Genomic DNA, 115,343 nt, shown 5'->3' with positions numbered 1-115,343 from the left:
TCAAAGCACTTCTGCTTTAGATTAGCAGTGGCATCAGCATCTGGCTGGCCGTCACTGTCAATTAATTCAAAAGCCAGCATGGCACCTTTATGGCGGATGTGACCGATGCTGCTAAGATTTAAGTCTTTTAAGAATGACTCGATTTTGTCGCCAATCTCAATACTGCGCTCAAGTAAGTTTTCTTCTTCGATAACTTCTATTACTGCTAAAGCCGCTACACAAGCGAGTGGGTTACCCGCATAAGTACCCCCTAGGCCACCGATTTGCGGTGCATTCATGATATCAGCACGGCCAATAACCGCAGATATCGGATAACCACCCGCTAAACTCTTGGCGCTAGTCATTAGGTCGGGCTCAACACCCAGTTGTTCAGTAGCGAATAAGGTACCGGTTCTAGCAAAACCGCACTGCACTTCATCAAAGATCAACACGATGCCGTGCTCATCACAGATAGCGCGTAACGCTTTGGCAAATGATGGCGTAACTTGATGGAAGCCGCCCTCGCCTTGTACCGGCTCAATAATCATCGCTGCTACTTCACTCGGATCAATTGAGGCCTGAAAGATCATCTCAAGGCTATGTAGCGCTTGCGCCTCAGTAACATTGAGCTCTTCAGCAGGAAATAGCGCATGAAACACAGGACCTGGCATTGGACCAAAATCTTTTTTGTACGGAATAACCTTACCGGTCAAGCTCATGCACAATAATGTACGACCGTGCCAGCCACCAACAAAGGATATAACCCCTGGACGACCTGTTTTTGCGCGAGAGATTTTGACTGCGTTTTCGACTGCTTCAGCACCAGTGGTTAAAAAGAAAGCTTTTTTGTCACCACTAATAGGCACGGCTGCACAAAGCTTTTCAGCGAGCTCAACATAGCATTCATAATTGATCATTTGCGCGGCAGTATGGGTGAATTTATCTAGTTGCTCATGCACACGCTGAGTGATTTTTGGATGGCTATGACCGGTATTAAGTACTGAAATACCGCCAACAAAGTCAATATAACGATTGCCTTCTACATCCCAAATTTCCGAGTTTTTTGCTTTGGCAGCAAATATAGGAAACGCCACACCAAGTCCGGTCGGTAAAACCGCTTTACGGCGTTCAAGCAAAGATTGATTGGTAATTTTAGTCGTAGTCATGAGAACGTCCTTTTCTTTATATTTAAAATAAGCGCTATTTAGTTAACAGCGGCGCATATAGTAGGCGCTAAATGATAGAAATCAGTCATATCCTTTAGCGCCTTGAAACTAAGTTGATTACTGGGCTAAATGAGCAAGACTAGCTGATATCAGAGCACCAGTATTTGGTGACAACATATTCTTCTAGACCATATTTTGAGCCTTCACGGCCAAAACCTGACTGCTTAACGCCACCAAATGGGGCAACCTCAGTTGAGATCATGCCAGTATTATGACCAACCATACCGTATTCTAGGCCTTCAGTGACCCGCCATGCGCGCGCAAAGTCGCTGCTATAAAAATAAGCTGCCAAACCATAAATCGTATCATTAGCGGCGCGGATAGCTTGTTCTTCGGTCTCAAAGACAAATATGGAGGCGATAGGACCAAAAATTTCTTCGCTAGCGATATCCATACCCGTGCTGATGTCAGTAATAACAGTGGGATTAAAGCTTAACTCAGAAGCATCATTGGTGTCGCCGCCAGTTACTAACGTCGCACCCTTATCAAGCGCGTCTTTTAGAAGTGCCTGAACTTTTTCTAGCGCATCTTTATTGATCAAAGGACCAATATCAACGCCTTCAGTCATACCATTACCGACTTTAAGTGCTTCTACTTTTTTGACAAAAATCTCTAGGAACTTGTCTTTGATACTGGCTTGTACGTAGACGCGGTTGGCACAGACACAAGTCTGACCAGCATTGCGATACTTGGAGGCGATTAAGCCATCAGCCGCTTTTTCTAAATCGGCATCGTCAAATACGATGAAAGGAGCATTACCACCAAGCTCTAGTGACAGCTTTTTGATGGTTGGTGCACATTGTGCCATCAAGGTGCGACCCACTTCAGTAGAGCCAGTAAATGATAGTTTTTGAATGCGAGCATCACCGGTTAAAATATCGCCGATGACCGAAGATTTACCGGTGACGACTTGGATAACGCCAGCAGGAATACCCGCTTGCTCAGCCAATACGCCTAACGCGAGAGCAGAAAATGGGGTAGCAGTGGCAGGTTTGATAATCATGGTGCAACCAGCAGCCAGTGCCGGAGCCGCTTTGCGAGTGATCATTGCTGCCGGAAAGTTCCAAGGGGTAATAGCCGCACAAACGCCTACTGGCTGCTTTAGAACGACATAGCGTAGCTGCGATTTGGCAGACGGAATCACATCACCATAGACCCGCTTACCTTCTTCAGCGAACCAGCGGATGAAGCTATTGGCGTAGCCAATCTCGCCGCGTGATTCACCCAATGGTTTACCTTGCTCAGCAGTCATTAAGATAGCTAAATCTTCTTTATTGTCATCAATAAGATCAGCCCACTTCTGTAATAGCACCGAACGCTCTTGAGCAGTTTTTGCCGCCCATGTTACCTGTGCTTCATGAGAATGAGCGACGGCGTCATTGATGTCTTGATCAGTTAGGCTTGGAACAGTACCGATAATCTCGCCGTTGAATGGATTAGTCACATCGAGAGTGGTGGCATCACTAGCATCATGCCAACTGCCTTTAATCAGGCATTGATGTTTGAGTAAGTCTGGATTGGCTAATTTTAATGTGGTTGTTGACGTAGTTGTTGACGTAGTTGTTGACATAGTGACGTTCCTTGTTAGTAAGCTGGGCGCTTACTTATAATTATTGATGAAGTAAGTGGCGAAAAATTGGCTATAGATAAAACGAATATTAATGAAACAGTGAACATTGTCCTCATTAAACTATTATAAATAGACTGTTGTGCACAAATACTTATTGATAATCGACAACTTGTTTAATATACTCTTAGTTCAGTATGCTGAATAATAATTCTCTATATGAGACATCATTATAAGAATGATGTGACGTACTTTGCAACCCTTATTACTATTTTTATTAGCGCTTTAGCTTGATTCTTACTTACCTTGTTATTTTTCTTCACATTTATAGGCGACATATGACTACGACTGCCGTGCCAGCATTAGAAAAAACCTTCCAGATTTTGGACTTAATAACTGCCAGTCCGCAGCCATTAACTGCCGCCCATATCGCCAAACAGTTGGGGCTTGCTCGTAGCTCAACTCATAACATACTGCAAAGTCTACTGACCAAGCATGTCATTTACAAAGACGGGGACAGTCGCTTTCATTTGGGCTCATACTTGCTTTATTGGGCGGGTGAATATGAGCAGCGACAAGGGGTCATACAGTTGTTTAAGGAGCTTATTGTACAATATCCTATTCTGCTTCAGCATACGGTTACCTTATCCAAGCTAGACTTGGGAGAAGTGGTATTCTTGGCTTGTCACGAATCCCCTGCTCCGTTAGGCTTTACTTTCCGCTCAGGTGTGCGCGTGCCTGCAGTATTTTCAGCAACAGGCAAAGCAATGCTTTCAACTTTATCTATGCACACCATCAAATCATTGTATGAAGATAACTTCCCCGAGCCACTCACACCCAATGGTGTAGACAATTTTGACACCCTCTCCACTGAGCTGGCAGCTATTCATAGCAGTCGTATCTCACTTGATGACGGTCAACTGCGCGATGGCATGTACTGCTTAGGTACTTATATTCGTAATGCCTCGGGGAAAGCCACTGCAGGTATGGCCGTGAGTTTTTTACAAGCAGAGTACGAGTCTAAGCGCGATGAAGTCAGCGCTGTATTGATTGAGTTAGCGGAACAAATGGAACAGCGTTTAGGGTTTACGCCTGTCCGCTTAGCATAATATCGTCTTATGGAAAATCACTTTAAAACAATTCGCAATCGATAGACGTAACCCAAAGAAAAAGCCAGATACTAACCATATCTGGCTTTTTCTAATTCCTAAACTTCTAAACCCTCACTTTATTTTGGGACGGGACAGCGCTATATATTCAAGGGTTATACATTTAGTATTCTTATAGTCAATGAAAAGTAATATCGATACATAACCTACTGCTGGCATAAGTTTTTCTTGCTTGCTGTGCCTACTCAGACAGAGGCTGCAAAAAGCTTATACCAGCAGTACCGTCGCGTTTTAAGGTATTTTAACTATAGCTCATAAACGCTTAAACAATACCGTCCGCTTTTAGCTTAGCGATCATCTCACTATCGTAACCAAGCGCTGCGAGCGTGCTATCGGTATGTTCGCTCAGACTCGGCGGTGGCGATCGGTACGTGACAGGTGATTCAGATAGTTTGATGGGGTTGCCTAATGCTCTGACTGGGCTGCCTTGTGCCGTAAAATCAATCACCATTTCTCGAGCCTGTGTTTGCGGCATGGCTAAGGCTTCAGAGACATTATGAATCGCACCACTCGGAATGCCTACTTGCTGCAAAACCTCTAACCAATGTGCACGCGACTGTTGTGCAAACTTATCCACTAGCCAGCCGCATAGCAACTCACGATTGACGACCCGCGCAGGATTGGTAGTAAAACGGCTGTCCTGCTGCCAATTGACATCTAAGACCTGACAAAGCTTGGCAAACTGTTGATCATTACCACAAGCCAAAATAAAATGTTGCTCGCCCGCAGCCAAGAACACTTGATAAGGGACAATATTGGGATGTTGATTGCCCAATCTTGGTGGCACCTCGCCTGAGGCTAAATGATTCATACCAACATTGGCCAGCAGCGCCAATGCACTATCAAATAACGCCACATCAACTTGCTGTCCACGTCCAGTATGTTGCCGTGCTAACAGCGCCGCTTGTATGCCGATAGTGAGCTGCAGTCCGGCAAACAAATCTACCACTGCGACCCCGACCTTATGCGGCTCACCATCGCTAGGCCCAGTGATACTCATCAAGCCTGACAAGCCCTGAATAATATAGTCATAGCCTGGTCGCTTGGCATCAGGTCCTGTCAATCCAAAACCAGTCAATGACGCGTATATTAAACGTGGGTTGGTCTGTTTAAGACTCTCGTAGTCCAAACCGTATTTTTGCAAACCCCCGACTTTAAAGTTTTCCACCACAATATCGCTATCAGCGGCGATTTTTTTGATAATGGTCTGTCCCGCTGGAGTGGTTATATCAACAGTGAGTGATTTTTTATTGCGGTTGATGGTGGCATAGTATGCTGAGGTATCATCGCTAAAAGCTGGCGGTGCCCAATGACGGGTCTCATCACCGATACGTGGACGTTCAACCTTAATCACTTCTGCCCCCAAATCAGCTAAAATTTGAGTACATGATGGTCCGGCCAACACTCTAGATAAGTCCAGCACCTTGATACCGTGCAATGCACCTCGTGCCGCTTGCTTATTATTAGCGTCGTTACTACTATTATCTTTATTGCTATTAGAATCATTATTAGTATTACTGCTAGGCTGCTGTTGCTCAGTCTGCGGCGATATTATGGTCATAATATTCCCTTATTTAGTCGTCCTTTAACCTCTAATCGGTTTCTCAACCTATTTTATTGTGCTTTTGTACTGAGGGCTTTCATTATTTATATCAGTCTTAATAGTGAGCCACAAAAAAACGTACGTTACTGAATGCTAAGTGCTGAATGAACAGCTAAACAGTGACGTACGCTAGTAGTTGGTGATTGGCAGTAATTTAAACACTGCTAAACACTCATACAAAACACCTTATGCAAAATATAAATTAATAAAATGCTTGGATACCTGTTTGAGCACGGCCTAGGATAAGAGCATGGATATCGTGTGTGCCTTCATAAGTGTTGACCGCTTCTAAATTCATTACGTGGCGAATAATATGATACTCATCAGAGATACCGTTACCACCATGCATGTCACGGGCAACCCGAGCAATATCTAGCGCCTTACCACAGTTATTACGTTTAATCATTGAAATCATTTCAGGCGCAGCATTGTCCTCGTCCATCAAACGTCCGACACGTAGCGCCGCTTGTAGACCTAGGGTAATTTCAGTTTGCATATTGGCAAGTTTTAACTGTACCAATTGGGTGGCCGCTAGCGGACGTCCAAATTGAATACGATCAAGGGTGTACTGGCGCGAAGCCTTCCAGCAAAAATCAGCCGCGCCCATCGTGCCCCAAGCAATGCCATAACGGGCTTTATTTAAGCAACCAAAGGGACCTTTGAGGCCGCGAATATCTGGAAAAGCATTGGCTTCAGGGACGAATACTTTGTCCATAACAATCTCGCCAGTAACTGAGGCACGTAACGAGAATTTACCTTCAATTTTGGGAGCAGATAAGCCTTTCATACCTTTATCTAAAATAAAGCCACGAATCAAACCTTCATCATCTTTCGCCCAAACCACAAATACATCGGCAATCGGACTGTTGGTGATCCACATTTTGTTACCGGTCACCTCATAGCCGCCAGCGACTTTGCGGGCGCGCGTTGACATCGATGATGGATCTGAGCCTGAGTCCGGTTCAGTCAGACCAAAGCAGCCCACGTATTCGCCAGTCGCCAGTTTAGGCAAATATTTTTCTCTTTGCTCTTCAGTACCATATTCATGTATTGGATGCATAACCAAACTTGATTGCACACTCATGGCTGAGCGATAGCCTGAATCAACCGCTTCCACTTCTTTGGCGAGCAGACCATAGGCAACACTCGACAAGCCAGCACAGCCATAGCCGTCAATCGTGACGCCTAGCAAGCCCATTTCACCCATTTGACGCATAATATTGCGATCAAAATGCTCATTACGGTTGGCTTCAATGATGCCCGGCATTAATTCTTTTTGAAAAAACTGGTGGGCAGTATCGGTAACCATACGTTCTTCGTCGGTCAACTGATCGCGCAATAAAAAAGGGTCTTCCCAATCAAAACGTGGACTAGTAGAGTTTGCCATGCTGTGCTCCTTGGTGTCAGTCATCCTGACTGACGAATAGTATTTTGACTTATCTGAATGTTTGACGCTGACTTAATACTTTAAAGGCTTAGTAGTTTAAATATTTAATACTGTAGATATTTTCACTTGAATAATTTGTTCTGCTATGCGAAACTTAGTTTCATAATATGAACCATTTAAGCAGAAATCAGGTCTGCTGTAAACCTTTATCCTAATATATGGTTATAAAATGACAAAACACCTAGCAACGCCCGTATCGCTGTTAGATCAAATGAATGACAGGCTGGTCCAAAGCAAAATAGCTGAAGATCGGCAGTTCGTCACCGCTCTTGGCCGCGGATTGACATTGCTGGCTGCATTTGAACATCATGAACAACTCAGCCATCAGCAGTTATGCCAACTGACCACTTTGCCAAAAGCGACCGTTACTCGCCTAATCTATACCTTGATGACGCTTGGTTTTTTGCGGACGATGGCGCATGGACAGTATCAATTGGCCAGTAGCGCAGTGCGACTGAGCGCTCAAGCGTGGAGCCGTCATGATGTGGTGGCATTTGCTGAACCACTATTACGCCAATTCGCCACACAAAATGAAGTATCGGTGAATCTGGCCAAAGAAATCGAAGGTGAAATGCGTTATTTAGCCTGTTACCGAAGCCCAGCACGTCTATCGGTAAACTTGCAAGTGGGCTCAGCGGTACCGATCGCTCGAACCGCTATAGGGCGCGCGTTTTATGCCGTCAGCTCATCTACCAGACAAGCGGCAATTACCTCCAATCTGCAAGCAAGTTTATCTGTCGAAGATTTTGGACCAGCACAAACGGCGTTAACTCATGCATCGCAGTATTATGAGACTCATGGCTATACGCTGTCCGATGGCGAGTTTTCTACAGATATTCTGGCAGTGGCAGTCGGTGTCTTTGATGTAACAACTGGACACTATGCTTATTCACTGAATGCTAGCGTGCCCCGTGCCAACTGGGAAGCAGAAGACTATGTGGCGATGATTGTACCCAAGTTACAGGCACTTGCTGAGAGGATTGATCGCGGAGCATAGAGAGCTGGAAAAGAAAATATCATTTGCCGTTAACAAAAAACGTATCAGACTACCGCATTGATCCATCACAACATGAGCATGTCGTTACTCAATTATTCCTGGGCCGTGATATCATAGACGTATAACATGCGCGGCAATTATAAGTTAAGATTAAAACCGGCTGAATTCTGAGTCATCAATACTGATGGTTGAGATAGGCCGCTTTTATCTATCATTAATAATTACTGCGTTTTTTAATATCTATGTTTTATAGTTGAGCGTTGCTATGGCCGAATCTCGTACTGATCTGAACCCCAAATCCAAACATAACTCTTCTTATCTGACTGGTATGTTACTGCGTTATGGCACTTTTGGCGCAGCTGTACTGCTGTTGGTAGCGGGGCTATTATTAACTAACTGGTGGCTAATAATTATTGGCGGGTTGGGAGTAGGTTTGGGTATTTATGACTTGCTGCAATCAAAGCATGCCATATTAAGCAACTACCCGGTCGCTGGTCATATTCGCTATGTACTTGAGGACTTTCGCCCTGAGATTCGTCAGTACTTACTTGAAGATGACAAAGAACAAGTGCCGTTTTCACGTCAACAGCGCGCACTGGTTTATCAGCGCGCCAAAAATGTCAGTGATACCAACGCTTTTGGTACCCTAGACAACTTGTATGCTCATGGTAAAGAGTGGTTTTTACAATCAGCAATCAGTGAACCGATAAAAAACAAAGACTTTCGTATTATTGTTGGCGGTGAGCGTTGTCAGCAGCCGCATGATATGTCGGTGTTTAATATTTCAGCGATGAGCTTTGGCAGTCTATCTGCTAATGCCATTATGGCGCTGAATCAAGGCGCAAAAATTGGCGGCTTTACCCATGATACTGGTGAAGGTGCAATCAGCCCTTATCATCGTAAGTTCGGCGGCGACTTGATTTGGGAGCTGGGCACAGGTTATTTTGGTTGCCGTGATGACAAGGGTGATTTTGACCCGCAGTCCTTTGCTGAAAAAGCGGTTGACCCACAAGTAAAAATGATTGAAATCAAACTGTCACAAGGGGCCAAACCTGGTCAAGGTGGCGTACTGCCTGCCGGGAAAATAACCCAAGAAATCGCTGATACCCGCCAAGTGCCGATGGGGCAAGACTGTGTTTCCCCCTCCTCGCACCCCGCCTTTAGCACCCCGCGTGAGCTAGTCGCGTTTTGGCAACAGCTGCGTGAACTATCAGAAGGTAAACCAGTCGGTTTCAAATTGTGTATCGGTCAGCCTTGGCAGTTTATGGCGATTGTAAAAGCTATGATTGAGGCCGATAACTATCCTGATTTTATTGTTATTGATGGTGCAGAAGGCGGTACCGGTGCGGCACCTGTTGAGTTTATGGATAGCGTCGGTATGCCGATGGTCGATGGCTTTTTATTGGTACACAACACCTTAGTCGGTGCTGGTATTCGTGACAAGATTAAGCTTGGGGTTAGTGGCAAGATCATATCAGGTTTTGATATTGCCCGCCTGTTAGCTTTGGGGGCAGATTGGTGTAACTCTGCCCGTGGCTTTATGTTTGCGGTTGGCTGTATTCAATCGCGTACCTGTCATACCAACACCTGCCCTACCGGCGTTGCAACCCAAGATCCTTATCGTCAAAAGGCGCTCGATGTGCCCAGCAAAGCGGATCGTGTCGCCAGCTTCCATAAAAACACCCTCAAGTCTCTTGCAAGTATTGTTGGCGCGGTTGGTCTGCAACACCCCAGTCAACTGCAGCCTTATCATATTGCTCGCCGTTTAGATGATGGACAAATAAAACTTTTATCCAAGTTCTTTTATTTTGCCGACAAGGGAGCACTACTTAATAATAGCGCCCGTGCGGATGTGTTTAATCAAATGTGGGTGATGGCAAGTTCTGATAGCTTTTTAGCCAATAATGATGCCCTAATTGCTTATAATAAAGACTCGCGTGATAAAGGCAAAGAAACCAGTGCGACAGCGGAACAAGGTCTTGGAAGTTTTGCCAACATCACTGACGGTGGGCGTTTAATCGGTAATGTCAACAACACTTTTCGCGACTTTCCACCTACAAGCGACTAAATAATACACATTAGGCACTATTGAGTCATTAAAATAGACAAACTCTGTCCACCTAATAAAAGATAAGTTATTGATGCCAAGCTCCATTTTTACGTCACCCTACTCTCTACTAACGGTAGCGCTAGTTGCATTGAGCATCAGCGCCTGCCAGCCCACAGACTCAGATACTAGCAGTGCATCAACATCAGAATGGTCCTGTCAAACGCAAAAGATACCATTCGCTTATAGCGCTTGTCACATAAATGCGCAAGCGTTAACTGACGGACGCTACTCGCTACAGCTGTTTTGGCAACAGACCAAAAGTACGCAACCGTTACTGACCTTTGATCAGCTATTGGCCAGCTTACCACCGTCGCAAACTCTTGCCTTCGCAATGAACGCTGGCATGTATAATGAACGCTATGCGCCAATTGGCTATACGGTTATTGAAGGTGAAGAAATACGCGCGTTGAACCTCAATGAAGGGGGCGGTAATTTTCATTTACTGCCCAATGGCGTAATGTGGTGGAATAAGGCAGGTAATATTCAAATCACTGAAAGCCATGAGCTGCAACAACAGTTAGAACAAGGTACCGCTAAGCCTTGGTTTGCGACTCAATCAGGACCTATGCTGGTCATCGATGACGCTATTCATCCACAGTTTAATCCTGATAGCACCTCACTGAAGTTTCGCAATGGTGCTGGGGTCTGTACGGATGGCAGTATACAGTTTGTTAACAGCGATGAGCCGGTAAGCTTTTATGAATTCGCTGCGCTATTTAAAGACAATCTCAATTGTCCAAACGCGCTATTTTTAGATGGCGGTATTGCCTCAGCCTTATATGCGCCAAGTATCAATCGTCATGATAAAAAAGAGATGGGCGTAATAATAGGGGTAGTTGATTCAAAGAATTAGTATTCTTCTATGCCTAGTCTTATACCCGACTGTATCTGTATCTGATTGAGACCTTGTACTTGTTAATAGATTGTACTTAATCATATACGCCACTTACTTGTAGTGCTTTCGTTACCAACATATAGCTACCGATTATTAGCGTATATAAATAGAGATAAAAAATAATGCCGCAGCGCTAAATGACCGCTGTCTTTAGGATCAATTTTTACAGTAATATATTGTCCCGCAGTTAAATCAAGTTTATTGAAATCGATACTTTGATCGCTGTTTTGCTCATTGTTTACTGAATTACTATTCACTGGAACAGCCGTAAACGCGGCAACGTCAGTAGCAGTCATTATGATTTCATAACGACTGCTTTTTTATAATTAATATTTCATTAAGAAGCTCATTGAGTGAGGCCAAATGCTTAAGTTAACGTGCTAAATAAGCAGTCATTTCCTCGACACCATGTAGGGTCATGGGGTACATATGATTATCGAATGTTTTTTTAATTTCCGTAATGGTTTGCGTATATGACCAATAGGTGGGATTTTCGGGATTGAGCCATGCTACTTTATCAAAATGCTCAAGTACCCTTTTTAACCAGACCACCCCAGCTTCATTATTCATATACTCAACGCTACCACCCACCGTAAATAGTTCGTAAGGTGACATCGAAGCATCTCCTACAAATATTACTCGGTATTCGCGGCCATACTTATTTAATAGCTCATAGGTTGGTATGCGCGCGCTGTGACGACGGTCATTATCCTGCCAGACGTAATCATACAAACAGTTATGGAAATAAAAGAATTCTAAGGTCTTAAACTCATTCTTAGCTGCAGAAAATAGCTTTTCTAGCGCCTCGATGTGCATATCCATACTACCGCCGATATCAAACAACATCAGCACTTTGACCCGGTTACGACGTTCCGCTTGCATATGAATGTCGAGCACGCCTTTTCTGGCAGTCTGCTTGACGGTTTCATGGATATCTAGCTCATCGGCACTACCTGTGCGCGCAAACTGGCGCAGATTACGTAGTGCCATCTGAATTTGACGAGTACCAAGTAAATAATCATCATCTAGATTGCGATATTTACGCTGTTCCCAAACTTTAGCAGCGCTGCGTTTACGTGACTCACCGCCGACACGCACCCCTTCTGGATGATCACCATACGCACCAAATGGCGAAGTACCACCTGTACCGACCCATTTACTACCGCCTTGATGACGCTCTTTTTGCTCTTTTAGGCGTTCCTCTAGTGCTTTCATCAGCTCTTCAAGCGAGCCATATTTTTTGAGTAAGCGCCGCTGCTCTTCAGTCAAATTCTTAGGATCAAGCTGTAAATCTAACCATTCTTTGGGAATGTCAGTCAGCTTTGCCAATAGCTTATCAGTGTCTAGACTATCGACACCTTCAAAGTAATCTGCCATTGCCCGATCAAATTTATCAAAGTGACGCTCATCTTTCACCATACACAGCCGTATGAGGCGATACATATCCTCACGGCTGGCAAATTTGCGTAACTCCAGATCGTCCGGATAATCAGGGTGTGGCTGCATCATCAGCCCTTGTTCCAACGCGGCATTTAGATCGAGCAGTTCGCGCGTGCTGACGGGCACTCCATAAGTACGTAAGGTATAGAACAGTTTAATAAACATAAAGCACGCATCACTTATTGGCTAATTTGATTATGACTTAGCATTTAGCATTCATCGACTTGAATGACTTAATTTTATTACTTAAATTAAATGACTTAACTTAAATCGTGGCTATATTACGATTTAGCCAGCTATCAACGGCGCATCATATTAGCAAAACGCTGCAATAAATTAACATCGGCTTCGTTCTTAAGCAATGCACCATATAGCGGTGGGATAGATTTTTCGCCGCGTAAATTTTCTTCCAGCTCTGCTTGTGCCATATCATCAGCAAGTAACAGCGTTAACCAATCAACTAGCTCTGAGGTGGATGGCAGCTTTTTTAGTCCTTGAATATTACGCAGTTTATAAAAAACATCCAGCGCATCATTGACCAATTTTTCTTGAATATTAGGGAAATGCACATTAATAATTTGACGCATGGTTTGCTCTTCAGGGAAGTCGATATAATGGAAAAAACAGCGACGCAAAAATGCATCCGGTAGCTCTTTTTCATTATTCGAAGTAATGATCACTACTGGACGCTGTTCGGCAGTGATTGTTTCGCCGGTTTCATAGACATAAAATGACATTTTATCAAGTTCGTGTAGCAAGTCGTTTGGAAACTCAATATCGGCTTTATCAATCTCGTCAATCAATAGTACACTGCGCTCATTACTGGTGAAAGCATTCCATAGCTTACCTGGCTTGATATAATTACCAATCTCATAGACCTTATCATCACCCAATTGTGAATCTCGTAGACGTGATACAGCATCGTATTCGTACAAGCCTTGCTCAGCCTTGGTAGTCGACTTTATATGCCAGGTGATCAGCGGCATACCTAAGCTGGCAGCGACTTCTTCAGCAAGTAAAGTCTTACCTGTGCCAGGCTCACCTTTTATTAATAACGGCTTTTGCAAGGTTATCGCAGCATTGACTGCCAATTGTAAATCATCGGTGGCAATATAACTTTCGGTACCGGTAAAGCTCGGTTTAGCAGTGGTCATAATCAAATCTCATTCATTGTTATTAATATTGAAGGGTGTCATTACAAAAGAGCTTTGATGCATCACATAAAGCGCATGGCTATAAAACATTCATAATGAGTAAATTAAGCAAGCAATGATTAAGACTAGCACAGCAGACCTGAATGCCAAAGTACTCATACGTTCGCAGTTTTTGACGACAATGCCTGATTATTACACATTAAAAAATGACTTATAGTTAACAACTATAGTCAATGAAAAGTAATATCGAGACATAACCTACTGCTGGCATACGTTTTTCTAGCTTGCTGTGCCTACGCAGACAGAGGCTGCAAAAATCTTATATCAGCAGTACCCTAGCGTTTTTAAGGTATTTGAACTATAGCCTCTAGTTAATAACCTCTAGTTAATAGCCTTTAGTTAATAACTATAGTTTTAACTGCCATGGTTATTAACTGCCATAAAAAAAGACACGCTTCGGTGTCTATTAATCTACTCTTTCTCATCAAGCTATCCTAGATCATTTTACTTGTCTAGAACAGCTCCTGATATATTGATGACAATAACTAAAGCATTATGTAAAAAATCATGGCTCTTTGTCTATCAAATCATTATTAGCTATTACTGTAGGCTTTTTAACCATCGGTATCTTAGCACTGTCTTTTTTAACGGTGCTGTCTTTTTTAATAAGAGTACTTTTTTGTAGCTCACTGTCTTTTTGTAGATTGATATCAGTAGTAGGAACAACGGCCAGTAACGGCTCATCAGTATCTGTTATTAGATAATTACCCGTCGCCAGTTGCATAGTTGCTTGGGTGTCTTCAGCAGTGTACCGACGTGCTTTGGCTAAGCTCGACTCAATAGCACCACGTATAAGCTGCCAGACAAAACCGATGAATAAGCCTACCACTAGCACTACCAGTATAGGTAGCGCATTGGTGACAGCAGTGGCAATATCCTTCATCATAATCGCATAGATAACACTGATACTTGCTGGCGCAAGCAAACTGGAGTCACCAAGCGCAGTACTGGGAGATAATAAAACTGCAAATAATACCATCCAACTCATACCACCGAGCGGGCGTGGTAACATTCGTGCGACCAGTACCCAGAGTATCAATACTATAATAGCGCCGCCCAGATAGGCATACATCGGTAGGTCGGCGGGTGGCACGTCTTTGACCATCTGACTCCACCAAATGACAATCTCGCCGAGAATGTCACTGATAGTTTCTAGTGGTAAGATTTGTAGAAGATTTTTTATCCAGTCCATGCGTGTTTACATACCTACGTCTATAAGTCGCTAGTTTATCACGAGTTTATACCAAAATGCGTAATGCCCGTTCTTCGGCAGATCTTCGGCAGAGTCTTTGTAGCGTACTTGTGACTCGTTATGACTGCTCATACCGCCCCTATTTGATCCAGTAGTAGTCATTGTTGATATGTCGATGACCATAGAGACTCTATAACAAGCGGCTAGATAACAAGCGGCTAGTCGTAAATGTTATCTTGGGCCTCGCGAGCGCGCAGCTCTGCTTGGCGAATCATCACATCTTGTGGCGGCATTTGTACAAAATACCCTTGCGAAATTAGCTTGGCCAGCACCTCTTCTTTATCAACACGAGCAAGTGTTGGTGTGGCACTCAAGTCCAGATGCATCACAAACTTACTGACGCCTAAACCAGTGCGAAAATCTTTAGGCAATACGCCTAGCCAGTCCTTGAGCTCATCCGTATCATCAGGATAGTCAGGACGCGCAATATAAACATACAGTTCATCACGCTTGGTAAATTTATAAATATCGCAATGCATAAAAATACCCTATCGAACCTCAAAAATTAAAACCAAATGCGGATTAAGGTAACCATTAAAACGGCCATCAAAACGCTTATGAATAACGATGTGCTAGCCTAGCATAATTTACTTTATTATCAATAGTCGCTTTACGTATCAGCATCCGGTATTGAGTAGATGCTTTAGTATAGTGAATCTAATTTATTATTCTGTGCTTATTGTTCTATGTTTATTATCCCATTAGGTCATTTAGCCGACTTCCGTAACTGAGCTGACTGCTACGTCTTATAAATCAACAACCAGACGTAAACCCTTACGTCTTCTTCGTTTCGGTACTTAACCTCTATAAAATAATGCTATTTTGCTAACTTTATCGATTTTAATCCATTTGATGACTTGTAAAACGGTGATGAACCTTCCATAATAAAAGCGTTTTTCAGGAGAGAGTATTATAGCAAGACGCCGCGTTTATTGTACGCAGCTCAGCCGTCACTATTTGCTATGAGACCACCGAAGGCGCATCTACCCTGCTAATCGCTCAGGTAAAAGGACTGAAAAACACATGCCTGCTATATTTATTTGCTTTCTGCAATAACTCATATCATCGCATAACAAATCTGGAGAGCGGTAAGGACGGACGACGCCTTACCCACCGAAGGGGAGAAAATGCGTTACCATATGCTTTAGGCTTATGAGTTTTAAGCTTATACTAAAGCTGACTCATATTGAGTATGCATCTCATATTGAGTGTGCATAAAGTATGGAACGTGTTGAAAATCTCAGGTCACAGGACAGATAGGGCTTTTGTTTAAACTGACGTTCAGCGTCTGTTTTGCTCACGGCTTTATTGTTTGTGCCACCTTTTATCGTAATATTTGCACCTTGCAAGCTTACTCTTCATACTGACAACGACCATCGTATATCATACTTACTGAGTACTGATGGCGTAAACATAAGGATTTGTTATGACCGATACTCATACCCAAAACACTAACGATCAAGCACCTCAGCGCACCCCTCTTTTCCAGTCTCATGTTGATAGTGATGGCAAACTGGTGGATTTTTCTGGCTGGGAATTACCTATTAATTACGGCTCGCAAATCGAAGAACATGAAGCAGTACGTAGTGACGCCGGTATGTTTGATGTCTCACACATGGTCATTGTCGATGTTAAAGGCGCGGACAGTAAAGCGTGGCTACAAAAACTGCTGGCCAACGATGTCAGCAAACTAAAAATCGTTGGCAAAGCCTTGTATTCTCCTATGCTCAATGAGCAAGGTGGCATCATCGATGATTTAATCGTCTACTTATCAAATAGCGACGGAACGGCATACCGTATCGTATCAAACGCGGCTACTCACGATAAAGACATGGCACAGTTCGAAAAAGTTGCTGAAGACTTTGACGTTGAGCTAACTGAGCGCACAGAACTTGCTATGCTTGCGGTTCAGGGACCAAATGCGGTTGAAAAACTGGCACAAGTCAAACCAAGTTGGGCCGATACCCTTGCTGGACTAACGCCGTTTGTTGGCGCTGACCTAACTGATATCGAAGGTTCAAACTGGTTTGTCGCTCGTACCGGTTATACTGGTGAAGATGGCGTTGAGGTTATCATGCACGGCGATGATGCACCGGCATTTTTTGAGCAACTAAAAGCCAATGGTATCAAGCCCGCCGGTCTTGGCGCTCGTGATACGCTACGTATGGAAGCGGGCATGAACTTGTATGGCCACGATATGGACGAGACTATCAGTCCTTATGACTGCAACATGGGTTGGACGCTGGCCCTTAAAGATGACCGTGACTTTGTGGGTCGTGACGCGCTAGTTAATAAGCGCAAACAAGCCAAAGATGACAATACCGCGATGAAACAAGTTGGTCTATTAATGACCACTCGTGGCGTTCTACGTGAAGGCATGGCAGTGACCATCAACCAAGGCACTGATAATGAGCAAACTGGCGTGATTACTAGCGGTACATTCTCTCCTAGTCTTAAAAATTCTATTGCCATCGCGCGTGTACCTGCTGGCTTATCAGACGATGACCATGTGCAAATTGATTTACGCGGTAAAGGCAAATTTGTCGATGTCCGTGTCCTCAAACTGCCTTTTGTTCGTAACGGTAAACAGCAATTCGATTGATTTTAGTGTTAACTACGGTTAACTAGTGCTATTTTGTTGTGGATTAATCAAGGTTTTAATTAGTACCTCCAATTAGTACCTCCAATTGAGACTTAGATTAACCACCGCCTATAATTGGCTTTTATGATGTTTTAATATTTTCTACTAACCAGCCTCTATAATTTAGGAGAGACACTATGAGTAATGTCCCAGCAGAATTAAAATATATCGCCAGCCATGAGTGGCTACGCCTTGAAGACGACGGTACTATCACTGTTGGTATCACTGACCACGCTCAAGATTTACTAGGTGATGTGGTATTTGTTGAGTTACCAGAAGTTGGTGCCAATATCACTGTTGATGAAGAAATCTCAGTGGTTGAATCTGTAAAAGCGGCGTCTGATATCTATGCCCCTATTTCAGGCGAAATTATTGCAGTCAACGAAAGCCTCGATGATGACCCTGAAATCATTAACTCAGACCCATATGGTGAAGGCTGGTTCTTCAAAATGAAGCCTGATAACATCGAAGACTATGAAGCGCTAATGGGTGCTGAAGAGTATGAAAACGAGCTATAGTCCTCTTCTTTAGTATTATGACTTACTAATAATAGTATAAGCAGCATAAGTTATTGCAAAATTGCAGATATTGACGCCAGTTGATATCTGCCACTATTCAACAATATCCAGTATCCAACCACCGGCATATTATTTATGCTTATAGTGTTTAATGAACACCGCTCGACAGTATTTATAGTTCGTTGTTGTCATCTATTTTACGCCCATTATCTTACTACCCTGCTCTGGAGTCACGTATGAAACCAGCCGATACTAGTGTCAACCAAAACGATGCGGTCGATGCCAATAACCTACCATCATCTCATCAGGCCTCCAAGCAGAAAAGTGCTATTGTGGCTACAGACAAAGCAACTCACATAGCGATGCCTAACCATACACCCCAGCTACAAGCGTTTCGAGAAATTGTGGAGTCACGCCGTTCAGTACGACGTTTTACCGACACCCCCATACCTGACGATGTACTCGCAGACTGTCTACGTTTAGCGATGCTAGCGCCCAACTCTAGCAACCTACAGCCTTGGGAGTTTTATGTCATTGATAGTGCTGACAATCGTAAGCTCGCCATCAAAAACTGTATGAATCAAAATGCTGCTAAAACTTCCGCACGCTTGATAGCAGTCGTGGCACGCACTGACACCTGGTATGATCATTCTAAGCAGATTTTACGTGAATTCCCAATGTCGCCAGTACCCAAAAAAGTCAAAGACTACTACACTAAGGTAGTGGCCATGGACTTTATGCGGGGACCCGTCAATGTGGTATCAGCGGCCAAATGGGGTGCGATCCAAACCATCAGACGGGTAAAAGGGCCAATCAAATCGCCTTATTATACCTTTGAAGATGTCAAAAACTGGGCGACTAACAATACGTCATTGGCCGCCGAAAACCTAATACTGGCCTTGCGGGCACATGGGTTCGATAGTTGTGCAATGGGTGGCTTTGATGAGCCGGCGATGAAGCGATTATTAGGCTTAACCGATGAGCACCATATTGTCATGATGCTTGGTGCCGGTGAACGTGCCGATAAAGGTATTTACCACGAACAGTTTCGCTTTGACCAACAGCAATTTGTACATCATGTATAGACTATTTTTAACAAATTAAACCCCTGTATTTAAATCGACCATGCCCATTTTTTATTCATTATTTCATTTATTATTTATTATTTCATTTATTAAAAGTCACTCTATTTATTAACTATGTAGTGAATCAAATATAAAGCGGTTACTAGAAGACGAGTAAAACTGTCGCTGGCTTATAAAATCAGGGACAGTCAACGAGTTCGTTATCATAACTGCCCTATAAGTGGCCCACTATGTTATAAATTCTACTAAGGACTGTCATGACTACCTCTCAAAGCCCGACATTCGATACTTTCAAAGGTTTATTCAACGAATCTGAATTCGTCTATCGTCATCTAGGGTCTAACGATGACAAACAAGCCGCAATGCTAAAAGCAGTCGGTTATGATGATATGGCTAGCTTTATCAATGATACTGTGCCCGAAGCCGTACGCTTAAAGAAAGAAATTGACCTACCGCTAGCTATGAGTGAACACGCTGCGCTTGCTAAGCTGCGTAAGATGGCTGATAAAGTGACAGTTAATAAAAGCTATATCGGTCAAGGCTACTCGCCAGTACGTATGCCTGCTGTTATTCAGCGCAACGTGCTAGAAAATCCAGGTTGGTATACGGCTTATACGCCTTATCAAGCTGAAATTGCCCAAGGTCGTCTAGAAGCGCTACTTAACTTTCAGCAAGTTTGTATTGATTTGACTGGTCTTGAAATGGCAGGTGCCTCATTACTTGATGAAGCAACCGCTGCTGCTGAAGCCATGGCCATGTCAAAACGTATGAGCAAAAGCAAATCAATTCAGTTCTTTGTTGATGAGCGCATTTACCCACAAACGCTAGACGTTATTCGTACTCGCGCCAAATACTTCGGTTTTGAAGTGGTCGTTGGTGATTTTGAGCTGGCTAAATCTGGCGATTACTTCGGTGCATTGTTCCAATATGTCGGTACAGAAGGCGATGTTAAAGATTTAACTGACGTTATCAGTGCCGTGAAAGAAAATAAAACGTATACCTCAGTCGTCAGCGACATCATGAGCTTGGTGCTATTAAAGTCACCTGCTGATATGGGTGCAGACGTCGCCTTAGGTAGCACACAGCGCTTTGGTATCCCTATGGGTTATGGCGGTCCACATGCGGCTTATTTTGCATTTTCTGATAAAGCAAAACGCTCAGCACCAGGTCGTATCATTGGGGTTTCAATAGACTCAGAAGGCAATACTGCTCTACGTATGGCGCTACAAACACGTGAGCAACATATCCGCCGTGAGAAGGCCAACTCTAACATCTGTACGTCACAAGTATTGCTTGCCAACTTAGCGGGCATGTATGCCGTCTATCATGGTCCAAGTGGGGTTAAACGCATTGCTACTCGTATCCATGCCTTTGCAACTGCCTTTGCTGATGTTATCAGAAATGCTAGTGATGACAAGTTAAGCGTCGTTCATAATCAATTCTTTGATACCGTCGTGGTTGACTGTGGTTCAGAAAATCTTGCGACTCAAATTTTTGAGAATGCAGACAATGTTGGTTATAACTTGTGGCGTCTTGGCGCTACTAAGCTTGGCGTTGCATTTAGTGAAACCAGTGACCAAGAGGATTTCTGTGTTTTAACCCAACTGTTCGTTAGTAAGTCACATGACTTACCTGCAGATGCTAGCGTGTCATTAGATGCTGCGCATTTACGTACTGATGCTATTTTAGGTCATCCGGTCTTTAACTCATATCACACCGAACACGAAATGCTGCGTTATTTAAAATCTCTAGAAGACAAAGATTTGGCGATGAACCGCAGCATGATTGCGCTTGGTAGTTGTACCATGAAGCTCAACGCGACCAGCGAGATGTTACCTATCACCTGGCCTGAGTTTGCAAACGTGCATCCTTTTGCGCCCCTTGACCAAGTGTCTGGCTATATTGATATGATTGATAGCCTACAAGAACAACTAAAAGCCATCACTGGTTTTGATGACGTATCTATGCAGCCAAACTCTGGTGCCTCTGGTGAATATGCCGGTATTCTAGCTATCCGCCGTTATCATGAGTCATTAGGTCAAAGCAATCGCGACATATGCCTAATCCCAATGTCTGCGCATGGTACCAACCCTGCAACAGCAATCATGATGGGCATGAAAGTGGTCGTGGTTAAAACCGATGACAATGGTAACGTTGATATCGCTGACCTAACGGCTAAATGTGAAGAGCATAGCGCCAATCTTGGTGCCTTGATGATCACTTATCCATCAACGCACGGTGTGTTCGAAGAAGGCATCCGTGTCATGTGTGACCTTATCCATGAGCATGGTGGTCAGGTATATATGGATGGCGCAAACATGAACGCCCAGGTCGCTATCATGCAACCTGCTGACGTAGGCGCAGACGTATTACACATGAACTTGCACAAAACTTTTTGTATCCCACATGGCGGCGGTGGTCCAGGTATGGGTCCTATCGGTATGCAAGCGCATTTGGCACCTTTTATGGCCAACCATACGCTCATTCCAGTCCATAATGCACAAAAGGGCTGTTCAGCAGTATCTGCGGCTCCTTATGGCTCAGCGAGTATCCTACCAATTTCATGGATGTATATCGCTATGATGGGCCGTGATGGTCTATTAGAGGCTACTAATCTTGCGCTATTGAATGCCAACTATGTTGCCGCTGAGCTTAAAGACCACTACCCTGTGCTTTATACGGGTAAAAACGGTCAGGTAGCGCACGAATGTATTATCGATATTCGTCCACTAAAAGAAGCGACTGGCATCAGTGAAAGTGATATTGCAAAACGCTTAATGGACTATGGCTTTCACTCCCCAACCATGAGCTTCCCCGTATCAGGTACTTTAATGATTGAGCCCACTGAGTCTGAATCAAAAGAAGAGATTGATCGTTTTGTTGAAGCGCTAAAATCTATCAAAGCAGAAGCGTTAAAGGCCAAAGCGGGCGAAGATGGCTGGACCTTTGATAACAACCCATTGGTTAATGCGCCGCACACTGCAGCGATGATTACTAAAGACGAGTGGTCGTATCCATACAGCCGTGATACTGCGGCATTCCCACTACCTTATATTCGCAATAATAAGTTTTGGCCAAGTGTGGCACGTATCGATGATGCTTATGGCGATAAGAACTTAAGATGTTCTTGCCCAAGCATCGAAAACTACATGTAGTTTTCGATGACGAACGGCTCAATGAGTGGTCTTATATAAATACAAAAATAAACCTCCAAGTCAGCAGCTGATTTGGAGGTTTTTATTTTGCCTATTTTCTGATACTTAATTCATTAAATAGCTTTGTAGCAATTCACTCTGAAACAGATATAGTTAAAATACCTTAAAAACGCGACGGTACTGCTGGTATCAGCTTTTTGCAGCCTCTGTCTGCGTAGGCACAGCAAGCAAGAAAAACGTATGCCAGCAGTAGGTTATGTATCGATATTACTGTTCATTGACTATACAACAGGCTGGGATAAATTTTATAATATCTAGAGTAGTAGAAGAGCCCTAGGTGACTATCAGTGCATTAATTTTATTGAGTATTAACGCTATAGCGTTTTTACAGCTATAGCGTTAATACTCAATATAGTAAAAATAGTCATCCATCTATCAAATGAAACAACTGATCACATCAAACGACCTCTATGGAATTACACATGCAGCAAAAGAATCGTACTATTCTGATTCATGGCTTACATCAAACTATAAGGATTATGCGGCCACTTGCTAAGCGCTTACAAGCGCAAGGACTCAATACTCATCAGTATGGTTATCGTAGTGTGCGTGATGGGATCAGGACCAACAGTCAGCGCTTAAATACGTGGCTTGAGAATCATCATAATCCTGATCAACCAATCGATCTGGTCGGTCATAGCTTAGGCGGACTTATTATTCGCGACTTTGTCACTCATTATCCGCAGTGGCAAATTGGACGCTGCGTGACGCTCGGTACGCCGCACATTGGTAGTGTCTGTGCCGATTATATTTGGCGCTTGGCCCCAGCCATCGTTGGACAATCATACATCGATGCCTTGGATGGCACAGTGGCGCCATTACCTGAACATATCGACCTTGGCGTGATTGCTGGTAATCGCCCATACGGTTTGGGACAATTATTTTTGCAGCATCATAAACGTAAGTTACGTAAAGCAAATGATCCATCGCTAGAGGATCATCTGGTACACGATGGCACGGTATATGTGAAGGAGACTAAACTTGCCGCTGCCACTGATCATCTGATCCTACCAGTCTCCCATACCGGCATGTTGGACAACCCAACAGTTGCTGAGCAGACTGGATATTTTTTGCAGTATGGAGTATTTAAGAGATAATAGTAATCAAGCGTTAATAGCGACGGTTAGGCCAAAACAGGATTGGTGTTTATATTAAGCGCTGGCACCCATACCCTGCTTCAGTTCAACCTTATGCGCTTCAATCACGGGAATCAAGGTTTGCATTACCCACTCATTGCGCCAACCCTTTAACCCTGATGGTAACTCACCTAGATCTTGATCGAAGGCAATAACTTCATACAGCTGACCCAACCATTTTTTACGCATCAAAACATTAGCAGGTACAGCGATTTGCTCTGCTTGCTTATCCACTGCTTCTTGTACCGCTTTAGATAAGACTTTATTTTTTGAGCGATAAGGCGGTAAGAGACAAGGCGGATGCTCAACGGGCGCAAGCATTTTTGCCTTATTAATAATAATCATCAACTCCTCACCATATAGACGCAACATACTACGATGCATGGTGGTTTTATGGGCCAGCTCGCGCATATTACTTGGCTTCTCGGTAATAATTTCACGCACGGCTTGTTTTTTAATGACAAAAGTACGGGGTTGATTGGTCGCGCGCGCCAACTCTTCGCGCCAAGTAGCAACTGCCTGTAATATCGCCATTTGCTGCGAGTTATAGCGATAATCAGCCATAGTCAGATACATGGCGTCATCTTCGACATGCTGGTTGTTGTATAAATCTTGGGCATATAGCTGGCAATCGGCCCACACATAGTCAAAGAGTCCTTGCGACTTAAGCGCGTGCTCGAGACTCAAGTATAACGCCGGCAAAAAGCGTACATCATCAATCGCGTATTGCTCTTGCTCTTCTGATAATGGGCGCATAAGCCAATCAGACTGGCTTTGTTCTTTATCAATATGCATATCCAGCTGATCATCAAGCGCTTGCTGATAGCCCATTTGTAATTGTCCAGTCAAATAAGACAAGGCAATTTGAGTATCAAATATATTGGTCAACGGCGGGCAGCCAGACAATAAGTAAAAAATACCTAAGTCTTCGCCACAAGCATGCCAGATAGCAACATCAACTTTGATCAGGGCTTGCCACAATTCATCCAGTTGTAGTTGCGGTGCGTCTAACAAATAAATATGACCACCGGTATTCAGCTGCACCAGTGCCAAGCGTGGATAATAAGTGTCACGCTTAATGAACTCAGTATCTAACGCCACCCGCCCGCAACCTTCTAACGCAGCAATAACCTCATCGATCTGGTACTGCTGTTTTATCCAGGTAACGGGCAATTCATCAGCGACATCTAACAGCGCATCAATATCAGGCTCTGTTGGTAATACTGCTAAGTTTGAATCTGTTGCTACATGCGTCTGATTGCCATTAGTGGCATCATCAATAGCGTCAGCAGCGATGGTGGGTGAAGAAGTGTTAGCTTGGGTGCTAAAGGTAGAGTGGTCAGACACGGGCAGATACCTGCATAAATAAAAGAGAAAAAACACTAATCAATCGCCACTGCTGTTTAGCACATGGCGATTAGCATTTATAAGAAGGAGATAATCGAGTTAAATAAATAGCTTCAGTATAACAATATCGTCGTCTAAGATGGCAAACTAACCATCGAAAAATTCATTGGATCTTATGTTTTGATAGCACGCTCTTGATAGTACGACTACCAGCGAGCGACTCACACAATGTGCTGAGCGATTATAAAAAAGAGCGATTTTGTAATGCTTGGCCAAGAGTCATGCTATCAAGATACTCAAGCTCGCCACCCATCGGCACGCCTTGCGCTAGCCGAGTAACTTTACCGACGTGACGGCTCACCGCTTCACTGATAAAGTGGGCGGTGGTCTGCCCTTCAACGGTGGTACCGGTCGCTAATATTAGCTCCTCAACAGGCTCTTGCTTTACCCGCCATACCAGCTGTTCAATATTTAAATCATCCGCGCTGATACCATCAATCGGTGATAAATGCCCACCTAACACAAAATAACGCCCACGATAGCCTGCAGTCTGTTCAATAGCCATCACGTCAGCAGCGGTCTCGACCACGCATAATAAATTATCATCACGGCGCGGGTCTTGGCATAGTGGACAGATACTGTCGTCACTAAAGCTATGGCAACGCTGACATTCAACGATATCGCGCATCGCTTCATCGAGCGCCTGGGCAAGCGCCATTCCTTGTGGGCGTTTTTTGGTAAGCAGATGTAGCGCCATACGCTGAGCACTCTTTTGGCCAACCCCAGGTAAAATACGCAGCTGCTTGACCAGCTGATCAAATTTGGCAGTAAGCAAAATGACTTCCTCTATAAACAATATAATTTTTAGACATTTTAAATATAGTTGATTTACTTTAGAACAAATATAATGTGGCGAAGAGAAATTAGCGCCGCCTCTGAAATAGCAAAGCCGAGCCGCAAGCAACAATGTTTTTGCCAGCCGTACGTGACTGTTAATATGACTATTAGTGTGGCTAACAGCATAACGATTAGCGTCACGGGTTAACCTACCTGTTTGATTGCTTGAATATTAACATGACGGGTATCAGCATTATTAGGTGCTAACAACAGTAAAACAGATAGACGGTAGAATCTAAAACAATACCTATAAAAATGGGGTCATATCGTCTAGATAACAACCCCATTTTCATACTTCAATACACTGTGTTTAATCCAAACTAAAGCTTAGAACATACCTTGCATACCTGGTGGTAGACCCATACCTTGGGTTGCACCAGTCATGGTTTCTTCATATAACTCGTCCGCTTGACGTACTGCGTCATTAATAGCAGCGGCGATTAAGTCTTCAATCATATCCGGCTCATCCTCTAACAAGCTTGGGTCAATAGTTAAGCGCTTGACCACATGACGACCGGTCATAGTAACTTTAACCAAACCACTGCCTGCTTCTGCATGAACTTCTTTGTTGCCAAGCTCTTTTTTTGCAGTCTCAACATTGGCTTCGACTTTCTTTTGCATGGTTTGTGCTTGTTGCATTAATGCTTGAATATTCATAATAGTCTCTTATATGATCATGGATTTATGGTGACTAACTTATAGTAGCGGGTTATGTAGCGATAGCTTAGTGAGCTACCTTGATTCTTATAACCTTGATTCTTATAAGCTGGTTTGTAATGACATAGTTTCTTAGTGCTAAAAATTTATAATAAAAAACTTGTTACGCTGGCAGCGATTATACCGTTATCTTTACAAGCTGTCTAAACCACGTGCCAAATCTTTGATGATATCTTCCACGTCTTCTAGTCCTACGGACAACCGGATCAGACTGTTGTTAACACCAGCTTCAGCACGTGCTTTAGGTGTCAAACGGAAATGAGTAGTGGTAGCAGGATGGGTAATAGTGGTTTTTGTATCCCCTAGATTATTGGTAATTGAAACCATTCGAGTACAATCAATCACGTGCCAGGCAGCAGCCCTTGCCTCATCTTCCGTAGACGCTTTGACTTCAAAGCCCATAATCGCCCCATAGCCGTCTTTCATATGATGCTGACGAGTGGCCAACTCATGCGAGGGATGGTCAGCTAAGCCCGAAAAATGTACCCTGCTAACGTTAGGATGATTGTCTAAAAACTCTGCTATTTGATTGGCATTACTACAATGTGCTTGCATCCGTAGTTTCAAAGTTTCAAGCCCTTTGGTGAAGATCCAGGCATTAAACGGACTCATACTGATACCGCCTGAACGTACAACCGTGAACGCCTCTTGCATTAGCTTGTCACTGCCAACTAACGCGCCGCCGAGTACCCGACCTTGACCATCTAGATATTTGGTCGCTGAATGAATCACCACATCTGCCCCCAAGTCTAATGGACGCTGTATAGCAGGTGATGCAAAGCAATTATCAACGACTAGTAAGATATCATTGGCCTTTGACAACTGACTTAAAAAGCCAATATCACAAATCTGTGCTAGCGGATTACTTGGGCTTTCACAATAAATCACCTTAGTATTGGGCTGTACTGCATTAGCCCAAGCGTCATTATCAAAGCAATCGACATAGCTGACTTCAACGCCAAATTTGGCCATATAGTTATCAAAAAGCCCAATAGATGACCCAAATAACTGATTGGCTGCTAATAAATGATCGCCGGCTTTTAGATATGCCAAGCACATGGTTAAAATGGCACCCATGCCTGAAGCGGTTGCTACCGCACGCTCGCCATTTTCGAGAGCTGCTAACCGACGCTCAAAGGTGCGTACACTAGGATTAGTGTGGCGTGAGTAGACATTACCGGTCTTAGTACCATCAAAATGTGCGGCGGCGTCGGCCGCTGAGCGGTAAACGTAAGAACTGGTAGTAAAAATAGGCTCAGAGTGCTCACCCTCATCAGTACGATGCTGCCCTGCTCGTACGGCAATGGTCTGCATACCATAATCTAGCCCTAAATCCAGGGCATCAGAACGCCAATTTGGATCTAATTTATCTGAATGAGGGTCTAGATTATTTTCATCCTGCGCTTGCGATTGACTCATAAGTTTTCCATTACTATTGTTAATGTTTTCGTTCATGCTTATATTGATGTTTTTAACCACGTTAAAAACGGGTTAGGATTACTAATAGGATTACCAATAAAATTACTAGTAAAATTACTAATAGGTTACTAGATAGCTATTTGTTGAAGCGGTAAACTGAAGTCTATCATAGCATGTCACCTTATTTCAGACACCTGCTTAGCTTTGTTTTTGGGTACTATTTTACGAAAATACTGACGCCTAACTCACTGATAAACCAAAAAAGTAACGTATTTTTAATAGTCAGATATTACCACACCTGATAAGCTTGACGGCAACCCACGTTGTACTGTGCTCACTGCGCTTTTATGCTGAATTTTGAATAGAATAACTTTAAGTACATTAAGGTAGGCCATTTATGTCGATGTTAAATATGGATCTAAGTAACTTATCGCTGAGTCTTGCGCTTGGTCTATCTTTAGGTCTAAGTGGCTGTCAGAGCTTGCCCGATCAGCCACATTTACCTGAAAGTCAAAAATTATCGGCACGAGTAAATGCGCTGTACCAACAAAATAATACGCCACAAAACAAGCTTTCTCAAGAGTCAAACGGTCCAGATGAGAGTAGAAGTACGGTTGCCAACATTGATAATACCGATCTGGTAGCGGTCATTAGCGAACAAAATGATATTCACCCTGATCTATCAGGCTACCATCCTATCGTAACCGGCGCTAATGCCTTTGCTTCACGCAGTATATTGACCGGTATGGCCACGCGCAATATCGACGTTCAATATTATATTTGGCATAATGATCAGGCCGGTCAGCTGCTACTCAAAGACTTATGGGAAGCTGCTGAGCGCGGCGTTATCGTACGCTTACTGCTTGACGATTTTAATAATGATGCCAAGTTTGATCAGCATTTATTGCGTTTTTCTAGTCACCCTAATACCGCGGTACGTATTGTCAATCCCCTAATGCATCGTAAATTTCAAATGCTGAACTTTGTCACTGGTCTGCCGCGTATCAATCGACGCATGCATAATAAAAGCATGATCTTTGATAAACAAATCACTATCATAGGTGGACGAAATATTGGTAATGAGTACCTCAGTAATGATCAAAACAGCCAATTCGCTGACTTAGATGTGCTGCTCATTGGTAAAGTAGTGGCAGATATTGACAACAGCTTTAGCAGCTACTGGTCAGCGCCGATATCATTTGATATCGAAACCCTTGTGAGCCTTGAAAAAGGCACTACGAATGATTTTTTGGCAGGTTTAGACAAGCTAAACGTAGATGAAAAGAATAACTCGCGTAGTAGTCTGGCTGTTTATAAAACCGCAATTGAAGACTCTTCCATTGATACTGACTTAGTCAATAAAGACGTGCCCTTTCGCTGGACAGATATACAGTTTTTGAGTGACGATGTTGGCAAATTGACTAAGTCCGTCCCTACCAATACTAATTTAGTGCACCAACTTCGTACCTTACTCGGTAGCCCTTCTAAGAAGCTGACCATTATATCCTCGTACTTTGTGCCGACCAAGGATGGTGTCAGTACGCTAGTGCAACTGGCCAATAATGGCGTTGATATTAAAATTTTGACCAACTCTTTTGATGCCACCGATGTGACCGCTGTACATTCTGGCTACAGTCAATGGCGGCCTGCACTATTGCGAGCAGGGATCAAGATCTACGAGCTAAAATCAACCGCTAGTGAAGAAAAACGCGACAACAAGCTGTGGAAAGCGCGTAGCCAATCATCAACCAGCCTACATGCAAAAACTTTTGCCGTTGATGATCATCAAGTGTTTGTCGGTTCCTACAATGTCGATCCCCGCTCTGCTAATATTAACACCGAGATGGGGGTCATCATTAACGATGATGAGTTAGCACGGCAATTGCACCAAGCGCTTAGCGACAATTTGTTGAGCCAAGCTTATGAAGTTAAATTACTAGATAACAACCAGCTACAGTGGCATACCGTTGAGAATGGAGAAAAAATCATTTATGATGCCGAGCCACGCGTGGGTATGTCAGATCATATTTGGCTCACGATCATGTCATGGCTGCCTATTGATTGGTTGCTATAAGTCCCACAATAAAACGTTGACGTCAGCCTTGCTAGCCATATTAATGTAGCCCACGCTGCATTTATTTATATTAAGACGTGTTGTGGATTGGAAATATAAAACTTTAGTGTGCAGTGAGCCAGTTACGTATTTCCTATGCTTTTTAGCGGAAGGTTATTTTAGTAATAACCTATTAATCCCCACTTATATATGTGGATACTTATAATATTATGCCCTCTCGTTCTGAATATGCGTTGATGTCTTCTAAAGACAAAAACATGGTTTTATTTATCTGTTTTAGCAGCGCTATCGCTTTTTTTGATTTTTTGATTTATTTATATATTTCAGATATAGTCTCGTCTGTGTTATTCCCTGCTCACATTGACCCTAATGTCTCTAGACTACAGGGGCTTGGCCTATTTGCTGCTGGTTATTTAGCCCGCCCCGTTGGCGGGGTTATTTTTGGTCGTTATGGCGATATCAAAGGCCGAAAACCAGTGTTACTGATCAGCATGCTCATTACTGCTACCAGCATGCTAGCAATGGCGTTTTTGCCAACTTATGCTCAATGGGGGATGTTGGCACCAGCCTTATTTATTTTGCTACGACTCATACAGGGTATGGCATTTGGTATTTATGTACCCTTAGCATGGGTGTTTGTTGCAGAACATGTACCACGGCAATATTTGACGCTTGGCTGTAGCTATGTGACCGCCAGCCTTTTTGTGGGGGTGTTACTCTCTAACGTCTTTTTTGTCTGGCTCACCAGTACTATGACTACTGAGCAGCTGGCCACTTATGGCTGGCGTTTACCCTTCCTGGTGGCGGCAGTATTAAGCTTTTTACCACTATTAGCCTGGCGTTTTATTCATGAATCACCGTTTTTTGTTGAGACCAAAGAATCCAACTCTAATAATGATAATTTGCAGCCATTTACGCTACTGTTCAGGCATCGTAAGCATTCACTATTCGTCAGTATGATCCTGACTTTTATTGTCTCTAGTATCACCATAGTAGTGGTACTGCTGCTACCAGATTTGATTGAGCTACGCTTTACTTTGGATAGTGCTCTGTTTGGGTTTTCACACAGTCTTGGTATTGTATTTATGATTTTTGGCTGTGTTTTTTACGGCTTAATCTCTAATTATCAGAACTTTGGCAAAATTTTAATTATTGGCTCGGTGCTATTGATTATTCAGATATTGGCCTTTTATTATCATGTGCAGGCGGGTGGTGATTATATCTTAATCATGTATGCCCTCTTAGGTTTTTGTGCAGGTATTGTCGGCATGGTGCCCGCCATTTTAGTGCAGTTATTTCCAACCAATGTGCGCCTCACAGGATTGGCTTTTTCCTATAATATAACCTATGCTATCGTTGGCGGACTAGTGCCCTTTGCACTTGGCTACGTCACTACTTTTGTGAGTTTTACGCCTGCCTTATATATTGTCTTTGTCGGCTTTATCGGGATAATAATGGGTCTTTATTTTTATAGCTTGCCGGAGTTTAAGCAAATTAATGAAGTAATTTAATGCTTGTGCCATGCCACTATTTTTGTTCGTGGCGTAAATATAGTGCCACACTATCATCAGTAAGTGCACATAAAATCAGTAAGTGCACATAAAAAAAGTGCCACACTAGCAAACACATCATGATAGTTAATATCAAACTTATAACACGTAAGGCTTTAACGCTAAATGATTAATTTAATGCAAGACAAACGCCTGTCAGTAGCACCTATGATCGACTGGACTACGACTGACTATCGATATTTTGCCCGCTTATTTAATCCGCAAGTATATCTATACACCGAGATGATCAGTACTGGCGCACTACTACATGGCAATCGTGCTCGACATCTGCGTTTTAATGCGCGCGAACATCCTCTAGTGCTGCAACTTGGTGGCGCAGATATCACTGAGATGACTCAATGTGCTGAATTTGCTCAACAGCATGGCTATGATGAAGTTAATATCAATGTTGGTTGTCCCTCTGATCGCGTGCAGCATAATAAAATCGGTGCTTGCTTGATGGCAGAGCCTAATATCGTCGCAGACTTGGTCAAGCACATGCAAGCAGCGGTAGATATTCCAGTGACCGTCAAGCATCGTATTGGTATTGATGATTTCGACAGTTATGAGTTTATGGCAGATTTTGTACAGACCGTAGCTGACGCAGGCTGTACCCGCTTCATTGCGCATGCGCGTACTGCCTGGCTGCAAGGTTTAAGCCCCAAACAAAACCGCGACATCCCGCCGCTACGCTATAGTGATGTTTATCGACTGAAGCAAGACTTTCCCGCACTTACTATCGAAATCAATGGTGGCATCGAGACTGTAGAAGATATTCAGACGCATCTACAGCAGGTAGACGGTGTGATGATTGGGCGAGCGTTTTATCATAACCCTTATCTATTGGCACAAACTAATACCTTGTGGGGGCAACCGATACCTAAGCGCTCGGAAATTTTAGCGCAATTATACCCACACTTGCGTCAGCAGGTCGCAGATGGTGAGCCACTATCGACTATGGCACGGCATTATTTAGGTCTGTTTCAGGGATTGACTGGCGCGCGGAAATGGCGACAAGCGCTAAGTGGGAAGCCACACTTGACGATCGAAGATATTGAGCACGCTGCGGATGACGTTTTGCAGTTGAATCCTGATGCTTAGTAAGTTTTACTTTTAGCAAGGTTCAGTCATTCTGATATCTCGTTCTAAGATCTCATTCTAAGTAACTTGTGCTAAATACTGCCACATGGCGGCACCATTATTAATAATATGTAGTATTATCGGTAATAACAGTGAGCCTGACTTAATACGAGCGTAGCAAAATATAAAAGCCAATATTACAATGGTACTGATTTCGTACAAACCATATTGCAGATGAATAACAGCAAAAATGAGGCTGGTTATAATGCTAGCGATTATTGCACCGCGCTGTTCTGAGAACTGCTCAGCGATAGCTGACCATAATAAGCCGCGAAAAACCAGTTCTTCATATATTGGCGCGACAATCACTATGGCAAGAATCAATAGCCATACCGAGCTCACCGACTCATATAAAGGATCAACAAACAACAGTGGCGATTTATCCAGTAAGTAAGTTAGCGCCTGACTGCCAATCATAAATAGCAATAACAAGCCAAACATCCCCGCTGCAACCGTTAGCGAGAATGGCGTTAATGCCAAATATCTCCGGATCTTACCACCCTTCAAATGCACAGTTGACACGCTAAGCGCAGTCAATAATACCCAGCTGATGATAATTGAGACGCTAACAACCGTGCCATTAGCGCTGCCAAAAAAGAATATATTGCCAGCTGAAGAGCTGCTAACGGCAGGTAGTAATAACGTGCCGGCAACGTAGATCCCTAGTAATTGACTCATAAAAAATGCAAGAACAGCCCCTACAATAAGTACAAACACGCCCCAGCGCGAAAATAGTGGCGGGTGCTTAACAGGCGTTACTGTATTATTTAAAGTAGTCTCATTAGACATGGTCAACTATAGCTCAGTGATGGAATGGCCACTATTAGTGGAATAATTGTAGACCGTCTGCTTCTTACTTGGTATTAAGCTACCAACCCCAAACATCATAGCAGACGAGCAACTAGTTCGGCAGTTGCTGCTTAATTAGCTCTAATACACGCGCCGATACAGAGTCTGGATGCTCAAGCGGGAACATATGGCCGCCTTCATGGGTCTGATAGTTAATACCCAAACGTTTCTGAATTTGTTGTGGCCATTGGCGCTTTAAGAACATACTTTCTTCTCCAATTACCAAAGTAACTGGCGGCTTGGGCGCGCGACTGGGTGTCAGCCAGTACCAAGAAGGGTTAGTACGAAACACCGCAACTTCACTAGCCTTAGGGATAGCCAGTGTCACCTTACCATCCGCACGCTCGTGTAGGCCATGCTTGATATAACCTTGAAAGCTGCGTTCATCAAAACTCTTAAAGAAGCCTTTATGACGCAACGAATCGTAAGCGTCTTCACGGCTATCCCAGATATCACGGCGATTTTTGGATATTCCAGCTGGTGACAACTTATCCATTAATCGGTTATTCATTAACGGCAATCTATCCGCGGTCTTGGCAAGATGCCATATAAAGCTAGTCTTACCATAAATCCAAGGTGGATCCAGTAACACTGCTTGATGAAAATACTGCGGCGCACGGTATAATGCCTGTAAAGTACATAAGCCACCCAGTGAATGCCCGACAGCCACTACTTGCTTGACGCCATGCTGCTCGCAGGTGTGCTTCACACTGTCAATAATCTGCTGCGTTAAGCTGCGCCAATGATCGTCTACGGGATAATGAGGATCAACGCCTAGCATCGGAATATATTCAATAGTAAAAAACGCCTCTAAGCCCTCAAAAAATGGCTGATAGACCGCACTTGGCATACCATTAGCATGGGCGAAATGAATAACGGGCTTTTGCGTTTTTTTAGATACTGGCAGCGACGCAAAGGTCTGCGAATTAATGACATCCATGGCTTATTCTCACTAGTCCTGATTGACTTTTATTAAATCAAATTGATAGATAATAAAATAATAAGACTGAGTCATCATTTATGACTCAGTCTTTATAAGCGTGTTATTACGTAAATGTCGCTAAGAAAACGCTATAGCGGAGACAGCATAATCCTAGCGCATTTGCGCATTGCCTTCTTCTTGCGGCAACACATCAAGCTTGATGCTTGCGCCGATACCAGCGCCCAATTTAACGGCGAAGCGATCCATAAAAAACTGAAACGGATCCGTTGGCGTGTAGTTTACTATGTTGTTAAGCTCAAGTTCTTTACCTAAACTGCCGATACTACCCGTTTTGTCTGCTAAACCTAACGCTATAGACTGCTCGCCGGTCCAAAACAATCCTGAGAACAGTTTGTTTTGTTCTGCATTTTTTAGACGATCGCCACGCCCTTCTTTAACCGCATCAATAAAGTGCTTATGGGTATTGGCCAGCACATTTTCGACATGTTTTTCTTCATAGTCCGTGAGAGGACGGGTCAAGCTTAAGATATCCTTGTACTCGCCAGCAGTAATGGTGCGATCTTCAACGCCTACTTTATCCATTAAGCCTTCAATGTTGTAACTTGGCATAATGACCCCGATTGAGCCCACTAAGCTTGATGGGTTAACATAGATTTCGTCAGCAGCTGAAGCGATATAATAAGCACCAGAAGCGCCAATATCACCAATCACAGCATAGAGCTTTTTATCTGGATATTCTTGACGCAAGTCTCTCATAGTCTGCCAGATTTCATCAGACTGCACCGGTGAACCACCAGGTGAGTTGATATCCAACGCCACAGCTTGTGAGTTACTGTTCTCAAAAGCCCGGGTCAACGCTCTATTGACATCATAAGCATTGGCTATATCACCATTGCTTATGGTGCCTTGTAGCTCAACCACTGCCAAATGCGGTTTGCTGGTATCGACACCTTCAAGACCAGTCGGGGCTTTCGTGCTGCACCCGCGCCCAATAGTCAAAAATAACAATAAAATATAACCGAAGGTCAGTAGCTTAAAGAAAATACCCCAACGTCGAGCTCGGCGCTGCTCTACTACACTAGCCAATAGAGTGTTTTCAATCAGTCGCCACTCTTGTCCACTCGGCTGATTAGACGACGTGTGTTGTGAAGGTGTGGGCTGATTTGCCGAGTTTTCAGGACGTTTATTAGGGTCTGGTGGCCAGTTGGGCATATAACTTCCTAAGTCAGAAACAGTCTAAAACGATAAAAGAGCTGGTCTAGAAAAATAAATACCGTGAAAAATTTAATTCTTTCACGTTACGACAAGTCTGTATTGATAAGTGACTAAGTATGGTGGTATTTCGGTCACGGTTCAATAGTACAACCATCAGAAACTATGAACTGTAACGTTATTGCTGTGTTATTGCTGTGTTATTGATTCAAGGTCCATTTTATTGCTGCTCAGCACCTAGATTAACACCCAACGCTAATGCAGCTTCTAAAACTTCCTCATCATAAGTCAGCACCCTGCTTACATTGTGCATTGTTAGTGCCTCGGCAGACATATTTGACGCGCTGTGCCCCAACCAGGTTGTCGGACGGCTCACAGTCGTATTAGTCATCATGGGTTCGGCTGAGCATAGCAGCGGCCATAATTGCCACACGCGCTGATGAGTGGCTGCATCAATAATAACACGTGTTTGGAGAGAGTTAGACGAGCTACTTTTTTGCTGACTGCCTGATTGCTGACTGTCTTTTATAGCAGCATTAATAGTGCGCGGTACAGTAGTTTGATCCAAAGCTTGACCTGCTAATTTCTGAGAGCGCAGAGGATCAGCAGCATGATATTTGACAACATTTATCGGTAAATTACTGTCAATGGCGACCGTACAGTCCCAAACGCTGGTATCTGCTATTTTAGGCCAGCCAGTCAGCACTTGTAATGATAAATTACTATTTGCAAGCTGCCACGTTTTACCCTGTTCGCAGCCTTGAGCACTGATATTAGGCTTATTTTTAGATGGGTCAGTTTTGCCAGAAGCTTGTGGTCGTGTTGGCCAAAGATCGCTACGCCCTGCTTGCCAATAGCGGCTGATTGGTAAGCGCTGGCTTAACTGTGCAACGGTCATAGGCAGCAGCTCAGAGAAGTTCTCATTAACCTTTTTACCTTTGTGCTCGGCAGATAAGGTATCCGTTAATGATATAACACTGGTTTGCACAACAATACCTTCCAAACGCTTAATCGATAAAGTGCGTAGTTGCTGCTCTAATGTTGCGGATAGCTTGTCTGCAGTCAATGAGCTTGGCATGGTACGGGTCTCACGCCCTCGATGGTCTGCTAAAAATAACCAGCTAACATTCTCTGTAACCAGCTGTTGTTTACGCTTATTAGCTATATCTTCATCGTTATGACTATCGTAAGCCTCACTACCGTCAATTTTGTTTTCATGAATAGGATATTGCAATACGGCAGCGCTTAGATAGCGATCGCCAGTAGGCAAGACATATAAAGTTGGCGTCAATGATACGGCCTGCTGATTGACAGTTATAATCAGGATCAATAGTGCCAGTGGTGGTAGCGCCAACCACCGACTAATAAGGCCACGCGGTAACAACCAAGGCAGCATGGCCAATAAAGTTATTAATAAAATGCCGGTATTAACCGGTGTATATAACCATGCTGCTGCTAGCGCTGGCAAGGCTGTCAGCCACGATATTAATGCATGTAAGCTGGCAACTATTGCACTAACAAGCGCCCAAATACTGTCAGCAACACCATTAGCGACAGCAGGCAATAAGAGATAGCAAAGTCCTGCAAGTAAATTCAAAGGCACAATAACCCAGCCAAATAAACCAATAGCAAATAAGTTAATTGCCAGGCCCCACAATGATACCTTGCCAAATAAGAATAAAGTGATGGGCAAAAGCGCTATAAATAACCAGCATTGTAATTTAAATAAGCGCTTGAATACTTCTCCAATCTTGACAGCAAACGCCCTAGATTTATGCTCATTGGTATGCTGTGATATATTTTGCCGATTGTTATCGGTTATCTTATTGTGCGTATATTGTTTGCTGTCATACTTTAATATTAATGCCACCGCGACAAAGGATAGCCAATAGCCTGCTTGCCATAATACATAAGGATCGACCCACGCCATCAGCACTGCTAGCGCTAATAATACGCGCATGGTACTAATCGGCAACAAGGTCAATCTGACTGCCCCAATAGCCAGTAACATCCAGGCCGTACGAGCAGCAGGCACGTCAAAACCTGTGAACAGCGCGTAAATAAAAGCAGCACTAATCATCACCAACCAGCGTATTTGCCAGCGCGGTATATAGCGGTACATTATGGGACACAGGCGATCGAATAGTAGCGCCGCCGCACCGGCCAACATGAGTGCTAAAAACAACACATGAGTACCAGAAATAGCTAATAAATGTGAAATTCCCGCTAGTTGATATAGATCTTTAGTGTCACGACTGATCAAGCTACGATCGCCAGTTAACAAACTAAGTGTTACTGCCTTTGCTTGTTGTTGCGCGGTGGTTCGCTGCGACCAATCTTGATAAAAGTGCTGACGCAACTGCCAACGCCATTGATCAATACGAGTGCGCAGGTGCTTAAGGTAAGAATCAGAGGCAGTCGCCTGTCCCACTTGACCGCTAGTAGTAGCAACTGACGTGCTAACGCCTATGATATCGGCTACTCCATCAATATGACGACTTCGTAGCCAACGATAGCTGTCAAAGCCTGAAGGATTATCAATGGCTGCTTGTGATGTCTCGATTGGCGCAAGCGTCAATGTCATGAATAACTGATCACCAGGGCGCAAATCATTCAGTATTGTTGTCTGCGAATCTTGAGATGGCTGTTTTGGATAAGCATTGAGTAGCACCCGATACTCTAGATTTTCAGTCTTGTCGTTATTTAATCTATTGCTATTTGTTCTGCTATTATTCGCTTCATTGTTACTTGGATTGTTACTTGGATTGTTGCTTGGATTGTTACCACTTAGATTATTATTTATGTTTTCAGCATAACTAATAGTAGCGTTATTTAGGTCTTGAACCGTCAACTCAGAAACCAACGGCGTTATCTGTTCTATGGTGGCGACCTGCCGATAGCCACTGTTAGTTGTGACATCATAAACACTGTCACTCACGCCCTCAAGGGTGACCAATGCTTGTACACGCATAGGCTCATTAATGGCCGTGGCGTCTGCTTGTTGATGACTGATCAGGGCTTGTAGCGCACTGCCAACAATCAATACCGCAGCTAACCCAGCTACCAAAAAATAACGAATAATGGGAAGAGAGAGGCTGGTTATAGGCTGTGAATTCTGAGAAGGGTTTTGGTCGACAAGAGTGCTATTATTTGCCGAAGACCAAGGCAATACACTGCGCTGTGTGACCCATGCAAAAATAGCAGTAAGAATGATTAATAATAGCGGTCCAACCGAAACAGTGGCCATACTGGCTAACAGCGGACTAACCGGCAACGCTATGCTGCTAGCGACTGCTAAAGCACCTATCATGGTTGTTATTATAAGAACACCTAGCAACCAATACACCAGCACTCCCTACTTGATGGCTTTAATATTTTTTAGAGGCCTTCGTCAACGGCTATACATTGCGATCAGAGTACCCGTTACGATTGCAGTACGTTAAAATAGCCAATGACATCATCAAACATTTCGAATAATGCGCGATGATTATCTGAGCAGTCATACCAGAAAAACAGTTAGTAGACGCCCCACTAGCAAATATTATGACATAATAGACTGGAAGTGTTTGCTAAACGCTGACGATAGCATTTCTATTTATATTACCTTATACTCAATTGGGTGGGCTACGGTTGTTATTATCTGCTGTTACCGTTCTATTTTTTATAGTATTTTATTTTTGTGATATCTTACAAAATTCTTCTGTTAATAATATTGTTGCATACCAGCTTCTCATTATAGTTTGAGTAAGCTGTAGATAATGATTGAAGGCAAGCCTGTGCCAAAAAAACATCTTAAAAACCTGCTGCCCACACCCGAAAAAATCCTAGAAAGCCGCACCTTAAGGCTATTTGCGCCGTATTTGGCTGACCCACGTTTTTGGCATTTCAATCGTCATAGCTTAAATAAAGCGGTCTATATCGGAGTGCTTAGTGCATTTTTCCCACTACCAGGACAGATGCTTCTGGCTTTAATTGGCGCTCTTATTTTTCGCGCCAATGTTCCGATGGCGCTTGGTTTGACTTGGATTACTAATCCACTCACGTCTCTGCCTATTTTTTATGCAGGCTATTATGTTGGTGCCAAGATTCTTGATGTACCGATGATTAGGTTACGAGTCATAGGCAGAATGATTTCTGATTTTAGCTTATGGGTATTGTCCGATGGTGCCAATCCATTTATTACTTATCGAGGTACAGTATCAATAGCCGCATTTTGTGTGGGACTTACTATATTGGCCATTTTTACTAGCATTGTTTGCGGTTTAGCCTTTAAGGCTATTTGGCGCTATAAGACCATTGTCGGTTGGCAAAAGCGTCAAAGTAATTCGCGGGTTAAACCGCCTAAATCAGAATAGACGACAGCTATAAGCAGCGGTTTTTTTATAGCAACGTATCAGTTGTCTTTTTTATTTTTATTGATAAAGTCAACGACATGGTCTGTAAAGCTGCTATCCATAGTTAAAATATCAATCACCTCGTGATCTCTAAGTAAAATATAACGCTTACTAGTGGCGCTATCTTGAACCGTTAAATCGAAATCAACACCAGCTGACGTTATAGTATCGCAATAATGTCAAAATAGTATAGAAAACTGATGTTAGCCGTTCTATTTGAGACTGTCTGTCAATAGTATCAAATAAGGTTGGATCAATATAGGCTTGTAATGGATGACTACCTACTTCTGTACGGCCAAAAGTAGCAATCAAGTTATGATTTTCAGTCATACAAGCGCTTTTTCACTATCTAATTCCTCATTATCCTTTCATTATCCAATAGTTCAATAAGCTTGTTTTAGTAGTTTTCCCAGTGTCCATTACGTAACAACAATTGACGATCAGCAAGCGCAGCCAAATTACGATCATGCGTCACCATCAGTAATGCGGTTTTCATGGTGGTTTGTAGTTCGGTGAGTAAGCCAAAGACGCTTTGCGCGTTATCATAATCTAAATTACCAGTTGGCTCATCTGCCAAAATTACTGACGGCTTGGTCACTAGAGCGCGTGCAATAGCCACACGCTGACGCTCGCCCCCGGATAGCTCGCCTGGTCTGTGGTCTAAACGGTGCCCTAGGCCTACATTTTCTAATAATTCAGTCGCTTGCTTGCGTGCATCAGTGGTTGACACTTGTGGACGCATCAGTAGCGGCATAGCGACGTTTTCTACCGCTGTAAACTCTGCCAACAGATGATGGAACTGATAAATAAAACCCAAGTATTGATTACGCATTGCGCCACGCTCGGTTTCATTCATATGATTGAGGCACTTACCATGTAGCCACACTTCACCACTGGTTGGCGTGTCAAGCCCTCCTAATAAGTGCAATAAGGTACTTTTACCCGAGCCGCTGGTACCGACGATAGCGATACGCTCGCCAGGAGTAACGGTAAGGTCCAAACCAGTCAGCACTTGCGTACGTACGGCCCCTTCATCATATATCTTACTGATATTGCTTGCTTCTAAAATGACAGACATACGGTTTCCTTTATTATTAATTATGCTGTTACTTACCGTCAAATCCAATCAACATTGATATGTGAAATTTATAACCATGTTGTCTTATAGTCGCGCTATTAGTTAGTCGCGATATTAGTTGTGTTATATGCTACTCATAACGTAACGTTTGCGCTGGTTGAATTCTGGCAGCTCGGCGTGCTGGATAGATAGTCGCCAAAAAGCTAAGAATAAATGAAGCACCCGTAATCAATACGACATCGAGCAAACGCAACTCTGAAGGTAGATAATTGATAAAATAAGCATCGAATAAGTTCAAACCAAAGCTTTGATTGATAAAGCCCAAAATATCACTAACACTTAGCGCAAATATGATACCCAATATCGTACCAGCGATAGTGCCAATAAAGCCGATGACCACACCCTGCACCATAAAAATCTGGGTAATCAGTCGTGGAGAAGCACCAAAAGTTTTTAAAATAGCAATATCCGCTTTTTTATCCGTGACCAGCATGACTAAGCTTGAGACAATATTGAACGCCGCTACTAAAATAATTAAAAATAGCAGCAAGCCAACCATGGCTTTTTCCATTTGAATCGCGCCAAATAAGTTGCCGTGGGTTTGCGTCCAATCATTAGGATAAAGCTGCTCAGGGGCGATAGCAGCGGCTTTTTGAGCAGCAATCGGTGCGTTAAACAGATCAGTAAGCTTCATACGAATACCCTGTGCGCCATCCGGTAAACGCAGCAACTTAGCCGCGTCATTCATCGGAATAAATGCCATCAGGCTGTCTACTTCTGGGCTGATACTAAATATCCCAGTTAAAGTAAAACGCTTAAAGCGCGGTATCACCCCAGCAGGTGATGGTGACGCTTCTGGCAGCACTAAGGTGACTTTATCGCCTATGCGCAAACCCAAAGACTGCACCATTTCTTCACCTAGCACAATGCTAAAGTCGCCGCTTTGTAGAGTGTCAATACTGCCTTCGGTCATATGGTCGTTGATAATTGAGACGTTTTTTTCGTACTCAGGATCAACGCCAGTGACCATAATTCCTGCCACTTGGCCATTTGAAGTCAGCATTCCTTGCAACTGAATAAAAGGGGCAACAGCCGTCACTTCTGGATCTTCTTTGATACGATCTGCCAACTGCTTCCAGTCGCCAATGACCTCAGTTGAGATGACGGTCGCTTGCGGCACCATACCCAAAATTCGGGTTTTTAGCTCGCGATCGAAGCCGTTCATGACCGATAACACTGTGATCAGTACCGCGACCCCAAGCGTCAGACCCATCATTGAAACGAGAGATATAAAAGAGATAAAGCGGTTACTGCGCTCTGCTCGAGTGTACCGTAAGCCGATAAATAACGCTAAAGGACGAAACATATTCAAACTCTTTATCTAATCTACGTGTGACTCTAAATATGCTATAACACTAATGGTATTAAATGCGTCATGCATTATATCCGTCATATCAATACATAAACTGAACACACAAATATGGTTTTAGATAGGCCAGCTATTCATCTAACTATTTACCTAGCTGGGACTGTCAAAAGGGGGATAGTTTGACACAATTTGGCTGACATGTGCCAGTCATTAGCAAAAACTGACCGGATTTTTTATTAAAATATCGTGCTCTATTTTTATTTTTCGCGAGGGGCTTGCTATTAGTTGCGTCTATACCTATATATTGTATGCTAGGGACAATTGTCATTAACCCATCATTGTTGTTTGCAGACCCTTTACTAGTGACGTTGCGACATGTCATAACCCAATATTACTTATCCATCCGTAGCTATTTATCCAAAAATAAATGATACAGTGATTGGTGATTGGTTAAACCATGAGCGACCACAGTTTGGCGTCCAAACTTCATGGCTGACTTAATTTTGAGTATCTTCATGACCATCAATTATCAATATAAAAACATACAATCTCCTACTAAAATTACTTTAACCGACGAACAAGCTGCCGGTCATGCGGATCATTGGCGTATTTTAACCGATGATATGGGTCATGATGTACCGCAATGGTTACAACAAATGATTGAGCAGGCAGCAATGCCCAAAGGCCTCAATGGTAATGTCAGCTCCAAAGACAATCGACTGCTGCTCTCAGAAGACCAACCTTGCCATATCAATCAAGTGCTAGCGATGAAAGACGGTAAGCCTGAACGTTTTATCAACGCCTACCCTTGTGTTGATGGCCCGTATGGTCTCACCTGTACTATAGAGCGCATGATCGTCAATGATAGTTCGCACGATACCGTACTGCGCCTTCGCAGTGCTGATGGCAGTATTATTTATGCCTTTGATCAGCTTTACACCGCTAATCGTCACCTATATCAACAAAGCACCTCATATTTTGTAAACTTCAGTGCCTGGGCGCATGAGATTACGCTCAGCGAGCAAAATGAAGTTATTATGGTTGAGGATCAAGAAGCTATTCGCTACCACCGTGCTTTTAACGATATTGTCGCGGCTAATGATGGTCAAGTTCCAAGTGATATCCAAGAGCAAATCAAAGGCTGGCAGCCAGAAACTCAAGAACAAATGGCACCGGTAGAGATTAACTTGGGCCATATGTGCGCGTATCTGTTTGGTGACACCTTAGGGCAAGAAGATGAAGCCTGGTGTCAAGGACAGGTGCTTGGCAAACAAGAAACCTTGTTTAATGGCAAACCTATTATTTTATTTGATGTGGTGATATTGCGTGAACAAGATGCTGATCCGTTCGTGGTACGCATGGGCGCGGTGAGTACTGCGGGTACTCAAGCCATCCAAGTCCATGACTACGTACAGGCCAATATTTGGCTACAAGCTGCTATCTATAAAGACAATCAGAGCACAGCAGGATAGATACTATCCTGGTCGTCAACCTTTAATCTGAAAAAAGCCCCTAACACTCGTTAGGGGCTTTTTTATGCTAACTTCATGCTGACTTAATACTAAAAAAACTCAGAACACATAGAATACATAGATCCAGATGTACAACCAACACTATGACTGAGTGTTTTTTAACAACGAGTTATTAGGCAGTCGTCGTCATCGACTTAATTTGGTTGAATAATTCTTTTTGTTCTGAACTCGGGCGTGCAGTTTGTAGTGCCATGAGTTGTGACATATCACCGTCAACACGAATTTTACCACTCATGAATGCGCCCATGATTTGATTCATATCAAAATCAGTAACCATAGATTGCAACGTTTCATGGTCAAGTAGCAAGGTAGTACTCCCAGCAGCATTTAAACCACGATGTAGTAGACCATCAGTAAAGTTGGCCTCAATATCTTTTCCAGCATCAGAAACTTTTAGATTAATGACCATATTGGCTAGAGTCGGTGGCAGGTTTAGCTCACCGGCTTCAGTACCTAACTTTTCAACTTGCTCAAACCATGCGTCTGTTAAAAGAACTGCCATATTATTATCCTTGATGACTGTCATACTGGGCCAATTAGATTTATTACAGTGACCCAACTGACACTTAAGAGTGTAAGAGTGTTAAATTATTGCTAATAACGTCATTGCTATTAGCGGTAATGCTAAACCTCATTATAAGGGGCGACTTCATGATAAGTAAAACCCTTTTACGTGACTGCTTGCCAAATGGTAACAAAAGTCTATTAAAAATTTATTTATCTGCGTATTAATAGACCCTTATCAGATTGCTAGCGCGCTAACCGCTCTGCGACAATTCAATTATGTTTGTTAATTTAAACCGAATTTAATAATACTATCAATTTCTATAATATCTGGTTGATATATTGGTTATTTTTGTTATGATAAATGAGCTGGTTGCATCTAAACTGTAACGTTTATGCTGTCCAGAATTATCAGCCTAGAAGCTATTACTTGCAAAAGTAATAGTATTACACATAATGTAACTGTTACTTCATAACATAACTATTATTTCATAGCTTATTGCCTCACAGACAGGCGACTACTGACAAAATTCGAAGCCTAATCACCTATCAGCAGTCAGCAGTCAGTAGTCAGTAGTCAGTAGTCAGTGTAACGTACTATTTTTCGCGACGCACTGTTCTTCCAAACTGTGTCGCTGATGGCTACAAATGGTTATTTATCTTAATCCGTAACGCATATCTTGCTAATGAATAATATTCTGCAAACTTTTAAATTATTATTTATGATCGCTTGTGTGAACGATGGGCAGCCAATGCACGTTTGAGAGGTATTGATGGCATTGTTAAAATAAGTTGTCTGCTAAATTAATTACCAAAGAGTTTGTATTTTGGCACATAGTTCTGATGATATTTGCTTAAGATTGCGTTACAATACCCTTAAACAGAGTCGGGAGTTTTAACTAAACCTTACTTAAACATGTTTTTTGTCAGCTGCCATCAGCATACATCCATAGTCAGTGATTTCTTCTGTTACCAAATGGATGTCAGTACCGATCTTCGTTAGCCCTATTTTCATTAGTAGCGACCAAGGTAAGTACTCAGCATTAATAAATGTTTGATGCTCAAAGATGGCGCACTTTCTTATTAACTTTGACCACATATTAACAATCCTACTATCGACTAGCTGTGAACCCTGTGCATTTTTAGCACCGTTCTCTAATCATTAGTACCAGCTGATTATTACCCGCTGCTATCTAATGAAGGCTTAGCTTTATAGTTAATAGACCGTCATGGTGATACGAGAGTTAGACAATAGCGTGTACCGCAATTCTTATCTGCTTACAGTACTTTATTGTTATAGCACAGACTCTGCGGTGAGTTAGTTAATCCTGTTGATAATTCGGGCTGTAAAGGAATCATCCAATGAGTTTACAAAACACAGCAGTCGCCCCAGTTGACCGTGAGTATGAAATCACTATCATACGATTTTTTACGATTATGACCGTAGTATGGGGCATCGTCGGCATGAGTCTTGGCGTGTTCCTTGCTTCACAGTTAGCATGGCCAGCACTTAACTTTGACATCCCATGGCTAACGTTTAGTCGTCTGAGACCACTGCATACTAACTCCGTTATTTTTGCGTTCGGGGGTTCTGCTCTTTTCGCAACGTCTTATTATATCGTTCAGCGTACGTGTAAGACACGGTTATTCGCCCCTTATTTGGCCTGGTTTACCTTTTGGGGTTGGCAGTCGGTTATCGTAGCGGCCGTCATTACCTTGCCTCTAGGTTTGACTTCGACCAAAGAATACGCTGAGCTTGAGTGGCCAATCGATATCCTGATTGCCTTAGTGTGGATCTCTTACGCTATTGTTTTCTTTGGTACCCTCATAAAGCGTAAAACCTCTCATATCTATGTGGCTAACTGGTTCTTTGCGGCTTTTATTATTACAATTGCGTTACTGCACATTGTTAATAGTATGGCGATTCCTATCAGCGCGTTTAAATCTTACTCATTATTTGGTGGTGCAACCGATGCGATGGTGCAGTGGTGGTATGGTCATAATGCGGTAGGGTTTTACCTGACGGCAGCTTTCCTTGGAATGATGTATTACTTTGTTCCAGTACAGATCGGTCGTCCGATTTATTCTTATCGTCTATCAATCGTTCACTTTTGGGCATTAATTGCTTCTTATATGTGGGCGGGTGGTCACCATTTACATTATTCAGCGCTTCCAGATTGGACACAGTCACTAGCAATGGTATTCTCTATTATTCTATTCGCACCTTCTTGGGGCGGTATGATTAATGGTGTACTCACCCTATCAGGCAGCTGGGATAAATTACGTACCGATCCGATTATTCGCTTTATGATTGTGGCATTGTCGTTCTACGCGATGTCAACATTCGAAGGCCCGATGATGTCTATCAAGACGGTCAACGCGCTGTCGCACAATACGGATTGGACTATCGGACATGTACACTCAGGTGCACTTGGCTGGGTTGGTATGATTACCATTGGTTCGTTGTACGTACTAATACCGCGTATTTATAACAAACCGAAAATGTATTCTATCAGCTTAATCACGACGCATTTTTGGCTAGCAACGGCAGGGACTATCTTCTATATTGTCTCAATGTGGATCTCAGGTATTGGTCAGGGCATGATGTGGTTAGCGACGAACCCCGATGGTACTTTAGTATATAGCTTCATTGATACCGTTGAGTTCTCGCATTTCCCATATATTGGTCGTGCTTTTGGTGGTTTGCTTTATGTCTCAGGTATGTTTGTTATGGCCTATAACGTCTATCGGACGCTGAAAATGCCAGAGGGTAAACCTGTAGATGTTGCGGATCCAACCGATCACAAATCTAGTGTAGATGAAACCTCGACTGCTAACGTATAAGGAGCGATCATGGCTGGTACACCGCATGAAATTATTGAAAAAAATACAGGCTTGTTGGTCATCTTTATCGTTATTGCTATTAGCTTTGCAACGCTAGTTGAAATTGTACCGCTGATATATGATAACAAGGGCCCTGAAGATGGTGGGGTGAATGCGCCTCTACCGTCTATGGAACCTTGGACTGCGCTTGAGTTTGAAGGTCGTGACATCTACATTCGTGAAGGTTGCCATGTTTGTCATACCCAAATGGTTCGTCCATTACGTGCAGAAGTTGAGCGTTACGGGCCTTACTCGCGTGCTGCTGAGTCGACGTGGGATCACCCATTCTTATGGGGATCAAAACGTACAGGACCAGATTTAGCACGAGTTGGTGGACGTTACTCTGAGGATTGGCAAAAGCAACATTTAATTAACCCACGCTCACTGGTCCCTGAATCAATTATGCCCGGTTTCCCTTGGCTTGCTACCAACGAAGTCAGCGGAGCGAAGATTCAATCCAAAATGCGCCTATTCCGTGATCGCTTCGGTGTACCTTACACTGAAGAAGATATTGCAGGAGCACCTGATGCTGTGCTTGGCGCCACTGAGCTAGATGCCTTAGTTGCCTATCTTCAGCAACTGGGTACTGCGATGGAAGGACAGCGCTAATGGATAATGTTATTGAATTACAAATTATTGCGACTGTGTCCGCCTTTGTTGCCTTTGTAGGCATTGCATGGTGGGCGTATTCGCCAAAAAATGTAAAACGTTTCGAAGAAGATGCACAACTTGCGCTTGATGATGAGGATATAGAAGCCTGGTCTAAAGAGCAGCGTGATAAGGATAAACCATGACATTTTTTTGGAGTTCTTGGATCACCATACTCAGTATTATGTGTTGGGCGGGTATTCTCGGCGTCTTATTGATGGTACTGAAGTATAAGCCAGAAGTGGAAGAAGATGGTACGACAGGCCATGAATATGATGGTATCCGAGAATATGACAAGGCGCTACCTAAATGGTGGTTAGTGATATTTTTCGGTTCTATCGCTTGGGGTGTCGCCTACTGGGTATTTTTCCCTGGTATGTTTCCAAAACACTGGGAGGGTATCGCCACCGTAGAAGTCGATGGCGAAACCGTGCCTTGGACCTCTCGCAACGAATTGTTCAGTGAGCTTGAGAAAAACAACAAAGTCTTCACTGATAACTTTGAAAAAAGTATTTTGGTGAAAGCGAATGCCACTGGTGCGGCCCAGACCTTGGGTACGCTAAATGATATGCAAGCCACTATGCGTCGTAGTGAGACGCCACCTGCCGACCTGCAAACTCAGATCGATGAAAAAATTGCAGCACTTGCGCCGGCAGTTGAGAAGCTTGCCGAAAACCCAAATGCACTAAAAGTTGGTAGTCGCCTATACTTACAGAACTGCTCGGTTTGTCACGGCTCTAACGCCAAAGGTGCCACAGGCTACCCTAACTTAACCGATAATGATTGGTTATATGGCGGTGAAGCTACCAATATTTTGACCACGTTACACAATGGTCGAGTTGGCGGTATGCCAGCTTGGCGTGATCAAATTGGTGAAGAAGGCGTACGAGCAGCATCAGAATACGTCTTATCACTATCGTCTAATGACGGCGACAAGGGTAACGGCGAGCTTGATAAAATGCTAGTAGCCCAAGGCTCAGCTATCTTTCAGCAGAATTGTGCGCTATGCCATGGTAAAGAAGGTAAAGGTATGATTTCAGCGGGCGCGCCAAACTTAACTGATACTACTTGGTTATATGGTGGTGAGCGCGAAACAGTACGCAATACTTTACGTTATGGTCGTGCAGGCGTTATGCCGAAGTGGGAAACTAAGCTAGGTAATGAGCGTATTATGCTACTTGCCGCTTATGTGTATTCGCTATCGGATCGAGGTGTCCAAACTGACAATACCTCAATCCCTGTTAATACTGTTGCTCCTAAAGCGGCAGTGCCTGCAGCGGCTACTATTAATTAATAGTGCTTGGGTACATTGCTCTATCATAGGATGATAAGATTTAAGAAAAGGAGAACTGTCATTGCAGTTCTCCTTTTTTATGTAGACAATTTTATAGTACTTATTAAGTTAGAGGTTTTAATCAATCAACGCTTGTCAGTGGTTAATAAACATATTTTTAGTATTTAACTTTTGTCACTAGCCATGGCTGAAAACTACACGCAATATAGTCTGCATGTCATTAATTATGGTTGTATAATAATTATTTTTTCGGATTACAACCCCATTTATAACAAGGGGAATGTTAAAATAGTCATTACTAATATCAGTACTAATACCCGTTATTTATAATCGCTCATTCAGTAGTTGGAAGCAGCTTTGCATTGGTTATGCAGCAGACTTTCATTACTTACTGACATTGATAACAGCGCAAGCTCACACACCTTATTTTAAAAATAGGTGTTTGTTACTCATGCCAGCAGACTGATTCTTTTTTTAAAGAGGCAAGTTTATGTCAGCACAATCATCCAATAAAATTCCTGTACAACAGATTGATCTTGATGCTACCAAACATCGTATTCATCCCAGATTTATTACAGGTTTTTATCAAAATATACGTGTTATCACCATGTATTCATTTTTGGCATTATTTTTAATTTTGCCATGGCTACGCTATAACGGTAGGCAGGCTATATGGTTTGATGTGCCATCTCAGCACTATTATATTTTTGGTACCACCTTTTTGACTCAAGATTTTTACTTTATTGCCGCGTTTGCGCTTATCGCCGCCTTCACCTTGTTTATGGTGACCGTTTATGCTGGGCGCGTATGGTGTGGCTATGCTTGTCCACAGACGATTTGGACACATCTGTATCAATATGTTGAAAAGTGGGTGATTGGCGACCGTAACAAACGTATTAAGTTTGATAAACAGCCGATGAGTGCCAGTAAAGCTTTTAAGCGCTTCTTGGTTTACTTTATTTGGTTTGTATTGTCCATGATTACAGCCACTACCTTTGTCAGTTATGTGTCAGGGACAGACGCCCTATATCAAAGTTGGCAGATGATAGGATTTATACCCTTTCCTGATTGGGCAACGTGGATATGGGTGTCAGTATCTATTTTTGCTTTTGCTACTTATGCCAATGCTGGCTATATGCGCGAGCAGATGTGTGTTCAAATATGTCCTTATGGCCGCTTTCAAAGTGTGATGTTTGATAAAGATACCCTAATTGTCTCTTACGATTATGAGCGTGGTGAACCTCGCGGTGCACGTAAAAAGGGAACCAATCCTGAAGATTTAGGGGACTGTATAGAATGTCAGATGTGTGTACAGGTCTGCCCCACTGGTATTGATATTCGTGATGGCCTGCAAGTAGCCTGTATCCAATGCGCCGCCTGTGTCGATGCGTGTAATGAAGTTATGGATAAAGTCGGCTATCCGCGCGGGCTGATTCGTTATACGACAGAACGTCAATTAGCTGAAAAAGAGCAAAGCCGAGTATTTAGTCCACGTTTATTTGCCTACTTGGTATTGCTTGCAGTGTTATGTACTGGGGTCGTATACGCCTTGACCTCGCGCGTACCCTTAGAAATTGATATTCGTCGTGATCGTAATCAGCTGTCCTCAATCAATGCTCAAGGGATGGTTGAAAACAGTTATATCGTCAAATTAACGAATAAAACTCAAGATGAACACACCTACGTCATTACCTTAGTGCCGCAAGATGGTCTGAGTCTACACCTGCGTTTTAATGACGTGCCGTTAGATCCAGGTGAAAGTTACGATATGCCAGTCAGTATTTATGGTGACCCTGCTATTATCAATGAGGGTCAAACCCTCGTTACCCTAAATGTAGTCAGTGAAGGTGGCGAATATAAAGCCAGTAAGGAAAACGTCTTTACCACTCAAGGTCAGTAGGCTAATGCTACGCTCTTTAGCTCGCTCTACTGACGGACTTTTTTTATCAGACACTTAGCAAGTATCTGATAAATCAAGCTATACTGGCTATAATTATCGATTATTATCGAACTGGCCGTAATTAACGGTCAGATTTATCAATTGATACATCTAATAGGTGTTTTATGTCTTCTCAGATTCCATCACCAAACTTTAAACATCAAGATAGCCAGCCGTGGTACAAAAACTACATGGTGATTATCTTTGTTATTGGCATGCCAGCTTTCGTGGTTATTGCCTGCATCTGGTTTGTGTATTACTCCTACCAAATTCGCGATAGCGTGGTACGTGATGATTGGTATATGGATGGTAAAACGCTATATCACGATGTTGGACGCGATAAGCTGACCTATGATTTAGACTTACATGGCGAAATGCAGTTTGCAGATAATGGCGATATTACTTTTTATCTGAATTATCCTGAGCAAAGCCTGCAAACCGGTAAGCTGCTTAATGGCACACCATTGACCTATCCCGATACGCTAGACCTTTCTATTTCGCACGCAACCGATATTAAAAAAGATCGTGATACCGTACTACAACACCAAAGTGGTAATAAATATAGTGCGAAAGTAGACCTAGATGGTGTAAAAGCCAAGTATTATCTACAAGTCAGCCATAATGGTAAAGATGACTGGCGCATGCAGGATGTGGCAAAGTTACCACGTCCAGAAGTGAGCTTTGATCCTCTACCGGTCTTTGCTAAAAGTTAGGGTATGGCAAAAATTTCGACGACCTAGTTTGTGTCGTATTGTTTTGATGGTTTTGTAATGACAGGAATTTTGTTAAAATAGCGGTTTTTCAGCCATTGATGACACACGCTACTATGACCAACGCTATGCTTCCCATTACTAAAAATTCTACTGGCAGTTCTATAGACAACCCTGTTGAGAGCACCCAAAACGCTATTGTCTTGCTGTCAGGTGGTTTAGATTCGGTCACTTGCCTTTATTGGGCAAAGGCGCGTTATGCGTCAGTCACTGCCGTTAGCTTCAACTATGGCCAGCGTCATAACAGTGAGTTAGTGGCGGCAAAAACTATCGCCGAGACTGCAGAGGTTACACACCGTATTATTGATATTGATATTGCCCAACTCGGTGGTTCCTCATTGACTGACCATAGCATGATCGTACCTGACGGCGATGCAGACAAGTTCCCTAGCAAAAAGCGCGATGAAATAGATAACGAGGCTATTCCGAATACTTATGTACCAGCGCGCAATACCATATTTCTATCTTATGCGCTTGCGGTTGCTGAAGTGACCGACTCCAACCATATTGTTATTGGGGTCAGTTCAGTCGATTATTCTGGCTACCCTGATTGCCGCCCTGAATATATCGCCGCCTTTGAACATATGGCCAACCTAGCGACCAAAGCTGGCGTGACCGGCCACCATTTAACGATTCAGACCCCACTACAGCAGTTATCAAAGGCCCAGACCATTGAGCTTGGTTTGACGCTTGGGGTGGATTATGGGCAAACCATTTCTTGTTATCAAGCGGATAGCCAAGGACGAGCCTGTGGTGTATGCGACAGTTGTACGCTACGTCGCCAAGGGTTTACACAGGTGGGTATCGCTGATCCCACTCATTATCAACCTCAGTATTAGCCTTTTACCATCCAAGCTCTCTATAACTATGTTCCATTAATAATATTTCACTAGCAATACTTCATTACCGTAGAATAATTAAACACAAGCGTAACATTTACTTGCATCAACACAGCACGCGCGTGGTTTTTTTTGCTAACAATAATTGTTATGGTATAGGCCACTATATTTATATTAAACAGATATAGTACTGGCAGACAAAAGTCTCATACCTAATAATAATACTGGTAACAACGCGTATTGATAGGAGAGCAACCTTTAAGTCAACTATTGGTGAATACTGATGTTATTTATTTAACCTCTATTCAATTCTTTATTTTATTGACGCCGCTCCTAAGAGGATATTTATGAATTTATTGAAAATACTACCCTTGGCACTGATTGGTCTGATCGCCATGCCGCAAGCAAATGCTATAGATATTAAGCAAAATAATATCGACCAGTGTATTAGTGGTGCAGTCAAATATAAAGTTGCTGACCAAGGTACCGCCACTAAGCTGTGTAATTGCACCATTGGTGTCCGTAGCGAAATGACCATCGGTCAGATGTGGCAAATCGAAAGCTATGCTCAAGATAAAAAAGACCCTTCAGCGCTACCCTACGTGAAAAAAATGCAGCAAGATTTACAAAAATGCACATCAGGATTGGATCTAAAACAACCACAAAAGCCAGCTTGATTGCAAAGGCAATAAAAACGATAAAAAAGACTGGCTACCGCCAGTCTTTTTTGTTGCCAGTAGTTGCCAACAAACCAACAAAGTGTAAGACTGCTTGTATAAAGTATTCAACAATAACAACTAAATTAAAACCATAAGGAATTTACAATGGCTAAGCCGACCACAGAGATAATTGCTCTACCTGATTTTCCAATCACAATAGTCCGTAAACTAGATAACAACTTTATTCATGATGATATCAGCCTAAAAGAGCTGATTGCCAATACGCACAAGGGTCTTATTCTATATTTTTATCCAAAAGACAATACCCCAGGCTGCACGGTGCAGGCGAATGACTTCACCACTAATATTAATACTTTCGACGATCTCGGCTATGACATCATCGGAGTCTCACGTGATAGCGTTGAGTCTCATGAAAAATTCATTGATAAATACGACCTACAGATTCCACTGATCAGTGATGGCGATGAAAAGTTATGCCAATATTTTGAGGTTATTAAAGAAAAAAACATGTATGGCAAAATTACATTAGGTCTGGTGCGCTCAGCTTTTGTGTTTGATAAAAACGGTGACTTGACTCATGCACAGCGTAATCTACGAGCAGCAGGCTATACCGATCGCTTACTGACAACGCTAGCAGAGTAATAAGGTCATAAGTACTAACAACAACCCTGTCATAATGAACTGGGGCATCGCTTACACCTCTACTTATAGATTTTAAACGATGCCTGGGTTTCATTTATGCAACATCTTACTACCTATTTTATGCTGCAAGAGGCTTAGCAACGCTTTATTATCAAAGTCCATTACGACGACAAGCAATTGTTGAATAATAAAAAACTAAATCTAGAGATAACCATAACGATTCACTAAGCCTTTAGGGATGATATGAATAACTTATCTGAAAAATCGTCTGATCGTAGCTCCAGTAAAGTAATCCGGGAAGTAGATGTAGCAGTCATCGGTGCCGGTACAGCCGGACAGAATGCATTTCGTCAAGCCAGCACAACCACCGAAAATATCGTCATTATTAACGATGGCTTTTGGACGACTGTTTGTGCCACTGTGGGCTGTATGCCAAGTAAATTACTGATTGCCGCGGCTGGTCGTGCTCATGACGCTAAGTACTCTGATCAGTTTGGTATCCATGCTGATGTCAGAATAGATGGTAAGCAAGTCATGGCTCGCGTTCAATCAGAGCGCGACCGCTTTGCAAGTTTCGTCACAGAACAAGTCGAAGGCTGGCCTGCGGATAAAAAGATATCGGGGCGCGCCCATATTAATAAAGACGGTCTGATCGAAGTGAATGACGAGCTGATTAAAGCTAATAAAATCATCGTTGCCACCGGTAGCTCACCATTTATTCCAGATGGCTGGGCAGATAAGCTGGGCAAGACACTTTTGACCTCCGATAATGTCTTTGAATTGCCAGACTTACCCGTATCAATGGCAGTGATTGGTGCAGGTTCAGTGGGCTTGGAGTTGGCGCAAGCATTCACTCGTTTGGGCGTAGCAGTGACTTTGTTTAACCGTGCCAATCGGGTTGGTGGCTTACAAGACGAAGATATCAATAACAAGGCTATTGACTGCTTAGGCAGTGATCTGACCATGCACTTAAATAGTGAAATCGAGAATGTTGGCACTCAAACTGATGAAAACCAAGACCTAGCAGCTTTTGTTAATTATAAAGATAAAGATGGCAGAAGTAGACAATGGCAAGGTGAATATGTCTTAGTAGCTACTGGACGCCGTAACAATATCGAACAACTGGGAATTGAAAATCTGAGCGTTGAGCTCGATGATAAAAACCGTCCGAAAGACTTAGACAAAAATACCGGTCAGATTGGCAACCTTGAGGTTTATATTATTGGTGATGCCAACGCTAATATTCCATTATTACACGTTGCCAGTGATGAAGGCTTTAGCGCCGGCAGCGCAATCTGCAAAGACAATACGGATGCTAATGTACGTCTACCTGCCATTCCTTTGTCTATTGTGTTTTGTGAGCCGCAGATTGCCAATGTTGGTATGTCGCTACCCGAAATTAAAGAGTCAGGGCTAGAGTATGTCGTTGGTAACGTCAGTTTCGATAACCAAGGGCGTAGCCGAGTCATGGGTGTTAATTGTGGCCTACTACATATCTATGGCTGTAAAAAAACCGATAAAATACTCGGGGCTAGTATGGTGGGACCTGATGCAGAATATATTACCCATATTTTAGCAGTCGCCATTACCAATGATATGTGCATTAAAGCCCTGCTCGATACGCCATTTTACCATCCAACTATATTGGAAGGCCTGCGTACCGCGCTACGCGATGTGCAAGATAAAATGGCTATCCCTTACCAATCTTATGACACACAGCAAGATGGCTTTTAGTCGCGCGCTCAGTTACACTTTCAAAGCGTTATAAATACTAAAACTCCCATGGATGAGACAATGGCAATCGCTAGTATTACTGATTTTTTTCAAGAGATTATTCGTGATTTACATACTAGTCTTTATCTTGCAGTTGGCGGCTCATTAGAAGAGGACTCGCGTGATTGGACATCACATGCAGTAGAGTTAGTCAGCACAGGTATTAAAATCCTCATACTGCTCGCGGTGTTAGGGTTTTTTTATTGGCTAGCGACTTATATTATTAAAAAAAATAAATCACGTCTGCGCTTGAATGATCGCCGTGCCAAAATTGCACGTTCTATCCTGCGTTATATGTGGATTGTGGCAAGTTTAATTGCCATCATGAGTCAGATTAATTTTGAACCAAACACCGTCAAAGCCACTGCCAAAGCCAGTATTTGGGCAGGTATTTACTATGTATTGTGGGCGTCATCCGATCAAATTATTCATAGAGTGCTGCAGCATTATGGTCTCAATGCTTCTATTGAACAGCTGCTAAAAAATATGTTGTCAGTACTTATTTTGGTACTGGGACTTGCCAGCGTCATGGCACAATTTGGCTTTGATATTGTCTCACTGGTAGCAGGTCTAGGCATTGTTGGCTTGGCTGTCGGCTTTGCGGCGCAATCAACACTTGCTAACTTTATTGCTGGTCTTACTATTTTAATCGAACAATCTTTTCAAGTTGGTGATTGGATTAATATCAACGATAATGAAGGTCGTGTGGTACTCATCTCACTACGTACTACTCATATCTTGACCCGTGATAACATCACAGTGATTATTCCCAACTCTAACGTCGCCTCTTCCGAGGTAACCAATCTGACCTCCAAAAACTTTATCCGCTTTGATATACGCATGCGTATCGCCTTTGAAGATGATATCGATACTGCACGCGAGGTGATATTGCAGGTACTTACCGATAGCGAAGTGGTATTAAATCGTCCTGAAACGTCAGCGACGGTGGCTGAAGTTGGTGAATATGGTATCTTCTTTATCGTACGCTTTTGGGTCAAGCCAGCTTCTGTTGCCCGCATGCCCAAAATCAAAGAAGGCTTGCAGGAAGGTATAAAACGTGCTTTTGATGCCGCAAACATATCCACTCCCTACCCGCACATGCGCTTGTTAATGCCGAAAGACGTTGATTATCCTATTGCTACTAAGCCATTTGCAACTACCACTCAGCTACTATCAGAAGACAGTTCATCAAAAGTATCATTGACTAAAGACCTTAAGTAGCCAACTTAAGATAACATCAGTGATTAGTCTCTAATAAACAGGCTGGCACCCTGCTAATACTTATTATCTTTCCCCACTGTTTTTCAATAACCGATCTTATTATTTTTTAATTACTCGCTATACTTTAAACGCCTACAGTTTAAACCTCAGCGTGTTAAACCATCTCCCCTGGAATTATGGTAAAATCACCCCTTTTCAACACCTATTTTTATTCGTACATTTATAGCAAAACAGATATAACACTGGTACAAGAAAGACGAGTGAAAACTGTAGCTGGCTTAACAAAGCAGTTATATTAATCGAGTCTGACGCCGTAACGGTTGGCAGTTGTTTTACTGTATTAATTTAGCACACTCAATTTACATACACTCAGTTTATATAATAGCCCACAGGTATCCGTATGACCGAACAAAACACGCCCGCATCTTCACTAGCATTGTCGCTCGATCTTATCATTACCTGTGCCGATGGGCTTGAGGCACCGCTGCAAACTGAGCTGACCAGCTTGGGTATTACCAGTGAAATTAAAAGCACAGGTCGTCTGACCGTTACCGGCACGCAGCGTGATCTCTATACTATCTGTTTATGGTCGCGAGTGGCCTCGCGGGTACTGATGCTTATTAAACGCAAAAATATCAATGCTGAGTACGATGTAGCAGAACAGCTCTATGGCTTAGCAAAGTCAGTCAATTGGACGGAACAGTTTAATTTGGAACAGACCTTTGCGATTCGTTTATCGGTCGATAAACGTGTGGCCGTCAGTCAGCAGTTTGCTATGCTGCGCATTAAAGATGCGATTGCCGATACCTTCAATGAAGCCTACGACAGCCGTCCAAACGTGGATAGTAAAAATCCAGATTTTGCGATTTTTGCGACAGTCAATGACAAGCAAGCGGAACTCTATTTAGATTTATCCGGTACCAGCTTGCATCGTCGTGGTTACCGCGTGGCGATGACTGAAGCACCATTAAAAGAAAACTTAGCAGCAGCCCTGCTCTATAGTGCCGGTTGGCATAAGCAAAATGAAGCAGGTGATGCGCCTTATTACAATGCCTTAGTCGATCCGATGTGTGGTTCAGGAACCTTTATCATCGAAGCGCTATTAATGCATTGTGATTATGCAGTAGGTATTGATAAAGCGGCCAATCAGTTTGGCTTCTATCAATGGCAACATCATGATGAAACGTTGTGGCTGGCGATGATTGATGATGCGCAAACACGTTTTCGCGATGCTTTAGCTATCGCCTGCGAGCAACCAGATACACTACCACTTATCTTGGGGTTTGATGCCGATAGTGGCGCTATTGTGGCAACTGAAAAGAACTTAATCGCTGCCGGCTTGCAGGACTTATTGCCATTAATAGATCTTGAAACCCGCGCCCTTGATCAGCTCAGTAACACCTTGCGTCCAATGGTCAATGATGGCAGATTGAGTAATCCGCTGATTATTACCAACCCCCCTTATGGTGAACGTCTCGGTGATGAAGAGATGATTAAACCGCTATATCAGGCGATAGGTCTTATTTTGCAAGACAGCTTTGCCGGTAGCGGTATTGACCCTATGCTAGGTATTCTTGCTGCCAAAGTTGAACAAGTTGACATCTTACCCATTAAAGACCCAAAAACCTTGCGTTGCCATAATGGTGCGATTACCGTTTATTTCCGCTACGGCCAGCTAATTGCTGGGCAAGTGGGACATTTAATGAGCCGCTTTGAAAAGCGCGAAATTGAGTCTGAGGAAGGACAAGACTTTATCAATCGCTTACAAAAGAATCTAGCGCGCCTCAAAAAACAAGCGGCTAAAGACCAAGTCAGTAATCTACGGGTCTATAATGCCGATTTGCCTGACTTTAAAGTTGCTATCGACTTGTATGGCGACTATGTACATGTGCAAGAATATGCACCGCCCAAAACCATTCCACCTGAAACTGCTAGAAAACGTTTTAACTTAGCACTAATGGGTATCCGTGAAGTGTTTGGTATTAACCGTGAACAAATTTTTATCAAAACTCGCGCCCGCCAGTCTGGTAATGAGCAGTATAGTAAGCAAGGCAATACTGAAAAGCGCGGCAAATTCTACGTTGCCCGTGAAGATGACGCGTACTTCTATGTTAACTTCACTGACTATCTCGATACTGGATTGTTTATTGATCACCGTAATATGCGCGCACGTATCAAGGCCAACAGTCGCGGCAAAGCCGTTTTGAATCTATTTGCTTATACTTGTACAGCCAGTGTCCATGCAGCCTTAGCTGGCGCGAAAAATGTCACCAGTGTCGATTTATCACAAAATTATCTCGACTGGGGCAAACAAAACTTTGTGCTCAATGGCCTAGATGTGGGTCGCCGTAAATATGAGTTTGTGGCCGCTGATATCTTTGAGTGGATTAAAGACAATACTGAACAATACGATATTATCTTTATTGACCCACCAACCTTTTCAAACTCTAAAAAGTTTCAAGGTACCTTTGATGTTCAGCGCGACCATGCCGCCTTAATCAATCGCGCTATGAACCGCTTAACGGCTGACGGCGTGTTGTATTTTTCTAATAACTTTACCTGTTTTGAGCTTGATGAGCAGCTGACCGAACGTTATGACATCATTGACATTACCCCGCAAACGATTGGTTTTGATTTTAATGTCAAAAAACCGATTCATCAAAGTTTTGAGATTCGCCATAGCCAAGGGGCCCAATACTAAAATTAGTACTAACGGGAATGCCCTTGCTCAAAATTAAATGGCATCACTGCTAACACCCCGTCATTGCTCAATAAACGGTTTAAATTTGTATCAAAAACTGCAATGGCCTAATCAGTGACCCGATCAGCTTTGATTGGGTCATTTTTTGTTGCTATGATAGAGCGTTACTAAGAAAAATTTTCTATACAGTCAGTCTACAGTGATACGAGTACAAGGAAGCGAAGAGCAAGTGATACAATAGTATCGCTAGCAATTCTGACAACCTAGTCGTTTTATAATAGGCATACTCCCTTACGCTAATAACAAGGATACATCATGGCTTTATCATTGAATAAAGGCGGTAATTTATCGCTAACCAAAACGGACCCTAACCTAAACAAACTACTTATTGGACTTGGCTGGGATGAGCGTGCGACCTCAGGTGCAGAGTTTGATCTTGATGCCAGCATATTCTTGGTAAGCACTGCCGGCAAAGTACGCGGCGATCACGACTTTATCTTTTACAACCAACTCAAATCAGACAATGGGGCCGTTGAGCATACCGGAGACAACCGTACTGGCGAAGGCGATGGTGATGATGAAGTCGTCAAGGTAAATCTGGCTCAAGTGCCTGCTGATGTCGATAAGATAGTAGTCACCGTTACTATTCATGATGCTACTGCCCGCAGCCAAAACTTCGGCCAAGTCGCCAACGCTTTTATCCGCGTTGTGAATGAAGAGACGGGTACTGAAGTGGTACGTTTTGATTTAGCAGAAGACTATTCTGTTGAGACCGCAATGGTATTTGGCGAAGTCTATCGTCACAATAGCGAATGGAAATTCCGTGCGGTTGGACAAGGTTATGCAGGCGGTCTACAAGCAATGTGCCAGCAATATGGCGTTGACATCTAAATTTATATCACTGCTAAAAACCCAAATACATCTGGTTGCAAAATAGTCACAACTTGCTATAGCAAAACGACTAATAATGCCTTATGTTTCATCTAAATTTATGCCTAAAAAGTGGTTAGTAATAGCCACTTTTTTGTGGTCTGTCGCTATAGTGGATCGACCTTAGCTTTACGCAACCAGACAGGACATGTCATGAGACATTTTTATTTAGACTTTATCTTTACGGCTATCGCCCTAATGGTGGCAGCCTGGTGGGGATATTCACATGGTGGTATGGGCGGGCTGCTAGCCACGCTGTCGATTACCGCTATTTTGGCCGTCATGGAAATTTCGTTGTCGTTTGATAACGCAGTGGTCAATGCCTCAGTCCTTAAAGGCTGGGACGAATTTTGGAAAATGATTTTCTTAACCGTGGGTATCTTGATTGCGGTGTTTGGTATGCGCTTAGTCTTCCCTATTGTCATCGTTGCGGTTACCGCTGACTTGGGTATGATGCAAGTCATCGACTTAGCATTAAACAATCCAAAAGAATACTCAGCAAGATTAATGGCCCATCATGCTGAGATTTCAGCATTTGGTGGTATTTTCTTACTATTAGTGTTCTTAAACTTTGTGTTCGATGATAAAGATGTGCATTGGTTTGAGTGGCTTGAAAGCCGTTTAGCCAAGCTGGGTAGAGTTGATGCTATGAGCGTCTTTATTGCGCTTATCGTCTTGATGATTGCGGTCACATGGGCTCCAGCTGAACAGTCATTTGCTGTTTTAATCGCGGGTATTTGGGGTATTTTGATCTATTTGGGCGTACAGGTGATATCCGGTATGCTTGAAGGCGACATTGAAGAACAGCTGGATGACCAAGGTAATAGTACTGGCGCTGCAACTAGCGCAATCATGAGAGGTGGTATTATCGGCTTCTTATATTTAGAAGTCCTTGACGCCTCATTCAGTTTTGATGGAGTGATTGGTGCATTTGCTATTACCAATGACGTGATCGTTATTATGCTAGGTCTGGCCATTGGTGCTATGTTCGTACGTTCTATGACCATTTTCTTGGTGGACAAAGGCACGCTCGATGAGTTCATTTACTTGGAGCATGGAGCGCATTATGCTATCGGTGCCCTTGCCATCATTATGCTATTGTCGGTGAAGCTCCATGTGCCAGAATTAATTACCGGCCTTATCGGTATCGCCTTTATTGGCTTGGCATTACTCGCTTCGTTGAAACACCGCAAACAAGAAGCCCAAAAAACCACTTGATAACCAGTGTAATCGGTTTGGTTTGAATCGTTCAGCTTAAAGAAAAATAGTATTTACCGCAGGTTATATCATACTTCTTGATATAACCTGTTTTTGTTTTATAGCCTAGCATTTAATAGACAGCGGTTAGCGAATGGCATTTGACCCATAAATTCTCATATTTTATAGCTGGTTTTTTTCCTCGTTATTGCGCATTTTATCGCCAGTTCTGGCCTAGTATTCCTAATAAATCACTCACTTACTTTTTAATAACAATACCTTACCTACTATAGTTGAGCGTGTTAAAAGAGTGTCAGATGTACAGGGTTATTATGTTCCTTAGTAAGCACACAAAATTCGCCTTGCTTAGTCAGTAAGTGCTTAGTATAGTAAAACGTAAGGTAATTCAAGGCGAATGATAATGGTCGCGACATTATAAGGTTGCGCATCGATCTTGAATTCGGCATTATTTTTCTCTATCAAATTTTAATTACTACACTAAGGGACAATAATATGGCTATTAGCTTAACGAAAGGCGGCAACGTAAACTTATCAAAAGAAGCGCCAGGCTTAACCAACATCACGGTCGGTTTAGGCTGGGATCCACGTGCTACTGACGGTAAAGATTTTGACCTAGATGCCATTGGATTTTTGGTAAACGAAGCAGGTAAAGTCCGTAATGATCAAGACTTTATTTTCTTTAACAACCTAAAATCAGATAATGGTGCCGTTGAGCATACTGGTGATAACCGTACGGGTGAAGGCGATGGCGATGATGAAGCAATCAAGGTGAATCTAGCTAATATTCCAGCTGACGTTAGTAAAATAGCGCTCTGTGCTATTATCTATGAAGGCCAAGGTCGCAGTCAAAACTTCGGTCAAGTTGGCGATGCTTATATCCGTATCGTTAATGATACTGGCGCTGCTGAAATTGCCCGTTATGACCTATCAGAAGACGGCAGCACTGAAACAGCAATGATTTTTGGTGAGTTATATCGTCATAACAGCGATTGGAAATTCCGCGCAGTTGGTCAAGGCTTCAGCGGTGGTTTAGGTCCATTAGCCGCTTCTTATGGTGTTAATATTTAAGTTTAGACTTAACTGACTAAAACCTTCAAGACATAAAAGGCGTCAATCAGACGACTGGTTGTGCTTCATAAGCTGTCAAGTGTGCCTTTTTGAACACATTTGATGGCTTTAAAATTAATAATATACCGAAAAACTGTCATTCAGAATCAGATATTTAAAATACATATTAAAGAATAAGAATAGGGACTTACGCCCATGGCCGCCACCTTTAGCTTAATCGGTACGATCGAACCATTTTTGCATTGCAATCTTAAAAAAGGCGATTCGATATATTGCGAAGCCAATGCCATGGTGATGATGGAGTCCAACCTTGAGCTCAAAGGTAAATTACAAGGCGGACTCGTACAGTCATTGATGCGACGCTTTGCTAATGACGAGTCATTATTTCAACAACAGATTGAAGCAGTTAATGGCGAAGGCGATTGCCTACTGGCCCCAACGCTTGATGGGGATATGCAAATAATCGATGTTGGTACGCAGCAATATACCTTAAGTGATGGTGCTTTTGTTGCAGCACAAACTGGGGTCGATATCAAAGCCAGCATTCAGCGTAATTTAGGCGGTGCAGTGTTTGGCGATACCGGTGGCTTTATGGTCATGCAAACCCAAGGTCAAGGTCAAGTGGTGATATCAGGCTTCGGCTCACTGTTTGAGATTGATGTGGCTCCAGGTAAAGACGTCATCATTGATAATGGTCATGTGGTCTGCTGGGATTCGAATTTAGACTATAAACTGTCGGTCTCAACCAGTAAGAAAAAAGGTATTATGAGCAATATTATCAACTCGGTCACCAGTGGTGAGGGTATGGTATTGAACTTCTCAGGCACGGGTAAAGTCATCATCTGCTCACGCAATCGTGACAGCTATCAGAGCTGGCTACAAAGTGTCTTAGGCACCAGCTCAGGTGGACGTGGCGGTAGTAACGGCTTTTTAGGAAATATTTTATAAGCGGCCATTTTCAAAAGAATAATATTTATTCGAAAGAATCATATTTAAAGAAAGAACCATATTTAAAATAGCACATTCTATTTATTTATTTTATAAGGATTATCGCATGGCAATCAGTCTACAAAAGGGACAAAAAATATCCTTAAGTAAAGAAGCGGGTGGTACTCTCACCCAAGTCAAATTAGGTCTTGGTTGGGACGTGGCACAAGCACCACAAGATAAAAAAGGCGGATTTTTAGGTAAATTGTTCGGTGGTGGTAGTGGCGGCAGTGGCGGCAGTGGCGATTCTATTGATTTAGATGCGTCGTGCATTATGTTCGATAGCAACAAACAGCCAGTTGATGCCATCTGGTTCAGTCAGCTAAAATCAAAAGATGGTAGTATCGTTCATACAGGTGACAACCGTACTGGTGACGGTGATGGCGACGATGAAGTGATCAATGTTGACCTCTCAAAAGTACCTGCTAATGTAGTGTCACTAGTGTTTACCGTTAATAGCTTTACCGGTCAGACCTTTGAGACCGTAGAAAATGCTTTTTGTCGCATCGTTAATGCCGATAATAACACCGAGGTGGCGCGCTATAACTTATCGTCACAAGGTACTCATACGGCAATGATTATGGCCAAAGTTTATCGTCATAATGATGAGTGGAAAATGCACGCTATCGGCGAAACTGCCTCGGGTCGTACTTTTCATGACTTGATGCCTACTATCACACCGCATGCGTAACTGATTTTGAGTTTTAACTAACTTGAAACTATTCAGTTAAAAAAACCAGCCCCTCTATTATCTTATAATAGAGGGGCTGGTTTTTTGGTTTAAACATTTTTGTTCAGTGGCCATTATATAGTCAATGAACAGTAATATCGATACATAACATACTACTGGCATAAGTTTTTCTTGCTTGCTGTGCCTACGCAGACAGAGGCTGCAAAAAGCTTATACCAGCAGTACCGTCGCGTTTTTAAGGTATTTTAACTATAACTGTTATTTGCGGCCACGTTTCCAGCTAAAGCCCCAATTAAAGGCTTTGTCCATTTCTTGATGACCTTTAAAGTATTGGTTAATACGCTCAACGTTGATACTACCCTGTTGATTCACTAAGCGTGCAATGGCACACATCGGCAAATTACCTGTTCCTTCCGTCAAGCGGGTCTCGATTGGTGGCTGATCAGGCGCATGAATGGTGACTACCCCATCGGTCTCCGCCCAATTAGGTGCACCTTCATAGATGAAAGCAAAGATAAATACTTCTTCAATTTGCGACCACTGCTTACCATTGATATCAAGCCACTCGCCATCGCTGACCTGCCCTGTTCTGTCGTCTCCACGCAAGCACACGTAAGGCGCTGACTGTAGGCTACCAAAGCGATCTCCTAATGCTTGAATCAGGGTTTTTTCTCCATTTTTGAGATGAATCATCGCCCCCACGTCAAGGTCTATACCGCCAGCCTTGTGTTGTTTGAACAAATCCCCTAATAAACCCTTTTTGGGTGCTTGCTTGTCAATGTTCGGACCTTGATTCCAGTTAAGATTGACGGATATTTTACCAAAATCATCACGCTTGGTTAGGTTGATGCTCGATTGATTCTTAGTTAAGGTGATTTTGCTTAAATTAATAGCGGGTTTTGCAGCAGCATTAGTCGCTGGTATTGGTGGTGGCGTACTGGTTTGACCTGAATTGCCCGCTTTTTGAGTATTGATCGGTCTTTGGGTGTTAATAGACGCGGGCGGATTATTGCTTGAAGAACGATTAGCTGACGGCTGAATAGGAGCAGGAGCCTCATCCGCAATTTCAACACCGAAATGTTCGGATAAGGGCTTCAACCCACCGTTAAAGCCTTGGGCGATAAAGCGGAACTTCCAACTGCCTTGTCGGCGGTAGCACTCTGCTAGGATGATGGCTTTTTCCATCCGGCCCGCAGCGTTGAGTTGACAGCTAATCACTACCTGATTGCCTTGTAAAACTTGAATATCAACATCACCAACTTGTGCTAAGGTTTGCGCGCTAGAAAATGCCAAAGCAATCTTCTCAATGTTTGCAGGTTGTGCAGGCAAATTGATATCAAAGAATCCATCACTGTCATGGCCACGAAAGCTCAAACTACCATCATCACTGCGCGTCTGCCCATAAAAAATCATATCACCATCGCCGCGCACACGACCATCAGTGGTCAAGCAATAAGCAACACAATCAATAGAGTTTTGACTCACAATACGGATGCTGATGTTGTCATTCGGTAGAGGCGCATTCGCACCAGCAATCAAAGTTTGGCTCATAAGGTGTCCTTAGGATTAACTATAATGGGTCGCGCTAACTGTCATGTAAAAAAACCACGTAAAGCAGTGTCAGACTAGCATAGGTTTGGCTGCATAGTATGGGTGACTGCTATACGATTATGACGGTCTTAGCTATCGCTGTATATTAGCATGAATGGCGCTAGATACTGGCTGGGTTGCTGAGCAAGTCTCATTTTTGATGGCCGTGGCAGAATAAGTTAGCTTAAAGAATCGCCACCCTGATAATATTGACCCACCAACCCTATGCATTGTTTTATCACATGCATTGATAACACAAGCATTTATATATCGCGACATTTGTATATAATGGCTGTGGTATCAATTAGCGGTAGTCTAAGTTAATGTGCTATCGCTTAAAATATGCTATCACTTAAAATATGCTATCACTTAAAATAGTCTTGCTGCATGATCATATTTTATCAATAATACTGATCATTCTATTATTATTGCAGAATCACTACTCTACTAAAATTATTACGCTACTAAGACAGTCATGACATCTAATTATCCAACTGCGAATAAAGCCAACCATAGCGCTGAGAGCATCATGAATAACCCCGTTAGTAATAGCAGCAACCTTGATAACAGTAACAATCATAACGTGCCGTCAGCTGTTTGGCTGGCTGAAGGTCAGTCAAGCCAGCGTGATATGCTAGCAAGCCTACAAACACTAAAAGCAAGCATCGCTACTCCGATCACCGTCATCGCCTCGCACCGGCAGAACCGCCCAGAAATTTTTGAATTTGCGGATAAAGTCTATTATGAGCCCAGTGTCAATAAAGAGGCTAGCACTATAAGTCCTGACAACGTAGACCCTAGCAACGTGAACCCTAGCAACATAGATACTGATGGTATCAGCATTGACGACCAACCAATATCACCTGAAATAGCGCTACCACGTTGGCAATTTGTGTTAAACCAGGCCAAAGAAAACAATACTAAAGTATTGCTCACAGGGCGTAATGGTATCGATTATGAAGCGCAGCGTGATGCATTTAGCGCGGCAGGTATTCGCTTATTAACTGGGGCGACTAGTGTCACGGCCCTAGAATGTATTGATGATAAGTTCGCCTTTATGCAGCTCTGCCAGGCACAAGCTATTCCAGTAGCAGAATGTTGGCGCTTTGATAATATCTCTGAGCTAAAAGCGCTACTTGCTAAGCATGGCCATCAGCCGCTATGCGTTAAACCGGTTACTGGTATTTTTGCCCAAGGATTCTGGCGACTAGACTCCGGTAAAGAAGATGGTGAGCAGTATGACAGCTTCGATCATTTATATTTTACTGAAGATAAAAAAATAAGTACCGAGCAGTTTATTCACGCTTATACCAGTAGTAAAATGGTACAAGAGCAGCCTATTCCGATGTTGTTAATGCCTTTTCTAGCAGGTCAGGAATATTCTATTGACGTGGTATGTGAGTACGGTGAGGTACTCGCGGCCGTGACTCGTCATAAGACCGGTAAAGTTCAGCATATCGGCTATGATGACGCCGTGATGGATGTGGTTATACCCTTGATTAAAGCATTCGACTGTGATGGTATTGTTAGTGTCCAAACTAAGGCCGATGATACTGGGCAGCATCGTGCCCTTGAAATCAACAGTCGCCCCTCTGGTGGTATCGGTTACACCGCCCATAGTGGTGTGGATTTAACCCAAGTAGGATGTGCATACTGGCTAGGCTTGACGGCTAAGCCTAATTTACAGGACCTCATTCAGCAAATTACCCCCTGTCAGGTACGCTCCGTTACCATGAGTGTAAAGATTGAAGAAGAAAAGTTAGACTAAAGCAGCAGTTGGCCTTTCTAAGGGTACTCGTAAATAAGGGTGCTAGTAGCTTAAGCCATTAGCACCCTTATATTAGATTACTCAAAAACGTCTATCATGAGTCTTATTTATTAATCCTCTCGACGAGTCGCTTTCAATCCCTTAAATGACTATTATAATGTCGGTGGCGTACCTTCAGCATTAGAGAGCACAGCATCAATTTGTATCAAAGCATCCATGGGGATGGCTGACACGCCAATGACGGTTCTAGCAGGCAAGTCACTGTTAAAGAAGGTGGTATAAATATCGTCTACCGCGTCGATATCAGCAATGTTTTTAAGTTGAATATTTATTTTAACGACATCGTCCATGTCATGATTAATACTATTCACAATAGCTTTGATATTCTCTAAGCACTGTGTTGCCTGCGCAGCTATATCACCTGTCACTAGCTTGCCTGATTCAGAGTTGATAGGCAATTGAGCTGAGAGATGATTGTAATGAGAGAAAGCCACCGTTTGGGTCGCCAGCGCACTCTTTGGTGCATTTGATGTGTTGTTGGCTTTTATAACGATGCCATGTCTGTCTTCAACTGCTTGCGGAGGTGTGCCATCACCATATGAGACCACAGCATCAATCTGTACTAACGCATCCATCGGTAACGCTGACGCGGCACTAAGGGTCCGTGCAGGCGTGTAGCCCACTGTTCTAGCAATAGCCGAATCTGGGAAGAAGGTAGTGTAAGCCTCGTTTACAGCGTCAGTATCTGCAATGTTGGTCAAAAAGATATTTATTTTAACAATATCATCAAACGGCACATCGATACTCTCTAAAATGGCCTTAATGTTTTTTAGGCATTGTCCGGTCTGCTCTTTTACGCCGCCAGCAACTAAACTACCGGTCTTAGGGTCGACAGGCAGTTGTGCTGAGATATTATTGTAATGAGAAAAAGCCACTGTTTGGGTCGATATGGAGTTTTTTGGGGCATTATCGGTGTTCTTTGCTACTTTTATCAGATCACAAGGTGCTTGCGGATGAGTCCCTTCGCCGTTTGAGATAATGGCATCTACTTGGATCAAGGCTTTATCCATAGGTAGCGCGCTTACTGCTATAACCGTGCGTGTAGGCAGGTAGCTTTGGAAAAAGTTAGCATAGACAGCATCTACAGCGGCAATATCGGTAATATTTTTTAGAAATATAGTTATTTTGACGACATCATTCATGACATGGTCAATACTCTCTATAATGGTTTTAATGTTATTCAAGCACTGGGTTGCTTGTGCGGTTATATCACCTGCAACCACCTCATTGGTTTTTGGATCAATAGGTAATTGGCCAGATAGATAATTATAATGAGAAAATGCCACCGTTTGGGTTGATAGTGAAAATTTTGGGGCACTGTCTGTGTTTCTTGATGCTTTTATGATGGTATTATTCATATGTAGATATGTCCGATTTGATATATAGTTTTTGGTTTGGTATAGCTTTTAAATTGATGCTGTTTTTTCTAAACTTGCTTGTTTTGGAAAGAAACAATGAGAGCGTGTTGAACATTCACAAGCAGATACTGCGGCTGGTTAATCAAAGCTGTGTTCTAGACAAGATGCAAATTGCAGATAATGCAAGTGCCTTAGCTAGATTTGCAGCACACTGCTCATACGCATTTTGCTTATAAACATCAGGGGGCAGTTTTAGCATCAGTCTCTCTTTATAAATAGTTGGGGACAAGACACTTTTTTGCCGCTACTGTGCTTAAAAAAGCCGCTTAGAATAACTAAGCTAGATAGTTTGCCTTGAAAGCGCCTGAGAAATAGTCGCTGTCAGTGTCGGTGTCAGTGTCAGTGTCATAATCAAGTGTTCAACACGCTCTACAGCTACAAAGCCATCAACGGCGGTCGACAAGTTTACCATAGTAGCGATTAATACACTTTCCTAATAACCTTCGTTTAGGATAAGTAAAAAATAAAGAAGAGATTCTAATTTATTAAAGTCAATTTAGCCAGACAAAAATTCTAGCATTATGGTTGTGATAGACTTGCGGCAATCAACAATAATATACAAAAGCTTTGTAAAAATACGGGATACATCTAAGCAATGACTGAGACTCACAATGATGCTAGCACTGACAATTTCCATAAGCGTACCATCACTCTACCCCGTGGTACGCTCGAGCTGACCTATCAAATAAATACTGCGACCAAACGTTCGATTAATAGTAAAAATTTTAATGCAGCCAAACAGCCTTATCAATTAGAAGACTTGCTTGGTTTTGCCCAACGTATTAATCCAAAGCGGGCATTTCTGTTTGTCTCAAAGGTTTTGGGGCGGCATATTCCAGTTACGCCCACTATTATGCGTAACGCCTTCACCGATTTAGCAGCATTAGTACCCAACAATCTACCTGAGCCCATTGTCGTGGTTGGTATGGCGGAAACTGCGGTTGGATTGTCCGCTGGCGTCCATCAAGCGTTACAAACGCGATATCCGAACGCCTTATTGCTTAACTCCACCCGTCACACGCAGCACGATGACGATAATAATGCTGCTGCAGACACTTTACTGGCTACCTTTAGCGAAGACCACAGCCACGCCAGCCAACATTTGATTTATCAGAGTCCAGATCAAGTCACTCAAGAGCAGTTACTCGCCAGCAAAACCTTGATAATGGTTGATGATGAAGCTTCAACTGGCAACACCTGTATTAATGTGGTCAACGCCTTATATAGTGCAGGACTGTCACAATTAGCACAGGTGCATCTGACGACCTTGGTAGATTGGTCATTAGGTCAAGCGGGTATGGACGACACGCTGTCAAAACGCCTACCAGATATCGACTTTTATCGTCATCACCTACTATCTGGTGCGTGGCAATGGACAGATGCGCCCAACCCTGAACCGATTACCATGCCATCGGTCGATACCACTGCAGCTGGCAGTCAGCCGCTCGGTGATACTGGCAACTGGGGGCGCTTCCCGACTCTTGATAGCACGGCTGGCTTTAGCAATTATTTGGCTCAGTTTCAGCAAAGGCTTACTAACTTTAAGGGTCAGGAAAGTTTTTCTGATGTTTCATTACCGCCGCGCACATTGGTATTAGGCAGTAATGAGTTTGTTTGGTTGCCGTTCTTGTTGGCTGAATGGTTAGAAAACGAAGCAGCAGTCCAGGCAAGAAATAAAAGCTCTGAAGCTACTGCAATGGTTAAATTTAGTGCCTTAACTCGCTCGCCTATCGCCACTGGCAGTGCAATTACTACCATGTTAAGTTTTACTGATAATTATGGCCTGGGTATGACCAACTTTGCCTATAACGTCAACCCGAATGACTGGGATTTGATTGTACTGTGCGTGGAAACAGCCATTAATACTGTTGATGCCCTGTGGACAGATTTAGATAACGTGCTAGTGATAGGTCCTATGCCTTAAACTATTTGATAAAACCATTTTATAAAATTAAGTTTCATCGCCTATGGACAACCCTATGACTACTGCTTTTTTTCAGCCCAATGCTACTGTCATCAAACCCTATGCGCTAATGGATTTAGACGACACCCTATTTCAAACCCAGCGCAAGATCGATGCATGGCACTTACCGACGGCCGAAAAAGAACGACTCGTATGCGCGACGGTGAACAAGAGTGGCGAACCATTGAGTTTTATGAGTCAGCGCCAAGCTACATTTTTCAATTGGCTATTGGCCAGCACTGAGCTGATTGTAGTCACTGCTCGTGATCGCAGTGAGATACAGCGAGTGCAGCTACCTTTTAATAGCTGGCAGGTATTGACCCACGGTGCGGTAATATTAACGGCTGAGGGTGAGCTATTAGATGAATGGCAACAGCATATCTATGAGCAACTTATCCCGTTACAAGACCAGTTAGAACAACTTGCTAGATTGATTACGCATGACTATGAAGGCTCTCGCGATGATTTAGTATTCACGGCACATATTGATAGCTTTAACAATACTGAATTGACCATTTACCTAGCCATTAAACATAGGCAAAAAGACCATCAAGTATTAACAAATTTAGCCCAGCAGCTACCCACATTAATACCAGACTTTGATGCACACTTTTATGTCCATGTGAATGCTAATAATTTGGCTATCCTACCGCATGCCATTCATAAGCGTCATGCCGTACAATTCCTATTAGAAAACTGTTTGGACAGCCAGCGCCCCAGTTTTGGCTTTGGCGATAGTCTGGCGGACTTACCTTTTCTACAGTTACTTGACTGGTACGGTATGCCCTGTCATGGCCAATTACATGCAAGACTACAGGCATAACGTCACTCTCAACTATAGACATGGCCATTATAATGAGCGCGAATAAATTTAATATGACAACAAATAAGTCTAATGCAGAAGATTTCGATAACGATACGTTGGAAAACGCTGAGCTAAAAGGCCGTCCTTTAGCAAGCTATGGCTCAGGCAGTTATCTTGCCAGCGATGTCACGGTGCTATTAGATATCGTTAATAAGGACGCCATTGCTGATGTACCGGTCAGCCAAAAAGAGCTATTAATCCAAAGCGGTCAGCGCCACTATTCAGATATGCTGACTTTAGAGCAGGCACCAAGTGCCATGCATGAAGAGCTATACGAGCAGGCATTAACACAAGGTACCCAGCGAACTGCCACTGATATCGCTAATCTTGCTTATTCGCTGCACCATATTTTTCATCAAAAAGTTAACAGTGAACGCCCGCTCGTGTTGGTTAGCCTAGTACGAGCAGGCCTACCGATTGGAGTATTGCTACAACGCGCATTAGCAGATGCTAATAGCCGCTACTCGCTACCAAGCGCCCATTATGGCATCAGCATCATTCGTGATCGCGGTTTAGATCCCCAAGCCTTACAACTGTTGCTAGAGCGTTATCCAGACAGTCCGATTGTATTTGTCGATGGCTGGACTGGTAAAGGTGCGATCTATCAAGAGTTGGCTAACAGCCTTGAGGCCTTTAGCGAGCCTACACATCCAAACTTTGCCAATATCTTTCATCAAGGCGTGGGTACAATTCCACTGCTTACGCTCGCTGATCCTGCTGGGGTTGCTTGGCTTGCTGCCAGTTCTGAGGATTGGCTTATTCCATCAGGTTTACTAAACAGTACCGTGTCAGGACTGATTTCACGTAGCTTATATACCGCGCCGCAATCAGGTCTACATCGCAGTGTGTTTTATGATAAATTAATAGATGTTGATCATAGCCTTGAGTTTATCGAGCATATCAATATAGCTAGGCTGCAACTAATCGCGCCGCCGCAACGTTTGCCAGTCTTTGACAAGCCGCGTTACCTCACTGCCGTTTTAATCGACATGCTCGCCTCGCGCTATCAGATTACTAATCGTAATCGTATCAAGCCCACTATTGCAGAGGCGACCCGAGCAATATTACGCCGTGATCCTGAGCGCGTGCTGCTTGCCAGCCCTGATCACCCTGATACGACATTATTGCGATATCTGTGTGCTCAGCGAGATATTGATATCACGGTGTTAGGCGCTGATATATTACCTTATCAAGCGGTGACACTTATCAAGCAGCGTACAACCACCACAGATAGTTAGTCATTAGCCTATTTAATGACCCTTACTTTTCTAAAGCGACTTATTATTCATTGATAACTACTTACGACACCTACTATGCCAGATAACCCGTCCAGCCTTTATAATCATACTCAGTCTTATGCGCGTCTAATCACTGGACGTCATGCGATGATTAAACCGCACACGCATCACCCTTATCAGCTGGGTGCCAGTCTCTATATGCCTGCTACTCGACAGGATATTTGGCAAGTGATTAAACGTGACAAATTGCCCACGATTAATAGTATTATCATCTGTTTAGAAGACGCGGTCAGCCATAGTGATGTTGAGCTGGCACTCACGCGATTGCAAGCGCTGCTTAATATTTGGGCGTCGCATGTCAACAGCATTAACGAACCGTCAGCACTAGCAGATATTCAGACCCAACAGCCGACACGCCCCTTGGTATTTGTGCGTCCTCGCAATCCAATGATGCTGCAGAATTTAGCAGACTTTGAACATATCGACTTGATTGATGGTTTTGTCATGCCAAAAGTGGATATGTATAGCTTATCCAATTGGCGCATGGCCTGTCAGAATTTAAGTACTGATCAGCTATTGATGCCCACTTTAGAGACTGCTGCCCTATTTGATCCACATCACAATCAAGAGCTAGCAATCGCCTTTAAAGAAGCCTTTAGCCAGCCTATCTTTGCGCTACGTATCGGTGGTAATGATCTGTTTGCGGCCTTGCGACTACGCCGTCCTAAAGACAGTATTATTTATGACACGCCGATTGGCACGCTTATCTATCAATTACTCGGCTGCTTTGTGCCGCATGGCTTCTATTTATCCGCGCCAGTATTTGAGTATCTAGATCAACCCATGCTATTTATGCAAGAGCTGACCCGTGATGTAAGCTTAGGTCTGGTAGGCAAGACCGTCATTCATCCAAGCCAAATAGCCCTAGTACAGCAGGCCTACTGTGTACCGTTAAGCATGCTGGATGAAGCGCAAGCAATATTACATAGCGAGGCTAAAGCCGTATTTAAGTACAATAATACCATGCTAGAGCCAGCCACCCACCGTGCTTGGGCACATGAAGTGGTCAATCGCTCAGAGGTATTTGGGGTTATTAATGATGGCAATAGCGACTATAAGCCACTGCTATAAAGGTAAAGCCATATCACCATAAATGTCTAAAACAAAAGGCCGCTGTCATTAATCTGATAGCGGCCTTTTTATGTCAAATATAAATTTTAAACACAGCTTTCTAGGAACTTACTAATCACGGCATTAACCTGCTCAGGTTCCTCTACAGTCGAGGTATGGCCAGCACCTTTAATAACTGCCAGCTTAGAGCCTGGAATCGCAAAATGTATACGCTCAGACTTTTCATAAGGCGTTGCCGCATCTTCATCACCGACTATAATAAGGGTCGGCGTGGCGATGTCGCCAAGCTGCTCATAAGTGCCTTTACGCTCGATCAGCGCCAGGGTCGCCTTGGTCACGCCACTTTTACGATTGCCTTGTAGCATTCCTAGCCACTCTCTCTTTTCAGCTTTACGCGATTTGTCTTCTAAGAAGCTGGTACCAAACATAATTGGCATGACTTTCTTGCTAACACGCTTCATACCTACCCAACGAATGGCGGTCATTAGCTTACGATATTGTGGCACTAGCTCCGGATCTTCGGGATCAGCTGAAGTCTCCAGCATTATCAAGGATAACAAGAGCTCAGGACGTTTAAGTGCGATACGCTGCGCTATAAAGCCACCCATTGATAGTCCTACAAAGTGACACTTATTGATATTAAGTGCCGTTAGCAGGCCAAGAGTATCCTCAGTCAAAGCATCCATATCGTAGCCGGACTTGGTAATCTGAGACTGCCCTTGACCGCGAAAGTCAAAAGCAATGCAGCGATAATCGTCTTGAAAATGTGCAACTTGCTTATCATACATCCGCGAACTCCATAACAGACCATGTGCAAACACCATCACAGGCTTTTGCTGATCGTCAGGAGCACTATCTTCGTAATAGATACTGGCGTTATTAATTTGGATACTAGGCATAACAACTTCCTTGTCTGACTGATTTATTGTTTATAAATAGATATGTGCTCATCAGCGATAAAAACACCTGACATTTGTATTAGCTCTTCAGCATAGTTTAAAATTCAGTCACTTAATAGTGTTATTTCTGAATAAGAAGTTTTTGTCGTATACCGTCAATTTATAATAATACGAATAACACTCAAGACATACTATAGACGGACAATAATACAAAGCATACCCCTGTTTTGAGCGTGTACAAAATCAGCGTTTATCACAACCCCAAACTGCTATAGTAATGAGGATTGAACAGCTTATTGTCCCAAAACTATAATTAAGGAAAATACCATGTCGCAACCTTTAGTCGAGTATCAGGCCAAGAATCATATCGCCACCATTACTATGAATGATCCTAAAACTCTTAATGCCTTTAGCACATCGCTAAAAGATGCGATGGTCGCCGCACTCAATCAGGCCGATACGGATGAGCAGGTACGAGTTATTGTCTTGCAAGGTGCAGGCCATAACTTTTCCAGTGGTGGCCATATCGGTGAAATGCTTGAAAATGGTATGGAAAAGGATGCTTTGGCCACTAAACTTAACTTTATGGTGGGCGAAGTTGCTGAGATTAGCCTAAAGCTGCGTAATATTCATAAACCTATTATTGCCAAATTAGAAGGTGCGGTCGCAGGCGCTGGTATGAACCTGGCTTTAACTTGCGACTTCCGTATTGCCGCTGATAATGCAAAATTTGTCCAAGCCTTCGTCAATATTGGTCTAGTACCAGACGCTGGTGGTATTTATTTGCTCACTCAATTGATCGGTGTAGCAAAGACTACTGAAATGGTTATGCTCGGTGATAAACTCAAAGCCGAAGATATGGCACGCTTAAACTTAGTTAATACAGTGGTTAGCGCGGATGCACTGGATGCAAGCGTTAACGCCTTGGCGACTCGTCTAAGTAATCTACCTGGAAAAGCATTAGCCTCAATGAAGCATATGATTAACACGCACGCGTATATGAGTCTTAATGAAGCATTAGATATGGAAGTGGATCAGCAAACTATGCTGGCAAAAACGGATGACTTTAAAGAAGGTATTACTGCATTTATGGAAAAGCGTAGGCCGGTTTATCAGGGTAAGTAGATTGTAAACCGAAAGCTAACTCTGACTTTATTTTTTAATCATCGCTACACAAAAACCCCGCCTCATTACGATACGGGGTTTTTGTTTTAGTTATTTCATTCTATTAACATTAGCGGTTACATCGTGAATGACTTGGTTTAATAAATTCTTATCGACACAGTAACTTTCAATCTCAGTCAAAAAATGCTTGGCGGCGGCTGTGACTTGTTCAATAATTTCTTTGGCAGTCTCTTGTTTAATATCTGCCTGTGTGGCAAGTTTAATCAGATGCGTTAAGGTTGGATGTGTGACTTCACCGCCGATATCCATTTGATGACAGCCATCAAATCCTGTATTGTAAGACAAATCATAAGCCGGTGATAAAGACCACTCCCCTTGCTTATTCATCATAAATGAGAAGTTTTTACTATGGTCATCTTTATTATTAAAAACCACGTTAAAAACGGCTTGTCTATAAGCCAGTTCAACTTGCTGTTGCGATTGAGTTAACATGCGCACGCAGCGTAAATACTGCAAATAATTTGAAGAAAAAGGAAGGCGAAAATCAAGGTCTAACAACCCTGCTAGCGTGTGAATATGTACCCGCTGACCGCCTATCCTATCAAAACGCTCAACCCCAAATGCACTGTGGTTTTCGTCAATATCAAAATAATAATGACAAGGCATATTTAAACCCGATAGCTTGGCCATATCTGCATAAATAGCCTCTAATAAGCACACACTTTTATGCTCATTTTGCGCTGGAAATTTAATGAGCCAAGGCGTGGCTGATGGATGAAGGGTATTCAAATCTGTGGTGATAAACTTAGAGTCTTTATCAAATAATACGAGTGCTTTTGGCCTTGCTCCTTGTGGTGAGCCACCCACTGCAATCAGCTCTACCAGTATGTCACTCTCTTGCCCTGCAAGAAGCTTTTGATTGGCATGTGCAAGCTTAGCAAGGCTGACTTCAACAGCGTCAGGGATGAGCGGTTGCTCAGGCACAAAGGTTAATGCACCCATCACCGACTCACCAACATAGGCAAAGCGCTCTAATACCGTCATGTTTCGAGAAGACTCATCAGATATCTGCCGAAAAAACCGATCCATCAATAGGATACCCCAACCATCTGGTAAGCTATCGGCTAATAATCCGCACAAATAATAAGCATTTTTGTTAAGCCCACGATAAGGCGTGGAGCGCAGCGGCATCTCTATTGGCGACAACTCAAATCCATCTGAAACCCATGAATCATCGTAACCAAAAACGGGGCGATGCCCCTCTATAGTCAAATAGCCCACTAGACGATGCTCACCGAACCCTTGGTAAAACACCTTAATTGATGGTATGGGTGTATACATAAATGAGCGCCCTTATGATGTTTTGGTAGAGGCACGTTGGCGCAGATTTTTTTGCTCCATGACTTCTTTAATATTCGCAGGGGCAATGTCAAACAACTCGGCAAATTCATTAATTAAACCAAGACCTATGGCCATCCGCACCACATTATCTAATGTGCCACCTTGACCTGATTCAATTCTAATAATAGTACTAATGCCAACACCTGCTCTCTCTGCTAGCGTTGTTTGTGTTAGATTTAAGATAAGACGCCGTTTTTTTAGACGCTCGCCTAAGATTTGGGTAACCTCGCTTGGGGTATAGAAATCAAATCTCATATCAGATCAACCATTCATATTTGATAGCTTAAGAGTGATTATAACTCATAAGCTATCAAATATGAACGATCATATAAAGGAACACATAATTAATAGACATACATTAATTAGCTTCAATTAAGTCCTAGATATGGAAATAGATCAGCAAACCATGTTGACCAACACCGATGACTTTAGAGAAGGAATTACGGCCTTTGTGGACAGGTGTAAACCAGTTTATCAGGATAAATAGCTCATAAAAAATGTGTATATCTGACTGCAATTTCTAACGTTCACCACCTAAAAAACCCCGCATCATAACGACACGGGGTTTTTATTTTTAGACTACTAAAAAGCGTTCAGATCAAAACTTAGGTCAATTGAGCAACGTTAATTTTATCCGCTTCTTCAGTGTACTCTTCCATACGGTCGAAGTTCATGTATTGATACACTTCATCGCCCATACTGTTGAGCATGCCAGCATATTGCTGATACTCATCGTTGGTTGGCAGTTTACCCAATACCGCAGCGACGGCAGCAAGCTCAGCTGAAGCGAGATACACATCCGCACCTTGACCCAAACGGTTCGGGAAGTTACGGGTTGACGTTGATACCGCGGTAGAATTCGGTGCGATACGTGCTTGGTTACCCATACATAATGAACAACCTGGCATCTCAGTACGAGCACCGGCCTGTGCGTAGATGTTGTAATAACCTTCTTCCATCAACTGACGCGCATCCATTTTGGTCGGTGGCGCAATCCATAGACGAGTTTTTAAGCTACCTGCTGGTACCTCTTGTAGCAGTTTACCGGCCGCACGGAAGTGACCGATGTTGGTCATGCATGAACCAATGAATACTTCATCAATGGCATTCCCTGCCACGTCCGACAATGTTTTGGCATCATCTGGATCGTTCGGGCAGCAAAGGATAGGCTCTTTGATCTCGCTCATGTCGATGACCATATCAATGGTATATTCAGCATCGTCATCAGCGCGCATGAGACTTGGATTCGCTAACCACTCTTGCATGGCTTCAATACGGCGACTAATAGTACGCGCATCGCCATAACCTTCTGAAATCATCCATTTAAGCAAGGTGACGTTCGAGGTCAAATACTCAGTGATTGATGCTTCTGATAAGGCAATAGTACAACCCGCGGCGCTACGCTCGGCTGACGCATCAGACAATTCAAAGGCTTGCTCAAGCGTTAAGTCATTAAGACCTTCAATCTCAAGGATGCGACCGTTAAACTCGTTAACTTTACCTTTTTTATCAACCGTCAATAAGCCATCTTTGATCGCTTGGTACGGAATCGCATGCACCAAATCACGTAAGGTAATACCCGCTTGACGTTCGCCTACGAAACGTACACGCACAGACTCAGGCATATCGAGTGGCATCACACCAGTCGCAGCTGCGAAAGCGACCAGACCAGAACCAGCTGGGAACGAGATACCCATTGGGAAACGGGTATGCGAATCACCACCAGTACCCACGGTATCTGGCAGGAGCATACGGTTCAACCATGAGTGAATGATGCCGTCACCTGGACGTAAGCTCACACCACCACGGTTCATGATGAAGTCAGGTAGCGTGTGCTGAGTCTCGATGTCCACAGGCTTAGGATAAGCAGCCGTATGACAGAATGATTGCAATACTAGATCGGTCTGGAAACCTAGGCAAGCTAAGTCTTTTAGCTCATCGCGAGTCATTGGACCCGTGGTATCTTGACTGCCTACCGTAGTCATTTTAGGTTCGCAGTACATACCAGGACGAACGCCGTCTAGACCACAAGCTTTACCAACCATTTTTTGCGCTAGCGTAAAGCCTTTACCGGTATCAACGGGATCTTCTGGCTTGGCAAAAATGTCTGAATGCTCAAGACCCATGTATTCACGGGCACGATTGGTCAAACCGCGACCAACAATTAATGGAATACGGCCACCGGCACGTACTTCATCAAGCAATGTTGGTGAGTTTAGTTTAAAGGTTGATAGTACTTCGTCAGAGTCGTGCTTAGTGATTTTGCCTTCATACGGATAAATATCAAACACATCACCCATATTTAAGTTATCGACATTAATTTTTTCGATTGGCAGTGCGCCTGAATCTTCCATGGTATTAAAGAAGATTGGTGCGATATTATTACCCAATACTAAACCGCCACCGCGTTTGTTCGGGACGTTAGGAATGTCATCACCCATCAACCACAATACTGAGTTGGTTGCTGATTTACGGCTAGAGCCAGTACCAACTACATCACCAACATAAGCCAGTTGATGGCCTTTTTCTTTTAATGCTTCAATCTGTTTCATCGGACCAATAACACCCTCTTCGTCAGCGGTAATACCGTCGCGAGAGTTTTTGTGCATGGCTAATGAATGCAACGGGATATCAGGACGGCTCCACGCATCTTGCGCCGGAGACAAATCATCGGTATTGGTTTCGCCAGTGATTTTAAAGGTGGTGTACGTTGACTTTTTTGGTACTTCAGCGCGGTTTAAGAACCATTCAGCATCGGCCCATGATTGCACCACTTCTTTAGCAATGTCATTGCCCGCTTCGGCTTTTTCAGTCACATCATGGAAGGCATCAAAAACTAGCAAGGTTTTTTTCAAAGCTTCAGCAGCGTCTTGCGCCAACTCTTTGTCATCTAATGCGGCGACTAATGGCTGAACATTATAGCCACCTTGCATGGTGCCTAAAATTTCGACCGCTTTTTGCTTGCTGACCAGTGAAGAAGTCGCTTCACCTTTCACGATAGCCGCTAAAAATGCTGCTTTTACATAAGCGGCTTGATCAACACCGGCAGGAATACGATTTTCTAACAAATTCATTAAGAATGCGTCTTCACCCGTTGGTGGATTTTTTAACACTTCAACTAAATCTGCTACTTGTTTCTCATTAAGCGGAAGCGGTACAGTTCCTTGCTTAGCACGTTCTTCGACATGTTTACGATAAGCTTCTAACACAATAGGCGTCCTCGTCAGTTGAGTAATTGGTACATCACGTGGGTAGTTAGAATAACTGCCTGCATCGATGTACTACATTGAATAATTATCCGTACAATATAGCGTAAAATGGTCAAAATGTTAAGAAGCAAACCCCAATCTCCACCCCATAGCCAACATTTATTATAAAAATGGGAGGTATTTTTTTCTGACTACTTATCGTATTACTCATCACGATATTAAGTTAATTTAACGGTGCCTTTTAGCTGCTTTTCTGTTAAATTAGAAAGGTCACATGCTACAAAATGTCTTAATACAAAATAGGTATCTTCTTATCTAAAAATAGGCATCTTCTTATCTATTTGTTATCCCATTTATTACCAATCACTCTCATTAATCACCTTCATATTAATCACCTTCATATCACATTCATATCACCTTCATGTTGGTATCCTATATTTAACGCTCATTACTAACAGCAATCATCTATATAAATGGTTACCTATATAAATACAGCTAAGCACACCATCTCAACTAGGTGTTATTCCTATTAAATAGCAATTTTTCCCGTGCTATTGGTCTGTGTTTTATTTGCTTTCACTCTAGTGCACGTTAACGATACAAAGATGAAAAATAACGCTAAGTTTGCTATAATCAGCATATGAAATTCACCATCCACTCTCCTCAAATGATAAAGAAAGCCCTTGTCTTATAAAGACTTAGGATTGTAAGGGTTTAGGATAAGCTTATGAGCTCATTAGCCGTACAAACGCACGTTCCTGCTGCCAGGGTTAAACCTAAAAAAGCCATTCAAGGCGAAAAGTTACGTGGTTATGACAAAGTAGCACGTATCCCAATTAAAGTGATTCCGACTATTGAAGCCAAGAAAAAGCCAGATTGGATTCGGGTCAAGATGTCATCGCCTGCTGAAGTGGCGCGTATAAAAGCCACCTTGCGTGAGCAAAAGCTCTATACCGTCTGTGAAGAAGCGGCCTGCCCTAACTTGCCACAGTGCTTTGCTGATGGTACGGCTACCTTTATGATCATGGGTGATATCTGTACCCGTCGTTGTCCGTTCTGCGATGTGGGACATGGTCGCCCTAATAACCTTGATGCTGATGAACCCCGCCATACTGCTGAGACTATCTTAGGCTTGCAGCTGAAATATGCGGTTATCACCTCAGTCGATCGTGATGATTTAAAAGATGGCGGCGCTGCTCACTTTGTTGAAGTGCTTGATGAAGCAAGAGCGCTCAGCCCAAACTGCCTAATCGAAATCTTGGTTCCTGATTTCCGTGGTCGTATGGAGGTGGCATTAGACTTATTGACTGAGACCGCACCAGACGTCTTTAACCATAATATCGAAACCGTACCACGTTTATATAAAGCCTTCCGTCCCGGCTCTGATTATCAGCATTCATTAGACTTACTCAGAATCTATAAAGAACGTCGTCCTGATATCGCGACCAAATGCGGCTTCATGGTCGGGCTTGGCGAGACCGAAGAAGAAATATATACCTTACTCGATGACCTAAAAGCGAACAATGTTGACATGATTACGGTTGGTCAGTACTTACAGCCTAGTAAAAACCATGTGCCAGTTGATCGTTATGTCCACCCTGACGAGTTCCAACGCTATATGGACTACGGTAAAAAAATTGGCTTCTTTAACATTTGGGCCGGTCCAATGGTACGCTCAAGCTACTTTGCTGATCGTCAATTCTATGGCGAAGATTGCCCTGCACCGATACGTAGCAAAAAAGCATTAGCAGCGGAAGGGAAATTGGGTTGTTAATATTCGATTGATTACGCTAGTAATAGACAAAAAGGAGACCTGCTATGGGTCTCCTTTTTTGTGGACGATTTATCGACACCTTCATCCTTTTTTTAGGTAGCGAGTTCTTTGGGCAGCGAGTGCCATTGTACTAAATATAGTCAATAAAAAGTAATATCAATATATAACCTACTGCTGGCATAAGTTTTTCTGGCTTGCTGTGCCTACGCAGACAGAGGCTACAAAAAGCTTATACCAGCAGTACCGTAGCGTTTTTAAGATGTTTTAACTATAGCTGAAAAATCAATAGTTAATAATTACTATCCCTACTGAAAGCTTCTACACTAATGAGCTAAGATAGTGCTATATTTTGTAACTTAGATTAACAAATAATAAATAATGATCATCTTCTTATTAAGGACTGACTGATGAGCAGCGAATTTACCCCACAAGAAGGCTCTTGCGCCTGTTATAGCAATACTTATACTATTAATAATAAGCCTATTGGCCGCTTTATCTGCCACTGTACTATTTGCCAAGAGTTCACTGGCCAAGCCTATAATGATGTGACAATTTTGCTTAAATCAGATGTGAGTGAGTTAGATCTAACTAGAACCAATTTTCGCCGCTGGAAACTGCCACCAAATATTAACCGCGGTCTGTGTATTCTCTGCAATAAACCCAGTATAGAGATGGCTGTAGGTGGAAACCTGATATTAGTGCCCACCACAAACTACCCTAATATGGCTGCACTGCCTGAACCTACCATGCATCTATTTTATAATCGCCGCGTCGAGGATAGTGACGATGACTTACCCAAATACAATGGCTTAATGCAAAGCCAGACGATGATGATCAAAGCACTTGCTCAAGGTATGTATAAGAGAGTTAATAAGCGCTAGTGGCTATCTATGTCTATGCTTAGAATTTAAGAGTCATCCCTAAAAAAGAGGTCTATTAGGACCTCTCTTCTGTTGATTCAAATCAAATTAACTGATGGTCGATACTAAAAAAGCGAAACAAATAACCTTAATGGTAGTTTATTTCGCTCGTTTTGACTCGAGATTCATGGCTCTTAACCGCTACGACTCCTAAGCTGTTGAGGAGGTCGATACGGACTTACTGCTTCTAACATTTAGTATGGCAACGCCTAGTACAATAACCCCACCCGCTAAGCCAGTCGTTAGCCCAGGATAGATGAGCAGTAACGCACCAATTGCTAATATGGCACGCATCAGGGAGTTCATACTTCCTTTAAAATAGCCTTCTAGCGCTGCGCTTAGTGCAATAACGCCCGTAACAGATGTCAACACTACAGTGACTATATCAATAATGGGTGGTAGTGGGTAATCTTTAGCCGTTACTGCTAAACCAGTAGGATCTATCATCAACATGGCAGGATTATAAATAAACATAAACGGTACGATAAATCCGGCTAAAGCTAATTTTAGAGCCAAATATCCGGTTTTCATCGGATCACCGCCTGATATACCAGCGCCCGCGAAGGCTGCTAGACAAACTGGCGGAGTAATATTGGCAAAGACCCCAAAGTAGAACACGAACATATGCGCGGATAAAATAGGAATATCGAAACCAGCTAAGGCAGGCGCGGCCATGGTTGCCGTTATAATATAGGCAGGAATCGACGGTAGCCCCATACCTAAAACCATTGAAGCTAACATAGTTAAAACCAGCGTAAGTAATAACGATCCTGCCCCTAAGGTCACAATTGCAGAGGTCATCACCGTACCAAAGCTGGTTAAGCTCACCACCCCAATGATAATTCCCACTACTGCGCAGGCGGCCATCACTGCTAGTGACTGGCGAGCACCATCTTCTAGAGCACCCAAAATATCAGCAAATCCCATTCGCGTCTCTTTACGTATCATGCTGACTACAACTGTAAAACCAATGGTATAAGCGGCTGCATAACCCACTGGTACATTTTTGATCAATAGATAAATCAAAAATACAATCGGTAGTAACATATGACCGCGCGCTTTTAACACTTCTTTTATCTGCGGTAGACTCTCTTTGGCAATGCCTTTTAAGTCGCGACGTCCGGCGCGAAAATGTACCTGCGCGATGACCCCTAGATAATATAGTATTGCTGGCAATAATGCCGCCAACGCAATTGTACTATAGGGTAACCCTGTGGTCTCAGCCATGATAAAAGCACTGGCACCCATAATAGGTGGTAAGATTTGCCCACCAACCGAGGCACTGGCTTCTACTGCACCCGCAAAATCTTTGTGATAACCAACCTTTTTCATCAAGGGGATAGTAAACGCGCCGGTACTGACTACGTTTGATAAGGCTGAGCCGTTAATACTGCCCATAAAGCCGCTTGAAATTACGGCCACCTTTGCTGGGCCGCCTTTTTTATCCCCTGCCAGCGCTAATGCCAAATCGTTAAATAACTGCCCCATGCCAGAGCGCGCCAAAAATGCGCCAAACAAAATAAACAGAAAGATAAAGGTAACTGACGCCCCAATCGCAACAGAGTATAGCCCTTCAGTTTTCAAAAATAACTGACCAAAAATATCACCAAAATCATACGGTCGAGTGAGTAGCCGGTCAGGCATAAAACTCAAATGACTTACGAATGGATAGAGCAAAAATATCGAGGCCAATACGGGCAAAATCAAACCAGTGACGCGTCGACTGCCCTCAAGTACACAGATCACCGTGATGATAGAAAATATCACATCCAGCTGATTTGCCATTCCACCGCGAGAGGTCACAATGTCTTGGTACTCATATATGAGATAGGTCACTCCCGTTAAAGACAGCAAAAACCAAAGCCAGTCATACCATGCAACTTTCTTACGGCTACTGGTTTTATTTGCTGGAAATATTAGAAAAATCAATGCAAAACCAACCCCTAAATGCACCGCTCGCTGTAACAAGGCTGGCATGGGATTGAAGGTGACATACAAATGATAAAGTGAATATAAGATGCAAATCCCAGCAATAATGTATCTTACTGGTCCTTGAGTGATATGACGGGTGATAGACTCTCGGTCATATTTTTCCAATATCGCTTGCGTGACATTAGGATCAACATCATTATCAACGCTGTTATCAACCTCAGTATCTGCATGAGGGTCCAAATGCTTTGACAGATTAGCATCTTCGCTAGACATGGCGGATGCGCTACTGTGATCCGTCACTTGAGAGTTCATGACATAAGTCCTTTTTAAATCTATCCATTAGATCGTACGCTTTGGGCGTAATCGTTACTTCAGAGTAATCTGGTACCCATTGATGTATCAAAATTCGATTGTCAGCATAATCAATTTCACCCTTGGTTAGCCGCGATACCACCCAGTTAAGGCTAGGCAGTCTTTCGTTAATTAGATAACCGACATAGCCAGGTTTTTGTATTGGAGCCAATGCTTCAGTTGACGGGGTGCCCGCACCGAAAGCTTGAAAATAAGTAGTGGTCAGCAGTAGCCCATCGCTTTCACGAAGATACTGCTCCTCCCACCATTGTTTTTCTACAGAATGAATCCAGCGCAGTTGGAAGTTAGGTTCAATGAAATAACATAGCACCTCATCAGTGCTATCAGTATTATCGAACCTATCAGCGCCACTAATTCGTACTTCGATTACAGACTGACCTGTAGAGACGGCCCATAGCGTAAAAAAAACTAGCGCAACAATAAATGCTGCACCAATTGATAACCATAGCCATGAGCGCTTATTTAGCGGCTTGTTCATCATAGTACTTTTTAGCGCCAGGATGGATAGGTGCTACCATACCTTGCTGCGCCGTATCTAAACTGATATCAGCGGCCGCTTGATGGGCATTTCTTAGACCTTCTAAATTATCAAATAAAGCTTTGGTAAGCTTGTAAACGTCATCCTCAGACATATCAGAACGCACTAATAAGGCGTTCATGACAGCTGCCGTGGGGACAGCAGTATCATTACCATAAGTGCCTATAGGAATCTCAAAAGTCTTGAAGTAAGGCTTTGACTCAATGAGCTTACCAAGCGTGTCCTGATTAATCGTTACTAGCTGCAAATCTAAGCCTTGTTCTAACTCCAATAAAGATGAGTTAGGTAGCCCACTACTAAAGAATGCCGCTTCAATTTTGCCCGCTTTCATGGCATCAGCAGCATCAGCAAAGCCTAAATAATCCACCTCAACATCATCGTAAGTTAAGCCAAACCCTTCTAATAAAGTTCGGGCATTGACTTCAGTTCCAGAGCCTTGATCGCCAACCGCAATACGCTTGCCTTTTAAGTCTTCAATATTTTTGATTCCAGAATCTTGGGTGGCAACTAACTGAATCACGTTAGGATACAATACGGCAATTTGTTGAATATTAGTGATTGGCGCATCAAAGTTATTACTACCTTCAACCGCATCGGTGACCACATCACTAAGGGCCAACACCATATCAACTTTGCCTAGTGTCAATAAATTGACGTTTTCTACTGAGGCGCCTGTGGTTTGAGTCTTTGAGTTGACGCCAAAGGTTTTGACATAAATCTCTGCCAATGAGGTGCCAATGATATTATAAGGGCCAGATGCGCCGCCTGTAGCGATAGTGACAAATTCGGTTTCCAGCTTATCAGCTGCTAGAATGGCGGCGTCAGTTGCAGCGCTATCATCACTACTTTCTGAGCTTGGAGATGAGCAGGCGGTCAGGCCTAAAGCAGCGCTTAGCAGCGCTGATAGCAATAAAGGCGATTTTGAATAGTTGAACATTGATTTCTTCCTTGAAGATCATTAATTTTATATTACTAATTATGATAACGTATAGACATCAAATAACTTACACTTCTGCAATGGTATAGCAATTTTTGTAATAAATATACCGCCGTACCTGCTTTCTTTATTCTCAAGAATCTTTGCTTTATCCAAATATCATAACGGATAGCCTATAAAGTTATTTCTTAATATATTGAATCATGACGCTCTCTTTTACTATCAAAACTTGGAAAATCATCATGCCAACCACTGTAATAAAAGATACAACGCCGCTGTCTATTAATACTGCTGATATCGCCATTATCGGTGGCAGCGGTCTGTATCAAATGCAAGCCTTGACTAATAAACGTAGCGTTACTATACAGACGCCCTACGGAGCTCCGTCTGATGATATTGTGCTCGGTGAGTTGGATGGTGTGACGATTGCCTTCTTGACTCGGCACGGTCAAGGTCACAAATTAACGCCGTCTGAGGTACCTTATCGTGCCAATATCTACGCCCTAAAAACTTTAGGCGTACGCTATATTATTTCCGTGTCAGCGGTTGGCTCATTGCGAGAACAGCTTAAACCTTTAGATATGGTCGTACCAGATCAAATGATTGACATGACCAAGCAGCGAGTGAGTACATTTTTCGGTAATGGCGCTGTTGCGCATGTCGCAATGGCTGACCCCTTATGTCCTGCAGTAGCCGATATTTTAATGCGTGCGTATAGCCAGGCCAGAATTAGTGAAGGAAAATGCCACTCTAAGGCGACCTATATCTGTATTGAAGGACCACAGTTTTCCACCCGCGCAGAATCACATTGGTATCGCCAAATACAGGCAGATATTATCGGTATGACTAATATGCCAGAGGCCAAGCTGGCACGCGAAGCCAGTATCGCGTATGCGACCTTAGCGCTAGTCACCGACTTTGATTGCTGGCATCCCAATGAAGAATCCGTAAGCGCAGATTATGCGATACAGAACCTCATGAAAAATGCTGAAAATGCTCAACAAGTCATCGAGCAAGCGGTGACTCTAATTGCAGCTGAGCGGCCCGAGTCAATCGCTCATAACGCTCTAGCGCAAGCATTAATCACTCCTATTGAAGCAATGGATGAGCAGACTAAAACCAGGCTGACAGCCTTACTACCCCTTGATCTATAGACGCTATTTTTGAGCTAAAAAGGCCATCGAATAATTCGATGGCCTTTTTCATTTTTAACGAGCTAATTTTATGCTAACAGCACGAACCGTTGACTGGACTAGCAGCCGTACTGGATACCAGAGCAGCAGCCTCACCAAATGGCATCATATCACCGCAGCCTGCGAAAACACCGTAGTGGTGACTGTCATCACCAATAAACTTGAAATGAGGAGAAAAGCGAGACTCTTTAAGCATTCTGAAGGTGTTGGCACATACAGGGAACACGCGACCAGCTTCGATAATATGATGCTTATCAAAGTCAAAACGATGCGGCATTTGAGCAATAGTACCGTTATAAACTACCGCTTGTCCGTAGTCTTCACAGGCATCTTCGAGTGCTGCAAGCTTAAATAGGCGATAGGTAGCGGAAAAGAATTGAATGTTACCAATTTTAGCAGCCAAGGTAGGATCAGTAATCTCAAGGGGACGGTCTTCAACCAGACGTGGGTCCAAAAAATCGGCCTCACGTGCCAAACGTATAAAATCATTCCAATACAATGCCCCACTTAGGCACTCACCATATAACACCGGATCATCAATTAAATGCTGAGGGATGCGGCGATCAGCGTAGACATCAGAAAAATAAAATTCTCCACCCGGTTTAAGCAAGCGTTGTACACTGGCCATAACCGCAGATTTATCAGGTGATAGGTTTATTACACAGTTTGAGACAATAATATCAAAGCTATTGGCCTCTAGATTGAGCTCATCTAGCTTTTCGATATAACCATGCAAAAAGGTCACATTGTCATAGCCGAATTTTTCGCTATGATAGTCTTGATGCTGTTTTGCGGCTGCCAGCTGCTCATCGGTCATATCGACGCCAACCACCTGACCGGTCTTACCAACCAATTGTGCTAGCGCATAGACATCACGACCTGAACCGCACCCTAAATCTAAAATACGACAGCCTTCCAGCAGAGCAGGACATACCAATCCGCAACCATAATAACGACTCGTTACCTCATCATGAATATTAGCCAATAAGGGCTTAAGCCATTGCGGCAGGCTACTAATATCACAACATGCTGAGGTTTTTAAATCACTGGTGCTTTGTAGTTGTTTGCCGTAGTAATCTTGCACAATGTCATGCATAACACTTTCCTTGTCGGTAGTGAAAAATAATTAGAGAATAGAACTGAATCCATATAGAGTATCTACAGCGTTGCCCTCACTTGATATGCTACCTTTAATATCGTCACTCTTGACTGGCCAGCCAATCCGATGGTAGATATTTTAAATCATCAGGCTCATCAATATCATGCAGTGGCTCTAATACTGCTAACGACCAGCCCAACGCTTTGATACGTTGCTGGGTTACAGCAGCCACACTGGCGGTGCTCCATATAATATTTGAAAACAAGCTGTCATGAACTTGCTTGAATCCTAATAACACATAGCCACCGTCCGATGCGGGAATCATTACCGTATCATGTTGGTCTAACTGTAGCGCTGCATCTTGAATGCACTGCGCTGTTAGGCTGGGACAATCAGTGCCAACTAATAATATTTTTTTATATGTATCCAAAGCCTGCTGGCTGGCCGTTAGTAAGCGCGCCCCTAAGTCACCGACTACTTGACCTGACCAATGAAGCGTATCAGGTAAATCAAGCGCTCGCCAGCACGGGTCAGTTGGTGCAGGACTAACACATAACTCGACCAAGTAATTGGTAGCTACTGCTTGCTCAACACTGTGTAATAGCAGCCGTCTTGCCATCTGCGCTGTACCGTCAACGCCGAGCGCTGGTTGCAAGCGAGTCTTTGCCATACCTGGAGTAGGATATTTAGCAAATATAATAACGCAGGTATTTTGATTGCTGTCCTGTAGGCTGGTTTGCGCTATTGAGCGTGCTGCTCTGTTCGTCATATCTATTCCTTGTCCTACTGTTATTTCTTCAAACCGGCTATTTTTGAATGACTATAATAACGCTGTTTTAATAGCTCAGGTGCAACTCCGCACCAATAATCAAAACGCAGACGCCACATCAAAAAAATTGTCTGCCAGGTGCCATATTTCTGCCAGCGCCGTGCTGAAGTGGTCACTTCGCTACTTAGGCACGCAGGCCTAGCAATATTTTTCAGACGTTTGCACAGTTCTATATCTTCCATTAACGGTTGATTAGGATAACCACCAAGCGTATCAAAGCATGACTTTTTAATAAAAATGGCCTGGTCGCCAGTCGCGATTCTTGTTAAACGCGACCGCGCATTCATCATTCTACTTACAGTCCACAGCATCGGACTGCGACTGTTTAGACGCACATCAAAATGCCCCCAGTCATGATAAGTCATTGATTGTACAATTTCAGTAATCGCTGCATTTGGTAACTGAGTATCGGCATGCAAAAACAGTAATGTGTCTCCAGTTACTTGCGCGGCGCCAGCATTCATTTGAACCGCACGACCTGCCTCAGACTCAATAAGTTGCCATTCGATAACTGGTGCTTGCCTGTCACACATAAAGGTTTTTATCAGCGCCTTAGCCATGGCAACCGACTTATCCGTTGAGCCCCCATCGACCAATACAACTTGATACGGCGGTGGATTAAGTTTGGCCACATGGGTAATCAGCTTCGGTAAATTATCTGCTTCATTAAATATAGGTATAACAATAGAAACGTTAACAGGTGTCGTCACAATTGTAGGGACTGATTGCTTATTAAGTTTGCTCCTACCGCGTAATCCGTTCCGCAGCGAGCTCATTGCTTCAATAACAGGCTGGGCGAGCATTCGTAACATTAGTTTTATCATGTTTTTAGTAATTAGTAAGATATGTTTGATGTGCAACAATAGACTTTATCAAAGACTGAGAAGATATAAAAAAAGGCAGTAAACGCGGAAAATGTTTATTGCCTCTTCAGAATTATTAGCTCAGTATGGAAAAAGTGCAACGAAAATCATGCTTACTTTTTATTTAAACGCCAGTCGTATTCGGTATAACCAATTTTCATTTTTCCTTGCTTTAGCGCTGTTGCTTGGGCTTGATTAAGACCTAGTGCTTTATCATAGCGTCCTAAGAACCCTTCTAGATTATTAGTGCCGCGCCAATTGGTGGCAAAATCTTCTTTATACCATTTGAAAAGTGGCGTGACTTCCAACGTATCACCCTTAATACGATTGCGACTGCTATCCGCTAAGAATTTAGACGTGGCTTTTTCTAATTGACCGTCCAAACCCTTACCCGTATAGGCATCATCTTGTAGCGCAGGACAACCGATGCTAGCACAATTGACCGCAAAGTGAATACGCGGGTCATTATAGCGTTTTGAGCCGCGAATCAGGTTATGCTCAATATCATCTAACGAGCGCGTTTTACCTAGTAATGGAATGAAGTCTTGCTTCCACGGCGAGCTAAATAGCGATCCGATGTCTTTAATTGATTTGAGATTTGGATACTTAGTCAGGATTAATTCAACCGTACCTGCGTTATAGACATTAATTAAAAACGCCAATTGTTCATTCTTATTCCAACGATTGAACTCCGACTGACTCACTTTACTGGTGGCTTTAAGATAGCTTGCCAGCTGGTTTTTATCTGCTTTCATGCCGGCATAATTAACTACTGAAGCCTTACCACCATTAGTCATAGTCACATGCTTGTCTAATAACGCATCCCAACTTTGATGACTAAAGTCTGCATAGGCGGCAACACTAGGGACTAGCATGGCCACTGCGATAAGAGGTTTTAACACTGAAAAATTTAATACTTTCATTAGGTTAGCTCCGTTTAAACTGGTGATATTTTTCTACCCATTTCAATAATCCTTGCGGAGCATGGGCGCGCTTCCACTCGCCAGCAGCGTATTTATTGGCTTCGCTCATGGTTGGATAGGTATGTATGGTGCCAAGTATTTTGTTCAGTCCGAGGCCATGTTTCATCGCTAGGACATATTCGGCGAGTAACTCTCCTGCGTGATTGCCCACGATGGTCACACCCAATATTTTGTCTTTTTTCGGGACGGTTAAAACCTTAACCCAGCCAGTAGCTCGGCTGTCAGTAATCGCCCGGTCAAGGTCAGCAATATCATAGCGTGTCACTTCAAATTTAATCCCTTGTTCGTGGGCTTCTTGTTCGTTGATACCCACACGGGCAACCTCAGGGTCAATAAAAGTGACCCAAGGTATCACTCGATAATCAACCTTGAACTTTTTAAAGGTGCCAAACAAGGCGTTGACAGCAGCATACCAAGCTTGATGGGCGGCGACATGAGTGAATTGGTAAGGACCAGCAACATCACCTGCAGCCAAAATATTGGGAAATTTAGTCTCAAGATAATCGTTAGTTACGACTGTATTTTTGCTATCAATACCTAAATTCTCAAGACCATAGCCTGATAAGCGCGCTTGACGGCCGACGGCAATAACGAGGGCATCAAATTCAATAACAGTTTCGACACCCTCATGTTTCACTATCAACTGCTGAGTGCCGTTATTGTCTGCACCTGTACGCTCGCAGCGTACGGCATCATGTTGCAATAACACTTGCACACCATCCGCTTCTAAACAAACCTTGGCGTAATCCGAGACGTCTTGATCTTCTTTTTCAAGTAAGCGTGCGGTACGTTCTATCTGTGTTACTTGAGAACCTAGACGAGCAAACGCTTGTGAGAGCTCACAACCAATCGGTCCACCACCAATGACAATCAGGCGTTTAGGCGGCGACGTTTGATGACTGAGCGCCTCCCACAAAGTATCACTAGTCAGATAATCGACGGTCTCAAGACCTGCTATCGGTGGTACAAATGGCTTACTGCCCGCCGCAATGATGATATTGCGCGTGGTAAGACGTTGGATATTGCCTGTATCATCGGCAACCTCTACCGTCCACGGATCAATGATAGTAGCGTAGCCTTTGACAACATCGACACCAAGCTCGGTATAGCGCTCAACGCTATCATTAGGCTCAATCGTGGCGATGATATTATGTATCCGTGCCATGACTGACTTAAAATCATAATTGACCGCTACATTTTGTAAGCCGTAATCTTTAGCATGAGTCATATCATGGGCAACTTTGGCACTTTTTATCAGCGCCTTACTGGGTACGCAGCCATAATTGAGACAATCGCCACCCATTTTATGGGCTTCAACCAACGTAACTTTTGCTTTGACTGTAGCTGCGATATAAGACGACACTAAACCTGCTGCGCCTGCACCGATTACCACCATATTACGATCAAAAGCAGCAGGCTTATTCCAACCTTTATAGACTTGTCGCCCTTTGTACCAATCGAGCGTCTTTTTAGCGATTAAAGGGAATACTGCTAGCAGGACAAATGAGCCAATCAAGGCCGGTGAAATAATATCTTTGAGACTATCAATTTGCGCCAACTGTACACCAGCATTAACGTATACAAATGTACCCGCCAGCATACCAATTTGACTGACCCAATAATAAGTCCACGACTTAATTGTGGTCAATCCCATTAATATATTAACGAGGAAGAACGGGAATAACGGCAGTAGACGTAAGGTAAATAAATAGAAGCCGCCGTCTTTTTCTACCCCTTGATTGATACTTTTTAATTTAGTAGCAAATTTCTTTTGGAAGCTATCGCGTAACAGATAACGTGAGGCGAGAAAGGCACACAATGCCCCAATACTTGAGGCAAATGACGCTAACAACACCCCCCACCACAAACCAAACAACGCACCTGCCAATAAAGTCATTAACGCAGCACCAGGCAATGAAAATGCGGCGATGATCAAATAGGCTAAGAAAAATACGCCACCTACCAGTAATGGTGAGTCATTACGCCATTGGTAGAATTGTCCCAGGCGCGATTGAATCCCTTCAAGGGTCAGTAAATCATTGAATCCAAAAAAGAAAAATCCGGTGACGATAAGGATAACAGTAAGGACAATCAGTAGTTTTTTCATGCGCTGTCCTTTATTTCATAAGTTTTATTAAATATAATAATGTGAATTAGGTGGTTGTGTTCTCGGCAGATTTTTCAGCTATTTCTTAATATAAGACGTCGCCACAGCTGCTCTTATATCTTGCTGTGCCGCCATAACAATGGTCGGCTATAGACTCACTGACTCATCGCCAGCAGGGTGTTACGTCAGTTAGGCAGAAATAAAGTCCTGGTATGACCAACCGCCGTCTGATCCCTTTATTCTTGTCAGTTTATTATTCGTTTAAAGTATACCTAATCAATCATACATTATTGTTAACCTATTGTTTTAATCGATAATAGTGAGTTGGCTGGTTGTTCCATATCAGCACGAATTTTAATATAGTTTTCTTTACATTAACCTTGTTACGATTTTACGAAACGTTTATCGATAAACTGCTTTAAATACCATAACCATCGGCCTTGCAAGCTAATGCTACCCCAACTAGCAATGGCGTATTTATCGCCACAGGACAATAGGTATAAAGTACGGGTGCGAGGTTGATATTCTTGCGTTGGCTTGTCTTCCAGATAGGATAGAAGGTTATCGGCCACCACAGCACCGCCATATACAGCATGAACACCTGAATGAGCGACACTCTGATCCACTCGCGTCGCCACGTCGCCTACTGCAAAAACATTGAGATGAGAGATGCTTTGTTGCGTGGCATTCACTGCAACAAAGCCATTATTTATGGTCTCGAGATCAGTATGCTGTGTCCACTCCGCGCCCATTACCCCAGTAGCAGCAATAACCGTATCGACTTCTAAGCTCTCTTGCGTAGTAAGCAGTTGACCCTCGTTATAACTGGTCGCCCGCGCATAAACCACTATAATGCTGTGGCGCTTAAACTGGTTGATGACCCGCCGCCTAAACTGCGAATTAAATCCAGACAATAGATGCTCACCGCAGACCAAATATACTTGATGCTTAGGATTAATGCGCTGCAAGGCTATTTGGGCAGACATCACCAATTCAGTTGCTGCCGCACCAGCGCCAACAATGGCTAATCTATAATGAGTAGATTTATAGGCGTCCACTAGAATTTGCTGCCAACGATCGATAAAATCTGATAATGGTCTGATAGCGATAACGGCAGACGCATTAGTATCAGTATCAGTATCAGTATCAGTATCATCTTTGAGTGTAGTGGCTGTTGTTTGGGCCGTTTTTTGAGTGGTGGCAGCTGCATGTAACCAGCGCGTATCTGTATCTGCACCGGTATTTAGCGACAGTACGTCATAATTAATGATTTCATTATTGGTGGTAGTCACTGTGCAAGACGCAGCCTCTACTTTAGCTATTGGGTGCTGAATAAAACGCACACTTGACTGCTCGCACAGCGATGTCACATCAATAGTGATATCATCAAGATGATAATGTCCCGCCATCCAGCCCGGTAACATCCCAGAATAGACAAACTGCAGCTGTTCAGTGACTAGAGTGATATCAATGTTATCTGAACGCTCAGTGCTAAGACGACGCAATAAGCCAATGTGCGCATGACCTGCACCTGCTAATAATAATTTTTTTGCCGGTAAACTTTTCATAAATACTTCTTCATAAATAATTTTAAATAACTGTTCAAGTGTTTAGTAATAGAACCTAATAATATAGAGTCAATCTATCCTGAATCCAATATAAACAAACCAAGCTCAAGCATGATTATAAAATGGTTAGCGAACAGAATAACTGCTAAGAGCAACACTATGAGCCATTTATGGTCCCTAGACTATAGGGATATTAGTAGACAAAGGTACAAACTTAATCGAAATTAAAACATAAACTAAAAGCGTTTAAGCTAAGTTTATTGTACGATGACAGCAAATCAGCGAATAATATTGCCCATAACTAGCTTTATGGTGGGTTTGATTGCCGCTATGACTTGTCCAACGATCTCTTTATATTTGAGAATGGTCTGGAATTTTCTATCGAGAAACAGTCTGAAATATTAATTTTATGGCTTATTAACAAGATAACAGACTAGGGCTATTAAAAAAGGCCTAATAGCAATAAGCATGTTAAGGCATATCGAACAATAACAAAAGATGAAACGGTTTACGAACGTAGCAAAATATTGCTGGCTGTCCGTTTTTAAACTCCTAACTATTCAAGGAACCGCCAATGAGTACTGCCGAGCAAATTACTTCCTCTGATCAGAGCCATTGTCTGCATCATCAATTTTTTGAGCCAGTAGCTGGCGATATTAAAGCAACCTTGCTGATCGTGCATGGTATGTCAGAGCACAGCGGGCGCTATGCAGATTTTGCGCAGTTTTTAGCCGATCAGGGTATAGCGGTCGCGACTTATGATCAGCTCGGTCATGGCAAAACTATTAAAACACGGGATGAACTAGGATTTTTTGGTAATGAACACCCAGTGCAATCCTTATTAAAGGATGTCATCATCATGACTAGTGCTTTAAAAGAGCGACATCCTGAAGTGCCTCACTTTATCATGGGTCACTCGATGGGCTCCTTTATTGTGCGCACTGTACTCAAACATCACGCTCAAGACTTCACAGGCGCTATCCTAATGGGCACGGCGGATACCAATCCGTTGGTCAAAATACTATTACCGTTGAACAAATTCTTAGCAAAAACTGCGCCTAAGAAGCCCAATACATTATTTGCGGAAATCATGAATAAAGTGCTTAATGCCAAACTCAATGAGCGCGTATCTACCTCGCAGTTTGCATGGATAAGTGAAAATACGGCTAATATTGAAGCCTATGAAGCCGATCCATTAACGGGCTTCGACTTTACTAATAACGGTTTTATGACTTTATTTTCTTTGATGAAAATGGGGTTAAATAGGGGCTGGGCGACGACGATTACTAAAGACTTTCCACTATTATTCGTCAGCGGTGAAAATGATCCCATTGGCAATATGGGCCGCGGTGTTCGCAATATTGTTAGTGATCTGCACAAACAAAACTTTACTCATGTAAGTACCCGACTCTATCCTAATATGCGTCATGAGCCGTTGCACGAGCAGCACCATAGCGTGGTTTATAATGACATTTTACATTGGATACACACCTTGAGTACTTAAGGTCTCATCATCAGACTCATCATAGTGCTGATAAGTCATGCCATAATTTGCTAAAATTGGCTAAATTAGCGACAATACGGCAGGCACTACTCTACATAGTCCATGTCGATCATTTTCTAGAAAAACAGAACAGTTGCAATTTGGTGAAAACAAACGAGCGACTTTGAAATTCAATGAATAATAGAGTCAAGGGAATCTCATCAAATGGCCTCTTTACTACATTGTTATGAATTTTAACTGTTGGTTTTACTTTGAACTTATCACCCTAATTTAATTATAAATACAACGCTCACTTACCTTCATCCATCACCTTTTAGGAATTTTTATGTCATTACAACAAACTATCGAACAAGCCTTTGAAAACCGCAACGACTATAACCCAGCCAATATGCCGCAAGAGGTGCGTGATGCCATTGAACAGGTCCTAGAGCAGCTCGATAACGGTAGCCTACGGGTCGCTGAAAAAAAGGATGGTGAATGGGTCGTCAATCAGTGGGCAAAAAAAGCAGTTTTATTGTCTTTCCGCCTCAACGACAACTACGTCATGTCAACTGGCGAACACCTACAGTTTTATGACAAGGTACCTACTAAATTTGCTGATTGGACCGAAGCGCAGTTTAAAGAAGCGGGCGTACGTGTTGTGCCACCTGCCATCGCTCGTAAAGGCTCATATATTGCACCGGGCGTAGTCTTAATGCCGTCTTATGTCAATATCGGTGCTTATGTTGATCAAGGCGCAATGGTAGATACCTGGGCAACGGTAGGCTCATGTGCGCAAATCGGTAAAAACGTGCATCTGTCAGGCGGCGTGGGTATTGGTGGTGTCCTTGAGCCATTACAAGCCAATCCCACCATCATTGAAGACAACTGCTTTATTGGCGCACGTTCTGAGATTGTTGAAGGTGTCATCGTTGAGGAAGGCGCCGTTATCTCGATGGGTGTGTATATCGGTCAATCAACGCGTATTTATGACCGCGAAACTGGTGAGATTCATCGTGGACGCGTGCCAGCCGGCTCGGTCGTTGTACCAGGTTCACTACCTTCTGCAGATGGTACCCATAGCTTATATGCGGCTATTATCGTGAAAAAAGTCGATGCCCAAACCCGTGCGAAAACGGCCGTGAACGAGTTATTACGCTTAGACTAAGCGCCTTTACTGCTTCCATCATTAGATTCACTGTCATAAATGATAAAAAAAGATGCTGAAGGTAAATGTCAGCATCTTTTTTACAGCTTAATACCCCGTCTTACGCTATAATTCCTATTAAAATATAACATTATTAAAATGATTATCCGCTATCACAATTATGGCGGCTTTTTTAATGATATTTTTTAGCAAATTTTCGCTCAGCACCGAGTGATTATCTATTACACTGAATCATCATCTATTAATAGGCTGGCCGATTAACCAGTCATAAGCAAATAAGCAACACCCAACCTTACATACTCGTCTTGCAAAGTTCTCAATACTCGCCAGCTACCGTATGTCTTATTTTTATCTTGTCTAATAATCGTGTGTTAACAGCTTTTTTAAATCGGCATTTGGCTTGGTTTAGAACGCTTAAGCGCGGTATCGACACCGAACCCTATTTGAAACTGTTATGAGTGAGCTATCGCTACGCAGCCCTGCTATTCCGGTCACTGATCCTGAGGCTGGCCTGCGCATTACTGAAATTTTTTATTCCTTACAAGGTGAAGCGTTGACTTCAGGCTTGCCGACCATATTTGTTCGACTGACGGGCTGTCCGCTACGCTGTGTGTATTGCGATACCGAATATGCCTTTAGTGGTGGCGAGCGTCAGTCGCTGGAAACCATCATGACCACTATCCGCAGCTATCCGTGCAAGCGGATTTGTCTGACTGGCGGCGAGCCTTTAGCGCAGCCAAATGCGCTTGAGCTTATCAAACGCTTGCTTGCTGAGGATTATGAAATCTCTTTAGAAACTGCGGGTGCGCTATCAGTAGAGCGGGTCCCAACGGCGGTAAGCAAGGTAATGGATCTCAAAACCCCAAGCTCGGGGGAAGCAGATAAAAATCTCTGGTCAAATCTTAATTATCTGAGCCAGCATGATCAGCTGAAATTTGTCATTATGAATCGTGAGGACTATGACTGGGCAAAGACCAAACTTGTCGAGTATCAACTTGATAAGCTGGTTGGTACGGTTTGGTTCTCGCCGATGTTTAATGTGGCAGACGATGCAAGTTTGGAAGATACCAGCCCTGATGTACCGTTATTGGCTCGTGAATTGGCTGAATGGATGTTGGCCGATGCGCTGCCAGTGCGCTTTCAATTACAATTGCATAAAATCATTTGGGCGGATGCCAAAGGCAAATAGTTGGCGCAGTGAGTTAACGTCAGCCATAAGCGCTATAAAATCAAAAACGTATTAAAGAGAAATGGTAGGGACACAGGGATGGTCAAACTAATTTTACTGGGCTTATTGGCTGGTGCATTATTCAGTTCAACGTTTATTTTAAACGAGCTCATGAGTACTGCTGGCGGCCATTGGTTTTGGTCAGCAAGCCTGCGCTATATCTTTATGTGGCTAATGATTACCCTCATTATTAGTATGCAACACGGCTTTGGGCGGGTCAAAGAGTTACTCACTATCTTCCGTGAACACTGGGGCTTTTGGTGCATTACTGGCAGTATCGGCTTTGGCGTATTCTATACTGGCATTTGCTATGCCGGCGACCATGTCGCTGGCTGGGTAGTCGCTGCAACCTTTATGTTCACCGTGGTCACTAGCCTGTTGGTATTATTGGCCTTTGGGCAGCGCTTTGACAAAAAATTCATTGTTTACGCCCTACTGGTTTTTCTTGGTGTGGTATTAGTGAACGTCAGTGAAGGGTTACGCGCATCAAGCGTGGCCGCTATACCTATGACTGAAATGCTAATATATGGGGCACTGCCCGCTTTAGTTGCCGCCTTTAGCTACCCCATTGGCAATCAGCTGGTCTGGCAGGTGTCTTATAATTCGCGCAAACATACCGCAGCGCTGCGAATCGCGCGTGATAATAGTATTACTCAAAGTAGTGCGACTCAAAACAGCACTCATAGCAGTAGCGCTCAACCACTCACGACCGAAGCACCACCTTTATCTATAGATATCAATAGTACCGTAGCCATCGACAGCCCTGCTAGTACTATACACCCTGAGCAAACGCCATCTAAGTCGATGCTACAAAACCTGATTGCCCGTATCCCCGCTATCGACACTGAACTGCTGCAAAATGCCTTTAATAAAGTATGGCTAATGACCCTTGGTAGTTTGCCATTTTGGTTGATTTTAGGCATTATAGTGCGTCCTGAAGCACCTGCTACCTCGCAGATATTTAACACCTTACTGGTGGCTTTATTAGCAGGCGTTGGTGCGACCAGTATATTTTTATATGCTCGTGAACGTGCTGAAACCTCAAGCGAAGTCGCTGGTGTTGATTCCACGCAGGCCAGTGAAGTGATATTTGCTTTGATTGGCGGTATATTATTACTTAGTAATGCTTTGCCATCAGCCATGGGTTTAATCGGTATTGGACTGATTATGCTGGGGCTGGTTTTGTTTGCTAAGGATGGTTAAAAATGCTTTGACCACTACCTTTAATAACTATTGACTGGTTGATAAAGGTAATGGTCGATCCAGTTTAAACAAAATACATTGCTATCAACAACTCTCTTTTATTTTGAATTGACTATACCTTAATGAACATATTTTATATTAAACAGCAATCAAGGGGATAACGATGAGTCATGTTTTCATTTTTCCTGATATTTTGCTGTATGCATTAGATATGGTTGGGGTCGTTGCCTGTGCTATCGCTGGCACACTGCTCGCACAGCACAAAGGCTTCGACATTGCCGGCTGCATCTTAGTGGCAATGGTCAATGCGATTGGTGGCGGCACACTACGTGATATGGCTCTAGATCGCCATCCATTATTTTGGATGACCGATCTCAACTACCTCTTGGTCATTACAGCGACTTCCCTTATCCTGCAGATATTTTTTCATCTTTATCATAAAATTGATAACGCGCTAAAATTATTCGATGCTATCGGTCTCGCCGCATTTAGCGTTATTGGCTTTAAAATCGCCTTAACGCAAGATATGTTGCCAGCGATTGCCATTATGATGGGGGTATGGACTGCAATTATCGGTGGATTGCTACGCGATATTATCTGTAATGAAATACCGCTACTGCTGCAGCGCGAAATCTATATATCCGCCAGTATCGTAGGGTCAGTGACATATTTACTGCTTGAGCATTTGGGCGTTAACGCCGGACTGAATGAGTTTATTATGCTCAGCGTCATTTTTGCGGTGCGGATGTTAGCACTGCGCTTCGATTGGCATCTTCCCTCCATTCGCTTGATTGGTTAACAGGTGGCTAACCTCTTAACCGCTTGAGTGAATTTTTTATGTGAACAATTATGATCAGTATTATTAGTGTCCATGCCTATGCGTTGCTCAACGCATGCTATATGGCAGTCTTTGGTAAATCTTTTGATATGTTATCCGCCCCCACTTTGGGCGTGACATCATCCGCTGCTGTCCCTACGGTTATTGATTCAGCTGTTAATCAAATAGTCCAATCCCCGCTCGCTCTGACGCCTGAGTTTGTGACACGATTTGAGCCTACCTCGTTTATGTTTTGGTTAGAAATGTTTGGTATTTTTGCCTGTAGCGTTTCGGGAACTATTTTAGCTAAACATAAAAACTTCGATGTGTTTGGCTGTATTTTGGTAGCAATGATTGCCGCTATTAGCGGCCCTACAGCGCGTGATATTATTCTTGATCGCTATCCGCTGTTTTGGATAGTGAATATGAATTACCTGTTGATTATTACTATTACTTCTGTTGGGTTTCAGATGTTTTGTAACCCAAAAGCGCGCCATGTAGATGGCTTGTTAAAGCTATTTGATGGCTTGGCATTGGCAATTTTTACCTTAATTGGTATCCAAGTGGCACAAGAAATGGGTGCAAACATCCCTATCTGTATCTTGCTTGGGGTTTTGAATATCTTGTTTGGTACCGTCATCCGCGACATGCTGTGTAACGAGATTCCATTAGTGTTACAGCGCGAGATTTATGTGACTGCAGCGATTATTGGCGGGATATTATATTTTGCGATGGAGGGTATGGGCTTTACTCCGTGGATAACCGAGTCGTGTACGATGATTACAATCTTTGTGATTCGTATGCTGGCGGTGCGCTATGATTGGCACTTTCCAGATATTGGGCTGATGAAAAACCATGCCGCATAAGGGATAAATTGATAATACAAAATGATAAGCTGACATAATAAATAAGGGCGCGTTGAATAATCAACATGCCCTTATTTGTTTTCAATTTAAACCGTTTTCGTCTTCTGTAAAGGACTTATAGTCAATGAAAAGTAATATCGATACATAGCATACTGCTGGCATAAGTTTTTCTTGCTTGCTGTACCTACGCAGACAGAGGCTGCAAAAAGCTTATACCAGCAGTACCGTCGCGTTTTTAAGGTGTTTTAACCTTACCTTCAAGCCAAAGTTGGCTCATTATATCTAAGGTGCAACAACAGCCAAATCCTTGACCATGAGCTGTAAACTTTTTTTACCATTCCATTCATTGATATCTAATTCAAATAGGATATGCACTTTTTCGGCACGATAATCCCACTCGCTGCTATCAAAATTAAAATAAATAGCAGCAATCGGATATTGCACATCAGGATAGCGTAGCGATAGTTTAAGATGCTGGTCTTTTAACACTTTAAAGCTAAGCACTTCAAATACACCATCGAATATCGGCGGTGCAAAGCCATGACCCCAAACGCTAGCATCCGCCAATGCTTCGACGAACCATAAGCTAAAATCACCCGCTTGCAATGGACCATCAGTAAATTTCTGCTCGGCAAAAACCTCGTCATCAAGCTGTGCCATCACATCATCAAAAGCGCTGACAAAAGCATCGAAATTACCACGCTTAAGAGTCAAACCTGCTGCCATCGCATGGCCACCAAAATGGCTGATCAGCGCTGGATTCTGCTCAGCCACTTGCTCAATAGCATCACGTATGTGCACACCTGCAATCGAGCGCGCTGAACCCTTAATAGGGTCATCATCGCCAACACGCTGCGTATCCGACGGGGCAAACACAATACTAGGGCAATAATGACTTTCTTTTAAGCGTCCCGCCACGATACCGATGACCCCTTGATGCCAATCGTCTTTGTATAGAATGATACTGCGATTGTCATTGTTAATTGCAGCTGGCTTTTTTTCAGCGTTTTTAATAATAATGTCATTACTATTAATAGAACTCTCTTGACCGTTGTGGCCATTATTGGAGCTACTATCACTAACACTACTGTTATTAACACTGTTATCAGCGTTTAAAGCCTCTACGATACTATCCGCTTGCGAGCGCATTTCACCTTCGACCTGTCGGCGATCGCGATTTAACTGCTCAAGCTCTTGTGCTAAACCTTGTGCCGTACTCCAATCTTCGGTCAACAGGCATTCGATACCCACGCGCATATTATCCATACGCCCGGCAGCATTAATCCGTGGTCCTAAGACAAAGCCAAAATCTTGTGCATGCAATTGCTTCGGATCACGTCCTGCTTGCTCAAGTAGCGCTAGTATTCCCATACAGCAGCGACCTTGGCGAATGGCAGCCAACCCATGATGAACTAAAATACGATTATTTTTATCCAATATACCCACATCAGCAATCGTACCGAGCGCCACTAAGTCTAAATACTGACTGACTTGTACGGTAGACTTGCCAGCTTCGCGGCGCAATTTTGCTAAGCGTCCGAGCACATAAAAGGCCACACCTACCCCGACCAAGGCTTTACTGGTAAAGTTGCAATCTTGCTGGTTAGGATTGACTACCGCTTCAGCAGGCGGTACAGCCTTGGTTGTGAGGTGATGGTCGGTAATAATAACGGTAATGCCATCGGCCTGCGCACGTGCTACACCTTCATGGCTTGAGATACCATTATCGACCGTGACAATCACTTGCGGCTGATAGGTCTCAATACCCAATTCGACAATCTCAGGGGTTAGACCATAGCCATACTTAAAGCGATCAGGTACTAGGAAGTCGACCACCGCACCCATGGCCGTCAAAGCACGCATCATCAACGCAGTACTGGTCGCACCATCACAGTCAAAGTCGCCAACAATCAGAATACGCTGGCCGTCGTCAATAGCCAGATCTAATAAGCGCACAGCTTTGGTAACGCCATGCAACATATCAGCAGGTAGTAGACCTGATAACTGAGTTTCAAGCTCATCAGGTTCAATGATACCGCGACCCGCATAAAGCTTAGCAAGAGTGAATGATTGGGCGGCAAAGGGTCGCAGCGCAGTGGGCAGCTCGTCAATGCGAGTACCAGTATAACGGGGGGTTAAATTTAGCATGTTGGTATTCTACTGGCTTTGGTGGGCGGTCACAATATTAATTTATAATGTCTTTAGTTATAGCTGAAAATTGTTAGTGCGATAGTAATAGAGTCTGTATGAATGATATTTTCATCTGTTGAGCCCGTGCCTATCTATCTATCTATCTATCTATCTATCTATCTGCTATAAAACTTAAGGCATTTTTTACAAAAACCTTGCATAAATTTAGTAATTTTCTATGATTTGCTACAAAGCTATAATTGTATAGCGCTCATAAATCCCTAAAATGATAACTATCTGTCATGATTAGCGTCTATAGCTTATTATTAAAATTAAGCTATCAAAGTTAAGTAGCCAACTATAAGTTAGTATATTCTAACTACTGAGTGTCAGCTACTGAAGGTAAGGGCTGGGCGCTAATCATGATATCAGCACTATTTATATACTGAGTTATATACTGAGCACTAATAAGTCTCAGTCGCTAACAGTGATAATTAAATAACTGAACACTGACTATATTGAGGATGATTTTATGAATACTATACCAACCGTTGAAAAACTTCCGAATACGATAGATCCAAATTTAAACTTAAATAAAGTGAAAAAAGAATGTATCGCGATGGTCAAAAAACGTGCCAGAATCTCTGCAGGTATAGCACTCGTACCGGTGCCATTTTTTGATATGGCGGTTGACGCTGGCATGTTGACCCAGCTGCTGCCTGACATCAGCGAACGCTTTGGTTTGATTGAAGGTCGTCAATCCGCAGTTGACTTGCAATCACGCGCCATTCACTGGAGTGCCCTAAAAGATCGTACAGTCGATTTTGCTGGTCTCATGGCCACTCGTGGCATCGTCAAAAAAACCGTTCAAGGTCTTGGTGGACGTATCGCTGCCAAACAAGTGACCAAGTTTATTCCACTTGGTGGGCAATTGGTCGCAGGAACAATGGGCTATATGATTTTTAAGAAAATTGCGACTGATCATGTTGAAGATTGCTATAAATTAGCCAAGGATATTCAGCAAAGGCAACAGGGTAAAAACCTATAGTTAAACGAACTCATCTGTTGTTAGACGTTCATAATCAATAAACGCTAGAATCCGTTTAAAATAAGAGAGAGAGTTATCCATAGCAGTGTGCTGCTCATATCAACGAATGTGGCCCAATGCCAAAAAGCAAAAGCCCATCATTTAGATAGGCTCTCTTACGTCAGCTGGATAAAGAGGTTGGTTTACGGGTGATTCAGTTAGTCAATCAAACCACGCTCAATAAGGTGATTGCCATACTGCTCACGCAAGTCTTTTTTGAGCATTTTGCCCGTACCATTTAGTGGAATGGACTCCACAAAAACCACTGCGTTAGGAATCTGCCATTTGATAATCTTGCCTTCGTAATGATCGATCAGCGTTTTTTCACTTAGCTCTGCTCCAGGAACAAGCTGTACAATAACCACTGGACGCTCATCCCATTTTGGATGATCTGCCGCGATAGCTGCCGCCATAGCAACTGATGGATGCGACATGGCAATGTCTTCGAGTTCCACTGAAGATATCCATTCACCACCTGACTTAATTAAATCTTTGGCGCGATCACGAATCATTAAATAACCATCTTCATTGATGGTCGCGATATCTCCGGTGTCAAACCAACCATCTGACTCAAGCGCAGATGCTTCACAATTAAAATAAGTGTCGACGATCCAATAGCCTTTGATCTGTACGTTACCAGGTGTCTGACCATCATTAGGCAACAATTTATTGTCCTGCGCCGCATCAACAATACGAAGTTCAACGCCAAATGGTGGACGACCCTGTGACAAACGTACGGTCAATTTTTCTTCGTCTGATAAGCCGCTATGCTTGGCTTTGAGCTGATTGGCTGAACCCAATGGACTAGTCTCAGTCATACCCCATGCATGCATGGTCTCACAATCAAACTCATCACGGAAAGTCCTCATCATAGACGATGGACATGCCGAGCCACCGATAACGTTACGTCTGAGACTGGTCAGTTTAGTACCGGTCTCTTTGGCAGCAGCCAGTAAGGTTTGCCAGATGGTCGGTACACCAACCGCTAAGGTCACTTTGTGTTCATCAATAATATTGGCCAGACTATGACCATCTAGATTGGGACCCGGTAGCACGACTGCTGCACCGACCATCGCTGCTGCATAGGGTAGACCCCAAGCATTGGCATGGAACATAGGTACCACAGGCAAGACTACATCTGTTGCAGACAGACTGATTGAGTCAGGTAAGCTAATCCCAAAGCTGTGCAGAACTGTCGTACGGTTGGTGTACAGCACCCCTTTAGGATTGCCGGTCGTGCCTGAGGTGTAGCATAACGAGCTTGGGGCATTCTCATCGAGCTCTGGCCACTCAAACTCGTCAGACTGCTCGTCAACAATGTCATCATAAAAGATCACATTAGGCAGCTGCGCTCTAACTTCTTCATCAGGCGGAGTCATACAGACGAAATGCTTGACGGTGGTTAGATGGTCTTTGACACCCATCACCAATGGTAAGAAAGTTTTTTCGAAGAACAGCACTTGATCTTGGGCGTCATTGATGACGTAGATGATCTGTTGCGGAAACAAACGTGGATTAATTGTATGGCAAACCATACCACTACCAGAGACCCCATACCAAATCTCAAGGTGACGACGGTTGTTCCAGGCAATGGTAGCCAAGCGGTCACCCTGCTCTATACCGAGCTTAGTCAATGCATTAGCAAGGCGTTTGCTGTTGCTGTGCAAGGTTGTCCAGTCAGAATGAGTAGTGGTGCCATCAGTCTCTCGCGAGATAATTGGGGTGTCGCCATGGTATCTGGCGGCATGTTGGATTAGATGGCTAATCAATAACGGGCGGTGCATCATTTTGCCGAGCATAACTTCTTCCTTGAAATAGACGTTCTGAATGATTGAGATGAGACGGAATGATTATTAGACTGCAAGATACCAAATCTACAAGTTTGATTGTTTTTTGCCCCAAGTTTTATCGCTGTCATTCCTATGACGTTGTATAAGCATTAGAATGATAGCAGCCTGATGCTTAATGCGGCGACACCTCACACCTGTATTAAACTGCTTAGAAAATTAATATGACCACTATCAGCCATACTTACAAACATATTACCAAACGACAAGCCTTTAAAACTAACCTAGTTTCACACTAGGTTCAAGCCTTTTGACTGACCATTTGCATCTATCTTAGTGACTTGCCTGTCACAAACTTAGAATTGACTAATGTTCTTAGTGCACCTGTTCTTCTGCTTTTAAGCGTAACAAACAACATTGAACAATGTCGTCAATTGAAACTGCGATCATCAATCACGTTAATAGAAGAAAAAATATCGGAAAATACACCTTCCAGTGGCAGTGAGGGATTAGTCTTGGTGGTAGAGTGCACTAACGATATCATGTGCTACAGGTTTAATAGTATACTGCTTTTCAAAAAACTCAAATGGTACCGATGGGCAAAAGTAAGATTTATTATTGCAATATGAGGTAGGAAGACTGAATAATTAAAATTAAGTGAGGATTTATAGTGAGCATATTAGTAACTGTCGCCTGTGATTAGTGACAGACAACTCAATATTTGTTTGATAAATTTTTAATTATTTGGTAGGTTATGCTATCTTGAATATAGCTCATGCTTACTGTACATAATGTGACTCAACGTTATAAAATTGCTTCATAATCACAGATTATTAGCATTACCTTAAAACGGGTAAGACCCATCACTTTCAAATACAATTTTCGAAAATTACTGACTAACATTGAAGGATCGACCATGAAAAAAATCTTAACCTTGACTACCTTGCTTGCTACATTTGCTCTAGCGGGATGCGCGACGCCAGGATCAAATACAAACTCAGGCAGTTCTGTTGGTACTGCCTCCGGTATTGGTATGAATGTATTCAAGGCCGCTGTTAATAACCAATGTCGTATCGAGCTTGAACAGCAAAGTGCTTGGCGCGTTGCTCGTACTGCCATGACAGTGGAACAAGAGTCAGCAATACAAAATAGAATTTGTAGTTGCGTTAGTGAGCAAGCCCCACAGCAAGTCACCATCGTTGATATGACCAATGCAGCCATAGATTCAGAATATCGCACACAACTGGTCACTAAAGTAGCGGTTAGGTCACTACAAAGTTGCTACGGAAGCTTCATTAAGTCATAAGTTAGGTTATAAGTGATAGGTTTGCTTAAAAAATGACATAGGGTGCGCCAGTTGACCATGACGCACCCCGCTTTTGATATTCAGAAATTCAACTCATATATATAGTTAAAATACCTTAAAAACGTGACGGTACTGCTGGTTTAAGCTTTTTACAGCCTCTGTCTGCGTAGGCACAGCAAGCAAAAAAAACTTATGCCAGCAGTAGATTATGTATCGATATTACTTTTCATTGACTATAGATAATATACAGCTGTCCGTTCAGTATGAAATAAAAGCATCTCAAGCAGAAATATTAGCCTTCACTTATGGTAGCTAGTTATGGCTCTGAAGATGCTGTCAAAGGCAAAGGCCCTGTTGAAGGTAAGACCATATTGCGAAAGTATTTGGACTCACTATCAAGAATCTTGTTGACTTCTTTGACTAAATCGTCGATAACATCATCATAAATCCCGTGATTCAACTCTTTGTCAAAAGAGGTGAATGGATGTTTGCGAGCCGCTGCTCTGACATCAGTCACCCCTTGCTTGGTATAAAAAATATTGACTCGACCATCACTATTCAATACACACTTTAGATCACCCTCTTCAACCACCATTGCCACACTCTCGGGCATGAAAATATAATCATCCACATCAAGCAGTTCTTTTTCTATTCCTCGTTTTAAAAACGATTTGATATCAAACATAGATACACTCCTAAAATTTGCAAACTTAGTCAATTCAAAATAACTTTTACATCAGCTATCCTTTATCAATCTATCCTACATAAGCCAGCTGTCTTTTTTAAGTTGTAAAATGTAAAGCTACGTGTGACATTGGCAATCATACAGAAACCGTAACCTGGGTTAGCAGAAGCGTAACCCACGGTTTTTTATGCCTTATAATTTGAGTTTTATCGCACTGCATCTACTCTAAACTTGGCGATAGAAAACCTTAACAAGGTACAAAGATAAAACTATAGGCTTAATTTCTTTAACTGTTCTCTTATTCTGCCTAACTCTTCTACAATCAGATCCTTAAAACCGTCACTTAATTCATAAGCTCTTAGGTCTATAAGATTGGTTGCTATTATTTCACGACTCCCAAAACTATAATGAGCGGTGATTGAGAATTGCTTAGATAATTTGCTATCAGAGTCACCAAATATAAGAAAAATCCGAGCTAATGCAAAAATTGATTGCTGATTAAAATTCAATAACGCTAGTTACTGTACCAAATGTGCCTTTAGTTCCAACACTTTATCACGGGTTTTGGCGGCATCCTCGAACTTTAAGTCACGCGACATCTGCTTCATTAACTTTTCGAGACGATTGATTTCTTTAACTAGCAAATCAGGACTGCGTAAGATACTAATATCGACATCGGGCAGGTTGCTCTTGACTGGAATCGCTTGGTTATCATTGGCATCGAGGTCTTCACCCGTATCGATTTTGTCGGTGACGTTCCGGCGTGCGCCCCTTGGGGTAATATTATGCTCGAGGTTAAAGGCCACTTGTTTTTCGCGGCGACGATCGGTCTCTTCAATCGCTCGCTCCATACTGGGCGTGATGCGGTCAGCATAGAGGATAGCCTTACCATTAATATGACGGGCAGCGCGACCAATAGTCTGAATCAAGGCACGCTCAGAACGCAAGAAGCCCTCTTTGTCCGCGTCAAATATCGCTACCAGTGACACTTCGGGCATATCGAGACCCTCACGCAGCAAGTTAATACCGACCAATACATCATGCACGCCTGTCCGCAGCTCATGAATGATTTGCATGCGCTCGAGGGTATCAATATCTGAATGTAAATAAGCGACTTTGACATCGTATTCTTTCAGATAACTGGTCAAATCTTCTGACATGCGCTTGGTCAAAGTCGTAATTAAGACCCGCTCATCTTTTTCGCGGCGCTTGCTAATTTCTGATAGTACATCATCGACTTGAGTCAGTACCGGACGAATCTCAATCTCGGGGTCAATCAAGCCCGTTGGGCGCACCAATTGCTCGACTACTTGCTCGCTATGCTCCAACTCATATACTGCAGGCGTTGCACTGACGTAAATAGTGGTTGGCTTGATACGCTCCCACTCTTCAAACTTCATCGGCCGATTATTCATCGCACTTGGCAGGCGAAAACCGTAATTGACCAAGTTTTCTTTACGTGATCTATCGCCTTTATACATCGCGCCAATCTGCGATACCGTCACGTGTGACTCGTCAAGGAACAGTAAGGCATCCTCTGGAATATAATCAAACAAGGTTGGTGGCGCCTCCCCTGAAGGACGACCGGATAAATGCTGTGAGTAGTTCTCAATACCGTTACAGTAGCCGAGCTGTTGAATCATCTCTAGGTCATACTGAGTACGCTCTTTGAGACGCTGCGCTTCAATCAATTTATTATTATCACGGAAATATTCAAGACGCGGCTCAAGCTCAGCTCGGATAGTATGAGTTGCCGCTTCTAGCTTATTGCGCGGGGTCACATAATGCGACTTGGGATAAATAGTAATACGCGGCACACTGCGTACTGTTTTGCCGGTTAATGGATCAAACCAGGTGATTTTTTCTACTTCATTATCGAATAAATGCACACGTACGGCCAGCTGCTCAGACTCTGCCGGATAAATGTCTAGTAGCTCACCACGCAAACGATAAGTACCACGACCAAAGTCTAATTCATTACGCATATATTGCATTTCGACCAAACGCTTAATGGTCGCGGTGCGGTCAATGCGGTCACCGACTACGATATGTAGTAGCATTTTGAGATAACTTTCTGGATCACCCAAACCATAAATACACGATACTGAGGCGATAATGATGGCATCACGGCGCTCTAATAGCGCACGGGTAGCAGAGAGGCGCATTTGGTCAATATGATCATTAATCGCGCTGTCTTTTTCGATAAAAGTATCACTAGCTGCCATATAAGCTTCAGGCTGATAATAGTCATAATAACTAACGAAGTATTCAACCGCATTATTCGGAAAAAACGCTTTAAACTCACCATACAACTGCGCAGCAAGGGTTTTGTTATGCGCCATAATGATGGTTGGTTTTTGACATTCGCTAATAACTTTTGCCATAGTAAACGTCTTGCCGGAACCAGTAACTCCTAGCAATAGCTGCTCATCCATGCCAGCGTTAATGCCATTAACCAACTTTTCAATCGCCTGCGGTTGATCCCCTGCTGGCTCAAAGTCAGTAATCATCTCAAAGGCGCGGCTCGATATTTGCGTTCCTGACGCATTAACACCACTAATTTCAGCTTCGCCTTGTAGCTGAGTGGCTAATTGGTTTAACTGACGCGATGAGCGCGGTTCGGGCATACGCATAATGGCTTTCTTCTTCTTAAGGTTTATAACAATGTGGGGGCTGAGCGGCTATTTTTAAAGGACAATCGAGTGCTTTATCCTTACGTAAGTGGATGATTTTTATGATAGATAAATCCATTTACCGAGGTGCTCTGGTAAGGGCAGCCCCTAAAGACAGTCCCTTTAACATCTGTGTTCCTATTCATAAGCAACCAATACAAACCTAACTTAATAAATCATCATGACCTTTCCAATCTGCAACTTAAAACCTTCTAAACAATACAATATAGTGAAATATGTATCTAGAGACTCGCGTATAGTCGAGTTACATTCAATCAAGGAAAAACTTATGAAAGGCAATTGTCTGTGCGGTAACGTAACGATTGAAGTAGAAGATATCAATACCTTTGAGGCCTGCCACTGCACGATGTGTCGGCGCTGGGGTAGCGGTCCACTGATGGCAGTTCATTGCAATTCAAAAGTAGATATTACTGGTGAAGAGTCAATGACCGTCTATGCGTCATCAGCATGGGCAGAGCGCGCGTTTTGTCATAAATGTGGTACCAATTTATACTATCATCAGCTTGGCTTTGATACCTATGTTTTATCTCTTGGACTGTTTCAAGACCACACCAACTTTAAATTTGAAAGCCAAATTTTCATCGACAAAAAACCAAGCTATTACGAATTTGCTAATGACACTACCAATTTGACTCAGCAGCAATTGTTTGACAAATTTGAAGAAAAAGGCATCACACCAGCTGAATGATCGTCACAAGGGATAGTAGGATAGTGATTTATTGATCAAGTATTATCAAACACCCCTTTATTCCTGATTCGCTTTACAAAGCTTTTCACGTTTAACAAAGTCGTTACACGACCACTCAATAAAGCCTAACGCATAGGGGTTCCATCATTGACATAAGCTGTTATTATCGATACTGAATTAACCATTAACAGCACTTACTTACTTATTACTAGTTACTAGCACCGCGCTTAATATACATTGTAAACGGCAATGCTAACTATAATAATAAAGTGTGAGAAGATGCTTCGTAGATTCACAACACTGCATTTACAAGCACTATATTTAGATTCGATATAACACTTTTAGCCCACTAATAATTAGATAATGGAGCAACCTATGAGAGAACGTTACGCAAGTGGAATAGACGATGCTACTGCAGCAAAAATGATAGATTTATTGAATGCCAATCTAGCCAACGTCATTGATTTGACGTTAGATGGCAAACAGTGCCATTGGAATTTACAGGGTACTGGCTTCATTGGTGTGCATCAGTTACTAGATGATACTGCAGAGCGTATTCGCGAAGTATCAGATGCAATTGCAGAGCGTATTGTTATTTTAGGTGGTCAGCCTAATGGCATCGCTAGCCGAGTAGTCAAAGATTCTATTCTAGAAGACTACCCGACTGATATCACTGAAGTTGATGAGCATGTCCGTGAGATTACTAACCGCTATAAAAAAATAGCTGTTAAATTGCGTGAAGCTATTGATGCTGCTGGCGATGCTGGCGATGAAGATACTGCTGACTTATTTACTGAAGCCAGCCGAGTCATTGATAAAGATGCTTGGTTCATTGGTGCCAATGCGCCAAAGAACTAATAACACTAAAAAATTAAATTAGAACAAGTTTAACTTATCTGCTGAATAGAAAAAGGTCGCCGCTATGGTGACCTTTTTTATGAACTATAAATTTTATGAGCTATAAACTTCGAAATTTGACAATAAATCCTAGCGCTTGTTCGTTAAGCGGGTAGTATTTTAGAGCCTATATAATTCTTCTTAGCCATATTCCACCAACTGACCTACTCTATAAAATGCCACGCGTAATTATTGGGCTACTTACTGATCTTCTAAGCTTAAGGTTTCAGCGTTAGGAATCGACAAGGTCAAAATAGCCTCTTGGAATAACGGGTTAGCACGGAACTGATTTTCGATGTCTTCAAATTTGTGGGCGATGCTGTTTTCTGGCTGATTGCCGACAATATCTACCGCAGCCACCATAAATATCTTGGTAGGCCCTACCCATTCTAGATGTAGATACGACACACTATCGATATCCGGGTGATCTAGCAGCTCTGCTAAAATATAATGATGTATTTTGTCTGTGACTTTATAACCCACTAAAAAGTCACGGTTACGGCTGATTAAAAATATCGCCACCACCCCTAATAACAACCCCACAATGATAGAACCCAGCGCATCCCAAAATGGCTGGCCGGTATACGCGTGCATACCCATAGCGGCAGCCGCAATAACCAGACCCACTACGGCAGCCAAATCTTCAAAAAATACCCCGCGCAGGGTCGCGTTGGAAGTATCGACCACATAATCAATAGCACTAATATTGAGCGCCTTACC

At 43.0% G+C, this 115,343-nt stretch carries 91 protein-coding genes and 2 riboswitches (2 of these 93 running past the window's edge); of the genes, 50 read left to right on the top strand and 41 right to left on the bottom strand.

Annotated elements, in window-relative coordinates; all coding sequences use genetic code 11:
* Positions 1-1,145, bottom strand: the 5' portion of a protein-coding gene (gene gabT / locus RCH20_RS00900; protein ID WP_209956648.1) for a 4-aminobutyrate--2-oxoglutarate transaminase. 127 nt of this gene lie to the left of the window's left edge; the window shows 1,145 of its 1,272 coding nt (coding positions 1-1,145); it begins with the start codon at positions 1,143-1,145; its stop codon lies off the left edge, out of view.
* Between the two features lie 139 nt (positions 1,146-1,284).
* Positions 1,285-2,775, bottom strand: coding sequence for an NAD-dependent succinate-semialdehyde dehydrogenase (locus tag RCH20_RS00895; protein WP_327192257.1), 1,491 nt, complete (start codon positions 2,773-2,775; stop codon positions 1,285-1,287).
* A gap of 335 nt (positions 2,776-3,110) precedes the next feature.
* Here RCH20_RS00895 and RCH20_RS00890 point away from each other — a divergent pair, with 335 nt between their 5' ends.
* Positions 3,111-3,881: an IclR family transcriptional regulator gene (locus RCH20_RS00890; RefSeq protein ID WP_209956782.1), complete on the top strand. Its 771-nt coding sequence runs from the start codon at positions 3,111-3,113 to the stop codon at positions 3,879-3,881.
* A 322-nt stretch (positions 3,882-4,203) separates the two neighbouring features.
* On the opposite strand, the gene RCH20_RS00885 is transcribed toward RCH20_RS00890, so the two are convergent.
* Positions 4,204-5,502 carry a CaiB/BaiF CoA transferase family protein gene (locus RCH20_RS00885; protein WP_327192255.1) on the bottom strand — a complete coding sequence of 433 codons (1,299 nt, stop codon included), beginning with the start codon at positions 5,500-5,502 and terminating at the stop codon, positions 4,204-4,206.
* A gap of 244 nt (positions 5,503-5,746) precedes the next feature.
* Entirely contained in the window at positions 5,747-6,931 is a 1,185-nt protein-coding gene (locus tag RCH20_RS00880) for an acyl-CoA dehydrogenase (protein WP_327192254.1), read from the bottom strand.
* 229 nt (positions 6,932-7,160) lie between these two features.
* On the opposite strand from RCH20_RS00880, the gene RCH20_RS00875 reads away from it, so the two are divergent.
* From RCH20_RS00875 to RCH20_RS00865, 3 genes are all read left to right on the top strand, one after another.
* Positions 7,161-7,988, top strand: a complete 828-nt coding sequence (locus tag RCH20_RS00875) for an IclR family transcriptional regulator (RefSeq protein ID WP_327192253.1) — start codon at positions 7,161-7,163, stop codon at positions 7,986-7,988.
* Positions 7,989-8,253: 265 nt separating this feature from the next.
* Positions 8,254-10,056: an FMN-binding glutamate synthase family protein gene (locus tag RCH20_RS00870; protein ID WP_209956776.1), complete on the top strand. Its 1,803-nt coding sequence runs from the start codon at positions 8,254-8,256 to the stop codon at positions 10,054-10,056.
* A gap of 73 nt (positions 10,057-10,129) precedes the next feature.
* A complete protein-coding gene (locus tag RCH20_RS00865; RefSeq protein ID WP_327192252.1) occupies positions 10,130-10,951 on the top strand; it encodes a phosphodiester glycosidase family protein in 822 nt (273 codons plus the stop codon).
* A gap of 125 nt (positions 10,952-11,076) precedes the next feature.
* Here RCH20_RS00865 and RCH20_RS00860 read toward each other — a convergent pair whose 3' ends face one another.
* The 5 genes from RCH20_RS00860 to RCH20_RS00840 all read right to left on the bottom strand — a co-directional run bounded on the left by RCH20_RS00860 (position 11,077) and on the right by RCH20_RS00840 (position 15,378).
* Complete coding sequence (locus RCH20_RS00860) at positions 11,077-11,289, bottom strand: hypothetical protein (RefSeq protein WP_327192251.1); 213 nt, start codon at positions 11,287-11,289, stop codon at positions 11,077-11,079.
* Positions 11,290-11,365: 76 nt separating this feature from the next.
* A complete protein-coding gene (locus tag RCH20_RS00855; RefSeq protein ID WP_327192250.1) occupies positions 11,366-12,598 on the bottom strand; it encodes a vWA domain-containing protein in 1,233 nt (410 codons plus the stop codon).
* Between the two features lie 134 nt (positions 12,599-12,732).
* Positions 12,733-13,587 (bottom strand): AAA family ATPase, encoded by an 855-nt coding sequence (locus RCH20_RS00850; RefSeq protein ID WP_327192249.1) that lies wholly within the window; start codon positions 13,585-13,587, stop codon positions 12,733-12,735.
* A gap of 565 nt (positions 13,588-14,152) precedes the next feature.
* On the bottom strand, positions 14,153-14,839 hold the full coding sequence (locus RCH20_RS00845; RefSeq protein ID WP_327192248.1) for a hypothetical protein: 687 nt from the start codon (positions 14,837-14,839) through the stop codon (positions 14,153-14,155).
* A gap of 218 nt (positions 14,840-15,057) precedes the next feature.
* Positions 15,058-15,378 (bottom strand): YcgL domain-containing protein, encoded by a 321-nt coding sequence (locus RCH20_RS00840; RefSeq protein WP_209956771.1) that lies wholly within the window; start codon positions 15,376-15,378, stop codon positions 15,058-15,060.
* A gap of 409 nt (positions 15,379-15,787) precedes the next feature.
* A riboswitch (glycine riboswitch) is annotated at positions 15,788-15,924 on the top strand.
* Between the two features lie 43 nt (positions 15,925-15,967).
* Positions 15,968-16,165: riboswitch (glycine riboswitch) on the top strand.
* 160 nt (positions 16,166-16,325) lie between these two features.
* Here RCH20_RS00840 and gcvT point away from each other — a divergent pair.
* From gcvT to RCH20_RS00815, 5 genes are all read left to right on the top strand, one after another.
* Positions 16,326-17,501: a glycine cleavage system aminomethyltransferase GcvT gene (gene gcvT, locus RCH20_RS00835; RefSeq protein ID WP_327192247.1), complete on the top strand. Its 1,176-nt coding sequence runs from the start codon at positions 16,326-16,328 to the stop codon at positions 17,499-17,501.
* Between the two features lie 176 nt (positions 17,502-17,677).
* Entirely contained in the window at positions 17,678-18,058 is a 381-nt protein-coding gene (gene gcvH / locus RCH20_RS00830) for a glycine cleavage system protein GcvH (RefSeq protein WP_209956769.1), read from the top strand.
* A gap of 362 nt (positions 18,059-18,420) precedes the next feature.
* Positions 18,421-19,143, top strand: coding sequence for a nitroreductase family protein (locus tag RCH20_RS00825; protein WP_209959012.1), 723 nt, complete (start codon positions 18,421-18,423; stop codon positions 19,141-19,143).
* A gap of 257 nt (positions 19,144-19,400) precedes the next feature.
* Positions 19,401-22,298 (top strand): aminomethyl-transferring glycine dehydrogenase, encoded by a 2,898-nt coding sequence (gene gcvP, locus RCH20_RS00820; protein WP_327192246.1) that lies wholly within the window; start codon positions 19,401-19,403, stop codon positions 22,296-22,298.
* 482 nt (positions 22,299-22,780) lie between these two features.
* Positions 22,781-23,455 carry an esterase/lipase family protein gene (locus tag RCH20_RS00815; RefSeq protein ID WP_327192245.1) on the top strand — a complete coding sequence of 225 codons (675 nt, stop codon included), beginning with the start codon at positions 22,781-22,783 and terminating at the stop codon, positions 23,453-23,455.
* A gap of 54 nt (positions 23,456-23,509) precedes the next feature.
* Here the strand turns inward: RCH20_RS00815 and RCH20_RS00810 are convergent, their stop codons facing one another.
* From RCH20_RS00810 to RCH20_RS00795, 4 genes are all read right to left on the bottom strand, one after another.
* Positions 23,510-24,841 (bottom strand): ribonuclease D, encoded by a 1,332-nt coding sequence (locus RCH20_RS00810; protein WP_327192244.1) that lies wholly within the window; start codon positions 24,839-24,841, stop codon positions 23,510-23,512.
* A 241-nt stretch (positions 24,842-25,082) separates the two neighbouring features.
* Positions 25,083-25,676: a recombination mediator RecR gene (recR, locus tag RCH20_RS00805; RefSeq protein WP_209956765.1), complete on the bottom strand. Its 594-nt coding sequence runs from the start codon at positions 25,674-25,676 to the stop codon at positions 25,083-25,085.
* A gap of 389 nt (positions 25,677-26,065) precedes the next feature.
* Positions 26,066-26,395, bottom strand: coding sequence for a YbaB/EbfC family nucleoid-associated protein (locus RCH20_RS00800; protein ID WP_209956764.1), 330 nt, complete (start codon positions 26,393-26,395; stop codon positions 26,066-26,068).
* A 192-nt stretch (positions 26,396-26,587) separates the two neighbouring features.
* The gene (locus tag RCH20_RS00795; protein WP_209956763.1) at positions 26,588-27,874 is read right to left on the bottom strand and encodes an O-succinylhomoserine sulfhydrylase; all 1,287 of its coding nucleotides are present in this window, start codon (positions 27,872-27,874) and stop codon (positions 26,588-26,590) included.
* A 403-nt stretch (positions 27,875-28,277) separates the two neighbouring features.
* Here RCH20_RS00795 and RCH20_RS00790 point away from each other — a divergent pair, with 403 nt between their 5' ends.
* From RCH20_RS00790 to dusA, 3 genes are all read left to right on the top strand, one after another.
* Entirely contained in the window at positions 28,278-29,948 is a 1,671-nt protein-coding gene (locus RCH20_RS00790) for a phospholipase D family protein (protein ID WP_442793077.1), read from the top strand.
* Between the two features lie 209 nt (positions 29,949-30,157).
* Positions 30,158-31,459, top strand: a complete 1,302-nt coding sequence (locus RCH20_RS00785; protein WP_209956761.1) for an MFS transporter — start codon at positions 30,158-30,160, stop codon at positions 31,457-31,459.
* A 165-nt stretch (positions 31,460-31,624) separates the two neighbouring features.
* The gene (gene dusA, locus RCH20_RS00780) at positions 31,625-32,599 is read left to right on the top strand and encodes a tRNA dihydrouridine(20/20a) synthase DusA (RefSeq protein ID WP_327192242.1); all 975 of its coding nucleotides are present in this window, start codon (positions 31,625-31,627) and stop codon (positions 32,597-32,599) included.
* Positions 32,600-32,656: 57 nt separating this feature from the next.
* Here the strand turns inward: dusA and RCH20_RS00775 are convergent, their stop codons facing one another.
* From RCH20_RS00775 to RCH20_RS00760, 4 genes are all read right to left on the bottom strand, one after another.
* Entirely contained in the window at positions 32,657-33,427 is a 771-nt protein-coding gene (locus RCH20_RS00775; protein WP_327192241.1) for a CPBP family intramembrane glutamic endopeptidase, read from the bottom strand.
* Between the two features lie 112 nt (positions 33,428-33,539).
* Positions 33,540-34,427, bottom strand: coding sequence for an alpha/beta fold hydrolase (locus tag RCH20_RS00770; RefSeq protein ID WP_327192240.1), 888 nt, complete (start codon positions 34,425-34,427; stop codon positions 33,540-33,542).
* A 153-nt stretch (positions 34,428-34,580) separates the two neighbouring features.
* Complete coding sequence (gene sppA, locus RCH20_RS00765) at positions 34,581-35,642, bottom strand: signal peptide peptidase SppA (RefSeq protein WP_327192239.1); 1,062 nt, start codon at positions 35,640-35,642, stop codon at positions 34,581-34,583.
* Positions 35,643-35,862: 220 nt separating this feature from the next.
* Complete coding sequence (locus RCH20_RS00760) at positions 35,863-38,952, bottom strand: ComEC/Rec2 family competence protein (protein ID WP_327192238.1); 3,090 nt, start codon at positions 38,950-38,952, stop codon at positions 35,863-35,865.
* Between the two features lie 466 nt (positions 38,953-39,418).
* Between RCH20_RS00760 and RCH20_RS00755 the strand changes: the two genes are divergently transcribed.
* Complete coding sequence (locus RCH20_RS00755; RefSeq protein WP_327192237.1) at positions 39,419-39,997, top strand: DUF2062 domain-containing protein; 579 nt, start codon at positions 39,419-39,421, stop codon at positions 39,995-39,997.
* 436 nt (positions 39,998-40,433) lie between these two features.
* Here RCH20_RS00755 and lolD read toward each other — a convergent pair whose 3' ends face one another.
* Both lolD and RCH20_RS00745 read right to left on the bottom strand, forming a co-directional pair.
* Complete coding sequence (gene lolD / locus RCH20_RS00750) at positions 40,434-41,114, bottom strand: lipoprotein-releasing ABC transporter ATP-binding protein LolD (protein WP_209956755.1); 681 nt, start codon at positions 41,112-41,114, stop codon at positions 40,434-40,436.
* Between the two features lie 130 nt (positions 41,115-41,244).
* Positions 41,245-42,480: a lipoprotein-releasing ABC transporter permease subunit gene (locus tag RCH20_RS00745; RefSeq protein WP_209956754.1), complete on the bottom strand. Its 1,236-nt coding sequence runs from the start codon at positions 42,478-42,480 to the stop codon at positions 41,245-41,247.
* A 518-nt stretch (positions 42,481-42,998) separates the two neighbouring features.
* Here RCH20_RS00745 and RCH20_RS00740 point away from each other — a divergent pair.
* A complete protein-coding gene (locus tag RCH20_RS00740) occupies positions 42,999-43,955 on the top strand; it encodes a hypothetical protein (protein WP_209959006.1) in 957 nt (318 codons plus the stop codon).
* A gap of 172 nt (positions 43,956-44,127) precedes the next feature.
* Here the strand turns inward: RCH20_RS00740 and RCH20_RS00735 are convergent, their stop codons facing one another.
* A complete protein-coding gene (locus RCH20_RS00735; protein ID WP_209956753.1) occupies positions 44,128-44,517 on the bottom strand; it encodes an SCP2 sterol-binding domain-containing protein in 390 nt (129 codons plus the stop codon).
* A 912-nt stretch (positions 44,518-45,429) separates the two neighbouring features.
* A complete protein-coding gene (locus tag RCH20_RS00730; protein WP_327192236.1) occupies positions 45,430-45,618 on the bottom strand; it encodes a hypothetical protein in 189 nt (62 codons plus the stop codon).
* A gap of 263 nt (positions 45,619-45,881) precedes the next feature.
* Between RCH20_RS00730 and ccoN the strand changes: the two genes are divergently transcribed.
* The 17 genes from ccoN (at position 45,882) to RCH20_RS00645 (ending at position 64,803) form a co-directional block, all read left to right on the top strand.
* A complete protein-coding gene (ccoN, locus tag RCH20_RS00725) occupies positions 45,882-47,363 on the top strand; it encodes a cytochrome-c oxidase, cbb3-type subunit I (RefSeq protein ID WP_209956751.1) in 1,482 nt (493 codons plus the stop codon).
* Positions 47,364-47,372: 9 nt separating this feature from the next.
* On the top strand, positions 47,373-48,011 hold the full coding sequence (gene ccoO / locus RCH20_RS00720) for a cytochrome-c oxidase, cbb3-type subunit II (protein ID WP_209956750.1): 639 nt from the start codon (positions 47,373-47,375) through the stop codon (positions 48,009-48,011).
* The gene (locus RCH20_RS00715) at positions 48,011-48,196 is read left to right on the top strand and encodes a cbb3-type cytochrome oxidase subunit 3 (protein ID WP_209956749.1); all 186 of its coding nucleotides are present in this window, start codon (positions 48,011-48,013) and stop codon (positions 48,194-48,196) included. The genes ccoO and RCH20_RS00715 overlap by 1 nt, the downstream gene beginning before the upstream one ends.
* A complete protein-coding gene (gene ccoP / locus RCH20_RS00710; protein WP_209956748.1) occupies positions 48,193-49,344 on the top strand; it encodes a cytochrome-c oxidase, cbb3-type subunit III in 1,152 nt (383 codons plus the stop codon). Before RCH20_RS00715 ends, ccoP begins: the two co-directional genes overlap by 4 nt.
* Positions 49,345-49,834: 490 nt before the next feature.
* The gene (gene ccoG / locus RCH20_RS00705) at positions 49,835-51,244 is read left to right on the top strand and encodes a cytochrome c oxidase accessory protein CcoG (protein ID WP_209956747.1); all 1,410 of its coding nucleotides are present in this window, start codon (positions 49,835-49,837) and stop codon (positions 51,242-51,244) included.
* Positions 51,245-51,408: 164 nt separating this feature from the next.
* Positions 51,409-51,996 carry a FixH family protein gene (locus RCH20_RS00700; RefSeq protein ID WP_209956746.1) on the top strand — a complete coding sequence of 196 codons (588 nt, stop codon included), beginning with the start codon at positions 51,409-51,411 and terminating at the stop codon, positions 51,994-51,996.
* 125 nt (positions 51,997-52,121) lie between these two features.
* A complete protein-coding gene (queC, locus tag RCH20_RS00695) occupies positions 52,122-52,892 on the top strand; it encodes a 7-cyano-7-deazaguanine synthase QueC (RefSeq protein WP_209959003.1) in 771 nt (256 codons plus the stop codon).
* 347 nt (positions 52,893-53,239) lie between these two features.
* Entirely contained in the window at positions 53,240-53,569 is a 330-nt protein-coding gene (locus tag RCH20_RS00690; RefSeq protein WP_209956745.1) for a hypothetical protein, read from the top strand.
* Between the two features lie 147 nt (positions 53,570-53,716).
* The gene (locus RCH20_RS00685) at positions 53,717-54,214 is read left to right on the top strand and encodes a peroxiredoxin (RefSeq protein WP_209956744.1); all 498 of its coding nucleotides are present in this window, start codon (positions 53,717-53,719) and stop codon (positions 54,212-54,214) included.
* 243 nt (positions 54,215-54,457) lie between these two features.
* Positions 54,458-55,948 (top strand): dihydrolipoyl dehydrogenase, encoded by a 1,491-nt coding sequence (locus RCH20_RS00680; protein ID WP_327192235.1) that lies wholly within the window; start codon positions 54,458-54,460, stop codon positions 55,946-55,948.
* Positions 55,949-56,008: 60 nt separating this feature from the next.
* Positions 56,009-57,208 (top strand): mechanosensitive ion channel family protein, encoded by a 1,200-nt coding sequence (locus tag RCH20_RS00675; protein ID WP_327192234.1) that lies wholly within the window; start codon positions 56,009-56,011, stop codon positions 57,206-57,208.
* A gap of 400 nt (positions 57,209-57,608) precedes the next feature.
* Positions 57,609-59,909: a bifunctional 23S rRNA (guanine(2069)-N(7))-methyltransferase RlmK/23S rRNA (guanine(2445)-N(2))-methyltransferase RlmL gene (gene rlmKL, locus RCH20_RS00670; protein ID WP_327192233.1), complete on the top strand. Its 2,301-nt coding sequence runs from the start codon at positions 57,609-57,611 to the stop codon at positions 59,907-59,909.
* A gap of 315 nt (positions 59,910-60,224) precedes the next feature.
* The gene (locus RCH20_RS00665) at positions 60,225-60,800 is read left to right on the top strand and encodes a TerD family protein (RefSeq protein ID WP_209956740.1); all 576 of its coding nucleotides are present in this window, start codon (positions 60,225-60,227) and stop codon (positions 60,798-60,800) included.
* 192 nt (positions 60,801-60,992) lie between these two features.
* Positions 60,993-62,057: a DUF475 domain-containing protein gene (locus tag RCH20_RS00660; protein WP_209956739.1), complete on the top strand. Its 1,065-nt coding sequence runs from the start codon at positions 60,993-60,995 to the stop codon at positions 62,055-62,057.
* A 492-nt stretch (positions 62,058-62,549) separates the two neighbouring features.
* Entirely contained in the window at positions 62,550-63,125 is a 576-nt protein-coding gene (locus RCH20_RS00655; protein ID WP_209956738.1) for a TerD family protein, read from the top strand.
* Between the two features lie 195 nt (positions 63,126-63,320).
* Positions 63,321-64,073 (top strand): TIGR00266 family protein, encoded by a 753-nt coding sequence (locus tag RCH20_RS00650; RefSeq protein WP_209956737.1) that lies wholly within the window; start codon positions 63,321-63,323, stop codon positions 64,071-64,073.
* 106 nt (positions 64,074-64,179) lie between these two features.
* Positions 64,180-64,803 (top strand): TerD family protein, encoded by a 624-nt coding sequence (locus RCH20_RS00645; RefSeq protein WP_327192232.1) that lies wholly within the window; start codon positions 64,180-64,182, stop codon positions 64,801-64,803.
* A gap of 258 nt (positions 64,804-65,061) precedes the next feature.
* Here the strand turns inward: RCH20_RS00645 and RCH20_RS00640 are convergent, their stop codons facing one another.
* Positions 65,062-66,354: a TerD family protein gene (locus tag RCH20_RS00640; protein WP_327192231.1), complete on the bottom strand. Its 1,293-nt coding sequence runs from the start codon at positions 66,352-66,354 to the stop codon at positions 65,062-65,064.
* Positions 66,355-66,922: 568 nt separating this feature from the next.
* Here RCH20_RS00640 and RCH20_RS00635 point away from each other — a divergent pair.
* On the top strand, positions 66,923-68,161 hold the full coding sequence (locus RCH20_RS00635; RefSeq protein ID WP_327192340.1) for an ATP-grasp domain-containing protein: 1,239 nt from the start codon (positions 66,923-66,925) through the stop codon (positions 68,159-68,161).
* 152 nt (positions 68,162-68,313) lie between these two features.
* Here RCH20_RS00635 and RCH20_RS00630 read toward each other — a convergent pair whose 3' ends face one another.
* The gene (locus tag RCH20_RS00630) at positions 68,314-69,579 is read right to left on the bottom strand and encodes a RidA family protein (protein ID WP_327192230.1); all 1,266 of its coding nucleotides are present in this window, start codon (positions 69,577-69,579) and stop codon (positions 68,314-68,316) included.
* A 655-nt stretch (positions 69,580-70,234) separates the two neighbouring features.
* On the opposite strand from RCH20_RS00630, the gene RCH20_RS00625 reads away from it, so the two are divergent.
* From RCH20_RS00625 to RCH20_RS00610, 4 genes are all read left to right on the top strand, one after another.
* Positions 70,235-71,563, top strand: coding sequence for a phosphoribosyltransferase domain-containing protein (locus RCH20_RS00625; protein ID WP_327192229.1), 1,329 nt, complete (start codon positions 70,235-70,237; stop codon positions 71,561-71,563).
* 55 nt (positions 71,564-71,618) lie between these two features.
* Positions 71,619-72,425: an HAD hydrolase family protein gene (locus RCH20_RS00620; protein ID WP_327192228.1), complete on the top strand. Its 807-nt coding sequence runs from the start codon at positions 71,619-71,621 to the stop codon at positions 72,423-72,425.
* A gap of 32 nt (positions 72,426-72,457) precedes the next feature.
* Positions 72,458-73,705, top strand: a complete 1,248-nt coding sequence (locus tag RCH20_RS00615; protein ID WP_327192227.1) for a cysteine protease StiP domain-containing protein — start codon at positions 72,458-72,460, stop codon at positions 73,703-73,705.
* A gap of 75 nt (positions 73,706-73,780) precedes the next feature.
* Positions 73,781-74,836, top strand: a complete 1,056-nt coding sequence (locus RCH20_RS00610; protein WP_327192226.1) for an HpcH/HpaI aldolase/citrate lyase family protein — start codon at positions 73,781-73,783, stop codon at positions 74,834-74,836.
* 86 nt (positions 74,837-74,922) lie between these two features.
* Here RCH20_RS00610 and RCH20_RS00605 read toward each other — a convergent pair whose 3' ends face one another.
* Positions 74,923-75,735, bottom strand: coding sequence for an alpha/beta fold hydrolase (locus RCH20_RS00605; RefSeq protein WP_327192225.1), 813 nt, complete (start codon positions 75,733-75,735; stop codon positions 74,923-74,925).
* A gap of 327 nt (positions 75,736-76,062) precedes the next feature.
* On the opposite strand from RCH20_RS00605, the gene RCH20_RS00600 reads away from it, so the two are divergent.
* Positions 76,063-76,860, top strand: coding sequence for an enoyl-CoA hydratase/isomerase family protein (locus RCH20_RS00600; protein WP_327192224.1), 798 nt, complete (start codon positions 76,063-76,065; stop codon positions 76,858-76,860).
* Between the two features lie 90 nt (positions 76,861-76,950).
* Here RCH20_RS00600 and RCH20_RS00595 read toward each other — a convergent pair whose 3' ends face one another.
* The 3 genes from RCH20_RS00595 to acnB all read right to left on the bottom strand — a co-directional run bounded on the left by RCH20_RS00595 (position 76,951) and on the right by acnB (position 81,470).
* Positions 76,951-78,201, bottom strand: a complete 1,251-nt coding sequence (locus RCH20_RS00595; RefSeq protein WP_327192223.1) for a type II toxin-antitoxin system HipA family toxin — start codon at positions 78,199-78,201, stop codon at positions 76,951-76,953.
* Positions 78,202-78,213: 12 nt separating this feature from the next.
* The gene (locus RCH20_RS00590) at positions 78,214-78,516 is read right to left on the bottom strand and encodes a helix-turn-helix domain-containing protein (protein WP_327192222.1); all 303 of its coding nucleotides are present in this window, start codon (positions 78,514-78,516) and stop codon (positions 78,214-78,216) included.
* A 350-nt stretch (positions 78,517-78,866) separates the two neighbouring features.
* Positions 78,867-81,470, bottom strand: a complete 2,604-nt coding sequence (acnB, locus tag RCH20_RS00585) for a bifunctional aconitate hydratase 2/2-methylisocitrate dehydratase (RefSeq protein WP_327192221.1) — start codon at positions 81,468-81,470, stop codon at positions 78,867-78,869.
* 727 nt (positions 81,471-82,197) lie between these two features.
* On the opposite strand from acnB, the gene lipA reads away from it, so the two are divergent.
* Positions 82,198-83,244 (top strand): lipoyl synthase, encoded by a 1,047-nt coding sequence (gene lipA, locus RCH20_RS00580; protein WP_209956725.1) that lies wholly within the window; start codon positions 82,198-82,200, stop codon positions 83,242-83,244.
* Positions 83,245-83,651: 407 nt separating this feature from the next.
* Complete coding sequence (locus tag RCH20_RS00575) at positions 83,652-84,125, top strand: GFA family protein (protein WP_209956724.1); 474 nt, start codon at positions 83,652-83,654, stop codon at positions 84,123-84,125.
* A 189-nt stretch (positions 84,126-84,314) separates the two neighbouring features.
* Here the strand turns inward: RCH20_RS00575 and RCH20_RS00570 are convergent, their stop codons facing one another.
* The 3 genes from RCH20_RS00570 to RCH20_RS00560 are packed head-to-tail and all read right to left on the bottom strand — an operon-like array spanning position 84,315 to position 87,943.
* Entirely contained in the window at positions 84,315-86,408 is a 2,094-nt protein-coding gene (locus tag RCH20_RS00570; RefSeq protein ID WP_327192220.1) for a TRAP transporter permease, read from the bottom strand.
* Positions 86,380-86,946 (bottom strand): DUF1850 domain-containing protein, encoded by a 567-nt coding sequence (locus tag RCH20_RS00565; RefSeq protein WP_327192219.1) that lies wholly within the window; start codon positions 86,944-86,946, stop codon positions 86,380-86,382. The genes RCH20_RS00570 and RCH20_RS00565 overlap by 29 nt, the downstream gene beginning before the upstream one ends.
* Positions 86,927-87,943 (bottom strand): TAXI family TRAP transporter solute-binding subunit, encoded by a 1,017-nt coding sequence (locus RCH20_RS00560; RefSeq protein ID WP_327192218.1) that lies wholly within the window; start codon positions 87,941-87,943, stop codon positions 86,927-86,929. The genes RCH20_RS00565 and RCH20_RS00560 overlap by 20 nt, the downstream gene beginning before the upstream one ends.
* A 242-nt stretch (positions 87,944-88,185) precedes the next feature.
* Between RCH20_RS00560 and mtnP the strand changes: the two genes are divergently transcribed.
* Entirely contained in the window at positions 88,186-89,097 is a 912-nt protein-coding gene (gene mtnP, locus RCH20_RS00555) for an S-methyl-5'-thioadenosine phosphorylase (protein WP_327192217.1), read from the top strand.
* A 73-nt stretch (positions 89,098-89,170) separates the two neighbouring features.
* Here mtnP and RCH20_RS00550 read toward each other — a convergent pair whose 3' ends face one another.
* From RCH20_RS00550 to RCH20_RS00525, 6 genes are all read right to left on the bottom strand, one after another.
* Positions 89,171-90,232, bottom strand: coding sequence for a methyltransferase domain-containing protein (locus tag RCH20_RS00550; RefSeq protein ID WP_327192216.1), 1,062 nt, complete (start codon positions 90,230-90,232; stop codon positions 89,171-89,173).
* 103 nt (positions 90,233-90,335) lie between these two features.
* On the bottom strand, positions 90,336-91,004 hold the full coding sequence (locus RCH20_RS00545; protein WP_209956718.1) for a TIGR04282 family arsenosugar biosynthesis glycosyltransferase: 669 nt from the start codon (positions 91,002-91,004) through the stop codon (positions 90,336-90,338).
* A 20-nt stretch (positions 91,005-91,024) separates the two neighbouring features.
* On the bottom strand, positions 91,025-91,876 hold the full coding sequence (locus RCH20_RS00540; RefSeq protein ID WP_327192215.1) for a TIGR04283 family arsenosugar biosynthesis glycosyltransferase: 852 nt from the start codon (positions 91,874-91,876) through the stop codon (positions 91,025-91,027).
* Positions 91,877-92,040: 164 nt separating this feature from the next.
* Positions 92,041-92,850: a DUF547 domain-containing protein gene (locus RCH20_RS00535; protein WP_327192214.1), complete on the bottom strand. Its 810-nt coding sequence runs from the start codon at positions 92,848-92,850 to the stop codon at positions 92,041-92,043.
* 4 nt (positions 92,851-92,854) lie between these two features.
* Complete coding sequence (locus tag RCH20_RS00530; protein ID WP_327192213.1) at positions 92,855-95,017, bottom strand: FAD-dependent oxidoreductase; 2,163 nt, start codon at positions 95,015-95,017, stop codon at positions 92,855-92,857.
* 383 nt (positions 95,018-95,400) lie between these two features.
* Positions 95,401-96,585, bottom strand: coding sequence for an FAD-dependent oxidoreductase (locus RCH20_RS00525; protein WP_327192212.1), 1,185 nt, complete (start codon positions 96,583-96,585; stop codon positions 95,401-95,403).
* A 574-nt stretch (positions 96,586-97,159) separates the two neighbouring features.
* On the opposite strand from RCH20_RS00525, the gene RCH20_RS00520 reads away from it, so the two are divergent.
* The 6 genes from RCH20_RS00520 to RCH20_RS00495 all read left to right on the top strand — a co-directional run bounded on the left by RCH20_RS00520 (position 97,160) and on the right by RCH20_RS00495 (position 103,350).
* Complete coding sequence (locus RCH20_RS00520) at positions 97,160-98,089, top strand: alpha/beta fold hydrolase (protein ID WP_327192211.1); 930 nt, start codon at positions 97,160-97,162, stop codon at positions 98,087-98,089.
* A 325-nt stretch (positions 98,090-98,414) separates the two neighbouring features.
* Positions 98,415-99,236, top strand: coding sequence for a 2,3,4,5-tetrahydropyridine-2,6-dicarboxylate N-succinyltransferase (dapD, locus tag RCH20_RS00515; RefSeq protein ID WP_209956713.1), 822 nt, complete (start codon positions 98,415-98,417; stop codon positions 99,234-99,236).
* A 454-nt stretch (positions 99,237-99,690) separates the two neighbouring features.
* On the top strand, positions 99,691-100,425 hold the full coding sequence (queE, locus tag RCH20_RS00510) for a 7-carboxy-7-deazaguanine synthase QueE (protein ID WP_209956712.1): 735 nt from the start codon (positions 99,691-99,693) through the stop codon (positions 100,423-100,425).
* 78 nt (positions 100,426-100,503) lie between these two features.
* A complete protein-coding gene (locus RCH20_RS00505) occupies positions 100,504-101,667 on the top strand; it encodes a multidrug resistance efflux transporter family protein (protein ID WP_327192210.1) in 1,164 nt (387 codons plus the stop codon).
* A 163-nt stretch (positions 101,668-101,830) separates the two neighbouring features.
* Positions 101,831-102,466 carry a trimeric intracellular cation channel family protein gene (locus RCH20_RS00500; protein WP_209956710.1) on the top strand — a complete coding sequence of 212 codons (636 nt, stop codon included), beginning with the start codon at positions 101,831-101,833 and terminating at the stop codon, positions 102,464-102,466.
* A 50-nt stretch (positions 102,467-102,516) separates the two neighbouring features.
* Positions 102,517-103,350, top strand: coding sequence for a trimeric intracellular cation channel family protein (locus RCH20_RS00495; RefSeq protein WP_327192208.1), 834 nt, complete (start codon positions 102,517-102,519; stop codon positions 103,348-103,350).
* A 282-nt stretch (positions 103,351-103,632) separates the two neighbouring features.
* Here the strand turns inward: RCH20_RS00495 and recJ are convergent, their stop codons facing one another.
* Entirely contained in the window at positions 103,633-105,498 is a 1,866-nt protein-coding gene (gene recJ / locus RCH20_RS00490; protein WP_327192207.1) for a single-stranded-DNA-specific exonuclease RecJ, read from the bottom strand.
* Positions 105,499-106,012: 514 nt separating this feature from the next.
* Between recJ and RCH20_RS00485 the strand changes: the two genes are divergently transcribed.
* On the top strand, positions 106,013-106,528 hold the full coding sequence (locus RCH20_RS00485) for a hypothetical protein (protein WP_209956708.1): 516 nt from the start codon (positions 106,013-106,015) through the stop codon (positions 106,526-106,528).
* Positions 106,529-106,725: 197 nt separating this feature from the next.
* On the opposite strand, the gene RCH20_RS00480 is transcribed toward RCH20_RS00485, so the two are convergent.
* Complete coding sequence (locus tag RCH20_RS00480; protein WP_327192206.1) at positions 106,726-108,366, bottom strand: long-chain-fatty-acid--CoA ligase; 1,641 nt, start codon at positions 108,364-108,366, stop codon at positions 106,726-106,728.
* A 904-nt stretch (positions 108,367-109,270) separates the two neighbouring features.
* On the opposite strand from RCH20_RS00480, the gene RCH20_RS00475 reads away from it, so the two are divergent.
* On the top strand, positions 109,271-109,660 hold the full coding sequence (locus tag RCH20_RS00475) for a hypothetical protein (RefSeq protein ID WP_209956706.1): 390 nt from the start codon (positions 109,271-109,273) through the stop codon (positions 109,658-109,660).
* 316 nt (positions 109,661-109,976) lie between these two features.
* On the opposite strand, the gene RCH20_RS00470 is transcribed toward RCH20_RS00475, so the two are convergent.
* Positions 109,977-110,345: a hypothetical protein gene (locus RCH20_RS00470; protein ID WP_209956705.1), complete on the bottom strand. Its 369-nt coding sequence runs from the start codon at positions 110,343-110,345 to the stop codon at positions 109,977-109,979.
* A 518-nt stretch (positions 110,346-110,863) separates the two neighbouring features.
* Positions 110,864-112,978, bottom strand: coding sequence for an excinuclease ABC subunit UvrB (gene uvrB, locus RCH20_RS00465; protein ID WP_209956704.1), 2,115 nt, complete (start codon positions 112,976-112,978; stop codon positions 110,864-110,866).
* A gap of 328 nt (positions 112,979-113,306) precedes the next feature.
* Here uvrB and RCH20_RS00460 point away from each other — a divergent pair, with 328 nt between their 5' ends.
* Together RCH20_RS00460 and dps are read left to right on the top strand one after the other, a co-directional pair.
* Positions 113,307-113,726 carry a GFA family protein gene (locus tag RCH20_RS00460; RefSeq protein WP_327192205.1) on the top strand — a complete coding sequence of 140 codons (420 nt, stop codon included), beginning with the start codon at positions 113,307-113,309 and terminating at the stop codon, positions 113,724-113,726.
* A 375-nt stretch (positions 113,727-114,101) separates the two neighbouring features.
* The gene (gene dps, locus RCH20_RS00455; protein WP_209956702.1) at positions 114,102-114,584 is read left to right on the top strand and encodes a DNA starvation/stationary phase protection protein Dps; all 483 of its coding nucleotides are present in this window, start codon (positions 114,102-114,104) and stop codon (positions 114,582-114,584) included.
* A 240-nt stretch (positions 114,585-114,824) separates the two neighbouring features.
* On the opposite strand, the gene RCH20_RS00450 is transcribed toward dps, so the two are convergent.
* Positions 114,825-115,343: the 3' end of a cation diffusion facilitator family transporter gene (locus tag RCH20_RS00450; protein WP_327192204.1), read on the bottom strand. The gene runs 579 nt beyond the window's last position; only the last 519 of its 1,098 coding nucleotides appear in the window; the start codon falls outside the window, past its right edge; it ends in the stop codon at positions 114,825-114,827.

It is taken from the genome of Psychrobacter sp. PL15, assembly GCF_035984995.1.
GTDB lineage: Bacteria > Pseudomonadota > Gammaproteobacteria > Pseudomonadales > Moraxellaceae > Psychrobacter.
This window is presented reverse-complemented; position numbering and strand designations above follow the sequence as displayed.

Excerpts from the sequence above, each read along its gene's own strand:
- RCH20_RS00895 (WP_327192257.1), bottom strand. The coding sequence starts at position 2,775 with ATGTCAACAACTACGTCAACAACTACGTCAACAACCACATTAAAATTA.
- RCH20_RS00890 (WP_209956782.1), top strand. The coding sequence starts at position 3,111 with ATGACTACGACTGCCGTGCCAGCATTAGAAAAAACCTTCCAGATTTTG.
- RCH20_RS00885 (WP_327192255.1), bottom strand. The coding sequence starts at position 5,502 with ATGACCATAATATCGCCGCAGACTGAGCAACAGCAGCCTAGCAGTAAT.
- RCH20_RS00880 (WP_327192254.1), bottom strand. The coding sequence starts at position 6,931 with ATGGCAAACTCTACTAGTCCACGTTTTGATTGGGAAGACCCTTTTTTA.
- RCH20_RS00875 (WP_327192253.1), top strand. The coding sequence starts at position 7,161 with ATGACAAAACACCTAGCAACGCCCGTATCGCTGTTAGATCAAATGAAT.
- RCH20_RS00870 (WP_209956776.1), top strand. The coding sequence starts at position 8,254 with ATGGCCGAATCTCGTACTGATCTGAACCCCAAATCCAAACATAACTCT.
- RCH20_RS00865 (WP_327192252.1), top strand. The coding sequence starts at position 10,130 with ATGCCAAGCTCCATTTTTACGTCACCCTACTCTCTACTAACGGTAGCG.
- RCH20_RS00860 (WP_327192251.1), bottom strand. The coding sequence starts at position 11,289 with ATGACTGCTACTGACGTTGCCGCGTTTACGGCTGTTCCAGTGAATAGT.
- RCH20_RS00855 (WP_327192250.1), bottom strand. The coding sequence starts at position 12,598 with ATGTTTATTAAACTGTTCTATACCTTACGTACTTATGGAGTGCCCGTC.
- RCH20_RS00850 (WP_327192249.1), bottom strand. The coding sequence starts at position 13,587 with ATGACCACTGCTAAACCGAGCTTTACCGGTACCGAAAGTTATATTGCC.
- RCH20_RS00845 (WP_327192248.1), bottom strand. The coding sequence starts at position 14,839 with ATGGACTGGATAAAAAATCTTCTACAAATCTTACCACTAGAAACTATC.
- RCH20_RS00840 (WP_209956771.1), bottom strand. The coding sequence starts at position 15,378 with ATGCATTGCGATATTTATAAATTTACCAAGCGTGATGAACTGTATGTT.
- gcvT (WP_327192247.1), top strand. The coding sequence starts at position 16,326 with ATGACCGATACTCATACCCAAAACACTAACGATCAAGCACCTCAGCGC.
- gcvH (WP_209956769.1), top strand. The coding sequence starts at position 17,678 with ATGAGTAATGTCCCAGCAGAATTAAAATATATCGCCAGCCATGAGTGG.
- RCH20_RS00825 (WP_209959012.1), top strand. The coding sequence starts at position 18,421 with ATGCCTAACCATACACCCCAGCTACAAGCGTTTCGAGAAATTGTGGAG.
- gcvP (WP_327192246.1), top strand. The coding sequence starts at position 19,401 with ATGACTACCTCTCAAAGCCCGACATTCGATACTTTCAAAGGTTTATTC.
- RCH20_RS00815 (WP_327192245.1), top strand. The coding sequence starts at position 22,781 with ATGCAGCAAAAGAATCGTACTATTCTGATTCATGGCTTACATCAAACT.
- RCH20_RS00800 (WP_209956764.1), bottom strand. The coding sequence starts at position 26,395 with ATGAATATTCAAGCATTAATGCAACAAGCACAAACCATGCAAAAGAAA.
- RCH20_RS00795 (WP_209956763.1), bottom strand. The coding sequence starts at position 27,874 with ATGAGTCAATCGCAAGCGCAGGATGAAAATAATCTAGACCCTCATTCA.
- RCH20_RS00790 (WP_442793077.1), top strand. The coding sequence starts at position 28,278 with ATGTTAAATATGGATCTAAGTAACTTATCGCTGAGTCTTGCGCTTGGT.
- RCH20_RS00785 (WP_209956761.1), top strand. The coding sequence starts at position 30,158 with ATGCCCTCTCGTTCTGAATATGCGTTGATGTCTTCTAAAGACAAAAAC.
- dusA (WP_327192242.1), top strand. The coding sequence starts at position 31,625 with ATGATTAATTTAATGCAAGACAAACGCCTGTCAGTAGCACCTATGATC.
- RCH20_RS00775 (WP_327192241.1), bottom strand. The coding sequence starts at position 33,427 with ATGTCTAATGAGACTACTTTAAATAATACAGTAACGCCTGTTAAGCAC.
- RCH20_RS00770 (WP_327192240.1), bottom strand. The coding sequence starts at position 34,427 with ATGGATGTCATTAATTCGCAGACCTTTGCGTCGCTGCCAGTATCTAAA.
- sppA (WP_327192239.1), bottom strand. The coding sequence starts at position 35,642 with ATGCCCAACTGGCCACCAGACCCTAATAAACGTCCTGAAAACTCGGCA.
- RCH20_RS00760 (WP_327192238.1), bottom strand. The coding sequence starts at position 38,952 with ATGATAGGTGCTTTAGCAGTCGCTAGCAGCATAGCGTTGCCGGTTAGT.
- lolD (WP_209956755.1), bottom strand. The coding sequence starts at position 41,114 with ATGTCTGTCATTTTAGAAGCAAGCAATATCAGTAAGATATATGATGAA.
- RCH20_RS00745 (WP_209956754.1), bottom strand. The coding sequence starts at position 42,480 with ATGTTTCGTCCTTTAGCGTTATTTATCGGCTTACGGTACACTCGAGCA.
- RCH20_RS00740 (WP_209959006.1), top strand. The coding sequence starts at position 42,999 with ATGACCATCAATTATCAATATAAAAACATACAATCTCCTACTAAAATT.
- RCH20_RS00735 (WP_209956753.1), bottom strand. The coding sequence starts at position 44,517 with ATGGCAGTTCTTTTAACAGACGCATGGTTTGAGCAAGTTGAAAAGTTA.
- RCH20_RS00730 (WP_327192236.1), bottom strand. The coding sequence starts at position 45,618 with ATGTGGTCAAAGTTAATAAGAAAGTGCGCCATCTTTGAGCATCAAACA.
- ccoN (WP_209956751.1), top strand. The coding sequence starts at position 45,882 with ATGAGTTTACAAAACACAGCAGTCGCCCCAGTTGACCGTGAGTATGAA.
- ccoO (WP_209956750.1), top strand. The coding sequence starts at position 47,373 with ATGGCTGGTACACCGCATGAAATTATTGAAAAAAATACAGGCTTGTTG.
- RCH20_RS00715 (WP_209956749.1), top strand. The coding sequence starts at position 48,011 with ATGGATAATGTTATTGAATTACAAATTATTGCGACTGTGTCCGCCTTT.
- ccoP (WP_209956748.1), top strand. The coding sequence starts at position 48,193 with ATGACATTTTTTTGGAGTTCTTGGATCACCATACTCAGTATTATGTGT.
- ccoG (WP_209956747.1), top strand. The coding sequence starts at position 49,835 with ATGTCAGCACAATCATCCAATAAAATTCCTGTACAACAGATTGATCTT.
- RCH20_RS00700 (WP_209956746.1), top strand. The coding sequence starts at position 51,409 with ATGTCTTCTCAGATTCCATCACCAAACTTTAAACATCAAGATAGCCAG.
- queC (WP_209959003.1), top strand. The coding sequence starts at position 52,122 with ATGCTTCCCATTACTAAAAATTCTACTGGCAGTTCTATAGACAACCCT.
- RCH20_RS00690 (WP_209956745.1), top strand. The coding sequence starts at position 53,240 with ATGAATTTATTGAAAATACTACCCTTGGCACTGATTGGTCTGATCGCC.
- RCH20_RS00685 (WP_209956744.1), top strand. The coding sequence starts at position 53,717 with ATGGCTAAGCCGACCACAGAGATAATTGCTCTACCTGATTTTCCAATC.
- RCH20_RS00680 (WP_327192235.1), top strand. The coding sequence starts at position 54,458 with ATGAATAACTTATCTGAAAAATCGTCTGATCGTAGCTCCAGTAAAGTA.
- RCH20_RS00675 (WP_327192234.1), top strand. The coding sequence starts at position 56,009 with ATGGCAATCGCTAGTATTACTGATTTTTTTCAAGAGATTATTCGTGAT.
- rlmKL (WP_327192233.1), top strand. The coding sequence starts at position 57,609 with ATGACCGAACAAAACACGCCCGCATCTTCACTAGCATTGTCGCTCGAT.
- RCH20_RS00665 (WP_209956740.1), top strand. The coding sequence starts at position 60,225 with ATGGCTTTATCATTGAATAAAGGCGGTAATTTATCGCTAACCAAAACG.
- RCH20_RS00660 (WP_209956739.1), top strand. The coding sequence starts at position 60,993 with ATGAGACATTTTTATTTAGACTTTATCTTTACGGCTATCGCCCTAATG.
- RCH20_RS00655 (WP_209956738.1), top strand. The coding sequence starts at position 62,550 with ATGGCTATTAGCTTAACGAAAGGCGGCAACGTAAACTTATCAAAAGAA.
- RCH20_RS00650 (WP_209956737.1), top strand. The coding sequence starts at position 63,321 with ATGGCCGCCACCTTTAGCTTAATCGGTACGATCGAACCATTTTTGCAT.
- RCH20_RS00645 (WP_327192232.1), top strand. The coding sequence starts at position 64,180 with ATGGCAATCAGTCTACAAAAGGGACAAAAAATATCCTTAAGTAAAGAA.
- RCH20_RS00640 (WP_327192231.1), bottom strand. The coding sequence starts at position 66,354 with ATGAGCCAAACTTTGATTGCTGGTGCGAATGCGCCTCTACCGAATGAC.
- RCH20_RS00635 (WP_327192340.1), top strand. The coding sequence starts at position 66,923 with ATGAATAACCCCGTTAGTAATAGCAGCAACCTTGATAACAGTAACAAT.
- RCH20_RS00630 (WP_327192230.1), bottom strand. The coding sequence starts at position 69,579 with ATGAATAATACCATCATAAAAGCATCAAGAAACACAGACAGTGCCCCA.
- RCH20_RS00625 (WP_327192229.1), top strand. The coding sequence starts at position 70,235 with ATGACTGAGACTCACAATGATGCTAGCACTGACAATTTCCATAAGCGT.
- RCH20_RS00620 (WP_327192228.1), top strand. The coding sequence starts at position 71,619 with ATGACTACTGCTTTTTTTCAGCCCAATGCTACTGTCATCAAACCCTAT.
- RCH20_RS00615 (WP_327192227.1), top strand. The coding sequence starts at position 72,458 with ATGAGCGCGAATAAATTTAATATGACAACAAATAAGTCTAATGCAGAA.
- RCH20_RS00610 (WP_327192226.1), top strand. The coding sequence starts at position 73,781 with ATGCCAGATAACCCGTCCAGCCTTTATAATCATACTCAGTCTTATGCG.
- RCH20_RS00605 (WP_327192225.1), bottom strand. The coding sequence starts at position 75,735 with ATGCCTAGTATCCAAATTAATAACGCCAGTATCTATTACGAAGATAGT.
- RCH20_RS00600 (WP_327192224.1), top strand. The coding sequence starts at position 76,063 with ATGTCGCAACCTTTAGTCGAGTATCAGGCCAAGAATCATATCGCCACC.
- RCH20_RS00595 (WP_327192223.1), bottom strand. The coding sequence starts at position 78,201 with ATGTATACACCCATACCATCAATTAAGGTGTTTTACCAAGGGTTCGGT.
- RCH20_RS00590 (WP_327192222.1), bottom strand. The coding sequence starts at position 78,516 with ATGAGATTTGATTTCTATACCCCAAGCGAGGTTACCCAAATCTTAGGC.
- lipA (WP_209956725.1), top strand. The coding sequence starts at position 82,198 with ATGAGCTCATTAGCCGTACAAACGCACGTTCCTGCTGCCAGGGTTAAA.
- RCH20_RS00575 (WP_209956724.1), top strand. The coding sequence starts at position 83,652 with ATGAGCAGCGAATTTACCCCACAAGAAGGCTCTTGCGCCTGTTATAGC.
- RCH20_RS00570 (WP_327192220.1), bottom strand. The coding sequence starts at position 86,408 with ATGAACTCTCAAGTGACGGATCACAGTAGCGCATCCGCCATGTCTAGC.
- RCH20_RS00565 (WP_327192219.1), bottom strand. The coding sequence starts at position 86,946 with ATGAACAAGCCGCTAAATAAGCGCTCATGGCTATGGTTATCAATTGGT.
- RCH20_RS00560 (WP_327192218.1), bottom strand. The coding sequence starts at position 87,943 with ATGTTCAACTATTCAAAATCGCCTTTATTGCTATCAGCGCTGCTAAGC.
- mtnP (WP_327192217.1), top strand. The coding sequence starts at position 88,186 with ATGCCAACCACTGTAATAAAAGATACAACGCCGCTGTCTATTAATACT.
- RCH20_RS00550 (WP_327192216.1), bottom strand. The coding sequence starts at position 90,232 with ATGCATGACATTGTGCAAGATTACTACGGCAAACAACTACAAAGCACC.
- RCH20_RS00545 (WP_209956718.1), bottom strand. The coding sequence starts at position 91,004 with ATGACGAACAGAGCAGCACGCTCAATAGCGCAAACCAGCCTACAGGAC.
- RCH20_RS00540 (WP_327192215.1), bottom strand. The coding sequence starts at position 91,876 with ATGTTACGAATGCTCGCCCAGCCTGTTATTGAAGCAATGAGCTCGCTG.
- RCH20_RS00535 (WP_327192214.1), bottom strand. The coding sequence starts at position 92,850 with ATGAAAGTATTAAATTTTTCAGTGTTAAAACCTCTTATCGCAGTGGCC.
- RCH20_RS00530 (WP_327192213.1), bottom strand. The coding sequence starts at position 95,017 with ATGAAAAAACTACTGATTGTCCTTACTGTTATCCTTATCGTCACCGGA.
- RCH20_RS00525 (WP_327192212.1), bottom strand. The coding sequence starts at position 96,585 with ATGAAAAGTTTACCGGCAAAAAAATTATTATTAGCAGGTGCAGGTCAT.
- RCH20_RS00520 (WP_327192211.1), top strand. The coding sequence starts at position 97,160 with ATGAGTACTGCCGAGCAAATTACTTCCTCTGATCAGAGCCATTGTCTG.
- dapD (WP_209956713.1), top strand. The coding sequence starts at position 98,415 with ATGTCATTACAACAAACTATCGAACAAGCCTTTGAAAACCGCAACGAC.
- queE (WP_209956712.1), top strand. The coding sequence starts at position 99,691 with ATGAGTGAGCTATCGCTACGCAGCCCTGCTATTCCGGTCACTGATCCT.
- RCH20_RS00505 (WP_327192210.1), top strand. The coding sequence starts at position 100,504 with ATGGTCAAACTAATTTTACTGGGCTTATTGGCTGGTGCATTATTCAGT.
- RCH20_RS00500 (WP_209956710.1), top strand. The coding sequence starts at position 101,831 with ATGAGTCATGTTTTCATTTTTCCTGATATTTTGCTGTATGCATTAGAT.
- RCH20_RS00495 (WP_327192208.1), top strand. The coding sequence starts at position 102,517 with ATGATCAGTATTATTAGTGTCCATGCCTATGCGTTGCTCAACGCATGC.
- recJ (WP_327192207.1), bottom strand. The coding sequence starts at position 105,498 with ATGCTAAATTTAACCCCCCGTTATACTGGTACTCGCATTGACGAGCTG.
- RCH20_RS00485 (WP_209956708.1), top strand. The coding sequence starts at position 106,013 with ATGAATACTATACCAACCGTTGAAAAACTTCCGAATACGATAGATCCA.
- RCH20_RS00480 (WP_327192206.1), bottom strand. The coding sequence starts at position 108,366 with ATGCTCGGCAAAATGATGCACCGCCCGTTATTGATTAGCCATCTAATC.
- RCH20_RS00475 (WP_209956706.1), top strand. The coding sequence starts at position 109,271 with ATGAAAAAAATCTTAACCTTGACTACCTTGCTTGCTACATTTGCTCTA.
- RCH20_RS00470 (WP_209956705.1), bottom strand. The coding sequence starts at position 110,345 with ATGTTTGATATCAAATCGTTTTTAAAACGAGGAATAGAAAAAGAACTG.
- uvrB (WP_209956704.1), bottom strand. The coding sequence starts at position 112,978 with ATGCGTATGCCCGAACCGCGCTCATCGCGTCAGTTAAACCAATTAGCC.
- RCH20_RS00460 (WP_327192205.1), top strand. The coding sequence starts at position 113,307 with ATGAAAGGCAATTGTCTGTGCGGTAACGTAACGATTGAAGTAGAAGAT.
- dps (WP_209956702.1), top strand. The coding sequence starts at position 114,102 with ATGAGAGAACGTTACGCAAGTGGAATAGACGATGCTACTGCAGCAAAA.